Here is a 110,591-nt window from a genome sequence, read left to right as displayed (position 1 = left end):
CTCGGGCCGGGCTTCCTCAACAGCATCATCGCCGTCGCCGTGACCTGGTGGCCCTGGTATGCCCGCCTCGCCCGTGCGGAAGTGCTGGTGCTGCGCGGCCAGCCCTATGTCGAGGCCGCGCGCCTTGCCGGCGTTTCGCATCCGCGCATCATCATAAGGCACATCCTGCCCGCCACGGGCCGGCCGCTGACCGTCCAGGCGGCGCTCGACGTCGGCCCGGCGCTGCTGACGGCCGCCGCCCTCTCCTTCCTCGGCCTCGGCGTCCTGCCGCCGACCGCCGACTGGGGCCAGATGGTCGATGCCGGCCGCAAGTTCTTCCCCGCGCGCTGGTGGTATTCGGCCATGCCCGGCATGACGATCTTCATCGTGGCGCTTGCCTTCAGCGTGCTCGGCGATGCCCTGCGCGAGCGCAAGGGAGGTGCCGCCCGTGCCTCTGCTTGATGTCCGCGACCTCTCGGTCAGCATCCCGACGCCGGACGGCGACGTCCATGCCGTGCGCTCCGTCAGCCTTGAGATCGAGCGCGGCGAAATCCATGGCGTGATCGGCGAATCCGGCTGCGGCAAGACCATGACCGGCATGGCGGCGCTCGGCCTCGCGCCGAAGGGCGCGCGCATTACCGCCGAGCGCTTCCATTTCGATGGCGAGGACCTTCGCGAAAATGCGGCGCGCCTGCGTGGCCGGCGCATCGGCCTTATCTCGCAGGACCCCGCCGCAGCACTCAATCCGGTGCTCTCCATCGCCCGCCAGCTCGACGACGTCATCCGCGCCCATCGCGACATGCCCCGGCAGGCCCGCCGCGCGGAAGCCCTATCGCTTCTCGCCGCGACCGGCCTTCCCGATCCGGAAAGGGTGCTGAAGAGCTATCCGCACCAGCTCTCGGGCGGCATGCAGCAGCGCGTCGTCATCGCGCAGGCACTCGCCACCGGCGCGGACTTCCTGATCGCCGACGAGCCGACGACGGCGCTCGACGTCTCGGTCGGCGCGCAGGTGCTGGCGCTCCTGCGTAAGCTCGTCGCCGAGCGGGGCCTGACCGTGCTGATGATCACCCACGACATGGACGTGATCGCGGAAGCCTGCGACCGGGCGACCGTGCTCTATGCCGGCCGCTCCGTCGAGACCGGGCCGGTCGCCGCCGTGCTGCAAAGCCCCGGCCATCCCTATACCCGCGCGCTCCTCGCCGCCCTTCCCGATGCCGCCCCGCACGGCGCGCGCCTTGCCGCCATCGAGGGCTCGATCCCGCCGCCGCGCTCGGCCATCACCGGCTGCGCCTTCGCGCCGCGCTGTCCGCAGGCCATGACCGTCTGCAGCGCCGAGCCGCCGCCCGAGCGCCGCCGCGATGCCCATCGCTGGCTGTGCCACCTGCCGGAGGACGCGGCATGACCCCGGCCCCGATGCTCGACGTCGACACGCTCGTCATCCGCTACCGCACCGGCCTCTTCGCCGCGCGGCCGAAGCCCGCCGTCAACGGTGCGAGCTTCCGCCTCGAAAGGGGCGAGACGCTCGGCATCGTCGGGGAAAGCGGCTCGGGCAAGACGAGCCTGCTGCGCGCCATCCTCCGGCTGCTGCCGGTCGAAAGCGGCGCGATCCGCCTCGACGGGCAGGACTGGCTGGCGCTGAAGGGCGATGCCCTTCGAAAGGCGCGCCAGAAGATCGGCGTCGTCTCGCAGAACCCCTTCCTGTCGCTGAGCCCGCGGCTCACCATCGAGGAAATCCTCGCCGAGCCCATGCTGGCGGCCGGCCGGCGGCAGGGCGTCGCCATGCGCGAGAAGATCGCGAACCTCCTCTCCGACTGCGGCCTTCCGGCCGACTTCCTCGCCCGGCGCGCCCGCGAGCTTTCGGGCGGGCAGGCGCAGCGTGTCGCCATCGCCCGCGCGCTGGCGCTGGAACCCGGCCTCCTCATCCTCGACGAGCCGACCTCGGCGCTCGACGTCTCCGTGCAAGCGCAGATCCTCAACCTGCTCTCGGACCTCAAGGAAAGCCGCGGTCTTTCCATGCTCTTCGTCACGCACAACCTGAAGGTCGTCGCGCATATCTCCGATACGCTCCTCGTCATGCGGCGCGGCGACGTCGTCGAATTCGGCCGGACCGAGGACGTGATCCGCGCACCCGCCGAGGCCTATACGCGCGAGCTCCTGTCCTTCGGCCGCAATCCCGCCATCGGCTGATCATTCCCCCAAACGACGACGCCGACCCCGGGACTTCCCGGGATCGGCGCAACATGTCGGACTGAAAAACCCCTTCAGTGCTTGAGCACGCGGGCGAGGAAGGAGCGCGCGCGCTCGTTCTGCGGGTTGTCGAAGAACTCGTCCGGCTTGCCGATCTCCAGGATCGAGCCCTGGTCGATATAGACGATGCGGTCGGCGACTTCCCGGGCGAAGCCCATTTCGTGCGTCACGATCATCATCGTCATGCCGTCGGCGGCAAGCTCGCGCATGACGTCGAGCACTTCGCCGATCATTTCCGGGTCGAGCGCCGAAGTCGGCTCGTCGAACAGCATCAGGTGCGGCTCCATCGCCAGCGAGCGGGCGATGGCAACGCGCTGCTGCTGGCCACCGGAGAGCTGGCCGGGATATTTGTGCGCATGCGCCTTTAGGCCGACGCGGTCGAGCAGCTTGAGGGCGGTCGCCTCGGCCTCGGCCTTCGACTTTTTATGCACGCGCATCGGCGCGATGGTGATGTTCTCCACCACCGTCTTGTGCGGGAACAGGTTGAACTGCTGGAACACCATGCCGACGCCCTTGCGAATGGCGGCAAGCTCGCGCTCGCCGCCGAGAAGGCGGTCCTCCTCGACCGGCACATGGTAGCCGTCCACGACGAGGCTGCCGTTCTGGTACATTTCGAGGCCGTTGACGCAGCGGATCAGCGTGGACTTGCCCGAGCCGCTGGCGCCGATCACCACCACCACCTCGCCGCGCGTGACGGCAAGGTCGATGCCCTTGAGGACGTGGTGGCTACCGTAGAACTTGTTGAGGTTCTTCATTTCGACGATGGTGCTCATGGAGCGGCCTCCGGCATTGTTCGTTTCGCTCATCGGGTGCCTCGCGCAAGATGCTTTTCGAGCTTCCGGGCGACGAAGGTGATCAGGGATCCGACGAGGAAATAGGTCAGGAACAGGAACGAATAGACTTCATAGGTGCGGTCGCCATATTGCGGATTGGCGAGGATCATCTGGCCGGCGCGCAGGAAATCGGTAAGGCCGATGATGAAGACCAGCGGGGCGGTGTTGAAGATGTCGAGCACGTTGCCGACGAGCGGCGGCACCACCACGCGAAGGGCCTGCGGCAGGACGATCGAGCGGTTGATGTCGAACTCGCTCATGCCGAGCGAACGGGCGGCTTCCGTCTGGCCGCGCGGCACGGCCTGCAGGCCGCTGCGCACATATTCGGCGACATAGGCGGAATAGAACAGCGTGAAGCCGATCATGCCGCGCACCACGTCGGCAAGGTTGAGCTGCGGCGTCAGCACGGGCATCAGGATCCAGATCCAGTAGACGACCATGATGAGCGGCACGGAGCGCATGACCTCGATATAGGCGGTCGAGATCCAGCGGACGCTGGAAAAGCGGCTGCGACGGCCGAAGGCGAGCAGGATGCCGAGCGGCAGCGTGACGATCGAGGTGACGAGCGTCAGGAGGATACTGAGCAGCAGGCCGCCCCAGAGGCCGGCGCCGGGCGGCGCCATGACGGCGAAGATCGCGATGAGGCCGACGAAGCTTGCCGGCACCAGGACCTTGCGGGCGGCCGGAAAGCGAGAGCTCGCCGCCCAGCCGAGGGCAAAGAGCGAGACGGTCGCTGCGACCAGCGCAACGTTGGCGGGGTTCTCCGTCCCGGTGAGAACGAGCGAAGCCGCGACGACGGCGAGAAGGCCGCCGGCATGGCGCATGCGGAAGGCGAAGACGCAGCCGAGCGCCGCACCCAAAAGGATGGCGATGATCATCACCGCGACCCAGGTGCGCCAGACCTGATCGGCCGGGAAGATGCCGATCATCAGAACGCGCAGGCTCTGCGGAATGATATCCCACTGCGCCACCGTCAGCGCCCAGCTGGCGATCTGCCAGAGGAGCCAGAGGACGCCGGGAATGACCGTCAGGGACAGGAGGGCGTCGAACGGCTTGCCGAACAGGTTGTGCCGCGACCATTTGAGGGGTTTTGCGATCATCGCGAGGCTCCGCGTTTGCTCATGCGGCGGTCGGCCCAGTCGACGGCGGCGCTGATGGCCCAGCTGAGGATCAGGTAGGACACCATGACGATCACGATGCCTTCGAGGCTGTGGCCGGTCTGGTTGGCGATGGTGCCGTAGATGTTGAAGAGTTCGGGATAGCCGATGGCGATGCCGAGCGCCGTGTTCTTCGTCAGGCTGATATACTGGTTGCCGAAGGACGGCAGCACGACGCGGAAGACCTGCGGCAGGATGATGTCGTTGACCGTATCGCGGCGGGTGAGGCTGAGCGAGGCGGCGGCCTCCCACTGGCCCTTCGGCAGCGCGTCGATGGCGCCGCGCACGATCTCCGCGATGTAGGACGCGCTGTTGAAGACGATGGCGAGCAGCAGGGCGGCCATTTCCGGGCTCATGCTGGTGCCGCCGCGCGCCTGGAACTTCGAGGTGACGGGAACGTCGAGGCCCAGAACGCCGGTCGCGAACATGACGCCGGCAAGAACGACGGCCGCGCCGGCGCACATCCAGCGCGCCTTCTTCTGCCGAATAAAGATAAGGCCGAGCACGGCTGCCCAGAAGAGGATCGCGACGGCGACGGCGAGCGGCGAGGAGCCGCCCTGCCATGCGGGCGCGGGGAAATAGAGGCCCTGCTGGCTGATGACGACGCCGTAGAACCTGGCGGCCGCGGCAAGCGGCGGGAAATGCAGGACGACGGCGAAATACCAGAAGACGAGCTGGATCAGCAGCGGCGTGTTGCGCACGAACTCCACGCACCAGAAGGAGAGGTTGCGCACCACCCAGTTGGTCGACAGACGGCCGACGCCGAGCAGCGTGCCGAGCACGGTGCTGAGGATGATGGCGAGGATCGCCACCTTGATCGTGTTGACGATGCCCGTGACGAAGGCCTGAGCGATCAGGCGATCCGACGTGAAGTCCGTCAGGCCCGGCCAGAAGCTTCCGTCGAAGACGAAGGTCTTGCCTTCGCTGATGTCGAAGCCGGCGGCGTCCCACAGGAACGAGAAGCTGAACCTGATGCCGTGGCGGGCGAGCCCTTCCTTCACGGCATAGCCGAAGAGCGCCACCAGAACGACAGCAGCCGCGATGACGGCGAACTGGATGGCGTCATACCGGATCCGGTTGCGCCGGCGGCGGGCCAGAAGATCGTCGTCGGCCGGAACTCCGGCCGCGTTCGCTTGGTGCACAGTCATATCGAGATACCACAGCCGAAGGAGGGACCGGGGCGGAATGCCGCCCCGGTCCAGTCATGGAGAGGATCAGTTCCAGAGGGGCGAGTAGATCGAGCCGCCCTGCGACCACTGGGCGTTCGGCGTACCCTTGCGGTCGAGGAACATCCTGGTGTTCGGGCCGAGGTTGCGGTCGTAGATCTCGCCGTAGTTGCCGACGGCCTTGATCGCCTGCATGACGAAGTCGTCGGAAAGACCGAAGTCCTTGCCGTAGCCGCCGCCGACGCCGAGGAACTTCTGGACGAAGGGATCCTCGCTCTTCAGCTTCTCTTCGAGGTTGGCCTGGGTGATCTCGGACTCCTCGGCCTGGAACAGGCCGTAGGTGACCCAGCGCAGCGCGTTGCGCCACTTGGAATCGTTCGCCGCGACGAAACCGCCGAAGGGCGACTTGTCGAGCGTGTCGGGCAGGATCAGGTAATCGGCCGGCTTCGGCGAGTTGCCGGCCCAGGCGGCGAGTGCGGACTTGTCCGTGCTCATCGCGTTGCAGCGGCCGGAATTGAGGGCGGCGAACAGCTTTTCGAGGTTCTCGTAGGTGAGGACCTTGGAGCCTTCCCAGCCGCGCGCCTTGAAGGCGCTGGTGAGGACCGTCTCGGTCACGGAGCCCTGCGTCGTGCAGAAGGTCGCGCCGTCGAGGTCGGCGAATTCCTTCACGCCCGAATCCGTCTTCACCATGATGCCCGTGCCGTCGTAGAAGTTGATCGGCAGGAAGTCGATGGCGATCGAGGATTCGCGCGCCGGCTTGATGGTGGTGTGGGCGAAGACGACGTCGACCTGGTTGGTGAGCACCGCGTCGAAGCGGCTCTTGTCCGTGACGGTGATGAACTTGACCTTCGAGGCGTCGCCGAGGACGGCGGCCGCGACGGCGCGGCAGAAGTCCACGTCGAGGCCTTCCATCTGGCCGGTCGTGGTGTTCAGGTAGCCGAAACCGGGCGCCGTGTTGTCGGTGCCGCAGTTCAGCGTGCCGCGCTGCTTGACGGTATCGAGGACGGAGGCAGAGGCCTGACCCGCGGTAAAGGCAAGACCGGCAAACACGCCGGCCGTGAGGAGCTTCATCAATTTCATTGCATTCCCCTGTGAATATCGCGACGGCTCGCACCGCGGTGCGCAGCCCTGTTCTCTTGCCGAGAGCTGATTTGGGCGATAGGCAACAGCGGCTCTTGCCGTTCTGCAGCGATTGTTCCCGCCATTGGCCTAAGTCCGCCGTCTGGTATCCAGATTGCGAACCCATATCAATCGACAAGTGAACGATATGAACAGGGTTTGTTCAGGTCTACTTAATTCTGCTTTACTTACTCTTTAGCAAAATTGATCGAACTCAGCCGCCGGCGGGTGCCGCCGAACCCGCGCCGAGGCCGATCTTCGGCTCGCCCTTGCCGGTCGGCAGGCGGCGGCGGGAATCGATCCGGGCATTCACCTCGGCGATGAAGGCCTGCACGGCGGGGCTGCGCTTTTCCCCCTTGCGGAAGGCGAGCGAGATCTTGCGGCGGATCTCCGGCTCCACCTTGCACACCCAGACATCCTCCAGGTCATAGCTCGCGCGCAGGCCCGGCAGGATCGAGATGCCGTAGCCTTCCCGGATCAGCGCGATCGTCACCTCGAAGCCCTTGCAACGGGCGATGATGTTGGGCGTGAAGCCGGCATCCTGGCAGGCGTCGGTGATCATGCGGTTATAGGCGGAGGAGGCGGTATCGAGCGCCCAGCGCTCGTCGCGGAGCTGATGCAGCATCACCGTCGGCTGCTCGGCCAGCGGATGGGTCTGCGAGACCATGACGTTGAAGACGTCCTCCATCAGCGGGATCGTCTCGATATTGGGATCGATGGCACCCGGGGGCACGTTGAGGTCGTCGATGATGGCGATATCCGTCTGCCAGCTTCGAAGCGCCGCGAGGCTTTCGGCCGGCTCCATCTCGTCGAACTGGACCGTCAGGTGCGGGTGGAGGCGGTGCAGTTCATGGATGGCGCCCGCCACCACGGCCGCCGCGACGGAGGGAAAGGCCGCCACCCGCAATTCGCCGGCAATCACCTTCTTCAGTTCAGCGATGTCGGCGCGGGCCGATTCGAGCTCGATGAGGATGCGTTCCGCCCGCTCGACGAGCTGCTTGCCGGCCGGCGTCAGCTCGACGCCGCGGCCGCGCCGCTCGATGAGGTCGATCCCCACCTCCTGTTCCAGAAGCGCGATCTGCTGCGAGACGGCGGACGGCGAGACGTAGAGCGCCTCGGCCACGGCCGCCATGGTCTTGCGGATCGACAGTTCGCGCAGCGCGCGCAAGCGGGCAAGGTCCATTCTCACCTCCTCCAATCGTCGCGGGAATGATTAGCAGATCAGAACGCATGTGCAAATATTATTAACTTTTTCTGGATCGAAGCCATCGCTAGCCTTTCTCCAAGCCCTCATACCCTTCCGCGGAGACAGGTCATGACCGAACAGACGAAAGCCTATTTCAACACGCCCGTCCACGAGCGCGACCCGCTCGTCGCACAGGCGCTCGACAACGAACGCAAGCGCCAGCAGGACCAGATCGAGCTCATCGCGTCCGAGAACATCGTCAGCCGCGCCGTGCTCGACGCCCTCGGCCACGAGATGACCAACAAGACGCTGGAAGGCTATCCGGGCAACCGCTTCCACGGCGGCGGCCAGTTCGTCGACGTCGTCGAGCAGGCGGCCATCGACCGCGCCAAGGAACTCTTCGGCTGCGCCTATGCCAATGTGCAGCCCCATTCGGGCACGCAGGCGAACCTCGCCGTCTTCTTCCTGCTGCTGAAGCCGGGCGATAAGGTTCTCTCGCTCGACCTCGCCGCCGGCGGCCACCTTTCGCACGGCATGAAGGGCAACCTTTCGGGCCGCTGGTTCGAATCGCACAATTACAATGTGAACCCGGAAACCGAAGTCATCGACTATGACGAGCTGGAGCGCATCGCCGAGGAGGTCCGCCCGACGCTGCTGATCACCGGCGGCTCGGCCTATCCGCGCGAGCTCGATTTCGAGCGCATGGGCAAGATCGCCAAGAAGGTCGGCGCCTGGTTCCTCGTTGACATGGCGCATATCGCCGGGCTCGTGGCGGGCGGCCAGCATCCCTCGCCCTTCCCGCATGCCGACATCGTCACCTGCACGACGACCAAGACGCTGCGCGGCCCGCGCGGCGGCCTGATCCTCACCAACAACGAAGCCTGGTTCAAGAAGCTGCAGGCCGCCGTCTTCCCGGGCGTCCAGGGCTCGCTGCACAGCAACGTGCTCGCCGCCAAGGCCGTCTGCCTCGGCGAGGCGCTGCGCGACGACTTCAAGGTCTATGCCGCGCAGGTCAAGGCAAACGCCCGCGCGCTCGCCGAAACCCTGATCGCCCGCGGCGTGCGCATCGTCTCCGGCGGCACGGACACCCACATCGTGCTGGTCGACCTGTCGAGCAAGGGCCTGATCGGCAAGCAGGCGGAAGACCTCCTCGCCCGCGCCAACATCACCGCCAACAAGAACCCGATCCCGAACGACAGCCCGCGTCCGCCGGAATGGGTCGGCATGCGCCTCGGCGTTTCGGCCGCCACCACCCGCGGCATGAAGGAAGACGAGTTCCGTACGCTCGGCAACATCATCGCCGACCTGATCGAGGCGGAAGCCGCCGGCAAGGCCGACGACGTCGTCCCGGGTGCGAAGGCCAAGGTTGCGGAACTGACCGCCGCCTTCCCTGTCTACGCCCACTAGGCGCGGCTTCTTGCGACCGCAAAGGAGTGCTGCGCCGCAAGCGCGGCGCTCTTGCCGGCCCATGACCGGGCCTTGAAGATGCGAAAGGGAACGTCATGGGAATGGATAGAGTTGCCGCCGGTGCGATCATCGACGGCAAGGCCTTCGCGGCCGGCCTCTTGGAAGACGTGGCGGCGAAGGTCGCCAAGCTGAAGGAAACGACCGGCGCCGTTCCCGGCCTTGCCGTGGTCCTCGTCGGCAGCGATCCCGCCAGCGCCGTCTATGTCGGCTCGAAGCACCGCCAGACGGTCGCCGCCGGCATGAATTCCTTCAAGCACGAGCTTGCGGCCGATACGACGCAGGACGAGCTGATGGCGCTGATCGGCCGGCTGAACGTCGATCCCGCCGTGCACGGCATCCTCGTGCAGCTTCCGCTGCCCGCCCATCTCGACGCCAACGCCGTCATCCAGGGCATCAATCCCGACAAGGATGTCGACGGCTTCCACGTTTCCAATGCCGGCCGCCTTTCCACCGGCCAGCCGGCGCTCACGCCCTGCACGCCGCTCGGCTGCCTGATGCTGCTGAAGGACCGCCTCGGCGGCAACCTCTCCGGCCTCCATGCCGTGGTGATCGGCAAGTCCAACATCGTCGGCAAGCCGATGGCGCAGCTTCTACTTTCGGAAAACTGCACGGTGACCATCGCCCATTCGCGCACCAGGAACACGCCGGAGCTCTGCCGCGCCGCCGATATCCTCGTCGTCGCCGTCGGCCGGCCGGGCCTCGTGCGCGGCGACTGGATCAAGCCGGGGGCCGTGGTCATCGACGTCGGCATCAACCGCGTGGAGATCGACGGCAAGTCGCGCATCGTCGGCGACGTCGCCTTCGAGGAAGCCCGCCATGCCGGCGCGATCACGCCGGTTCCGGGCGGCGTCGGCCCGATGACCATCGCGTGCCTACTCTCCAACACGCTCACGGCCTTCCGCCGCCAGCATTCCGTCACCATCGACTGACCGACCCGAAAGGATCGCCAATGTCCGCTCTTTCCAACCGCTATGCCCTGCGCGTCGCCTGCCCCTCCATCCGGGGCGTGACCGCCGCCATCGCGACCTATCTTTCCGCCAGCGGCTGCAACATCTCCGACAGCGCCCAGTTCGACGACAAGAGCACCGGCCGCTATTTCATGCGCGTCAGCTTCCAGTCCGAGGAAGGCCGCACGCTGGAGGAGCTGCGCGAAGGCTTTGCCGAGATCGCCGCGACCTATGAGGCGGATGCCGAATTCTTCGACGAGACGACCAAGCGCAAGGTCATCCTCATGGTGTCGCGCTTCGGCCATTGCCTCAACGACCTGCTCTACCGCTGGCGCATCGGCGCACTGCCCATCGACATCGTCGGCGTCATCTCCAACCATTTCGACTACCAGAAGGTCGTGGTGAACCACGACATCCCCTTCCACCACATCAAGGTGACGAAGGAGAACAAGCCGGAAGCCGAGGCCGAGCAGATGCGCATCGTCGAGGAGACGGGCGCCGAACTGATCGTTCTCGCCCGCTACATGCAGGTGCTCTCCGACGAGATGTGCAGGAAGATGTCGGGCCGGATCATCAACATCCACCACTCCTTCCTGCCCTCCTTCAAGGGCGCGAACCCCTACAAGCAGGCCTTCGAGCGCGGCGTGAAACTAATCGGCGCGACCTCGCACTATGTCACCGCCGATCTCGACGAAGGCCCGATCATCGAGCAGGATACCGTTCGCGTGACGCATGCCCAGAGCGCCGACGACTATGTCAGCCTCGGCCGCGACGTGGAAAGCCAGGTGCTCGCCCGCGCCATCCACGCCCATATCCACGGCCGCGTCTTCATGAACGGCAACAGGACCATCGTCTTCCCGCCCTCGCCCGGCTCCTACGCCTCCGAGCGCATGGGCTGAGGCCCCGCTCCCGACATTTGGAGAACATGCCATGATCCAGGAAATCCATACCACCGACGCCCCGGGCGCCGTCGGCCCCTTCTCGCAGGCGATCAAGGTCGGCGACCTGCTCTTCGTCTCCAGCCAGCTGCCGATCGACCCGGCGACGGGCGAGTTCAATTCCGACGATGCGGTCGCTCAGGCCGAGCAATGCCTGAAGAACCTCGCCGCCATCGCGGCCGCCGCCGGCACCAGCCTTGCCAGCACCGTCAAGACCACCGTGCTCCTGACCGACCTCGGCAAGTTCGCCGACATCAACGCCGTCTATGCCGGTTTCTTCTCGAAACCCTATCCGGCGCGCGCCTGCTATGAAGTGAGCGCCCTTCCGAAGGGCGCGAAGGTCGAGATCGAGGCCGTCATCGCCCTTGCGTGACGGCGCAAGGTGCGGGAAACCGGACACGCCCTCTTTGTTGCCGAAGCGGCCGCTTCAGACAGGAAGCCGACATGACGATTGAACTGCCGAACGATCCCGCCCGCGCGGACGTGCTTGCCGCCCGCCCGACGCTCTGGACCAATCCGCGCTACCGCGACAATGCGATTGCCGACGCGTCGCTGCCGCTCGACCCCGGTGACGTGGATGTGGCGGAGGCGAACTGGAAGCGACTCGCGCCGCTGCTTGAGACCTGCTTTCCCGAACTTGCAGCGGCCTCCGGCGCCATCCGCTCCGAGCTGGTCGAGCTGAAGGCGCTGCGGGACGGCCTCGGCTATAGCGACCCGGAGTTCGGCCGGGTCTTCGTCAAGGCGGACAATGCCCTGCCGGTCGCGGGATCCATCAAGGCCCGCGGCGGAGTCTACGAGGTCTTCGTCTATGCCGAGGAGCTGGCGAGGCGCGAAGGGCTGCTGAAGGACGGTGAGGACATCCGCACGCTTGCCGGGCCGGACGCGAAAGCCTTCTTCTCCCGCTACACCATCGCTGTCGGCAGCACCGGCAATCTCGGCCTCAGCGTCGGCATCGCCGCGCGCGCGCTCGGCTTCAAGGCGACGGTCCACATGTCTTCCGACGCGAAGGCCTGGAAGGTCGAGCGCCTGAGGAAACTCGGCGTCGAGGTCGTCCAGCACGAGGCGGACTATACCACGGCGGTTGAAAAGGCCCGTGACGTCGCCGAGAGCGATCCGACCATCTATTTCGTCGACGACGAGCAGTCCCGCCGCCTCTTCCTCGGCTACAGCGCCGCCGCCTCGGAACTGGCCGCGCAGCTTGCCGATGCGGGCGTGACGATAGACGCGGAGCATCCGCTCTTCCTCTACCTGCCCTGCGGCATCGGCGGCGCGCCGGGGGGCGTCGCCTATGGCGCCAAGCGCATCTTCGGCGACAACGTCCATTGCTTCTTCGTCGAGCCGGTGCAGTCGCCCTGCGCGCTCGTCCACATGGTGAGCGGCGCGAAGGACCTCGTCTCCGTCTACGACGTCGGCCTCACCAATGTCACGGAAGCCGACGGCATGGCGGTCGCCCGCATGTCCGCCTTCGTGGCGACGGTGATGCGCGACATGCTCGCCGGCGTCTTCACAGTCGACGACGCCTCGCTCTTCCGCTGGCTCCTGCTGGCCCACGAAACGCAGGATATCCGCCTCGAGCCCTCCGCGACGGCGGGATTCGCCGGGCCGGACTTCATCGTGAAGCATCCACAAGGCCGGGCATTCTGCAAGGCGCAGCGGATCGAGGGCCACCTTGACCGGGCGACCCATATCGTCTGGACCACCGGCGGCTCCTTCGTGCCGCAGGAGCAGTTCGAGGCCTTCCTGAAGACGGCGGCCGAGAACTGGTAACGCCACGCAAGCTCCGGCGCGTACGGCGCGGGGTGCGGACCTGCCATCGGCGGGTTCCGCCCCGCGCCGTCGTCCGTCTATGGACGCGACGTGCGCGCCCCCGCCATCCGGTGCGCGACCTTCTGCGCCACGAGGAGGGCGTGCTCCGTCACTTGCGGCAATCCCATCAGCTCGCCGAAGGTCCCGCGCGCCAGCGGGCCGGCGATGAAAAGCGTTTCGGCGGCCTCTCCGCTCGTGCCGATGGCGCGGCTGTCGTCGTCGACCGCGAGGCCGAGGCCGACCGTATCGAGCTGCAGCGCACCCGCTGCCGCCAGCGCTTCGAGAAACGGCTGGCTCGACAGGATCGCGCGATGGCCCGGCCCCGTCGTCACCACCACGGTATCATAATGCTCCACGAACGGCCGTCCGCCCCGGCGCGGCCGGAACGTCACCGCGATCGTGCCATCCGCCCGAAGCGCGGCATCGGCGAGGGAAGCCGCATGGATATGCAACGAGCCGGCCGCGAGACGCCGGTCGATGACGGCCTCCACCTGCGGCGCGATGCGGAAGCGATGCACATCCCAATAGGGCCGGAGGAAGCGGACGAGGCGGCGGCGCTCGGCAACGGGCAGCGCGCGCCAGATCGCGCCCCCCTCGCCGCGCAGCCTGTCGAAGACCGCATGCCAGGTGATGCCCGCCCCCGCCGCCTGTTCGAGCGTGCGGCGGACGCGGCGGAGAAGCTCGCGCGCCGAACGAGCGGGAGAGGTCGTGAAGTCGCCGAACGGCTCCTGCGGCAGGAGGGTGTGCCCGCGCGAGCGCAGGCCCCTGCGCGAGACCGCGGTGATCGGTCCTTCATGCCCCGCCGCATCGAGCACGGCGATCACATCGGCCGCGGTCAGCCCCGTGCCGACGACGAGCACGCGATCCTTGCGGGAAATGCCGGCAAGCGCGCCCGGCACCGTGGCATCGGGAATATAGGCCGGGTGGCCGGCAAGCGCCCGGTCGAGGACGGCGGGCGCCTGCGGGCTCGGATGGGTTGCCGCCACCACAACGCAGTCCGCCTTCAGGACGGAACCGTCCGCCGCCGCGACCCGCCATCCGCCGGCCGTGGCCGTCACGGCGCGAACGCGGCTGCGACGGTGCTCGATCCGCCCCGCGGCGACGAGCGGCCGGAGCGTGGCATCGACATAATGCCCGAAGGCAGAGCGGCGCGCGAAGATGCGGCCGTCCCTCGTCACCGCCTCGCCATCATCGGCGAGGGCGCCCGTTTCGAGCAGCCAGCGCTCGAAATGCGTATCGTCGCCGGGAAGGAGCGTCATGCGCGCGGCCGGCACGTTGATGCGGTGGACCGGCTCGTCCGTGTCATAGGCAAGGCCGCCGCCGAGCATGGCGCGCGGCTCGTAGACGACGATCCGCACCGTGCCTTCGGGCAGCAGCCGGGCCAGATGATAGGCGACGGCCGCGCCGGTGAAGCCGCCGCCGACGATCGCGACGGCCGGGACGGATATCGCGCCGACGATCATCTCAGGCGCCGACCGATTTGAGGGCGGGAACCGCTTCGGCCTCGCGGCGCTTCACCGCCTCGATGTCGCGGTAGCCGTCGGCGGGGTGGGTCTTCGGCAGGTACGGCCCCTCGCCGAAGAGCTTTTCGCGCAGTGTCCCCGGCCTGTAGGCCGTCGGATAGGCGCCGCGCTTCTGCAATTCCGGCACGATATGGGCGACGATGTCCTCGAAGCTGTCGGGCGTCACCGCATAGGCGAGGTTGAAGCCGTCGACATCCGTATCGTCCACCCATTCCTGCAGGATGTCGGCGATGCGCTCCGGCGAGCCGACGAAGACCGGCCCCATGCCGCCGATGCCGCCGAACTGCGCCAGCTCCTCGATAGTCCACGACTTGTCGCCGCCGGCAATGTGCTCGACGAAGGAATGGATGGCGTTGGTCTCGATCTTCTCCACCACGTCCGCCGGCGCATATTGCCCGAAGTCGATGCCGCTCCAGCCGGACATGAAAGTGAGCGAGCCGTCATAGGAGACGTAGCTCCTGTATTCCTCGAATTTCTTGTGCGCCTTTTCCTCCGTCTCGTCGGTGATGACGGTGACGAGCGTGTAGATATAGACATTCTTCGGATCGCGGCCGGCGGCGGCGATGCGCTGGCGGATGTCGGAGACATAGGCCTTCAGCACCGATTTCGTCGGCGCGGCGACGAAGATGCACTCCGCATGGGCGGCGGCGAAGGCCTTGCCGGGGCCGGACGCGCCGGCCTGGTAGAGAACCGGCGTGCGCTGCGGCGAGGGCTCCGTCAGGCCATAGCCCGGCACTTCGAAATACTTGCCCTTGTGGCCGATCTCGTGAACCTTTTCCGGATGGGTGAAGATGCGCTTCTTGCCGTCGCGGACCACCGCTCCCTCCTCCCAGGAACCTTCCAGAAGCTTATACAGCACTTCGACATATTCCGCAGCGACCTCGTAGCGATCGTCGTGCCGGCGCAGGCCGCCCTGCCCGACATTCCTCGCCCCGCTCTCCAGATAGGAGGTGACGATGTTCCAGCCGACGCGGCCCTTGGAATGATGGTCGGCCGTCGCGAGGCGGCGGGCGAAGGTATAGGGGTGCTCGAAGGAGGTGGACGCCGTGATGCCGATGCCGAGATGCTCGGTGGCGAGCGCGATGGGGGCGGCGAGCTGCAGCGGATCGTTCACCGGGAGCTGCGCGGCCTGGTGGATGGCGTGATAGTTGGAGCCCTTGTAGACATCGTAATAGCCGATGACATCGGCGATGAAGATGCCGTCGAAGACGCCGCGCTCCAGCGTGCGCGCGAGATCCTGCCAATAGTCGAGGTCCTTGTATTTCCAGGACTTGTCGCGCGGATGCGCCCAGAGGCCGGGCGACTGGTGGCCGACGCAGTTCATGTCGAAGGCGTTGAAGCGGATATGACGGGCCATGGGTCTCTCCAGGATAGCGAGGATGCCGGACGGCATCGTTCGCAGGCGAGGATAGCGCGGGCTTTCCTTAAATACAGAAATTCTATCTTTTATATAGAATAATTTCGGGAATGCCTTTTCTCGCGGCCGTCCTGCCCCTCTGGGAAGATGTCCGGGCGCGGCGGAACACCCCTTCCGCCAGCCTTCACCCCTCCTTGCCGTGGCGCCTGCCCGGAAGGAACCCGACAGCAGGAGACCCGCCATGACCGCCCTACACCTCGTCAAGGAGCCCGATCCGCAAGCCGACCGGGCCCGCCTCTTCGCGAAAGCCGAGGAGATTTCCGCCGATCTCGCCCGCCGCGGCGCGCAGCTCGATGCCGAGGGCAAGCCGCCGCTGGAGGAGATCGACCGGCTGAAGCGGGAAGGCCTGCTGACGGCGCTGCACCCGGCCGGGATCGGCGGCGGTGGGCTCGACTGGGTGGACGGGCTGCGGCTGGTGCGCATCCTGGCGCGCGGCGAAAGCTCGATCGGCCAGTTGCTCGGCTATCACTTCGTCAACAGCCAGTATGTCTACTGGGCCGCCAACGATCCGGACAGGGCCTGGACCCTCGGCGCCGAGACCGTCGAAAAACGGCTCTACTGGGGCGCCGCCGTCAATCCGCGCGATCCGGGCCTGACGCTGGCCCGCAGCGGCGATCACTACCTCCTCAACGGCCGCAAGACCTTCTCCACCGGCGCGCATGTCTCCGACCGCATCAATGCCAGCGCCGCCTTCGGCGAGGCGGTCGCCAGCCTCGTCCTGCCGACCGACCGGCCCGGCTACATCGCCAATGACGACTGGGACAATATCGGCCAGCGGCTCTCCGACAGCGGCAGCGTCGATTTCCGCGACTTCCCGGTCTACGAGAGCGACTTCCTCCTGCCGCTCGCCGCAAAGGATGCCGCGCCGCCGGTGCTCGCGACGTTCAACACGCCGCTGATCCAGCTCGTCTTCGTCAACTTCTATCTCGGCACGGCGGAGGGCGCGCTGGCGGCCGCGGCAGACTATGTGCGGACGACGACGCGCCCCTGGATCACCTCCGGCGTCGAGAAGGCGAGCGAGGATCCGTATATCCTCGAGCGGATCGGCGAATTCCGCGCCGTGCTGAAGGCTTCAGCGGCGCTTGCCGATGCCGCCGCAACCGCCGTTCAGTCGGCGCTTGCGCACGGCCGGGCCGTCACCGCGCGCGAACGCGGCGAGGCGGCGATCGAGGCCTATGAGGCTAAGCTCAACGCCACCCATGTCGCGCTCGACATCACCGCCCGCGTCTTCGAACTGACCGGCGCCCGCTCGACGGCCTCGCATTACCGCTTCGACCGCTATTGGCGGAACGTGCGCACCCACACGCTGCACGACCCGGTATTCTACAAGGCCCGCGAGGTCGGCGACTTCGTGCTCAACGGCCGCGTGCCGGAGCCGAGCCTTTATAGCTGAGGCTCTGCGCTCCCGAGCCCACCATCCACCTGCATGCCGGGTGGATGGATCCTCGGCTCAAGGCAGAGGATGACGGCGGCGGGCGAGGCAACCTCGCCGGCAAAAGGCCTCCCATGCCCCTCGTTCGTTCACGCAAAAAAGGCCGCAATCCCGAAGGATTGCGGCCAGGCGACCACCCCCACCACGAGGGTTGATTTCAGAGCGCGCCGTTTCTCGGCGGCGTGACGCCGTTGAGGTGATAGTTGCCGACGACGTGGTATTTCCAGCGCACCGGATCGTGCAGCGTGTGGGTGCGGGCGTTGCGCCAATGGCGCTCGAGGTTGAGGCCGCGTTTGGTGGCGGAGGTGCCGGCCAGCTCGAAGAGCACGTTGGCCGCATCGATGGCGAGCTCCGTCGTCAGCACCTTGGCGGCGGCGACGGCGAGGGTTGCCGCGACGGCATTTTCCGCGGTGAGGTTCACCTGCGCCAGGTCGACCTTCCGCCCGGCCCGCTCCAGCGTCGCCTCGGCCGCCTCGACGCGGATGGCGAGCTCGCCGATGCGGGCGATGGTCAGGGGATCGTCCGCCGCGCGCTCGACGCCGCTGTCGGTCCACGGCCGCGCCTTGTCGCGGACATAGCCGATGGTCTCCTTCAGCGCCGCGCGCGCGATGCCGAGATCGATGGCGGCATGGATGATCTGGCCGACCGAGCCGATGGTGCCGGGCCGCTCGAAGCCCTTCTGGTGCGGCACGACGGCATCGGCCGGCACGTAGACGTCGCGCAGGATCGTCGTGCCGCTGCCCGTCGTGCGCTGGCCGAAGCCGTCCCAGTCGTCGACGATCTCGATGCCCTCCGTCTCGCGCGGCACGAAGGACATGGTGAGGCGGTCTTCCCCATCCAGCGCGAAGATCGCCACCCAATGGGCGAAGAGCACGCCGGTCGAATAGAATTTCCGACCGTTGATGCGGAAGCCGGCACCGTCGGGGTTAATGCGCGTGTTGTAGTCGCCGACGGTCTTCGTGCCGACCTCGGAAAGCGCGTTGCCGAAGCGGTCGCCGGCAAGCGCGCGGCCGAAATAGAAGCGCTTCTGCGCCTCGCTGCCGTCATGACGCAGGGCTTCCAGGATGTAGAAGTGGTTCTGCGGGATCTGGCCGATGGAGCTGTCGGCCTCAGACAGGATCGCCGTCACCTCGGCCAGGACGGCATTCGACACGTCGATGCCGCCATAGTCCGCCGGCACGGTGATGGCGAGGAGGCCGGAGGCCGAAAGCCGGTCCAGCTCGGCGAAGGGAAGCGCGCGCTCGTAGTCGCGCCGGCTCGCGCCGCCCTCGAATTCGGCGGCAAGCGAGCGGGCGACGGCAAGCGCCTCCTCCTCGCTGGCGATGCGGTGGGCGGTCTCCTGCCGTTCGGCGAGCCGGGTGACGCTGCTCATGGTCGTTCCTTTCGCGCGGGCGGGATCAGGCCCTGGCCGGTTTCTCGAGAAGGTGAAGCAGGTCGGGATGGTGCTTCGCCGCGACGTCGGGATGCGAGCGCAGGCGGCTCTTCAGATGGTTGATGCCGACCTCCCGGAAGATCGGGTTGAGCGGGTCGACGGTGACGCCGCGCTCGCCGCGCTTCAGCTCCTCCGGCAGCGGAATGACCGGGATGGTCGCGTCGTAGCGGGCGCCGAGGAAGAAGGCGACCGAGAAGCGCTCCGTGCCGGCCGGCGGGGTGACGACGTCGTGCACGTCGGCGCGCACGAAGCCGTTCGTCGCCAGCTCAAGGAGCTCGCCGCTGTTGATGACGAAGGTGCCTGGTACCGGCGGCGCATCGATCCAGACGCCATCCTCCGTGCGGATGCGCAGGCCCGGCGTGGTATCCTGAAGCAGCACGGTGACGAAGCCGCCGTCCTTGTGCGCGCCGACGCCCTGGTCGCTGCCCGCCGCCTCGCGGCCCGGATAGCGGATGATCTTCAGGAGCTGGGACGGCGACGGCTCGTAGATGTCGGCAAAGGCGTTTTCCGGCTGGCCGAGGGAGAGCGCGATGGCCTTCAGCACATCGATGCCGATGCGGGTGACTTCCGTCTGGTACCGCAGAAGCAGCGGCTTCAGCTCCGGCAGGGCCTCCGGCCACTGGTTCGGGCCGTAGAGGCGGTTCCAGGGCGCCTCGGCGCTGTCCGCCACCGGCTCGCCCTCGGTGTTGACGTCGAGCTGCTCGCGCCAGTCCTGCTCGCCGCGGGTGCGCTCGTAGCCGGCGCGGTTATAGCCGCGGAAATGCGGCGACCTGACCATCTCGATCGACAGCTTGTCGGCTTCCGGCAGCGCGAAGAAGCGCTTGGAGGCGGCGAGCACGTCGTCGATCAGGCTCTGCGGCACGCCGTGACCGGTGAGATAGAAGAAGCCGTGGTCGTGCAGGACGCGCGTCAGCTCCTTGATGAAAGCCGCGCGCTCGTCCGCGCTGCCGTAGAAGCGGGAAAAATCGATCGTCGGCAGGTGGGCGGGCTTGGTGTGGATGGTCATGTCGGCTCTCTCCCCGAGAAAATGGTTGGACCCTGCTTCATTACCGCGCCGTTGCGGCCGGTTGAATCGGCCCGTTCGCGCGGCCGCGCCTGGAACTGGGGGAGAGAGTAGCGGCCATCCGGGCCGAATACAGAAAATCTATCATTTTTATGCACTTCAAGGAGGAATGATGTTTCTTTCTGAAGAACCGGCCGGAGGAAAACCCCGGCGCGAGGAGGGAGCGCCGGGGTCGCACGCCGATCAGGCGGCCGGCCTCAGGCCAGCGCTATGGCTCTTTCAAGATCGGCGATCAGGTCGTCGGGATGTTCGAGGCCGATGGAAAGCCGCACATAGCCGGGCGTGACGCCCGTCGCGAGCTGGTCTTCCAGCGAGAGTTGCGAATGGGTCGTGGTCGATGGATGGATCGCCAGCGACCGCGCATCGCCGATATTGGCGAGGTGGTAGAAAAGCTGCAGGCTGTCGATGAAGCGGCGCCCCGCCTCCCGTCCGCCCTTCAGCTCGAAGCCGACCAGCGCGCCGAAATGCCCGGCCTTGAAGTATTTCTCCGCCCGCGCCCTGGCGGCGCCCTCCTGGAACTTCGGGAAGATCACCCGCTCCACCTTCAGGTGGGCCTTCAGGTATTCGGCCACTTTCACGGCGTTCTCGTTGTGCTGGCGAAGGCGCAGCGGCAGCGTTTCGAGGCCCTGGATGAACTGGAAGGCGTTCTGTGGGCTGATCGCCGCGCCGAGATCGCGCAGCAGCACGGCCCGGGCGCGCAGGATATAGGGGTGGAAGGCGATGGCCGCCGCCTTCTCGATCCACGTCCTGCCCTGATAGCTCGCATCCGGCTCGTTGAGGTTCGGCTGGCGCGCGGCATGGTCAGCCCAGGGGAAATTGCCGCCGTCGACGATGGCGCCGCCGATGGAGGTGCCGTGGCCGCCGATATATTTGGTGGTCGAGTAGACGACGACCGCCGCGCCATGCTCCAGCGGCCGGATGATGAGGGGCGCGGCCGTGTTGTCGATAATCAGCGGAATGCCGTGGCGACGGCCGATGGCCGCGACTTCGGCGATCGGGAAGACCTCCAGCTTCGGGTTCGGCAGGGATTCGGCATAGTAGGCGCGGGTGCGCGCGTCGGTCGCCTTCTCGAAGGCTTCCGGATCCGCCGCATCGACGAAGCGCGTCTCGATGCCGAAGCTCTTCAGCGTCGCGGCGAAGAGCGCCCAGGTGCCGCCATAGAGGCCGGCGGCGCTGACGATATTGTCGCCGGCCCGCGCCAGATTGAGGATCGCGAAGGCCGAGGCGGCCTGGCCGGAAGAGACCGCCAGCGCCGCCGCCCCGCCCTCAAGCTCGGCAAGGCGCTGCTCGAAGGCATCCTGCGTCGGGTTGGAGACGCGGGTATAGAGATGGCCGGGCGCTTCCAGCGCGAAGAGCTTGTCGGCGCCGTCCGTGCCGGGAAGCTGGAAGGAACTCGTCTGGTAGATCGGCACGGCCACCGCGCCACTTGCCGGATCGAAGCGGAAGCTGCCGCCGTGCAGCGCGATGGTTTCGGGATGCCGGCTCTTGAAGGTCGCGGTTCCGGCCGGGACCTCGACGATATCCTGTTCGGCGACCTCGGGGGATTGATGGATCGTCATGACACTTCTCCTTTGGTGAGGCGCCCTCGGGCGCGCGAGGGACGAGCGGACAGAAGGGCGCCCGCGACGAGAATGGCCGCTGCGGCCCAGAAGGCTTCCGGCGCGTACCACCGGATGCCGTAGAGGTGATCATCGGTGCAGAGCGCCTGGGCGAGCGTGCAGAGTTCGCTTGTGCCCGCAAGGCAGGTGACGGCCTGCCGGACGGTGAGATAGTCGTTCCCGACCACCTTGCCGAAGATCAGCCACCACCAGCCGACGGAAAGGAGCGCGAGGACGCCGCCGGCGAGCGCGACGGCATGGTAGGAAAGGCGCGCGCTAGACGTCATGGGAGATCCCCAGCTTTTCCAGCAATGACCGGCGAAGGGCGACGAGGTCCGGATCGTCCCGTCGGCGCGGATGCGGCTGGCCGACGCGCACCTCCGCAACGATGGCGGCGGGCCGGTCGGAGAGAACGATCACCCGGTCGGCCAGAAGCAGCGCCTCCTCGACGTCGTGCGTGACGAGGAGCGCGGTGAAGCCGGCGCTCTTCCAGAGGTCGAGAAGCTCGTTCTGCATCCTCAGCCGCGTCAGCGAATCGAGCTTGCCGAAGGGCTCGTCGAGCAGCAGCAGCTTCGGATCGTTGACCAGCGCCCGGGCAAGCGCGGCGCGCTGCGCCATGCCGCCGGAAAGCTGGTGCGGGTAGAAATCGGCAAAGCCTTCCAGCTTCACGAGCTTCAGCACCTCGTCGATGCGGTATTCCCGCTCGCGGATGAGGCCGCGCGCCTCCAGGCCCGTCGCGCTGTTGGCGCGCACGGTGCGCCAGGGAAACAGCGTGGCGTCCTGGAAGACGAGGATGCGGTCCGGGTCCGGCGCGGCGATCGGCCGGCCGTCTTCCAGCACCCTGCCCGTCGTCGGCATCTCCAGCCCGGCGGCAAGGCGCAGCAGCGTGGACTTGCCGCAGCCGGAGGGGCCGAGAAGGGCGACGAATTCGCCCGGCGCGAGGGAAAGGCTGACATCGTCGAGGACCTCAAGGTCCTTGCCGTCGAGGTCGTAGCGATGGGTCACGCCCTCGATATCGAGCGCGATGCTGCTTGCGGGCGTGGCTTCGGCAAGAGCGAGCGACATCAGAGGATCCCCTTCTGCCAGCCGAGGAGTTGGTCGCGCAGGACGAAGAGCAGGCGCACGAGGCCGGCGCAGATCAGCGCCATGACGATGAGCGCGGCATAGACATTGGCATAGGCCGAATAGGCCGTATTGAACTGGAGGTACCAGCCGAGACCGAACTTCGCCCCGAGCATCTCGGCGACGACCAGCACGGCGAAGGAGTAGTAGAGCCCCATGAAGACGCCGACGAAAACGTTCGGCAGCGCGGCGGGGATCGCGACCTTGAAGATGAGGAAGCGGTTGTCCGCGCCGAGGGTGCGGGCGACGTCGTAATAGGCGCGGTTGACCTGCGCGACGCCGGCCGCCGTGAGGATCGCGACGGGAATGCCCGAGGCAAGCGCCACGAGGAAGATCGAGGCGTGGAACGTCGTCGGGAAAAGGAAGAAGGTGCAGGGGATCCAGGCGCTCGCCGGCACCGGGCCGATGAGCTTCAGGAGCGGCATGCCCCAATAGGCGAAGCGCTTCGACCAGCCGAGCGCCACGCCCCCGGCAAAGCCGGCGAGGAAGCCCGAGAAGAAGCCGAGCCCCCAGAGCCGCCCGGTATAGGCGACGCAGACGAGCAGGCGCTCCCAGTCCGTCACATAGACATGCAGCAGGCCCTGCGGCGGCGAGAAGAACGGCTTCGGCAGCCAGCCGAGCTTGGCCGTCAGCACCTCCCAGCCCGCAAGCCAGAGGCCGAGGACGATGAACCACGGCCCGTAGTGCACCAGCGTGCGGCCGAAGCGGCCGAGCCTGTGCACGGTGAGCGACAGCGCGAGGAAGAGCCCCGCGCCGGCAAGGGTGACCGCGGCGAAAAGCGCCGTCGCACCCCAGGTGATGACATCCGGCAGGCCATAGGTGACGGCCGCGGCGAGAAGCCACGTGCCGGCCGCGTAAAGGCCGTTTCGCCAAATCCCGCCGGCCGGCAGGGCGAAGGCCCGCCCTGCCCTGCCGAATGTTTCCTCTATCGCCGCGCTCATCGGGATCACGCGAAGATGTCGATGGTGACGCGGCCGGCGATTTCCGCGGGGTCGGTCGAGGCGTCGATGACGCCCGTCAGTTTCAGGTCCTCGTAGCCGATCTGCACTTCCTTCAGGAGGTCCTTGCCGAACCAGTGGTCGTGATAGGTGAAGGCGGCGAGGACTTCCGTCAGGTCCTCCAGAGAAAGGCCCGGCTTCAGCATGTCGAAGTACCATTTGGCCACCTCGTCGGGGTGCCTGGCCGTGTACTGGTGGATTTCGAGATTGGCCGCCGCGACGCGCTTGATGGCGTCCTTGTTGGCCTCGTAGTAGTCGCCGTTGACGCCGAGCACGCAGCAGACGCGATCCTTGAAGGTGCCGGTCTGCGTGTCCGCGACGCGGCGGAAGCCGTGCTGCTTCTCGTAGGAGTAGGCCCAGGGGTCCATATGCGCGACGGCATCCGCCTCGCCCTTCAGCACGCCCTCGGCGACGAGGTCGAAGGGGAAGACCTTCCAGGTGACGTCGGTTTCCGGGTTTAGCCCGGCCTTGGCGAGCGCGACCGAGAAGGCGACGCGCGAGGGCGACATGACGTCGAAGGTGCCGATGGTCTTGCCCTTGAGGTCGGTGAGCGTTTTGATATCGGAGTCCGGCTTGACGAGGATGCTCTGGCAGCCGCCATGCGAGCCCGCGAAAAGCCGCACGTCGAAGCCCTGCTCGATCGGCTTCAGCCAGTCGTAGAGAAGGCCGGGGCCGGCCTCGGCCTTGCGGGTGGCGAGCGCCTGGATGAGCGTCTGGCCGCTCGAACCCTGGTAGAACAATTCCACATCGAGGCCGTGCTTGGCATAGATGCCCTTGGCAAGGCCGAAACCGACGGGAGAATGGCAGGCGGCGACCTCGGTCCATTCCAGCTTGATCGGAATGAGGTTGCCGGCAATGGCATAGCGCGTCGAGCGCGCGCCGATCACGCCGGCGGTGGCGGCAACGGCCGTGACGCCGGCAGCCTTGATCAGGCCGCGGCGCGACAGGCCCCTGGAAAGGATGGTTTCGGACTGCTGGCTCATCGGATGTCCCCTCGAATGACGATGGGACCAGCCTAGCGATAACTAATTTTGTTTATAGATTTTATAGATTATTATGGCGTCGAAAAGGGAAATATTCTTTCATCGAGGGCCGGCGCGATGGATTTGGCATGCGGCGTCGATAGCTAGCGGAGCAAACGAAAATCTGCGACAGCCCTTCAGGGAAAGCGGAAGGCGCCCGCCCCTCAGAACGCGAAGCGGATGGAAGCGCCGAGATTCACGCGCAGCACACGATCGATCTCATAGGGATTGATGGGTGTCGTGCCCAAATTACCGAAACGGGTATTGCCGGTCTCGAACCCGCCCGCATAGGAAACCAGGGCATCGAGGCCCAGGACGGCATTGGGTGCGATCCTGTGCCGGACGCCGGCGCCGACCTGCGCGACGGGGCCGATCTTCGTATGGCCCGCGACATCGGACACGAAACTCCCCGTCCCCCTGTCCGTCTCCGTCACGCCGGAGAGGGTGTTGAAGGTCAAGCCCAGCCCGGCCGTGCCCCTGAGCGTGGTGGCCTCGGAGAGGGGCATGTCATATTCGATGCTGCCCAGGATGACGTCGCTGCTCGCGATGCCTTTGAAATCCGAGGTACCGGCCGAGAAGGGCGGGTTCACCAGGAAATCCGCGCTCCATCTGATATTGCTGCGAATATGCTGATAGCCGAGGGAGACCGAGAGATCCGGATCGAGCCGATAGCCGATATGGGCGCCGCCGCCTATCGCACCGCCGAACCGCACCTCGTCCACGGTGCCGAAGCCGGCCCCGCCGTTGGTGGTGCTGGAGGAGCCGAAGGCAAAGCCGCCGAGCACATCCAGACCGGCGAAGAAATCATCCTCTCCGGCCAGCGCCGTCATAGGGAAAGCCGCGGAAACGGCGGTAGCCAGAAGCAGGTATCGCGGGCGCATGGGCACCATCAGGGGGTTCAAGCCAGGCCAGCCTGGCAAATCATGGTTAGCAAACCGATAATTACGCCCCCGCGCCGTTAACGGAATTCGCGAGAGTCTCTCCGTGACCAGCGCCCATTCTTCAGTCTCGGCGTCAAAAACCGGCCGCCCGGCCCGCTTTCCGGAGAAGCAATTTCCACCCCGGCATTCCAATTTGGGATGGGCATTCCTTAAATACAGTAATTTTATAGATAATATAAAAATACCTTCCGCATCCGGCGAAGCTTCGCGTGGCGGAAGCTCGGTTCTTTTGAAAATGGGGACATTTCGACATGACAGTGCAGAAGACCTTCCGGCGGGCGATCCACGCGGCAGCGGCCGCGGCTTTCCTCGCCACCACCATGCTCTCGGGGCTTGCCCATGCCGGCCCGACGCTGGACAAGATCAACCAGCGCGGCTCGATCAAGGTCGGCGTCGGCACGACGCCCGGCTTCTTCGCCCCCGACGGCAACGGCAAGTGGCAGGGCTTCTTCGTCGATTTCGGCCGCGCCCTTTCCATTGCCGTCTTCGGCGACCCGGACAAGGTGGAGTTCACCAATTCCTCGCCGCAGCAGCGCCTTCCCGCCCTCCAGAGCGGCGAATTCGACATCCTGCTTTCCGGCGTGACGGTGACGACCACCCGCGCCTTCAAGCTCGGCTTCCACTTCGGCCCGACGGTCTTTTATGACGGCCAGGGCATTCTCGTTCGCAAGGACCTCGGCGTGACGAAGGCCGCCGATCTCGACGGCGCGACCATCGGCGCGCAGAGCGGCACGACGGGCGAACTGAACGTCGCCGACTTCTTCCGCAAGACGGGCAAGTCCTTCACGCCGGTCACCATCGAGGATACCGGGCAGTTCATCGACGCGCTGGAATCCGGCCGCGTCGACGCGATCACGCAGGACTCCTCCGACCTCGTCGGCAAACGCACCCAGCTCAAGAAGCCGGACGATTACGTGCTGCTGCCCGAGCGCCTCTCCAAGGAGCCGCTGGCACCGGCGATCGCCGGTGGCGACGACCGCTGGCTGGAACTCGTCAACTGGACGGTGAACGCCACGATCCAGGCCGAGGAATGGGGCATCACCTCGGCCAATGTCGATGAATTCCTGAAATCGGAAGACCCGGCCATCCAGCGCTTCCTCGGCGTCGATCCGTCCTTCGCCAACGAGATCGGGCTCGATCCGAAATGGGCCTACAACATCGTCAAGACGGTCGGGAACTACGGCGAGATCTTCGAGCGCAACCTCAAGCCGCTCGGCTGGGAGCGCGGCTATAACAGCCTGTGGACCAATGGCGGCCTGCTCTATTCGCCGCCGTTCCGCTGAGCAACCCGGCAAAGAGAACAGCGGTGTTGCGCCTGGAATTGCGTAGGAACGGGGAGAGGGAGCATTTTCGTGCTTCGAAGAAGAGCGGGAATGCGCCGACCCCTGACCCACGCGTGTTCCGCACCGTCCTGCCGGGCCCGCAGCGGCCCGGCATCCTTGGGAAGATCCGCGCCTGGTGGGGCGGCTGGCCGCTCGGCCAGCTCGCCTTCCTCCTCGCGGTCGCCGCGCTCGGCGCGCTCTTCGTCGGCAATGTGCTGGAGACGATGGCGCGCATCGGCATCCTGCCGGGCTTCGGCTTCCTTTCCAGCTCCGCCAATTTCGAGATCGGCGAAAGCCCCATCGCCTTCCGCGCGGGTGATACCTATCTGCGCGCGATCCTCGCGGGCCTCGTCAACACGCTGAAGGTCTCCCTGCTCGGCTGCGTCCTTGCAACCATCCTCGGTGTCGCCGTCGGCGTCGCGGGGCTTTCGCGCAACCTGCTGCTTTCCGGCCTCGTGCGCTGGTTCATCGAGATCACCCGCAACACGCCGCTCCTGCTGCAGCTCTTCTTCTGGATGGCGCTTGCCAAGGCGCTGCCGGCGCCGCGCCAGGCAGCCGCCCTCTTCGGCTCCGTCTTCCTCACCAATCGCGGCGTCTACATTCCCGCGATCTCGCTGGAGGGCGGGCCGTTCGGACTGGCCGTAGCGCTCGGCATCACGGCCCTTGCCGCCGTCGCGCTCCTTCTCTTCCTGCGCGCCACCCGCCGCCTCACGCGCCGGACCGGATCGGTCGCACTCGCGCTCGCCGTCGCGGCGCCCCTCGCCTTCCTCCTTCTTTCCGGCGCCCGGCCGGAAGCCGAGATGCCGGCGCTTTCCGGCTTCAACATCCGGGGCGGGCTCAATCTCTCGCCGGAATTCGCCGCGCTGCTCACGGGCCTCGTCGTGAAATTCGCCACGCTGATCGCGGAGATCGTGCGGGCGGGCATCCAGTCGGTCGGCACCGGCCAGTGGGAGGCGGCGCGGGCGCTCGGGCTGCATGACGGCCAGATCATCCGCCTCGTCGTGCTGCCACAGGCGCTGCGCGTCATCACGCCCCTGACGACATCGAGCTATCTCGACCTCACCAAGGATTCCAGCCTTGCCGTCGCCATCGGCTTTCCCGATCTCGTCAGCATCGTCAACACGACGGCAAACACGACGGGCCAGTCCCTCGAGGCGCTGATCATCCTGATAGGCGCCTTCCTTACCATCAACCTTGCCCTCTCGGCCCTGATGAACCTCTATAACAGCCGCGTCGCGCTGAGGGGAACGAGACGATGACCGCCACCGCCTCCCGCCTGCTGCCGGCGCTGCGCACCGGCCTTTTCGGAACGCGCACCAACACGCTCATCACCCTTGCGACGCTCCTCGTCCTCTCGCAGGTCGTGCCGCCGTTCCTGCGCTGGGCGGTGCTCGACGCCACCTTTTCCGGCAATGCGGAGGCCTGCAGCCGCGAGGGCGCCTGCTGGGCCTTCGTCACGGCTAAGCTGCGCTTCATCCTCTTCGCCTTCTATCCGCCGGAGCTGCAATGGCGGCCGTCGCTGGTCATCGTGCTCCTCGGCGCGATCCTTGCGGCAAGCGCGCTGCCGCGCTTCTGGGGGCGGCCGCTGCTCGTCGCCTGGCCGCTGACCGTCCTTGCCTGCTGGCTGCTGATGCAGGGCGCCTTCACCGCAACGCCCATTCCGTCCAACCAGTGGGGCGGCCTGCCGGTGACGCTCTTCGTCTGGGCGGTATGCTTCGCCGCGGCGACGCCCATCGCCGTGCTTCTGGCGCTCGCCCGCCGCTCGACGCTCGGTGGCCTGCGCACCTTTTCCGTCCTTTATATCGAGCTGATGCGCGGCACGCCCATGGTCGCCATCCTCTATGTCGCCATGCTGATCCTGCCGATGGCGCTGCCGGACGGCCTTTCCTTCGACAAGATGCTGCGCGCCATCCTCATGGTCACGCTGTTCTGGGCCGCCTATATCGCCGAGGTCATCCGCGCCGGGCTCCAGGCCATCCCCAACGGCCAGACCGAAGCGGCGACGGCACTCGGCCTCGGCTACTGGCGCACCCAGCGCCTGGTGATCCTGCCGCAGGCGCTGCGCATCGTCATCCCCGGCATGGTGAACCTTGCCATCGGCTTCCTGCTTGCGACCTCGCTGCTCGCCGTCATCGGCATCTTCGACCTTCTCAACGCCGCCCGCGCCTCGGCCGCCGACCCGCAATGGCTCGGCTTCTACAACGAGGCCTATATCGTCGTGGCCGTCATCTATTTCGTGATCTGCTTCGGCGCCTCTCGCTACAGCCGCTGGCTGGAGCGGCGCCTCGCGGGCGGGAAGGAAGGCTCCGCCTCCGCGCCCGCAGGCATCCCATCGCCCGCCTTGCGCAAGGAATAATCCCGCCGGGGCGCTACAAGAGAATATAATTCCTTACTCAAACTATAGAATTTATTATCGTACCGACATTCTCATTCCCCAACCCGGAAGACAGCGCATGAGCAAGTCCGACCAGCCCCTCGATTTCCTCTGGTTCATCCCCAGTTCCGGCGATGGCGCCTATCTCGGTTCCGACGAGCTCGCCCGTCCGCCGGATCCGGGCTATCTTCGCGAGATCGCCGTCGCCGCCGACCGGCTCGGCTATTCCGGCGTGCTCATTCCCGTCGGGGCGGCCTGCGAGGAATCCTTCGTGCTGGCCGCCGATCTTGCCGCCCGCACGGAAAGACTGAAGTTCCTCGTGGCGATCCGCCCCGGCACCGCGACGCCTGCCTATTATGCCCGCCTTGCCGCGACGCTCGACCGCGTGTCGAACGGCCGTCTCCTCCTCAACATCGTGGTGGGCGGCAGCGCGCAGGAACTGGCCGGCGACGGCATCTTCCTGCCGCATGACGAGCGCTACGACCATGCCGCCGAGTTCTTCCAGGTCTTCAACGAGCTGATCGAGACGGGCCGTTCCACGCTCGACGGCAAATACATCAAGGCGATCGACGCGAAGCTCGGCCTGCCGCCGGTGCAGCAGCCCCGTCCGCCGATCTATTTCGGCGGCTCGTCCGATGCGGCGATCGATTTCGCCGGCGGCCTCGTCGACAAGTACCTCACCTGGGGCGAGCCGCCGGCGCAGGTCGCCGGGAAGATCGCCCATGCCCGCAAGGCCGCCGCCGCGAAAGGCCGGGAAGCCTCCTTCGGCATCCGCCTGCACTTCATCGTCCGCGAGACGGACGAGGAGGCGTGGGAGGCCGCCGACCGGCTGATCTCGAAGCTTTCCGACGACGCCATCGCCGCCGCGCAGGAGACGCTGACGAAGAACTCCGATTCCGTCGGCCAGGCGCGCATGGTGGCGCTGCACAACGGCCGGCGCGACAGGCTGGAGGTCTCGCCCAACCTTTGGGCCGGCATCGGCCTCGTGCGCTCGGGCGCCGGCACCGCCCTCGTCGGCTCGCCGAAGACGGTGGCCGCGCGGCTGCGCGAGTACCAGGCGCTCGGCATCGACACGGTCATCGCCTCGGGCTATCCGCATGTCGAGGAGGCCTATCGCGTCTCCGAGCTGCTCTTCCCCGAGCTCGGCCTGCCCGGCCCCCGCGGCCAGCTCCGCTCCTCCTTCGGCGACCGGCAGGTCTTCGGCGGCGGCGGACATGGCGGGAATGTCAAATTGACGTCAGCGTCGTAGCGCTCCCTTCGCATGAGGCAAGGCGCGTGTCTTGGCGCGCGCCCGGCCGGGCGATATAAGGCGGTCCGTACCCTTCGTTCGACCGCCTTCCCGCCCGGTTCCAGGACAATGACGACCATTCCGGTAGTAGAAACAGACCGCCTGCTGCTGCGCGGCTTCCGTCCCGACGATCTCGACGCCATGGCCGCCATGTGGGCGATGCCCGAGGTCGTGCGCTATATCGGCGGCGTTCCGCAAACACGCGAGCAATGCTGGATCCGCCTCCTCCGGCAGATCGGCATGTGGAGCGTCATGGGCTTCGGCTTCTGGGCGATCACGGACCGGGCAACGGGCGAGCTGATCGGCGAAGGCGGCTTCCATGAGATGCACCGCGCCATGGACCCCAGCATCGAGGGCACGATGGAGGCCGGCTGGGGCCTGATGCCCGCCTGGCACGGGCGCGGCTATGCCAGCGAGGCGCTGGGCGCCATGCTGGCCTGGGCCGAGGCGACCCATCGCGGCAAACCCGTCACCTGCATCATCGCCCCCGAGAACGCGCCCTCCATGCGGCTTGCCCGCAGGCACGGCTTTGCGGAATTCGCGCGCACCCTGTACCAGGATAGCGAGATCGCGGTCCTCCGGCGTCTCGACGGGCCGGAAGCGCCTTAAGCCTCGGCGCTTTCCCTCCCCCGAACGATAAAGGCCCGCCGGGAGGGCGGGCCTTCGTCATGCGTTCGGACCTTGGCCGCGATCAGCCGCCGGCCTTCAGGGCCGCGCTGCAAAGGCTCCAGTAGCCGCCGCCCTTCTGGATCCATTTCAGGTCGTTGAGCGTGCCGGCGTCCTTGTTGGCGTGATAGGAGTCCACGCAGGTCTTCAGGCGGCCCTTCGCAGGGGTCTCGCCGGCATATTTCTTGTCGACGGCCTTCGGGAAGCTGACGCCCCTCGGTGCCTTCGTCTTGGCCTTGGTGGGCTCCTTCTCGGTCGTCGCGGCGACGGCCTTGTTATCGTCCTCGTCTTCCTTGGCGGCATCCGCGCCGCAGAACTTCGCGCGGAAATCGTTCCACTTAACGCCCGTGGCGGAGCCGTCGGCCTTGGCGGCCTGATACTTGGTGCTGCATTCCTTCATCGTGAGGGCGGAAGCAGGGCTGACGAAAGCCATGGAAGCCAGGAGTGCTCCCGCAGCCATAAGCGTGACACGTTCGAACATGGATTTAGCCTCGATTGGATCGTGATGTCTGCGAAGGCCGCCCGGCTCAGGAGGGCAGCGTTCCATTCGGCGTGGCGGCATCGACCGCCTTGGGGAGATATTGCGCGAGAAGCGTCGGCACCTCGCTCAGATCGACCCCGAATGTCTTGGCCAGATTCTGAAGTTGCGTTGAAGAGAGGGCTTGCTGGATCTGCTCGGCAGAGACCGGAATATTCTCACCGGTCCCGACCCAGGATGCGACCTGTTCGCTGAGGCCCGCCGAATGCAGCTGCGCGAGAACCCCGTCGAGACCGCCCGTGTTCTCGAACACCTGCGTGGCGACCGCCATGAGGTTCACGTCCTTGCCCTGCAATACATCGGTCAGCACCGATCCCAGCCCATCGAACAATCCCATTGCGGGTGTCTCCTTCCATTGCTGCGGACAGCTATTCCTAGCACCGGCAAAACCCGTCCGCAAACGCGTAAATACGGCAGGCCAAGCCTGACCATCACGCGCGGGCGCCGGAATTTTCCCGTCCGCCCGCATCGTCCCTCCAGACAACCATGCGGCGAAGATTCGGACAAATTTATGGAGAGTTCGTGACGGCGCCCCGGCCGCGCCGATCTCCTCTACGGTAAAGCCCCGCAGCAAGGGGCCGACTCGGGCGCGCCGGCGGGCGGCGCGCCGCGAAACAGCGGGGCATTTGCCCGTTTCATCTTGAACCGCAGATTGAAAGTCTTATGCGCTTTCCGTGAAAACCCCACGCGCGGAAGTGGGAAATACGCCGTCAAGCACTTGGCTTTTCTGCATAATTTCCCTTGCGGGGATTGTTTCCGCAGGGCGCTCAAATAAGGCCGCAGTACCGAACGGTTCGGCTCGGCATTGACACAACCATGACTGTAGGATCACTTTCCATAGGCACAGGGTTCATTACGTCAAGAGGGGACAACAATGACGATACCACCCGGTGCATCTCCGCAATTGTACAACGAGGACCTCGCGCCCGCCGAAAAGCGCAACTGGGGCGCCTTCTCGATCTTCAACGTCTGGACATCGGACGTGCACAGCCTCTGGGGCTACTATCTCGCCGCCAGCCTCTTTCTCTTCTGCGGCAGCTTCGTCAACTTCCTGCTCGCGATCGGCATCGGCTCGCTGATCATCTTCGTGCTCATGCACATGGTCGGCCTTGCCGGCGTGCGCACGGGCGTGCCCTTCCCGGTTCTCGCCCGCGCCTCCTTCGGCATCTGGGGCGCGAACTTCCCGGCGCTGGTGCGCGCCATCGTCGCCTGCTTCTGGTACGGCGCGCAGACGGCGGCGGCCTCGGGCGCCATCGTCGCGCTGCTCATCCGCAACGAGAGCCTCCTGCAGTTCCACCAGTCGAGCCACATGCTCGGCCATTCGACGCTGGAGCTGATCTGCTACGTCATCGTCTGGGGCCTGCAGCTCCTCATCATCCAGAACGGCATGGAAACGGTGCGCAAGTTCCAGGACTGGGCCGGCCCGGCCGTCTGGATCATGATGCTGCTGCTCGCCGTCTATCTCGTCGTCAAGTCCGGCGGCTTCTCCTTCAACCACACGATCCCGATGGACGTGCTGCTCGAGAAGACCAAGGACGCGGGCGTGCCGGGCACGCCGGGATCGTTCGCCGCGCTCACGGCGGTCGCCGCGATCTGGGTAACCTATTTCTCGGCGCTCTATCTCAACTTCTGCGATTTCTCGCGCTATTGCCCGAGCGAACGCTCGCTGACGGTCGGCAATCTCTGGGGCCTGCCGGTCAACCTGATCCTCTTCTCGCTGGTCGCCGGCGTCACCACCATCGCCGCCTATAACGTCTATGGCGAGGTGTTGCTCTATCCCGACCAGATCTCGGCCAAGTTCGACAGCATCTTCCTGGCGCTGCTCGCCGCGCTCACCTTCGCGGTGGCGACGCTCGGCATCAACGTCGTCGCCAACTTCGTCTCGCCGGCCTTCGACTTCGCCAACGTCTTCCCCAAGCACATCGACTTCAAGAAGGGCGGCTATATCGCGGCGGTAATCGCGCTGGTGCTCTATCCCTTCGCGCCCTGGGAAGGCGGGGCCGCCCATTTCGTCAACATGGTCGGCAACACGATGGGCCCGATCTTCGGCGTGATGATGGTCGACTACTACCTCATCCGCAAAGGTCGGGTGAATGTCGAGGCACTCTACCGCGAGGACGGCGAGTTCCGCTTCGAGAACGGCTGGCACGTCAATGCGCTGATCGCCGCCGGCATCGGCATCGTCTTCTCGTCGATCCTGCCGGGCCTGACCTCCATCATGCCGTCCTGGTGGGGCGTCTACGGCTGGTTCTTCGGCGTCGCCATCGCGGGCGTGATCTATTACGCCCTGCGCTCGGCACGCGCTGGCAAGCCGCTGCCGGCCTGACGGGACTTCCCCGCGGGACGGGCGGCCTGCCGCACCGTCCCCGACTCCGGATCGGGGGTATCACGCTCCCGATCCCTTTCGCGTCCTTGCCTGCGGCCGGGGATAGAGCACCCGTATCTTTCCCGCCCATAGTGACTTTGCGCCGCGAAACTGGCTATGCTTCCGCCGACCAGAAGGATGGATTGCATGACCGAGAAATCTCCGAACGACAATTTCCCCGCCGGCTATGAGCCCGCCGAAGTGTGGACCTGGGACAAGGAAAACGGCGGTGCCTTCGCCAGCATCAACCGCCCCGTCGCCGGCCCGACGCATGACAAGGCGCTGCCCGTCGGCAAGCATCCGCTGCAGCTCTATTCGCTCGCCACGCCCAATGGCGTGAAGGTGACGATCATGCTGGAGGAGCTGCTGGCCGCCGGCCATGCGGGCGCCGAATACGACGCCTGGCCCATCCGCATCGGCGATGGCGACCAGTTCGGCTCCGGCTTCGTCGACGTCAATCCGAACTCGAAGATCCCGGCGCTTATGGACCATGCGCCAAAGGACGGCGGCAAGCCGCTGCGCGTCTTCGAATCCGCCTCGATCCTGCTCTATCTCGCCGAGAAGTTCGGCGCCTTCCTGCCGGCCGAGCTGCGTGCCCGCACCGAGGCGGTCAACTGGCTGTTCTGGCAGATGGGCTCCGCCCCCTTCCTCGGCGGCGGCTTCGGCCATTTCTATGCATATGCGCCGATCCGCATCAAATATGCGATCGACCGCTATGCCATGGAGGTCAAGCGCCAGCTCGACGTGCTCGACCGCCATCTCGCCGACAACCGTTTCATGGCCGGCGCCGACTACACCATCGCCGACATGGCGATCTGGCCCTGGTACGGCAGCCTTGCGCAGAACAAGCAGTACGGCAATGCCGGCACGTTCCTCGAAGTCGAGAGCTACAGGAACGTCCAGCGCTGGACGGCGGAGATCGCCGCCCGCCCGGCGGTGCAGCGCGGCCGCATGGTCAACCGCCTCACCGGCGACCCGTCCGAACAATTGCACGAGCGGCACGACGCCTCCGACTTCGACACGCAGACCGAGGACAAGCGCGGCAGAGCGTAGGAAGAATCGACATGGCAAACCTGCCCGACATGACCAAGCACCGCGGCTTTCCTTCCGGCATGCCGGGGACCGGCGTGCAGTTCACCATCCGCCGCGCCAATCCGCGCGGGGTGACGCCCATCAAGGCGCTGCCCCGGCGCGCCCGGCCGGGCACGGCGGAGCACCGCATCGACGCCGCGTTCCTGCATGCCCTCTGGCACCATTTCGGCGACGAGCCCTTCGAGCGGGGCAATCTCGACGCCGCGCGCCTCAGCCTGCTCTTCGGCCGCGAGGTCGTGCCGGCGGAGAAGGATTTCGATCCGCTCTCCTACGAGGCCATGCTGATGATCGACGAGCGGGTCGCCCGCCAGAGCTTCCCGGAATCCTTCGAGGACGTGTTCGACGTCTGACCCGCGGCGGCTCAGTTGAGCCGCTGCTCCGTCTCCGCGTCGAAGACGTGGAGCGCGGCGGGATCGACGGTGAGGAACACATCCTCGCCGGCCTCGATGCGAGCCGAAGCGGGGAGCGCCGCGACGAGGCGCTGGCCGCCGACCGTGACGGTGACGATGCGCTCCGGCCCGGTCAGTTCGGCGACCTCGCAGCGCGCGGCAAGGCGAAGCCCCTCGCCGCCGGTCCTGACGGCCTCGGGGCGCAGGCCGAGCACCAGCTTGCGCCCCGGCGCGAGCTTTTCCAGCCCCGGAACCGCAAGCACGATATCCGTCCCCTCGACCTTCACCCCGTCCGGCCCGGCGGTGGCGGAGAGGAGGTTCATCGGCGGCGCGCCGACGAAGGTCGCGACATAGAGCGTCGCCGGCCGGTCGTAGATCGCTTCCGGCGTGTCGAGCTGTTCGATGCGGCCGTTCCGCATCACGGCGATGCGCGTCGCCAGCGTCATCGCCTCGATCTGGTCGTGGGTGACATAGACGACGGTCGTCCTCGTCATCTGGTGCAGGCGCTTCAGCTCCGTGCGCATCTCCATGCGCAGCTTGGCATCGAGGTTGGAGAGCGGTTCGTCGAAGAGGAAGATCTTCGGATTGCGCACCAGCGCGCGGCCGATGGCGACGCGCTGGCGCTGGCCGCCGGAAAGCTGGCCGGGCTTGCGCTCGAGAAGATTCTCGATCTGGAGGAGCCTTGCCGTTTCCACCACCGCCCGGTCGCGCTCGGCCCTGGCCACCTTGCGCATTTCCAGGCCGAAGCCGATGTTCCGGTGCACCGTGAGGTTGGGATAGAGCGCATAGGACTGGAACACCATGGCGATGTCCCGGTCCTTCGGATGCATGCCGACGATGGAGCGGCCGTCGATGCGGATATCGCCGCTCGTCGGCTCGGCGAGGCCGGCGATGATGTTAAGCAGCGTGGACTTGCCGCAGCCCGATGCGCCGAGCAGCACGAGGAACTCGCCGCTTTCCAGCGCGATGTCGATGCCCTTCAGCGTCTCGACGGCGCCGTAGTTCTTGCGGATGGCCTCGATGGTCAGCGTGCTCATGCCGGTCCTTTCTCGGCGGTCGGGACATACCGCCTCGGATGGGTGGAAATCGCCGTGGAGGCGACGGTCGTGCCGGCCGCAAGGCTCGCTTCCAGCCCCCTGCCCCCGGCATAGGCGGCAAGGAACGCCGCATTGAAGACGTCGCCTGCACCGATCGTGTCGACCACCGCGACCTGCGGCGCCTCGGCCCGCAAGAGCCCGCCATCCGCATCGACGGCGATGGCGCCCTTCGGCCCGCATTTCACGACGACGACGGCGTCCTTCGGCATGCCCCGCTGCAGGATGCGGCCGGCCTCCACCGGATCGGCGACGCCGGCGAGGCTCGTCGTCTCCACCTCGTTGAAAAGAGCGATGCGGCAGCGCGACAGCCAGCCTTTCGCCGCCGCCCGGTTGCTTTCCGTCCAGCCATGCAGCGGCCAGCCGGTATCGAGCGCGACGGCGATGTCGTGGCGGTCCGCCCAGTCGAAGAAGCGGTCGTAGTCCTCGACCAGCCGGTCGGTGAGGAAGGAGCCGCACAGAAGCGCGATGCCGCCGGCAAGGCGCGGGCCGTCGAGCACCGTGAAGACATCCTCCAGGCTGAAGAGCGGCAGGTGCCCCCGCGTCGTGAAGAAGGTACGCTCGCCATCCGGATGGGTGATGCCGACGGAAAGCGTCGTGCTGTCGCCATGCACCGGCCAGTCCTGCGCCCGCTCGCCGAAGCTTTCCGCAAGCCAGGCGCCGAAGCGGTCGCTGCCGATGCTGGCTGCGATCTCGAAGGGCGTGCCGAGCGCCATCCAGGCAAGCGCCGCATTGCCGGCGGAGCCGCCGACACGCAGTTCGTCATGATCGACGATGATCTCCGTGCCCGGCTGCGGCCAGGGCGCAGCCGGCCCCATGATCAGGTCGACATTGACATTTCCGACGACGGCAAGCGGTCTCACTCATTCACTCCGGGTAATCTTGCTGGAGCGCACCGGCGTTCCGGCATCGGCGACACGCGCGGCGGCAAAGGCGATCATCAGGCGCTGCGCCGTCGGCAGCATGGAGAAGACGGCGGCAAGTCCCGCCGAGGGCGGGAAGGCAATCGTCGCGGCCCCCGCCACCGGTGGACGGCCGGAAGCGTCGAAGACGACGAGCTTCGCGCCGGCCTCGGCCACGGAGACCGCCATGGCCGTCACCAGGTCGGCGGTGGCATCGTTGCCGCGGAAGAGCACGACGCCCATTTCCGGCGACAGCATCTCCATCGGCCCATGCCGCAACTGGCCGCCTTCCAGCGAGAAGCACGGCACCCGCGACAGCTCCGTGAAGCCGAGCGCGATGGCTTCGGCAAGGCCCTGCAGATGCCGACCCGACGTCACGACGGAGCGAACGCCCGAAAGGGCGGCAAGCGCCTCCTCGATGGCGGGTTCCGCCGGGTTCTCCAGCGCGGCGATGGCCGGCCCCGTCTCCTCGCCAAGCGCGCCGAGGATGGCGAGATGCAGCGCGAAGCTCACCGTCAGGCTGCGTGTGGCGGCAAAGGCCCGCTCCGTGCCCCCCGCGCCGACAAGGCAGGGCGCGGTGCGGGCGAGGAAGGAACCATCCTCCAGCGTGAAGCCGAAGGTTTCCGCCTTGCCGCCCGTCTCGCCGAACCAGCGCAGGACCTCGGCGCTCTCGCCTGACTGCGAGGTGATGAAGACGGTCCGCCCGTCGAGGACGAGCGGCGCGCAGAGCTGTTCGGAGAGCGGCAGCGCAATGGCGTCGATGCCGAGGCGGCGATAAAGCGGCTCGACCGCGCGGCCGACGGCATGCGAGCCGCCCATGCCGAGAAGAAGTAGCCTGCCGGTCCGCTTGAGGCTTTCGGCGGCCCGTGCCGCCATGGCGCCATTGGCGTGGAAGGAGGCCAGCGCATCGGCGTGCTGGCGCGCCATTTCCCGGTCGATTGCCCGGAGCCCTTCCGGCCGTGTCGCATTCGTCGTCATCGTCATCCTTTCACGCCGCCGCTGGTGAGGCCGGAAATCAGGGCCCGTTGCATGAGAAGGCCGACCAGCACCGGCGGCAGCGCGGCGAGCACCCCTGCGGTCGCGATCAGCCCGTAATCGGAAACGCGCCCGCCCGCGAGGTCGGCAATGGCGACCGTCAGCGTGCGCGCGCGCTGGTCGGAGGTGAAGAGCAGCGCATAGAAGAATTCGTCCCAGCCGAGCAGGAAGGCGAAGAGTGCCGACGTCGCGACGATGGGCATGGCGAGCGGCAGGGTGACGATGCGCAGGGTGGCGAAGAGGCTCGCCCCGTCCATCATCGCCGCCTGCTCGATCTCGCGCGGGATCCCGTCGAAGCCGGATTTCATCAGCCAGGTGGTGAAGGGCGCGAGGATGCTGAGATAGACGAGCGCAAGGCCGAAGACGGAATTGAGCAGGCCGAGCGCGGCGAGCGCCATGTAGAGCGGCACGGCGAGCGCGACCGGCGGCAGCATGTAGGTGGCGATGACGAGCGACAGCGACCAGCCGACGGACGGCGTGCGCGACACGGCCCAGCCGGCCGGAATGGCGAGCGCGATGGCGGCGATCGTCGCCATGCCGGCAACGAGGATGCTGTTGACGAGCGAGGCGACGAAGGAGGCGCCGGCGCTGTTCGGCACGGTCGACAGGAGGTTGGCGTAGCGCGAGAAATCCACCGTGCCCGGCCACCAGCGCAGCGGCCGCGCCATCAGGTCAGCCGCCGGCGAAATGCTCATGACGAAGAGCCACAGGATCGGCGCGAGGATGACCGCCGCCAGAAGAAGCGCGGCACCGTGGATGAGGATCGAGGCGAGGAGGCTGCGGCGTTCCATCAGGCGGCACTCCCGGCGGCGCGGCGCACCAGCATGCCGTAGCCGATCGCCAGCACCGTCACGATCAGCGTGACGACGAGGGCGAGCGAGGCCCCGGAGCCGGCGCGCTGGAAGGAGAAGGCCTCCTGATAGACGAGGATCGACAGGGTGCGCGTGGAATTGGCCGGCCCGCCGCGCGTCATGACCCAGATGATGTCGAACACCTTGAAGGCTTCGATGGTGCGCAGCACCAGCGCCACCATCAGCGGTCCGGCAAGATAGGGCAGGATGACGAAGCGGAAACGGGCGAAGGGTCCGGCACCGTCGACCAGCGAGGCGGAGGTGATGTCGCGCGGCACCGCCTGCAGCGCGGCGAGCGCGATGAGGGCGACCAGCGGGAAGTTCTTCCAGCAGTCGGCAAGGATCAGCGCCGTCATCGCGGTGGCGGGCTCGCCGAGCCAGGAGCGGTAGGCATCGAGGATGCCGACCTGCGTCAGCGCGGCGTTCAGCGCACCGTATTCCGGGTTGTAGATCAACCGCCAGAGCGTCGCGTTGACGACCGTCGGCAGCGCCCAGGGCAGGATGAGCAGGGCGCGCAGTACCGTGCGGCCGTGGAATTGCTGGTTGAGAAGCAGGGCGGCGAGCACGCCGAGCACCATTTCCGCCGTCACCGAGACGACGGCGAACCATGTGGTCGCAGAAAGCGCGCGCAGGAAATTGCTGCTCGTCAGCATCTTCGCATAATTGTCGAAGCCGACGAAACTGCCGCCGAGGCCCACCAGCCTGGCATCGGTGAAGGAGAGCCGCACCGTGTCGACCATCGGCCAGCCGATGACGGCCAGCATGATCGCCAGAAGCGGCAGCATGAGAAGCCATGCCCGGGTCGTCATCCAGGTGCTGGACATAGCGTCCTCTCGTCCATTTCGGTCAGAGCGTGCGCGGGCGGCCGGGGCCGCCCGCAAGGCAATCCATCAAAGGCCGCTGTTTTCCGCGGCGGACTTCAGCGCATCCTCGGGCGTCGCCTGGCCGAGCAATGCTTCCTGGATGGCCTGCTGCAGCGCCGTCGACAGTTCCTGGTACTTCGGCGTGGTCGGGCGCGGATACATGGCGGCAAGGCTGAGCTTGGCGGCCGCGATCATCTCCTCCTGGCCGGCGGTGACGGCCGGATCATCATAGGAGGAGGCCCAGATCGGCAGGCTCAGCTTCGCATAGGCGTTCTGCGTTTCCTGCGAGGTCATGTGGACGATGTACTTCCAGGCTTCGTCCTGATGCTTGCTCGTGGAGGTGATGCCGAGGCCCATCGAGCCGTTGACGGCCGAAACCTCGCTCTTGCCTTCCACGCCCGGCGCCGGCACGACGCCGACCTTGCCGGCAACCTTGCTGTCCGCGCCGGCATTGGCCATGTTGTACATGTAGGTCCAGTTGAGCGCGAAGGCCGCCTCGCCGTTCTGGAAGACGTTGCGCACGTCTTCTTCGAGGAATTCCTTCGAGTTCGGGTTGGTGACGCCCGACGTGTAGCTGTCGACCATGTATTTCAGCGCGTCGAGCCCGCCGCCTTCGGTGAAGGCCGGCTTGCCGTCCTTCAGGAATGCGCCGCCATAGGCGCTGACGAGGGTGGTGTAGTCGCAGATCGCCGCTTCCGCCTGCGACCAGCTCCAGGCGATCGGCGTGGCGAGGATGCCCTTGTCCTTGATGGCCTTGGCCTGCTCATCGAGCTCGGCCCAGGTCTTCGGCGGCGCCTTGATGCCGGCCTTCTCAAGGATCTCCTTGTTGTAGAACAGGTATTTGGTGTCGAGAATCCAGGGCATGCCGTAGGACTTGCCGTCATAGTCGACGGTGGTCCATGCGCCGGGCAGCACGCCCTTCTTCATGTCGTCGGTGATGCGCGAGGTGACGTCGACCAGCACGCTGTTCGTGGCATATTCGGCCGGCCAGATCACGTCGAAGAGCACGACGTCGTAGCCGCCGCCGGAGCCCTGCGCCAGCACGGTCTTGTCGTGCAGGCCCTCGTAGGGCACGAATTCCAGGTTCACCTTGATATCCGGATTCGCCTTGGTGAAGGCGTCCGTCATGGCGCGCACATCCGCCTCGCTATAGGCGGCCTGCGCCATGAAAAGCGCGTTGAGCGTGGTCTCGGCAAAGGCGTGCGGGGCCGCCGCGCCCATGATGAACGCCGCGCCGAGCAGGGTCTTCGTAATCGATTTCAACATGCCGTCCTCCAGTTTGCTTGGTTATGAGCAAGGCGCCCATGGCGCCCTGCCCTGTTCCCGGAACACTTCGGTTCCTTATTAAGTCAAAACTATTGACTTAAGTGTTCTGTATTCTTCAAATGGTGTCAAGAGGGGATGCCTATGAACGCAATCAGGAAGATCCGCGCCAAGAGCGGCACCAACCAGGAAGGCACGAGCGCCCACAACCGGCGCGTCCTCATCGAAGCCATCCGCCTCAACGGCCCGCTGTCGCGCGCCGACCTCGCCCGCGCCACGCGCCTGACGAAGCAGACCGTGTCCAACCTCATCGAAAGCCTGGAGGCCGACGGGCTTGTCGCCTCGCAGGCGGTGGTGCGCGGGGCGCGTGGGCAGCCCTCGACGCCCTACGGCCTCGTTCCCGAAGGGGCGTTTGCCCTCGGCGTGCAGATCGACCGGGAGCTTGCCCGTGTCGTCGCGGTCGATCTTCTCGGGCGGGAAAATGCCCGCGCGGTGGCGAACCTGCCGCCCGGCGATCCCGCCGGCGGCAGCCGCGTGATCCTCGACCTCGTCGAAGCGGTGCGCGGCGAACTTGCCGCGCGCATTCCCGCCTCCGTCCACCGCCTCACCGGCCTCGGTGTCGCCATGCCCGGCCCCTTCGGCCTGGAGCCGCCGGACGACGACCGCTGGATGATGGGCAAGTGGCAGACCTTCCCGCTCCTTGAAACGCTCGCCGCCGGCACGGGGCTCGAAACCAGCCTGCAGAACGACGCCTCCGCCTGCGCCACCGCCGAGCGGATGAGCGGGGCGGCGGACGGGCTCGACCATGTGGTCTGCCTCTATCTCGGCTACGGCATCGGCGCGGGCCTCATCCTCGGCGGCGAACTCTACAGCGGCAGCAACCGCAATGCCGGCGAGCTGGGCATGGTGCTGTTCTCCCGCGGCGGCAGCGTGCAGCCGCTCGAGCATCGCGCCTCGCTCGCCTCGCTCTTCCAGAACCTCGGCCTCGATTCCGCGACGACCGACGCCTATGACGCGGTCGAGCGGCTGGCGGCGGAAGACGATCCGCGCATCCGTGCCTGGCTCGCCGGGGCGGCGGCGGATTTCCGCCAGGCGGTGCACATGGTCGAGACCCTTTTCGATCCGCAGACCGTCATCCTCACCGGCAGCGCGCCGCAGCCGCTGGCACGCCGGCTGTTCGAGGCGATCTTCCCCCTGCTGCCTTCCAATGCCGAGCGGCCGGGCCGGGTCCTGCCCCGCCTCCAGCTCGGCACGATGGATCCCTGGGCCGTCGCGCTCGGCGCTGCCGCCGAGCCGATCCGCCGGACCTTCGACCCGCTTTTCGCAGCGATCCTGAAGGAAGCCTCCTGAGGGGCCTTACGCGATGTTCATCGCCCGCTTGTGCCCGGCGACCTCCGCCAGCAGCCAGTCCTGGAAGACGCTGGTCCCCGCCTTGTTGCCGATGCTGCGGCGCTGCTGGAGATAATAGCCCGCCGGATAGGCATGGCGGGCGGAAAAGGGCGCGACGAGCTTGCCCTGCCGCAGGAGATCCTCCGCCATGATCGTGTCGGCAAGCGCGATGCCCGCGCCGTTCATGGCTTCGCGCATGATCAGGGTACAGTCGTGCAGGGTGGAGCCGGCCGGGACGGCGACGTCGGAAATGCCCTCCTGCTCCAGCCATTGCTTCCAGCGCGTCGTCTCGCATTCGTGGATGAGGTGATGGTGGAGGAGATCGGCGGGCGAGCGCAGCGGCACCGGCCCCTCCAGCAGCGACGGCGCGCAGACTGGGGTCAGCAGCAGCGGGATCATCATCGTCAGGGCGGGCCCGGCCTTGTAGACGAACTCGTCGACGATCGCGAGGTCGACATTGGTGCGCTTGCCCGAGGTGGAGATTTCGAGGTCGACATTCGGATGCAGGCGGCGGAAGTCCGGCAGGCGGTCGGCGAGCCACAGGTTGAGGAAGGTCGGCTCGCACATCAGCTTGACGCGCTGCGCCTTCTGGCTGCGCGGCCCCTCGCGCAGGCTGACATCCTCCGTCGCGCGCCAGATCGTCTCGAAGGCTTCCGAAAGCGTGCGGGCATAATAGGAGCCGCGCATCGTCGGCGTCACCTGCCGGAAGCCGCGCTCGAACAGTTCCTGGCCGAGCGTCTTTTCGAGCGTGCGGATATGCCGGCTGACCGCCGACGGCGTCAGGTGCAGCTCTTCCGCCGCATCCTTGATGCTGCCGAGGCGTGCGGCGGCTTCGAAAGCGCGCATGCCGTTGAGTGAAGGTAAAGCCATGGCGGAGAGCATGGATTATCACTTGAGTTTTTGTCAATCGATGTGGACGAAATTGACGCTTGAATGGCCGTCCCCTTCGGCGCTACCGATTTGAAATGAGCCCCTAAGTCGCCACGGGAAAACGGTTATTCCGTCCCTGGCCCCATCTTGCCACCGCTGATGGTTGGTTTTCGGCACGGCCATCTCTTGCGGACAGGCATCCAGTGCCGTCCCTTGGGAATAGGATGGTCCCTGGCAGCCAGCCTCCGCGTTGCCGTAACAGGAAGCAGGCCTATGCCCCAATCGCCCGTCCCGGTCTTCGAAGCGGCTGACGCCATCGCTGCCGATGCCTCCGTCATCGTGATCCTGAAGGCCGAAGGACAGGCCCTCGGCCCGCGCGCCGCGGCGCTCGACGAGGCTGCCGGCGGCATCCTCTCGCGCGCCTGTTCCACCGCGGCCGAAGCCGGCGCCTGCATCGATCTCGTTCCGCCGCAGGGCGTTGCGGCCCGTCGCCTGATCGTCCTGTCGCTCGGCAAGGCCGAGACCGTCAGCGCGCTTTCGCTGGCCAAGGCCGGCGGCAGCCTTGCCGCTCATCTGGAGGAGAAGGGCGAGGACGAGGCGACCCTCGTTCTCGATCCCGTTGCCGGCGTCTCCCTTTCCGACGCCGAGATTCTGGCGCGCGTCGCGCTCGGCCTCCGGCTGCGGCGCTATCGTTTCGACCTGCGCAACAAGCGGCCGGTCGCCGCCGCCGACAAGGCCTGGCGGCTGCAACTGGTCGGTGCGGAGAAGAAGGCGCTGGAGGCCGCGCTCACCCGCACCAATGCCGTGGCGGAGGGCGTCGAATATGCCCGCACGCTCGTCAACCTGCCGCCGAACCATCTTCACCCCGAAAGCTTCCCGAGCCATCTGGAGCCGCTGCGCGCGGCCGGCATCGAGGTCGAGGTGCTGGACGCCGACCGGCTGAAGGCGCTCGGCATGAACGCGATCCTCGCGGTCGGCGCCGGCTCGGTGCGCGCGCCGAAGATCGCGGTACTGCGCTATCGCGGCGAAGGATCGGGCGAGCAGCCGCTCGCCTTCGTCGGCAAGGGCGTCTGCTTCGATTCCGGGGGCCTGTGCATCAAGGGCGGCGCGCAGATGTTCGACATGAAGGCCGACATGGCCGGGGCGGCGGCCGTCGTCGGCCTTCTCCTGTCGCTTGCCCGGCAGAAGAGCCCGGTCCATGCCGTCGGCGTTCTCGGCATTGCCGAGAACCTGCCCTCCGGCACGGCGCTGAAGCCGCGCGAGATCATCACCACCGGCTCGGGCCAGACGGTGGAGGTCTTCGACACCGATGCGGAAGGCCGCCTCATCCTCGCCGACTGTCTCTACTATGCGGCGACGCGCTTCGAACCCTCCGCCATCGTCGACCTTGCGACGCTCACCTATTCCGTGATGCGCGGCCTCGGCTCGATCTTCGCCGGCCTCTTCAGCACGGACGACGCGATCGCCGCGCAGATGATTACGGCCGGCGAGACGGTCGGCGAGCGCTTCTGGCGCCTGCCGCTTGACCGCGCCTATGACGAGGGGCTCAAATCGCCGCTGGCGGACCTGCGCCACCATGCCAAGGACATGGAGGACGGTGACGCGCCCTATGCCGCCGCCTTCCTCCGCCATTTCACGGAAGACCGTCCCTGGGTGCATCTCGACATCGCGGGCAAGGAACTGGCCGGGGAGGATCGCCCGCTCGGCCGGGAAGGCGCCACGGCCTTCGGCGTGCAGATGCTGGAGGAATGGGTGCAGGCGAACAGGAAGAGCGCCTGAGCGGCTTGGCCTTGGAAGGGGGAAACATGTCGGATCGGATCAACAGCACGGAAGGACGGGCACCGTTCCGGGGCTACGAGACCTGGTACCGTATCAGTGGCGATCTTCGCAGCGGCAAGCTGCCGGTGGTCATCCTGCATGGCGGGCCGGGCGTCGCGCATAACTATGTCGACGCCTACAAGCTGCTCGCCCGCGACGGCCGGGCGGTCGTTCATTACGACCAGCTCGGCTGCGGCAACTCCACCCTGCTGCCGGAAAAGGGCGCTGACTTCTGGACGCCGCAGCTCTTCATCGACGAGCTGGAAAGCCTCGTCGACCATCTCGGCATCCGTGGCGGCTTCCATGTGCTCGGGCAGAGCTGGGGCGGCATGCTGGGCGCAGAATATGCCGTGCTGCAGCCCGAGGGCCTCGCCTCGCTGACCATCGCCAACTCGCCCGCCTCCATGAAGCTCTGGGTCGAGGAGGCCAACCGGCTGCGCGCCGACCTGCCGCAGGACGTGCAGGACACGCTGACGCGGCACGAGACGGCCGGCACGACGGACCACGCGGATTACCAGCAGGCGACGAACGTCTTCTACGAGCGGCACGTCTGCCGCGTCGTGCCCTTCCCGCCGGAGGTGACGGCGAGCTTCGAGCAGGCGGCGCGCAATCCCACCGTCTATACGCTGATGAACGGGCCGAACGAATTCCACGTCATCGGCACGCTGAAGACCTGGAGCGTCATCGACCGCCTTCCGGCCGTCGAAGTGCCGACGCTCATCATTTCCGGACGGTACGACGAAGCCACGCCCGCCACGGTGCAGCCCTTCAAGGACGGCATCAGGGGCGCGCGCTGGGAGATATTCGAGCATTCCAGCCACATGCCGCATGTCGAGGAACAGGACGCGTGCATGCGGGTGGTGGGAGACTTCCTCAACCAGCACGACAGATAGAAAACAGAAACAGACCGAAAAGGGGATCGAACATGAAAAAATTGCTTCTGGCGGCATCGACCGTCGCTCTCATGACCGGCACGTGGCTGGCTCCGGCACAAGCCGAATACCAGCAGGAACACCGCGGCGGCACCATACGCCTTCTCGCCCGCTCGGCGGCCGGCACGCTCGACCCGCATATCAACTACACCGACCAGGGCTGGCAGATGTACCAGCCGATCTATGACGGCCTCGTCGCCTTCCGCAAGGCCGAGGGCATGGACGGCTTCACCATCGTCCCGGACCTCGCCGAGGCGCTGCCGGAGGTCACCAACGACGGCAAGACCTTCACCTTCAAGCTGCGCAAGGGCATCAAGTTCTCCACCGGCCAGGAGGTCGGCGTGAAGGACGTGGTCGCCTCGTTCCAGCGCATCTTCAAGGTTTCCGGCCCGACCTCGGGCACCTTCTATGCCGGCATCATCGGCGCGGATAAATGCCTTGCCGAGACCAAGACCTGCACGCTGGAAGGCGGCGTGGTGGGTGACGAGGCCGCCGGCACGGTGACGATCAACATCCTCAAGCCGGATGCCGAATTCCTCTACAAGCTCGCCCTTCCCCATGCCGTGACGCTGCCGGCCGACACGCCCGCCGAGGATGCCGGCTCCGTGCCGATCCCGAGCACCGGCCCCTACATGATCTCGGCCTTCGACCCCAACAAGGGCATGACCGTCTCGCGCAACCCGCACTTCAAGCAGTGGAGCGAGGAAGCGCAGCCGGACGGCTATCCGGACGTCGTCCAGTACGACTTCGGCCTTTCGGAAGAAGCCGCCGTGACGGCGATCCAGAACGGCGAGGCGGACTGGATGTTCGACGCGCTGCCGAGCGACCGCCTTGCCGAACTCGGCACCAAGTACAAGGACCAGCTCCATATCGCGCCGCTTTCGGCCTGGTGGTACGCCCCGCTCAACACGCGCCTCGCGCCCTTCGACAACGTCAAGGCCCGCCAGGCGGTCTCCTTCGCCGTCGACCGCAACACGCTGGTCAAGCTCTTCGGCGGCAAGGTCCTCGCAGCGCCGGTCTGCCAGATCCTGCCGCCGGACTTCCCCGCTCACGTGGACTATTGCCCCTACACGAAGGATCCGGGCGCCAAGTGGTCGGCTCCCGATCTGGAAAAGGCCAAACAGCTCGTGGAAGAATCGGGCACCAAGGGCCAGAAGGTGACGATCATCGTCGAGGACACCGCGGTCTCGCGCTCCATCGGCGTCTACCTGCAGAGCGTGCTGACCAGCATCGGCTACGTCGCCGACGTCAAGCCGATCTCCGCCAACATCCAGTTCACCTACATCCAGAACACCAACAACAAGGTGCAGATGTCGGTGAGCCAGTGGTACAAGGACTATCCGGCCGCCTCGAACTTCCTGAACATCCTCTTCGGCTGCGCCTCGTTCCGCGAAGGCTCGGACGCCTCGGTCAACATCGCCGGCTTCTGCGATCCGGCGATCGACGCCAAGATGCAGAAGGCCTTCGACCTCGGCGTGACCGACCAGACCGCGGCGGACGCGCTCTGGGCGGAGATCGACCATGAAGTCACCGACCAGGCCCCGGCCGTCGGCCTCTTCACGCCCAAGCGCCTCGACTTCGTCAGCAAGCGCGTCGGCAACTTCCAGTTCAGCCGCCAGTTCAACTGGATCATCACCCAGTCCTGGGTACAGTAAGACCCGGCGGAGGGGTTTGCGTGTCGAATGAAGCCGTTGCCGTGCAGCGCCGGACGCGGGGGCCATGGGCCCTCGCTTTCGCGCGGCTGAGGCGCAACAGGGCCGCCATGGCGTCCCTCTGCGTCTTCCTCATCATCGTCCTCGCCTGTCTCAGCGCGCCGCTCTACGCGCGCTGGGCGGGCGTCGATCCGTTCACGTCGACGCTCGACGCGGTCATCCACGTCGACGGCGTGGAAGTTCCGGTGATGGAGCCTTCGACGGAAGGCCTCGGGCTCGGCTACACGCCGATCGGCCCGACCTGGGAACCCGGCAACTACTTCCTCGGCTCGGACAACCAGGGCCGGGACGTCATGGCCCGCCTGCTCTACGGCGGGCTCAACTCCCTGATGATCGCGGGCGCCGCGACCATCTTCACGCTGATCATCGGCACGGCGGCCGGCCTGACCGCCGGCTATTTCGGCGGTCTCACCGACACGGTGCTGTCGCGCCTGCTCGACGTCCTCTGGGCGTTTCCGATCTACCTGCTCGCGATCTCGCTCTCCATCGTGACGATCGCGCAGGGCATTTCCATCGGGCCGATCCTCATCGAATCCGGCAGTCTCTGGCTGCCGGTCATCATCATCGGCATCGTCTACGTGCCCTATGTGGCCCGGCCGATCCGCGGCCAGGTGCTCTCGCTGCGCAACAGCGAATTCGTGCTCGCGGCCATCAATCTCGGCGTTCCCGGCTGGCGCATTCTCCTGCGCGACATCCAGCCGAACATCACAACGACCCTCATCGTCTTCGTGCCGCTGATGATGGCGCTGAACATGCTGACGGAATCGGCGCTATCGTTCCTGTCCATCGGCGTGCAGCCGCCGGCGGCAAGCTGGGGCACGATCATCCAGGACGGACAGGCGCTGCTCTATACGCGCCCGCTCGTGGCGCTCGCGCCGGGCATCGCCATCGCGCTGTCCGTCATGGTCCTCAACGTCTTCGGCGACGGTCTGCGCGATGCGCTCGACCCGCGTTCGAAGGTCCAGCTGGGGCGCACGTGATGATCTACGCCATCCTGCGCCGCTTCGGTCAGATGCTGTTCGTGATGTTCGGCATTTCCGTGATCGTCTTCCTGATCTTCTTCGCAACGCCCGGCTCCGATCCCGCCGCGCGCATCGCCGGCCGCAACGCCTCGCCCGAGGTGCTGGAGGCCGTGCGCCACTCCTTCGGCTTCGACCGCCCGCTCTATGTCCAGTACGGGCTGATGATGCAGAAGATCTTCGTCACCGGCGACCTCACCTCCTTCGTCAACCGCGGCTGGAAAGTCGTGCCGGCCGTGCTCGACGCCATCCCCGTCACGCTGTCGCTGGTCTTCGGCGCGGCGATCCTGTGGGTGGTGATCTCCGTCATCATCGGCATCGTGGCGGCCGCCACGCGCGACAGCTGGCTGGACAAGCTCCTGATGGCGCTCGGCCTCATCGGCATCTCCATGCCCGTCTACTGGCTCGGCGAGGTGATGAACCTCATCACCCAGAGCCGCTATCACGATACCTGGCTGTTCTCCTGGGTGCCACCGCTCGGCTACAAGCCGCTGATGAGCGACCCGAAGGGCTGGTTCCTGACGCTGGTCATTCCATGGATCACCCTCGCCGTGCTCTATATCGGCATCTATGGCCGCGTGCTGCGCGCCGCGATCATCGAATCCATGCAGGAGGACTTCATCCGCACCGCGCGGGCCAAGGGCCTGTCGGAGACGCGCATCCTGCTGCGCCATGCCCTGCGCACCTCGCTGATCGCCTTCGTCACCCTGTTCGGTCTCGATTTCGGCGCGCTCGTCGGCGGCTCGGCGCTGCTGACCGAGGTGGTCTTCGGCCTCAACGGCATCGGCAAGCTCACCTATGACGCGATGCAGAACCTCGACCTGCCGATGATCATGGCGACGGTAATGTATGCCTCCATGTTCGTGGTGCTCGCCAATGCGGTGGTCGACTTCGTCTATATCCTTCTCGATCCCCGTGTGAGGACGTCATGATGCTCTCCGTGCGCGACCTCAGGGTATCGTTCCGCACCGAAGACGGCCTGGTGCAGGCCATCGACGGCGTCTCCTTCGATCTCGACGAGGGCGAGATCCTCGGCGTCGTCGGCGAATCCGGCTCCGGCAAGACCGTCTCGCTGCTCGCGGTGATGGGCCTCATCACCGACCCCAACGCCACGATCGAAGGCTCGATCCGCTACAAGGGCCGCGAGCTGATCGGGCTTCCCGCCCGCGAGCTCAGGCGCCTGCGCGGCAACGAGATCGCCATGATCTTCCAGGATCCGATGACGGCGCTGACGCCCGTCTACACGATCGGCTGGCAGATCGCCGAGCAGATCCGCGCCCACCGGAACATCAGCAAGGCGAAGGCGCTGGCCCAGGTGGAGGAACTGCTGGCGGAAGTGAACTTCCCCAATCCGCGCGAGGCCATGTCGCGCTATCCGCACCAGCTTTCCGGCGGCATGCGCCAGCGGGCGGTCATCGCCATGGCGCTCTCCTGCAATCCGGCGCTGCTGGTGGCGGACGAGCCGACGACGGCGCTCGACGTCACCGTGCAGGCCGGCATCCTCGACCTCGTGCGCAAGCTGCGGTCCACGCACAATTCGGCGGTCGTCTTCATCACGCACGACATGGGCGTGGTCTCCGAGCTCGCCGACCGGGTGATGGTCATGTATGCGGGCCGGGTGGTGGAACGCGGCAGCCGCGCGGCGCTGTTCTCCGATCCGCGCCATCCCTATACCCGCGCGCTGCTCGGCTCGATCCCGCCGCTGACCGGCGACAAGCCCCATCGCCTGCCGGCCATTCCGGGCTCGCCGCCCTCGCTGCTGTGCCTGCCGCAGGGCTGTGCCTTCGGGCCGCGCTGTCCGGTGCGCTTTGCGGCCTGCACGGCGGAAAAGCCGGCCCTTGGAAGCGGCCCCCACGCCGCCGCCTGCCTCCGCGAGGTGCAAGCATGAGCGACACGATGACCAAGACGGAAGGCCCCATCCTCGAAACCCGCGCGCTGATGAAGCGCTTTTCGATCGGCACCCGCTTTTCGGCGGAAGGCCGGCGCACCGTCCATGCCGTCGACAATGTCTCGCTGACGGTGCGGCGCGGCGAGACGCTGGGGCTCGTCGGCGAATCGGGATGCGGCAAGTCCACGCTCGCGCGCTGTCTGGTGCGGCTCTACGACATCACCGACGGCAAGCTGTTCTTCGAGGGCGAGGACATCACGGGCAGGTCGCTGAACGAGCTGCGGCCGATGCGCCGCCGCCTGCAGATGGTGTTCCAGGACCCGTCCGCCTCGCTCAATCCGCGCCGCCGTGTCGGCGACCTCGTCGCCGAGCCGCTGCGCATCCACACGAAGCTCTCCGCCGCCGAGATCGAGAGGCGTGTTGCCGAACTCTTCGACATCGTCGGCCTCCTGCCGGACCATGTCACGCGCTATCCGCACGAATTTTCCGGCGGCCAGCGCCAGCGCGTCGGCATCGCGCGGGCCATCGCGCTCAATCCGGACCTCGTGGTGCTGGACGAGCCCGTCTCGGCGCTCGACGTGTCGGTGCAGGCGCAGATCGTCAACCTGCTGGCCGACCTGCAGGAGAAGCTGAACCTCACCTATATCTTCATCGCCCACGACCTGTCCGTGGTGCGGCAGGTCTCGACGCGCATCGCGGTGATGTATCTGGGGTCCGTGGTCGAGGAAGGGCCGGCGGAAGCGGTGTTCTCCGCACCCGCCCATCCCTACAGCCAGGCGCTGATCTCGGCCGTGCCGGTGGTGGAGACGACGCCCGGCGGATCGCGCCGGCGCATTCTCCTGACCGGCGACGTGCCGAGCCCGCTCGACCCGCCCTCCGGCTGCCGCTTCCACCCGCGCTGCCCGATCGCGAAGGACCGCTGCCGCACGGAGCGGCCCGAGCCGACGGCCTATGAGGGCGACCGCAAGGTCGCCTGCCACTTCCCGACGATCTGAGGCCGCCGGCTTTCGCCGGCGGCCATGTCGGCGTCAGACGCCGACGCGCTGCTTCCTGCGGCCGGCCTGCTGGTCGGCGGCGGCGGCGTTGACTTCGGACCGTGTGCTCACCTGCGGCACGCCGACATCCCACCAGGCATCGCCCGGCGTCCAGGCGAAGGCGTCGGAGACGATGGTGATGACCGTGGTGCGGTCGGTGGTCTGCGCCCATTCGACCGCATCGCCGAGATCGGCAAGGCTCTCGACATGGCGCGTCAGCGCGCCCATCGCCTCGGCATGCTTGGCGAAGTCGACGGCGAAGGGTTCCTTGACGCGGCAATCCTTGATCAGGTTGTTGAAGCCCGGCGTGCCCTTGGCGTTCTGCAGGCGGTTGATGACGGCATAGCCGCCGTTGTCGCAGACGATGAGGATCATCTTGTGGCCGGACAGCACGGTCGAGTAGATATCCGAATTCATCATCATGTAGGTGCCGTCGCCGATCATCACGATGGGCGTGCGGGTCGGGTCGGCCATGGCCGCGCCCCAGCCGGCGGCGATCTCGTAGCCCATGCAGGAGAAGCCGAACTCGCAGTCGAAGGTGTTCGGCGCCTTGACGCGCCAGTTCTTCATCACCTCGCCCGGCAGGCCGCCGGCGGCGGTGATGAGGAGGTCGCGCTCCCTCGCTTTGGAATTGACGATGCCGACGACCTGGGCATAGGTCGGCACCGGCGCGTTGGTCGGCTTCTGGTAGCCGTCGAGCGCCGCGTTCCACTTGGCGAATTCCTGCCGGCCCTTTTCCGTCCAGCCGGCATCCGCCCTGTAGTCGCCGATGGCGGCTTCGAGCTCGCTCACCGTCTCCAGCGCGTCGCCGACGACGGCGACGGCGCGGTGCTTGTTCGCATCCCAGCGCGCCGCATTGATCGAGACGAAGCGGGCATCCGGCGAAAACGCCGTCCACGAGCCGGTGGTGAAGTCCATGAGGCGCGTGCCGACGGCCAGCACCACGTCGGCCTCGCCGGCCAGCGCATTGGCCGAGGTCGAGCCGACGATGCCGATGGGGCCGACATGAGCCGGATGGTCATGGGTGACGGTGCCCTTGCCGGCAATGGTCTCGCAGAGCGGGATGCCGTGCTTTTCCGCGAAGGCCGCGAGCGCCGCCTCGGCGCCGGAATAGCGCACGCCGCCGCCGGAGATGATCAGCGGACGCTTGGCCGCCTTCAGCACGCGAACGGCCTCGGCGAGGCTGTCGCGGTCCGGCCGCGGGCGCGGGGCCTTGTGGACGGTCGGGGCGAAGAAGCTTTCCGGATAGTCCCAGGCGATCTCCTGCACGTCCTGCGGCAAGCCGATGAAGGCCGGGCCGCAATCGGCCGGGTCCAGCATGACGGCGAGCGCCTGCGGCAGCGAGGCGATGATCTGCTCGGGATGGGTGATGCGGTCCCAGTAGCGCGTCACGGCCTTGAAGGCGTCATTGACGGTGATCGTCGGATTGCCGAAATGCTCGACCTGCTGCATGACCGGGTCGGGCCGGCGGTTGACGAAGCTGTCGCCAGCCAGAAGCAGCACCGGCAGGCGGTTGGTATGCGCCACGCCCGCCGCCGTCACCATGTTCAGCGCGCCGGGGCCGATGGAGCTGGTCGCCACCATGATCTGGCGGCGGCGCGTCGCCTTGGCGAAGCCGATGGCGGCGAGCGCCATCGACTGCTCGTTCTGGCCGCGCCAGGTCGGCAGCGTATCCTTCACGGCTTCCAGCGCCTCGGAAAGGCAGGTAACGTTGCCGTGGCCAAAAATGGCGAAGACGCCGGGAAACAGCGGCTCGCGCTTGCCGTCGATCTCGGTGAACTGGTTGCAGAGATAACGCACCAGGGCTTGCGCCATGGTCAGGCGGATGGTGGACATGGTAAACCTCCCTGAGCCGGCCTTCCGGCGCCGGCTCCTATCGAGAAACTTTTATTTCATACGAATTTATTTTGCAATACTAGTTGCAATTCACGCCGGAAGCCGGCAATCCGCCCAGTCGCCGGATTGGCTGGACGCCAGCGCGGCCTCGATGAATTTAACGCCGAGCGCGCCGTCCGTCACCGTCGGATAGTCCAGCAGCCCCTCTGGCAGCGTCCGGCCGAGCCGGCGCGCCTCGACGGCGATGGCGAATTCCTCGTAGAGGTTGCCCCAGGCGTCGCTCAGCGCCTCGGGATGGCCGCGCGGCATGTGCACGAAGCGGGCGGCATGGATGCCGATGCCCGCGCCCTCGCCGCGCGTCAGCAGGCGGGCCGGCTCGCCGAAGCGGCGGAAATGCAGCACTTCCGGCTCCTCCTGGTTCCATTCGAGACTCGCCTTGTCGCCGAAGGCGCGGATGCGCAGGCCGCAATGGGCGCCGGGCGCGACCTGCGAGATCATGATCGTGCCGGGAATGTCGCCCTCGTAGCGCACATGCATGAAGGCGGTGTCCTCCAGCGGCTTTTCCGGGCCGAGCGTGTGGAATTCCGCCCGCACCGACGTCACCGGCCGGCCGCAGACGAAGGCGCCGAGATGGTGGCAATGGGTGCCGATATCGCCCGTCGTGAAGGTGGGGCCGACGATGGCGGGATCGACGCGCCATTGCGCGCCCGCCCCGCCATCCTTCGGCGGCGTCAGCGCCCATTCCTGGAAATATTCGACATGGACCTGCTTGAGCGTCCCGAGCGCGCCCTCGCGGATCATCTGCCGCGCCTGCCGCACCATGGCGGAGGAGGCATAGGCATAGGTGACGGCGAAGACGAGGCCCGTCTCCTTCTGCCGGTGCACGAGGTCGAGCGCGTCGTTAAGCGTCGTCGTCAGCGGCTTGTCGCTGATGACGTCGAAGCCCTTTTCCATGAAGGCGACAGCGATGGCGTGGTGCGAATTGTTCGGCGTGGCGATGGCGACGGCATCGATGCCGTCCGGTCGCGCCGCCTCGCGCTCAGCCATCACGCGGTAGTCGGTATAGGCGCGGTCCTCGTCGAACAGCCATTCGCGGCCCGATTCCTTCGCCACCTGCGGGCGCGACGACAGCGCCCCCGCCACCACGTCCCAGCGGTTGGAAAGCCGCGCGCCGCGTGCATGCACCTTGCCGATGAAACTGCCCTGCCCGCCGCCGACGACACCCAGCCGCAAGCGCCGCTCCGCCTGCGGAAACGCCGCCTTGTCCGAATTTCCTGCCATGATCGCCTCCCTCGTCTCCTCTGCCCGAAAACGGGCTTGCAGAATTAATATTGAGAGAATATCAAAAACGCAACGAATTTTGCAAACGGAGGAGAACCGATGACGAGGATTGCACTGCTCGGCTGCGGACGCATCGGCAAGATGCATGCGGCAACCATCGTGCGCGCCGAGGGCGCGGAACTGGCCGCGGTCTACGACCCCGTGACCGCGGCCGCCGAGGAGACGGGCCGCCGCCACGGCTGCACCGTCGCCGCAAGCGCGGAGGAAGCCATCACGCTTGCCGACGCCGTGCTGATCGCCACCTCGACGCCGACCCATGCCGACCTCATCGAGGCCTCCGCCAGGGCCGGCAAGGCGGTGTTCTGCGAAAAGCCCATCGACCTCTCGCTTGCCCGCGTCGTCGCCTGCCGCAAGGCGCTCGCCGGCTTTACGCGCCCCGTGCAGATCGGCTTCAACCGCCGCTTCGATCCCGGCCACCGCGCCGCCCGCGATGCCGCCCGGGCGGGCGAGATCGGCGACCTCCAGCAGGTCATCATCACCTCGCGCGATCCCGGCCTTGCCCCGCGCGACTATCTCAAGGTCTCCGGCGGCATCTTCCGCGACATGACGATCCACGACTTCGACCTTGCCCGCTTCATGCTGGGCGAGGAGCCGGTCGAGGTCTTCGCCACCGGCAGCGCGCTGGTCGATCCGACGCTCGCGGAACTGAACGACGTCGATTCCACGATGATCGTCATGCGCACCGCGAGCGGCAGGCTCTGCCACATCAACAACTCCCGCGCCGCCGCCTATGGCTACGACCAGCGCGTCGAGCTGTTCGGCTCGAAGGGCATGCTGATCTCCGGCAACCGCCGCGCCCATCAGGTCGAGCGCTTCAATGCGTCCTCGACCGGCGCGGGCGAACCCTATCTCGACTTCTTCATCGAGCGCTATGTCGAGGCCTTCGAGCTCGGCCTGCAATCCTTCCTGCGCTGCGTCGCGGAGAACCGCACGCCGGACGTCACCTTCGACGACGGCGAGAAGGCGCTGGTTCTGGCCGAGGCCGCCATCCGCTCGCGCGCCGAGGGGCGCTTCGTCAACGTCGCGGAGATCACAGGCTGAGGCGTCCCCTCAGCCCTTGCGCCGCTGCTTGCCCGTGACCGTCGGGATTTCGGGCGAGCCCTTCTTGTCCTCCTGCAACAGCGCGGCGAGCGCGACGGCGATGGCCTGCGTCAGGCACATGGGCGCGGCGAGCGAGCGCGAGAAGGAATATTCGTCCTCGGGGATGGTGAAGAGCACCGTGGCATTCTTGGCGAGCGGCGAGAGCTGGCTGTCGGTGATCGCCACAATGGGCGTGCCGTTCTCCGCCGCGACATCGGCGATGGTCACCACCTCCTTCGCATAGTGCCGGAAGGCGATGGCGACGAGCACGTCCTTCTTGCCCATGACCTTCGCCATCTCCGAGGCGAGCCCGCCGGCCGGATCGAGCAGGATGACGCGGCATTGCAGCATGGAGAGCACGTAGCGCAGGAACTTGGCGATGGGCTCGGAGCGGAGCTGGCCGGCGATGAAGATCGTGTCGGCGTTCTTCAGCGTGCGGGCCGTCCGCGTCAGGTTCTCTTCCGTCGTGGTGTTGAGAAGCTCCTGCAGGGTCGCGATGTCGCGTACCACGAGATCGTGCAGGAAGCCGAGATTGCCCTTGCGCTTGGTCTTCTCGAGGTCGACATCGAGCGCGCTGATGCGCTCGCGATAGCCGGGCGCCGCCGTCGAAAGCCGGCTCTGGAACACCGACTGGAGCTGCTTGAAGCCGGAAAAGCCGAAATGCTGCGCGAAGCGCACGAGGATGGAAGGATGGGCGCCGCACTGTTCGGCAATCGCATTGATCGACTGCATGGCGACGATGTTCGGATTCTGCGTGACGAAGCGGGCGACCTGCTGGAAGCGGTCGGAAAGGTTCGGATAGGCTTGCGTGACGAGGTTGACGAAGGTCTCGTAATTCGCCGTCTTCGGCGGCGGCTGGTCGGACTGCTTTACCCTCGGCATACGCCTACTCCCGAATATCCTCTTGCCGGCCGGAGGGCTCCGGCACCGGTTTCATGTGCAGTATTGCATAAAAGCAAAGTCTGCAACGTTCGGCCTGCGGGCGGTGCGGGCGTGGCTTCGGCCTACCGGCTCGAAGAAGGCGGCCGTTCATGCGCGGTTGCCCCTCACCCTAACCCTCTCCCCGCAAGCGGGGAGAGGGACTGGCCCCACCAACGGTCGTTGATGCGGAAAACGGTCCGGCATATCTCCTTCTCCCCGGCTTGCGGGGAGAAGGTGGCCGGCAGGCCGGATGAAGGGCGACGCCCCACCCCGGTCAGTAAGGCGCGTCGGGGAAGTAGTATTCCGCGGCGTTGTCCTTGGTGATCAGGGGGCTGCCGAGCACGTAGCGGCCGTTGATCGGGGCCTGGGTCGCGTATTTCATCGTGACGAGCTCGATAGCCGGGATGATCAGGGTCGGCGGGTAGAAGATGTCGGCATCGACCATGTCGTGGCCGTCTTGCACCAGCTTGATGACCTTGTTCATGCCCGAGCCGCCGAGCACGGCGACATTCTTGCGGTCGGCCTGCTTGATCGCCTCGATGGCGCCGAGCGCCGCGTCGTCGTCGCCGGCCCAGACGCCGTCGATCTGCGGGAAGCGCTGGAGATAATCCTGCATGACTTCAAAACCCTTGTCCGGGTTCCAGTTGGCGTACTGCATGTCGAGCACCTCGATCTTGGTGCCCTTCAGCGCCTCGTTGAAGGCCTCGATGCGGATATTGTCGATGGCCGTCGGGATGCCGCGCATCACGACGATCTTGCCGCCGTCGGGGAACTTCTTCTTGAAGTATTCGGCTGCCGCCTTGCCGTATTGCGGGTTGTCGCCGCCGACATAGAGGTCCTCGATGCCCTCTTCCGCAAGGCCGCGGTCGACGGTGGCGATGAAGACGCCCTTGGCCTTGGCGGCCTTGACCGGCTCGGTCAGCGGGTCGGACTCGAAGGGCAGCACGACGAGCGCGTTGATGTTGCGCGCCATCAGGTCCTCGATGTCGTTGACCTGCTGGGTGGCGCTCGACGATGTCGCCAGCACGAAATCGATGTTCGGGAAGGCTTCCTTCATCCGGTCGATGGTGCGCTTGGTGTGGTAGTTGAGGCCGCCCGTCCAGCCGTGCGTGGCGGCCGGAATGGAAATGCCGATCACGGCATCGGCGGCAAGCGCCGGCGAGGCAAGGCCCGCGACGGCGACCGCACCCGCGGCGATGAAGGTTTTCAGTCTGTTGAACATTCACTCGTCTCCCTGTTGAAGTGAAAAAGATCGTGGCGTCAGCCCTGCGCGCGGTCGCGCTGCAGGAGGACGGCGATGATGATGATCGCGCCCTGGAATGCGCCGTTGAGATAGGGGCTGATGAAGCCCGTGAGGTTGAGGATGTTGCTGATGAAACCGAGGATCAGCACGCCGACGATGGTGCCCCAGATGCGCCCGAAGCCGCCGGAAAGCGCCGTGCCGCCGATGATGACCGCGGCGATCGCCTCCAGCTCCCACATGAGGCCCGTCGAGGGCGTGGCCGCGCCGAGGCGCGGCACGTAGATGACCGTGGCGACGGCGACGCAGAGGCCCTGGATGACATAGGTGAGGATGCGCACGCGGCTGACGGGGATCGCCGAATAGAAGGCGACGTGCCGGTTCGAGCCGATGGCCGCGACATGCCGGCCGAAGCGCATGCGCCGCAGCGTCAGCTCGCCGATGACGGCGATGACCGCAAGCACGATGATCGGCACGGCGATGCCGAGGACCTGGCCGTAGTAGATCGGCCGGGCCGCATCGCGCAGCGAGAAGTCGAGCGAGATCGAGCCGCCGTCCGCGAGCCACGTGATGACCGAGCGGAAGATGCCCATGGCGCCGAGCGTGACGATGAAGGCCTCCACCCGGCCCTTGACGATCATGAAGCCGTTGATGAAGCCCGCGAAGGCGCCGATGGCGAGCGAGAAGGCGATGCCGGCGGCAACGAGCAGCCAGCCATCGCCGAGCGTGGCGGCGGCCGCGTTCATGAACATGATCGTCATGCCCGCGACGAGCGCCGAGAGCGAGCCGACGGAAAGGTCGAGCCCGCCCGCCGTGATGACGAAGGTGGCCCCGACCGCGATGATGCCGATGATGGCGCTGCGGGTGAAGACGTTGGAAAGGTTCTCCGCGCCGAGGAAGCTGTCGCTCATCAGCGAGCCGACGATCATCAAGAGGATGAGGGCGAGGAGCGGGCCGGCGGCCTCCAGAAGGCGCACGAGGGAGCGCCCGGGCGACGCAGCGGCGACGCCCGCGGTCGTTGCGGTCATGTCAGTCAATGGCTTGCCTCCTCCTGTGGACTTGCCTCTTCAAGGCCCATGGCAAATCGGATGATGTCGTTCTCGCTGATGGCCTCGCCCGAAAGCTCGCCGGCGATGCGCCCGCGGCGCATGACGAGCACCCGGTCGGAAAGGCCGACGATCTCCTGCATTTCCGAGGAGATGACGACGATCGCCTTGCCCTCGGCGGCGAGCCCCGCGATGATCTCGTAGATCTGCTGCTTGGCGCCGATGTCGACGCCGCGCGTCGGCTCGTCGAAGACGACGAGGTCCGGCTCGACGCCGAGCGTCTTGGCGATCAGCACCTTCTGCTGGTTGCCGCCGCTGAGCGCGCCCGCCGTCACGTCGAGCCGGCCGGCGCGGATGTCGTAGCGTTCGACCGCCGCCTCCAGATCGCGCCGCTCGGCCCGCCGGTCGATCCATGCGGCCCCGGCGATGGCGCCTCTCGTCAGCGCGACGTTCTGGTCGAGCGGCTTGCCGAGCAGCAGGCCCTTGCCCTTGCGGTCTTCCGTCAGGTAGGCGAGCTTCAGCGCCCAGGCCTCGCGCGCCGCCGGCAGCCGGCGTTCCCTGCCGCGCAGCACGAAGGAGCGGCATTTCGCCGGGCGAAGGCCGAGCAACGCCTCGAAGAGTTCCGTGCGTCCCGAACCGACGAGGCCGGAGATGCCGAGAACCTCGCCTTCGCGGATATCAAGCGAGGCATCCTCGACGACGCCCGGCGCGGACAGGCCGGCAACGCTGAGGAACGTCTTGCGCGGCGCAGCGCCGCGGCGGGGCGGATAGATCTCCGCCAGCGGCCGGCCGACCATGGCCTCGGCCATCTCGTTCTCGGAAATGGCACTCGTCTTCTCCACCCGCACGATCTGTCCGTCGCGCAGCACCGCGACGCGGTCGGCGATGGCCTTGACCTCGTCGAGGCGGTGCGAGGTGAAGATCACCGAGCCGCCGCTCTTACGGAAGGCGCGGATGCGGGTAAAGAGATTGCCGGCCTCGGTTGCGGAGAGGACGGCGGTCGGCTCGTCCATCAGGATGAGCTTCGGCTGGCGGGCGAAGGCTTTCGCAAGCTCGATCATCTGCCAGTCGGAGACCGGCAGATCGCGAAGCCGCGCCCTGACGGGGGCAGCCGAGCCGAGTTCGGCGAGAAGCGCACGCGCCTTCACCTCCATCGCCTTGCGGTCGGTGAAGAGGCCGCGCGTCAGCTCGCGGCCGAGGAAGACGTTCTCCGCCACCGTCAGGTGCGGGGCGAGGCAGAATTCCTGGTGCACCATGACGATGCCGGCGCGCTCGGCCTCGTGCAGCGTCGTAGGCGCGGGCGCGCCGTCGAGCAGCATGGTGCCGGCCGAAGGGGCGGCAAGGCCGGCGGCGATGCGCATGAGCGTCGACTTGCCGGCGCCGTTCTCCCCGACGAGGGCGAGAACCTCGCCCGGCTCGATGCCAAGCTCGATGCCCTTGAGGACCGGCACGACGCCGTAGGATTTCTCGATCTGGCGGAAGGTCAGGAGCGCCATGGTCAGGCCCCGACGGCCGAAAGGCGCTGTGCGGCGATCTTGGAGCGGTTGACGACCAGCGCCGGATCGAGCGTGCCCTTGAAATAGTCGACGATGTTCGTCGCCGCCGAAATCGCCATGCGGCGCGCGCAGGCTTCCGTCAGGCCCGCATTGTGCGGCGAGAGCACGACGCGCTCGCAGGCGAGCATCGGGTCGCCCGCGGCCGGCGGCTCGGCGTCGAACACGTCGAGGCCGGCGGCGGCAAGGCGGCCCTCGTTCAGCGCGGCAAGCAGCGCCGCCTCGTCGATCAATCCGCCGCGCGCCGTGTTGACGAGGACGGCCGAGCGCTTCATGGCGGCAAGCTCCGCCGCGCCGATCAGCGGTTCGGCGCCGGACTTCGGCACATGCAGCGAGACGACATCGGCGCGCTTCAGCCCGTCCATGAGGTCGCCGACCGGGGTGACGCCCGCCGCCGCGATCTCGGCGGCGTCCTGGAACCTGTCATAGGCGATGACCGACATGCCGAGCGCCGCCGCGATCTGCGCCAGCCGCCGGCCGATGCGCCCGAAACCGACGATGAGGAGCGTGCCCCCGTCGAGCTCGTCCGCATCGAGGCTGTTGCGGTAGTTCCAGTCGCCGGCGCGCATCTTGCGGTCGAAGAGCACGGTGCGCCGCGCCGCCGCCAGCATCAGCATGACGGCATGCTCGGCGACGGCGCGCGAATTGACGTCGCCGACGACGGCGAGCGGAATGCCCCGGGCATTCAGCGCCGCGACATCGACGGAATCGTAGCCGACGCCATGGCGGGAGACGATGCCGAGCCGGGGCGCCTTCTCCACGAAGGCGGCCGGCAACGGCTGGGTGCGGATGAGCAGCGCATCGGCGGCCGGCAGGAACGGCTCGTAGCTCGCCGCCGAGACCTCCTCGACATAATCCACCGTCACCCCGGGCGCGGCATGAAGGACGGCGAGGCCGTCGGCGTGGATCTTGCCCGCGACGAGAACCCTCGGCATTCAGTATCCTCCCGTGTCGATCTTGTTTGCCGGAACGACTTCCTGCGTCAGATCTCTGAACTTTCGAACGCTGGATTCGGCTGCGCCGGCAAGCAGGCGCACGTCGTTGGAAACGGTCACGAAATCGAAGCCCCAGCTCACCGCCTCGGCGGCATAGTCCGGCGTGCCGTTATGCAGCGCGGCGCGCTTGCCCGCCTTGTGGGCGGCGTGGAGGATAGTCTTGATCGCCTCGATCATCTCGGGCTCGCGGCGGTCGAAGCCGGGCGCATATTTCTTGCCCTGCAACCCGAGCGTCAGGTCGGCGGGGCCGATATAGACGCCGTCGAGGCCGGGGGTTGCGAGGATATCCTCAAGGTTCTCATAGGCCTGCGCCGTCTCGATCATGGCGAGGCAGATGATCTCGTCGTCGGCTTCCGCCGCATAGCCCGGGCCAGCGGAAAAGAGCGCCCGGCTCGGGCCGAAGCTGCGCACGCCGGCGGGCGGATAGCGCACATAGGAGACCAGCCGCTCGGCCTCGGCGCGGGTGTTGATCATCGGGCAGATGACGCCGTAGGCCCCGGCATCCAGCGCCTTCATGATGTCGGCGGGATCGAGCCAGGGCACGCGCACCAGCGGCGTCACGCCGCTCGCCCGCATCGCTTGCAGCATCGGCACCGCGCCGTCATAGCCGACGATGCCGTGCTGCATGTCGATGGTGACGCTGTCGTAGCCCTGCGCGGCCATGATCTCCGCGCTGAAGGAATTGGCGATGGAGAGCCAGCCGTTGAGCACCGGCCTGCCTTCCGCCCAGCGCTGCTTGACACCGTTCCTGATCATGGATGCCTCCCTCAGACCGTCATCTGCGCGAGCTTGACGTTGGAATAGTCGAGGATGCCCTCGGTGCCGCCCTCGCGGCCCATGCCGCTCGCCTTGATGCCGCCGAAGGGCGCCTCGGCCGCCGCCAGCGCAAAGCTGTTCACGCCGACCATGCCGGCCTCCAGCCGCGCCGCCGCCTCGCGGGCGCGGCCCGCATCGCGGGTGAAGACATAGGCCGAAAGGCCCATTTCCGAGGCATTGGCGCGCTCGAAGACCTCGTCCACCTTCGAGAAGGGCGTTATCGCGGCGATGGGGCCGAAATTCTCCTCGGCGATGGCCTTGGCGTCGTCGGGAAGGCCGGTGATGACGGTCGGTTCGAAGTAGAAGCCGGCATTCATCTCCGCCGGGCGGCGACCGCCGGCAAGGATCTTTCCGCCCCGGTCGCGCGCATCGGCGACGATCTCCTCGATGGCGGCGATGCGGCGCTCGTTGATGAGCGGCCCCATCTGCGTCGCCTCGTCGAGGCCATGGCCGAGCTTCAGCGCCCGGGCGCGGGCGGCAAAGCCCTCGGCGAAACGGTCGTGCAGCGCCTCGTGCACGTAGAAGCGGTCCGGCGTGACGCAGACCTGGCCGGCATTGGCGTACTTCGTCGGCACGGCGAGATCGAGCGCCCTGTCGAGATCGGCATCGTCGAAGACGATCATCGGCGCATTGCCGCCGAGTTCCATGCTGACGCGCTTCACCGTCTCGGCGCTGTCGCGGATCATCTGCTGGCCGACGCGGGTGGAGCCGGTCAGCGAGACCTTGCGCACCACGGGCGAGGCCATGATCGGCTTGTAGGTATTGGCGGTCGGGCCGGTGAGGAGATTGGCGACGCCGGCCGGAAGGCCCGCCTCGCGCAGGCAGTCGAACAGGATCATCGCCACGCCCGGCACCTCGACGGAAGGCCGCACGATAACCGAGCAGCCTGCGGCAAGGGCGGGTGCGACCTTGCGGGCGATCAGCGCCGCCGGGAAATTCCAGGCCGTGAAGGCCGCGACGACGCCGACCGGCTCGTGCGACACCTCCAGCCGGCCGCCCGGCGCGCGGCTCTCGACGATCCGCCCATAGATGCGACGGGCTTCCTCGGCGTACCAGCGAAACTGGTCGACGGCGAGGCCCCATTCGCGGCCCGACTGGGCGAGCGGCTTGCCGGTCTCCAGCGTGATCTGGCGGGCCGCTTCCGCCGCCCGGGCGGCCATGACATCGGCGGCCTTGTGCAGGAGGTCGGCGCGCGTCCAGGCGGGCGTCGCCTTCCAGCTCCGGAAGGCGCGGTTCGCGACCGATATGGCGCGCTCCGTATCCTCGACGCTCGCGGCGGGCACCGTGCCCAGCACCGCGCCGTTGCCGGGATCGGTGATCTCGGTGGAAGCCCCCTTTGCCGGCCCTGACCAGGCGCCGTCAATGAACAAACCGTATGAGCCGTACATGTCATCTCCTCCATGCGGGTCGCGGCCCGGAGGCCGCATCCGCACCCATATTTCCATGATCAGAAGAATAGCAATTATTATTGCAAGTCAAGAGCAATCCGCAACGCACCGTGCGCCGGGCGGCCCGTTCAGCGCGGCTTTTCGGGCAGCGTGAGCGGGGTGCGCCGGCGCGTTTCCATCGCGGCGACGATCTGGTCGGCGAGGCAGGTGGCGACGAGGCCGTCCCAGGCAGTCGAGCCATCCGCGGGCGGCGTGCCGGCGCGGATGCCGTCGACCCAGGCCTGGTCCTGGATGCGGTAGGCATCGCGGAAGCGCGGGATCCAGTTTTCCGGGAACGCTCCTTCCTCCGCGCCGTCGCGGCGGGTGCGGATCGGTGCGGGATGCGCCATGCCGACCGTGCCCTTCGCGCAGACGGCTTCCGCATGGACATGGTAGCCATAGGCAGCGTTCATGAAGACCTCGACGGAAACGATGCTACCGGCCTCCGTCTCGAAGACGAAGAGCGCGGGATCGCCCTCGGGAGACGGGATGACGGTGACGGCGCTGTATTCCGTCGACAGCAGCCAGCGGCAGACATCGATCTCGTGCACCAGCGAATTGGTGACGGCCATCGCGCCGGTGAACCAGGCGGGCGCGGCGAGATTGCGGTGCTGGCAATGGAGGATCCGCACGCCCCCGAGCGCGCCGCCGTCGATGGCCGCCTTCATCTCGCGATAGGCGGGATCGAACCGGCGCATGAAGCCGGTCTGCACCAGCGGGCGGCCGGCGCGCGCCTCGGCCGCGACGATCTCCAGGCACTCCTGCGTGCTGGCGGCGAGCGGCTTTTCGCAGAGCACCGGCTTGCCGGCGGTAATCGCCGCCAGCACCAGCCGCTGGTGCGTGGCATCCGGCGAGGCGATCAGCACGGCCTCGACCGAAGGATCGGCGATGAGGGCCTCGGGGTCCGCCATCGCCCGGCCGCCATGCGCCGCCGCCTCGGCCCGCGCCGGGTCCGCGTCGGCGACGGCGGCAAGATGTGCGCCGGAGACCTCGCGGGCGATAAGGCGCGCATGCTCCGCGCCCATCACCCCGGCCCCGATGACACCAATTCCGATACTCTTCATCGATTTCCCCTCCCCTTCGTCGCTTCAGCCATCGACTTCAAGCCAGCTTCCGGCGCGGGCGGACTTGTGGATCGTCTCGACCAATGTCTGGATGCGCAGGCCCGCGCGGAAATTGAACGGCTCGGGCCGAAGGCCGGCGATCGCCTCCAGATAGAAGGCGACCTCGATGGCCTTCAGGTCGTTGAAGCCGAGCTGGTGGCCGGGCGCCACGCAGAAGCGGCCATAGGGCACATGGTCCGGCCCCGCTTCGATGCGGCGGAACCCCTGCCGGCCCCTGGCATCCGCCGTCGAATAGAAATGCAGCTCGTTGAAATGCTCCTGCGAGAAGGCGAGCGCGCCCTTCGTGCCGTAGACCTCGAAATCGTGCTGCATCTTGCGACCGGTGGCGATCCAGTTGCCCTCGACGGAGCCGCTCGCACCGTTCGCGAAGCGCAGGAAGGCGCGGCCGACATCGTCGGTCTCGACCGGGCGCGTGCCGCCCCTGCCGTCCGGCCGCTGCGGGATCATCGTCACGCAATCGCCCATGACGCGGGTGATCGGGCCGAGCAGATATTCGGCGGTGGCCAGCGCATGGCTGCCGATATCGGCGAGCGCCCCGCCGCCCGCCGGATCGTGCCGGAAGGTGAAGGGCGCGCCGGCATCGGCCATGTAGTCCTCGGCATGGAGGCCGCGATAGCCGCGGATCTCGCCGAGCTCGCCGCCGGCGATCATCTCCTTCGCAAGGGCGAGCATGGGATTGCACAGATAGTTGAAGCCGACCTGCGTCTTGATGCCTGCCTTCTCGGCCGCCTCCGCCATCTCGCGCGCATCGGCGGAAAGTGGAGCGAGCGGCTTTTCGCAATAGACGTGCTTGCCCGCGGCGATGGCGGCAAGAGCCATCTCCTTGTGCAGCGCGTTCGGCGCGGTGATGTCGATGAGGTCGATCTCGGGATCGGCGACGAGGCTGCGCCAGTCGTCGGTGGCGCGCTGGAAGCCGAGCGCGGCGCGGGCGGCCTCGGCCTGCGCCATAGTCACGTCGGCGATGGCGGTCAGTTCCACCTCGTAAGGCAGGTCGAACACCCGCGCGGCGGCGGCAAAGCCGAACACATGCGTCTTGCCCATGAAACCCGACCCGATGAGGCCAAGGCGGAGCGTCTTCTTCATTCTGCTGATCCTCGGATATGCGGCCTCCTCGGGCCGGATGAATGCAATTATCTTTGCGGAATGATTGAAATGTCAATATTTGTTTTGTATGACCGTCCTGCCGGGCCGGGAGGCGGCCGGCATTCCCGTTTTCCGCGAGCCCGGAGCCCGAACATGAAAGCCAGACTTGGCATTGCCCCCATTGCATGGTGGAACGACGACCTGCCGGAAATCAGCAGCGACATCTCGCTGGAAGGCTGCCTTGCCGAAGCCGCAGAGGCCGGCTTCACCGGCATGGAGACCGGCCGGCGCTTTCCGATGGACGCGGCCGTGCTGCGCCCCATCCTCGAAAAACATGGCATCCAGGTCTGCGGCGGCTGGTTCTCCGGCCTCCTGCTCGACGGCGACATCGAGGCGGAGAAGGACCGGATCGCCGCGCAGATGGCGCTGTTCAAGGCGGTCGGCGCGCCCTGCATCGTCTATGGCGAGACGGCCGGCACCATCCAGGGCGACCGCAACGCGCCGCTTTCCACCAAGCGCCGGCTCTCCGAGGACGAGATCCGCGCCTATGGCCGCAAGATGACCGCCTTCGGCGAATGGTGCGCCGATCAGGGCATGCCGATCTCCTACCACCACCACATGGCCGCGCCCATCGAGACCGAGGAAGAGCTCGATCTCCTGATGAAGCATTCGGGCGAGGGCCTGCCGCTGCTCTTCGACGCCGGCCACATGGCCTTTGCGGGCGGCGACGTGCTGCGCGTCATCGACAAACACCACAAGCGCATCAGCCATGTCCACACCAAGGACGTCCGCCTGCCCGTCATCGCGGCGCTCGACCGCACGAAGGAAAGCTTCCTCGACGCGGTGATCAAGGGCGCCTTCACGGTTCCCGGCGACGGCAGCCTCGACTTCGAGGCCATCGTCAAGCGCCTCGCCTCCCACGGCTACGAGGGCTGGTTCGTCGTCGAGGCCGAGCAGGACCCCGCCCACAACCCGCCGCTCGACATGGCGAAGATCGGCCATAAGGAACTCCTGCGCGTCATGGCAGCCGCCGGTTACCAGGTGGTCCGCTAAGCTCCCTCCACCGTCACGGCCGGCCCTCGGTCTAAGCCCGAGAGCCGGCCATCCACGCCGGGAGGTAACGCGTGGACCCCCGGGTCAGACCCGGGGATGACGTGGGAGAACGGGGTGGGGCCGCGGCCCCGAACATTCGACAGGGCGTGCCGGGCAAATCGTCCGCCACGCCTTTCCTCGTTTCAGATCGTGCCGCCGAGCGAGCTTTCCAGCAAAGCGAGCTCCTGCCCGCCCGCCATCATGTCCTGCAGGGCGGCGGCGTCCACCGTGCCGCGCTCGGCCGTGCCCAGCGTCTGGCCGCGGTTGAGCACGGTGAAGCGGTCGCCGACGGCGAGCGCGTGGCGGACGTTGTGCGTGATGAAGACGACGCCGATGCCCTGCTTGCGCACCCGGTCGATGGTGCTGAGGACATTGGCCGTCTGGCGCACGCCGAGCGCCGAGGTGGGCTCGTCGAGGATCAGCACCTTGGCGCCGAAATAGACAGCCCGCGCAATGGCGACGGTCTGCCGCTCGCCGCCCGAGAGCGTGCCGACGGCCTGGTCCGGCCCGCGCAGGTTGATGCCCATCTTGCGCATCTCCGTCACGGTGATCTCGTCGGCCTTGGACGTATCGAAGGTCTTGAACGGCCAGATGCCCCGCTCCGGCTCCCGCCCCATCCAGAAATTGCGGCTGACGCTCATCAGCGGGATCATCGCGAGGTCCTGGTAGACCGTGGCGATGCCCGCGGCCATGGCGTCGCGCGGGCTGTGGAAGAGCGTCGGCGTGCCCTCCACCAGCACCTCGCCGTCGCTCGGCTTGTAGACGCCGGACATGATCTTGATGAAGGTCGACTTGCCGGCCCCGTTGTCGCCGAGCAGGCAATGGCACTCGCCCGGCCGGATGTCGAAGGAGACGCCGGCCAGCGCGATGACATGGCCGAAGTGCTTCTGGATGTTCCTCATCTCCACGATGGCGGTCATCAGCGTTCTCCCGTGATGATGCGGCGGATATAGGTGTTCATGATCACCGCCGTGAGCAGGATGACGCCGAGGAAGACGCGGAACAGCGAGCTTTCGGCATTGGCGAAGAACAGGCCCTGCTGCACCACGCCGAAGATGATGGCCCCGAGCGCCGCCCCGATGACGGAGCCGTAGCCGCCCGTCAGCAGCGCCCCGCCGATGACCACGCAGATGATCGCCTCGAACTCCTTGAGGAGGCCGCGGTCGGCCGCCGCCGAGCCGAACTCCATCACCTGGCAGGTGGCGAAGACGCAGGCGCAGAAGGCCGAGAACATGAACATCAGGATCTTCACCCGGTTGACCGGCACGCCGACATAGCGCGCGGCGAGCGGGTCGCCGCCCGAGGCGAAGATCCAGTTGCCGAACTTGGTGCGGGTGAGCAGCCAGTGGCCGAAGACGACGAGCACGATGGCCCAGACGACGAGCATCGGAATGCCGTCGATGACGGGCTGGCCGGCGCGGTTGCCGCGGGTGAAGGTGGCGATCCAGCCCGCCTCGCCCATCCAGGCGAAGAAGCCGGTCAGGATCTTGCCGCCGAAGAGCGGCGCCAGCCAGTCGCCGGCCGCCTTCTCGCCGACGCCGCCGATGATCGTCTGGCGGGTGAAGTAGACCGAGCCCCAGATCGTCAGGCCGCGCAGGATATAGAGGAAGGCGAGCGTCACGATGAAGGACGGCAGGCCCGTGCGGATGACCAGCCAGCCGTTCACCGCGCCGATGAAGACGCAGAAGACGAAGGTGGCAATGATGGCAAGCCACAGCGGCACGCCGAGATGGACGGAGAGGATCGCCATCATCACACCGGAAAAGCCGATCATCGAGCCGGTGGAAAGGTCGAACTCGCCCGCGATCATCAGAAGGCAGGCGCCGACCGCGATGACCATGAACTGCGCCGAGACCACGGTCCAGTTCATCACGCCCTCGGCGGCGAACATGCCGCTGTCGCCGGCGACGATGGCGAACAGCAGGAAGACAAGGATGGTGCCGCAGATGCCGCCGAGCTCGGGCCGGATCAGCGCGCGCTTGAGCGGCGAGACGGGCTTGATGCGCTCGTCCTTCGACGCGCCGTTAATGACGTCCGTCATGAATGCATTCTCCTCCCTCGAAAATCGTTCGGGGCGCGCCGTCGACCGGCGCGCCCCGACGGACCGTCAGGTCAGCGGTACTGGCCCGCCAGCGACTCGACGAGCGCGATGTTGTCCTTGGTCACGAAGCCCGGACCCGTGAAGATCGAGTTGGCCGGGGCGACGCCGTAGCGGACATAGTTCGTCAGCACCTGGATCGGGATCGAGCCCTGGAGGAAGGGCTGCTGGTCGATGGCGAAGTTGATCGTGCCGTCCTTGATCGCCGCCGAGATCTCGGAGGAGAGGTCGAAGGTGCCGAAATAGATGTCGCCGTCGAGGCCCATCTCCTTGACCGCGCGGATCGAGGGCTCGGCCGAGTTCGGGCCGAGCGTCAGGATCGCGCCGGTGTCCTTGTTGGCCGTCAGGTAGGCTTTCACCTTGTTCTGCACTTCCGACGGGTCGATGCCGGAATCGATCATCTGGTTGCCGAGTTCGACGCCGATGCCGTCGGCAAAGCCGCGGCAGCGCTCCACGGAGGCCGGGTTGGTGATGTAGTGGTTCACGCACACGAAGCTCTTGACGCCCGCTTCCTTGGCACGCTTGCCGGCACCGAGCCCCGCCTCGTATTCCGGCTGGCCGACATGCAGCAGCGCGCCGAGCTTCTGGCTTTCCTCGACCGTGCCGGAATTGACGGTGACGACCGGGATGCCCTTGGCGACGGCGTCCTTGATCGGCCCTTCGAGCACGTTGTAGTCGGCGATGGTGACGATGATGCCGTCGACGCCGGCCGCCGAACTCTGCTGGACGATGCGCGCCATGTCGGCAAGGTCGCCCGTCGGCGGGTTGCGGTACTCGGTCTCGACATGCATCTGCTCGTTCGTGACCTTGATGGCGTTCTTGATGACGTTGAACCAGCTGTCGCTGTCCGGTCCATGGCTGATCCAGACGAACTTCTCGCCGTCGGCATGGGCCGCGCCGGCAAGCGCGGTCGTGGCCAGAAGCGCGCCGAGCGCCAGGGATTGCAGAATCTTCTTCATATGTGACTTCCTCCCGAAGTTGGCTTCCTGTTCGCTCCCCGCCCGAAGCCTTTGCGGGTAACCCTCTGTTTCTTGTGAAGTCCGCTCAGGCCGCGCGCTTGGCGCCCTGTGCATCGAGAGCGGCATCGAGCCGCGCCTGGTCCCAGCCCTCCGCGACGGCGCGGGCGAGCAGGTCCTGCTGGCTCTCCGGCGCAAGGCCGCCCAGCGGCGGGTCGGTGTCGAGATTGGTCGGGAACGGATAACCGTCCGCCGTCGCCGCGATCACCGCCCGCCGCCCCGCCGGAGAAAGAGCCGCCAGGTGCGGATAGACTGCGCGCGCCATCGCCGTGCGGTCAAGGCTTTCCATGTGGCGCGCGAAAGCGGAAGCCGTCTGGATGAGGTTGACCATGCGCACGACGTCGCTCGTGCGGTTCTCGCCGGCGGCGTGGAAGAGCGCCGGGCTGAAGAAGATGGCGTCGCCCTTCTCCAGTGGAAGCTGGACGCAATGCTCCTCGAAATAGTCGCGGAATTCCGGGCGCGTGGCGGCGATATAGCCCGGCAGGTAGCGCTGCGAATGCGGCAGCAGCTTCGTCGTGCCGCTCTCCACCGGCATGTCGCAATGGGCGACGCCCCCCTGCAGGATCAGCGTCGGGCCGGTCGCGTGGATATGGGCCGGATATTCCGCCATCTGCTCGGGCTTCATGAAGCCGAGATGGTAGTCGCGGTGCGGGGCCTGCGCCTTGCCGCCGGGGCGCACCTGGTTGACCTGGGTGGCGATCTGGTAGCCCGGGCCCAGCCAGGCGCGGCAGGCGATGTCGATCACCGGATTGGCCATGTAGCGGGCATAGACGGCGGGATCGCGCAGGCACAGCTTCTGCAGGCTGTTCCAGATGCGGTCGTTGGCGCCGGCCTTGGCGAAATGGTCGCCCGCCGCCGTGCCGGCCGCCCGCTCATCGGCGATGATTGCGCGGAACACCTCGCTCGCCGCGTCGATGGCACCGGGATCGGTGAAGGCGCGCTTGACGACGAAGACGCCCGGCCCCTCGCCGATGACCGAGGCCCATTCCGCGGCGATGCCGTCGTCGACGGCAGCGCCGTCATAGATGGGGATGTTCTTCTCGATGGCGATCGCCGTCGGGCACATCGCCATCGTCGTCTCGGTTTCCACCTGGCGCCGGAATTGCGCAAGGTCGACAACCGTTGCAATATCATTCATCGAAATCCTCCTGTCCGATGTCCGAAGATCGTCCGACGGCAGCATCCATCGGTCCCGCACCGCCCCTCCAAGGCCGCGCGGGCCGCATGCGCAGATCAAAAATTGCAGCCATCAACTGTCTGCAATATTAATTGTGAAATTTTGCCGGTGTCAACACATAAGGCATGACCGGCGCAGGTTTCCGCACCAGCGACGGCGACGTCAGAAAATCTCGTCCTTCCACCCCGCTTCCGCCGGTGCGAGGCCGGCGAACCCCTTGCCGAAGCGCTCGCGCACCTTGCGGGAAAAAGCCGAGACGGTAGCGTGGTCGGCCGAGCGCGCGGTGACCAGCACGAATTCCACATCCTCCAGCGCCGGCAGAAGCGGCGGCGCAATCTCTCGAAGGCCTGCCGGCGCGAGGCTGCGCGGCTGGACCAGCACGCCCATGCCGGCGCGTGCCGCCGCCGTCAGCCCGCTGAGGCTCTGGCAGGAGCAGACGATCCGCCAGGGCATTCCGCTGCGCTCCAGCGCCTCCATCAGCAGGAGGCGCGTGAGGCTCGGCGGCGGGAAGACGATCAGCGGAAGCGCCGGCTTGGCGAGCATCGCCTCGGGATCGCCGGCAAGCCATACCAGCGGCTCGCGCAGGATCACATCGCCCCGCCGTTCGCCGATCCGCCGCTTGGCCATGACGAGGTCGAGCTCGCCGCGATCCTGCATCTCGGCGAGCGTCTTGGAGAGCGCGACGGAAAGCTGGAGGTCCACCGACGGATAATCCGCGATGAAATCCTCCAGAAGCCCCGGCAACTGCCCGCTCACGAGATCTTCAGAGATGCCGAGGCGGAAGGGACCGCGCGGCGCGAACGTGTCGAACTGCGCGGATGCCTGACGCTCCAGCGCCAGAAGCTGGCGGGCATGGGGCAGCAGGGCCTCGCCGTCGGCGGTGAGGCGGACGGCATGGGTGTCGCGGTCGATCAGTCGCCGGCCGAGCCCGCGCTCCAGCCGCTGCAGGTGCTGGCTGACCGTCGACTGGCCGAGGCCCAGCCGCTCGGCGGAGAGCGTGAAGCTGCGCGTCTGGGCCACCATGACGAAGCTGCGGAGCTGCACGAGATCAAGCATATCACGAACCTCGATAAGCGTTATCGATTGCATCGCAAATCAGGATAGCTAAACTGGAAGGCCTGTCGAGACCAACATTGCCGAAAGACATGAAGCGCCTTCTTCCCGATACGTTCACCTGGCTCCTGATCGGGGCCGTCGTCCTCGCTTCGCTGCTGCCGATCTCCGGCGTGCCGGCGGAATGGTTCTCCGTCGCCACGAATGTGGCGATCGCGCTCCTGTTCTTCCTGCACGGCGCGCGCCTTTCGACGGATGTGGTGATCGCCGGCTTCCTGCACTGGCGCCTCCAGCTCTTCATCCTCGTCATGACCTTCGCGGTCTTCCCGCTGCTCGGCCTCGGGCTCGGGCTGTTCTCGCCCTGGCTGATCGACGAGCCGATCTATCTCGGCATCCTCTTCCTGTGCGTGCTGCCCTCGACGGTGCAGTCCTCCATCGCCTTCACCTCGATTGCCGGCGGCAACGTGCCGGCGGCGATCTGCGCCGCCTCGACCTCCAACATCCTCGGCATCTTCCTGACGCCGGCCCTCGTCGCCCTGCTCTTCTCGGCCGGCGGGCATGTCGGCGTCTCCTTCGACATGGTCTGGAAGATCATGCTGCAGCTCTTCATGCCCTTCGTCGCCGGCCAGCTTTTGCAGCCCTTCATCGGCAACTGGGTGCGCTCCAAGAAGTCGCTGCTCACCCCCTTCGACCGCGGCTCGATCCTGATGGTTGTCTATCTCGCCTTCTCCGAGGCGGTGACGGAGGGCATCTGGCACCGGCTGGCGGCGCAGGACCTCGCGCTCCTCATCCTCGTCGACTGCCTGCTGCTCGCCGCCGTGCTCGTCGTCACCAGCATCGGCGGGAAGCTGCTCGGCTTCCGCCGCGAGGACCGCATCACCGCCGTCTTCTGCGGCTCCAAGAAGAGCCTTGCCAGCGGCGTGCCGATGGCAAGCGTCATCTTCGCCGGCCAGTCCATCGGCGCCATCGTCCTGCCGCTGATGCTGTTCCACCAGATCCAGCTCATGGTCTGCGCGTGGCTCGCCCGCCTCTATGCCGACCGGCGCAAGGCCGCCGAGGCCGGCGCGGCCACCGCCTGACCGAAGCGATGCATGACGACCGGCTTCAGATAGACGCCGCAGTCGCCGGGGCGATGATCCGGGCGCAGTTCCTGCGCTACCGCGACGCGCCGGTGGTCGCGCTCGCCGCCACCGGCACGGTGAACGCCATCTTCCGGGTCGGGGCACATGCGGCTGCGCGGTTCCCGCTGCGCGCCGCCGAGTCGGCGGCCTGCGAGGCGATGCTGCGCCGCGAGGCGGAAGCCATGGCCGCCTTCGCCGCGCATTCGCCCTTCCCCGCGCCGCGCCCGCTCGGCATCGGCGCGCCGGGGCCGCACTACCCGTTGCCCTGGTCGCTGCAGAGCTGGCTGGAGGGCGAGATCGCGACGCCCGACGGGCTTGCCGCCTCCGCCGCCTTCGCCGGAGACATCGCCACCCTGATCGCACGCCTTCGCCGCGTGGGCACGCAAGGCCGGCGCTTTGCCGGTCCGGGACGCGGCGGCCATCTGCCCGACCATGACGGCTGGATGGAAACGTGCTTCGAGAAAAGCGAGGGCCTCCTCGACGTGCCGCGCCTTCGCGCCCTGTGGCACCGGCTGCGCCTCCTGCCCGCCGCAGGCCCTGACTGCATGACGCATGGCGACCTCATTCCCGCCAACCTTCTGGTGCGCGGCGAGGCTCTTGCCGGCGTGCTCGACACCGGCGGCTTCGGGCCGGCCGATCCCGCGCTCGACCTCGTCGCGGCCTGGCATCTCTTCGACCGGGAGCGTCGCGGGCTGATCCGCACCCGGCTCGGCGCCGGCGACGTCGAATGGAAGCGTGGCGCGGCGTGGGCCTTCCAGCAGGCCATGGGACTCACCTGGTATTACCGCCTCAGCCATCCGGCGATGGCCGCGCTCGGCCGGAGCACGCTTGCCCGCCTGCTCGACGACGCCGACCTCTGAGGCTTTCCAGGTCAGGACGATCCGGCTTGCGCGCTGCGGCCAGCACGGCGCTGGCCGATCCACGGATAGGCGCTGACGATCATGATGCCGACGAGCACGCCCGCCGTGCCGATGGAAAATTCCGGCGTCAGCGGTTCGCCGAGCAGCAGGATGCCGAGGACGACGCCGAAGACCGGCGTCATGAAGGAGAAGACGCCGAGCTGCGAGGCGCGGTATTTCGTCAGAAGCCAGAACCAGGTGAGGAAGCTGAGGAAGGACACCGCAAGCGCCTGGAAGGCGATGTTGAGCAGCAGCGGCCGCGCGGGAACGAAGGCCGCCTCGCCGCCGGCCACGGCCGCACCCGTCAGGATGACGAAGGCCGTCGCGAGCTGGTAGAACAGCACATGGGTCGCCGGGATCGCGCTCAGCCGCGTCGTGCGGATGAGGACGGTCGTCAGGCCCCAGGCCGCGCCGCCGAGAAGCGCCAGCCCGTCCCCCCACAGCATGGCGCCGAGGCCGCCGGCCGCTTCCCCGCCACCCTGCGGCGCGAGGAAGGCGAAGACGATGCCCGCCGCCGCGACCGCGATGCCGCCCCATTGCACCGCCGCAAGCCGCTCGGAAGGCAGCTTCCAGTGCAGGCCGAGGGCCGCGAAGATCGGGGCCGTATAGAGGAAGACGACGACATGGGAGGCGGAGGTATGCTTCAGCGCCTCGCCGACCAGGAAGAACTCCATGGCGAACAGCAGGCCCGCGAGCGCCCCGAGCCCCGCCGTCCCGCCGAGGAACTCCATCCTCTGCCCCTTGAGCTTCACGATGGCGAAGACGCAAAGGGCCGCGATGCCGGAGCGCAGGCCGATCTGGAGCACGGGCGCGGCGAAGCCGGCGGTCGATTTCAGGCCGATGGGCTGGAGGGCCCAGATGAGGCAGATGCCGACCATCAGGCCGACGGCCGTGATGTCGATGGATTTGCGGCTGTCCAAGATCGTCGCTCCGATTGTCCGCGGCCGCAATAGCATCTGGCAGGAATGAATGATATAATGATCTCATGACAGTCGGTATCGGAATCCTGACAGGCGGCAAGCCGGACGGCATCGCGCATTTCCGCGACGTGCCCTTCCGCGATGCGCTTCCCCATCCGCTCTACTTCCGCTCGGCGCAGATGCCGGACAACGCGACCTATCCACGGCACAGCCATCCGTGGGGCGAGTTCGTCTATTCCTATAGCGGCATGATGGAGGTGAGCCTCAACGACGCGCATTACCTCGCCCCGCCGCAATATGCCGTGTGGCTGCCGCCGGATGTCGAGCATCGCGGCCTCAACCGGCACGCCGCCGTGCATTGCTCGCTCTATGTCGCGCCAGCCCTTTGCGCCGCCCTGCCGCGGGAAACCACGGCGCTGGAGGTCAGTCCCCTGCTGCGGGCGATGCTGGAGCACCTGCGCGAAGAGGGCGATGCGGACCATGGTTCCCCCGCGCATCTGCGCTTCCTGGAAGTGGTCGTCGACCTGGTGGCTGCCGCGCCGAAGGTCGGCACCTATCTGCCCTGGTCCACCGACCCGGTCCTCGAGCGGGTGCTCGCCCATCTCCAGAAGGACCCGGCCGACAACCGCTCGCTCGCCGAACATGCGCGGCTGGCCGGCACCGCCGAGCGGACGCTGATCCGCCGCTGCCTGCGCGACCTCGGCATGCCCTTCGCCGAATGGAAGCAGCGGCTGCGCGTCGTCAAGGCCATGCCGATGCTGGAGGCGGGCGAGACGGTGGAACGCATTTCGGCGGCGCTGGGCTACAGCAACGCCTCTTCCTTCATCGCCATGTTCAAGCGCATGACGGGCATGACGCCGGACGATTACCGGGCCTCGGCGCGCTGAAAGCGCCGCCTGCCTCAAAGCCCGTCACGAGCCGCCTGTTTTTTGTGCAATCCGCTTCTTCCATACGCGTCCTTTCGCCATCGCGGCTTCACACGGGCGGAAACAAGCGCTTTTTCCGGGCCTTCCGCCGCCGGATTCCAAACTGGCACGCTTCCTGCTTTCTTGTTCTCATTGGCTGCCGGGCCGATCCCAAGGCCCGGCGTCCCGGCAAACCAGCGTGACGTGAGAGAACGAAATGACCAAGTACAAGCTCGAATATATCTGGCTCGATGGCTACAAGCCCACGCCGAACCTGCGCGGCAAGACCCTCGTCAAGGCGTTCGACGCCTTCCCGACGCTGGAAGAGCTTCCGCTCTGGGGCTTCGACGGTTCCTCGACGATGCAGGCCGAAGGCAACAGCTCCGATTGCGTGCTCAAGCCCGTCGCCTCCTATCCCGATCCGGAGCGCAAGAACGGCGTGCTCGTCCTGTGCGAAGTCATGATGCCCGACGCAAGGACGCCGCATCCCTCCAACACCCGCGCCTCGATCCTCGACGACGAGGATGCCTGGTTCGGCTTCGAGCAGGAATATTTCTTCTACAAGAACGGCCGCCCGCTCGGCTTCCCGGATGCCGGCTTCCCCGCGCCGCAGGGCCCCTACTATACCGGCGTCGGCTACAGCAATGTCGGCGACATCGCCCGCAAGATCGTCGAGGAGCATCTCGACATCTGCCTTGCCGCCGGCATCAACCATGAAGGCATCAATGCCGAAGTCGCCAAGGGCCAGTGGGAATTCCAGGTCTTCGGCAAGGGCTCCCGCAAGGCCGCCGACGAGATCTGGCTCGCCCGCTACCTGCTCCAGCGCCTGACCGAGAAATACGGCATCGACGTCGAATACCACTGCAAGCCGCTCGGCGACACCGACTGGAACGGCTCGGGCATGCACGCCAACTTCTCCACGAAATATATGCGCGAGATCGGCGGCAAGGCCTATTTCGAGGACCTGATGGCCGCCTTCGCCGAGGCGCGCGCCGACCACATCGCCGTCTACGGCCCGGACAACCACATGCGCCTGACCGGCAAGCACGAGACGGCCTCGATCCACCAGTTCAGCTACGGCGTTGCCGACCGCGGCGCCTCGATCCGCGTGCCGCACAGCTTCGTCAACAACGGCTATCGCGGCTACCTCGAAGACCGCCGCCCGAACTCGCAGGGCGACCCCTACCAGATCGCCTCGCAGATCCTGAAGACGATCTCCACCGTCCCGGCGGACGTGGAAAGCCGCGAAGCGGCCTGATCCTCCCGGCTTGCGCTTCCCGTGGCCGCCCCGTCTTCGGACGTGGCGGCCTTTTTTATCAGGCCTGATCCAGGGCCAGGGTCAGGTCGGCGATCAGATCGTCGGGATGCTCGATGCCGATGGACAGGCGAATGGTCGATTCGAGCACGCCGATGCGCTCGCGCACGTCGGCGGGAATGCCCGAATGGGTCATCGTCGCGGGATGGGAGGCCAGCGATTCCGTTCCGCCGAGGCTGACGGCGAGCTTGAAGATCTTCAGCGCGTTGAGGAAGCGGAACGAGGCCGGCTGGCCGCCCTTGATGTCAAAGGAGAAGGTCGAGCCCGCGCCGCTGCACTGGGCGGCGAAGACGCGGGCCGTCGCCGAGCCCGGATCGCTGAAGGGCAGGTAATGGATGCCCTCAACCTTCGGATGGCCGCGCAGGAACTCCGCGACGGCCGCCGCATTGCCGTTCGCCCGCTCCATGCGGATCTGCAGCGTTTCCAGCGAGCGGCCGAGCATCCAGCAGGAATGCGGGTCGAGTTGCGTGCCGATGGCCCCGCGCAGTGCCTTGACCGGCTTCATGACCGCCTTCCCCCCGAGCGCCGCGCCGGCGATGAGGTCGGAATGACCGCCGACATATTTCGTCAGCGAATAGAGCGAGATATCCGCGCCATGCTCGATGGGCCGCTGGTAGACGGGCCCGAGCAGCGTGTTGTCGCAGGCGACGACGGGCCGGTGACCCTGCCGCTCGCCGATCGTCTCGGCAATGCGCCGGATCATCGGGATGTCGACGAGGCTGTTGGTGGGGTTGGCCGGCGTCTCGACGAGGATAACGGAGACACGGCCCTTCTGCATGGCCGCCTCGGCGGCGGCCGTCACCGACGCCTCGCTGACGCCATCAGCAAAACCCACCGCCGTAACGCCGAGATCGCGGAAGGTCCGGCCGAGCAGCGTCTCGCTGCCGCCGTAGAGCGGCTGCGAATGCAGCACCGCATCGCCCGGCCGCACGAAGGCGAGCAGCGTCGTGGCGATGGCCGACATACCCGAGGAGAACAGCGCGCAGCTTTCCGTGCGCTCGTAGACGGCAAGGCGGTCCTCGACGATCTCGCTGTTGGGATGGTTGAAGCGGGAATAGACGAGGCCGGCGCCCCTGCCCTCCGGCGGCTCCTTGCGGCCGGAAACGTAGTCGAAGAAGTCGCGGCCGTCCTCGGCCGTGCGGAAGACGAAGGTGGAGGTCAGGAAGACCGGCGGCTTGACCGCGCCCTCGGAGAGCTCGGGATCATAGCCGTAGTTCAGCATCTGCGTCTCGGGATGCAGGGCGTGGTTGCCGATATGGGTTCGGGGCGGATGCGGCGCGGTCATGGAGCTCTCCCTTGGCGGTGAAGGTCTTGACGGCAAATTATATCAAATCCCGTGGCGCATTCTTGCTATTTCCGGCGCCTTGCTGTTTCTGAAAGCAACATCCTGCGGAGATTTTGGGAATATGTCGCAGAAAATTGCCGACGGCATCGACCGCCGCATCCTCAGGGAACTGGCGGCCGACGCCCGCATCGCCAACAACGAGCTGGCCGAGCGGGTCGGCCTTTCCGCCTCGGCCTGCCTGCGCCGGCTGCGGCGGCTGGAGGAGACCGGCATCATCCGCGGCTATGCCGCCATCGTCGATCCGGCGGTCGAGGGCTGGACGATGACCGCCATCGCCTCGATCCGCCTCAGCCGCCAGCACGAGGACGAGATCCGCATGTTCGAGGAGGCGGTGAAGGGCTGGGACGAAGTGATCGAGTGCCAGCTCGTCACCGGCGCGCGCGACTACGTGCTGACCGTCATGAGCGCCGGCCTCGACCATTACGAGCGCTTCATCAAGGACAAGATCGCCAAGTTGAAATGCGTCGACACCATCGAGACCAGTTTCGTGATGAACACGATCAAGGCACGGCGGTTCCAGGGCGGCTGACAGCAGGCAACAGATTTAAAAAGGGGCGCCTCGGAGCGCCCCTTGTCTTTTACGTCGCCTTTTCGAGCTCCGGGAGGATTTCGAAGAGATCGCCGACGAGGCCGTAGTCTGCGACCTGGAAGATCGGCGCCTCCTCGTCCTTGTTGATGGCGACGATGACCTTCGAGTCCTTCATCCCGGCAAGGTGCTGGATGGCGCCCGAGATGCCGCAGGCGATGTAGAGCTGCGGCGCGACCACCTTGCCCGTCTGCCCCACCTGCCAGTCGTTCGGCGCATAGCCCGCATCGACGGCTGCGCGGGACGCACCCACGGCCGCACCGAGCTTGTCGGCGACCGGAAGGATGACCTCCTGGAACTTCTCCGACGAGCCGAGTGCACGGCCGCCCGAGATGATGATCTTCGCGGACGTCAGCTCCGGACGGTCGGACGAGGACAGCGCGTCCTTGACATGCGTCGAGAGGCCCGGGTTCGCTGCGGCCGGGATGGTCTCGATGGCGGCATTGCCGCCCTCGCCAGCTGCGGCGAAGGACGCCGTGCGCACGGTGATCACCTTCTTCGCATCGGTCGACTGCACCGTCTGGATGGCATTGCCCGCATAGATCGGACGTTTGAACGTGTCGGCCGAGACGACCTCTACGATCTCCGACACCTGCGCGACGTCGAGAAGGGCCGCAACACGCGGCAGCACGTTCTTGCCGACCGAGGTCGCGGCCGAGACGATGGCGTCGTAGTTGCCGGCAAGCGACACGATGAGCGCTGCCAGCGGCTCCGCGAGGTTGTTGGCAAGGCTTGCGTCGTCGGCGACGAGCACCTTCGTCACGCCCGAGAGCTTTGCCGCCTGTTCGGCCGCGGCCTTGGCACCCGAGCCGGCGACGAGCACATGCACGTCCGAGCCGATCTTGCTTGCCGCCGTCAGCGCCTTGGCGGTCTGGTCGGAAAGGTGAGCGTTGTCGTGGTCTGCCAGAAGAAGAATGGCCATTATCGTAATCTCCTCAAATCTCGCCGATCAAAGCACGCCGGCTTCGGTCTTGAGCTTCTCGACCAGCTCGGCGACGCTCTTGACCTTGACGCCCGCCTTGCGGCCCGACGGCTCCTCGGTCTTCAGCACCTTCAGGCGCGGGCTCGTGTCGACGCCGAAATCGGCAGGCGTCTTCTTGTCGAGCGGCTTCTTCTTCGCCTTCATGATGTTCGGCAGCGAAGCGTAGCGCGGCTCGTTGAGGCGAAGGTCCGTCGTGACCACCGCCGGAAGCTTCACCTCGATCGTCTGGAGACCGCCGTCGACCTCGCGGGTGACCTGGGCAGAACCATTGCCGATCTCCACCTTGGAGGCGAACGTCGCCTGCGCCCAGCCGAGCAGCGCCGACAGCATCTGGCCGGTCTGGTTCGAATCGTCGTCGATCGCCTGCTTGCCGACGATGATCAGACCCGGCTGTTCGGCTTCCGTGACGCCCTTGAGGATCTTGGCGACGGCCAGCGGCTCGACGGCGTCGTCCGTCTCGACCAGCACGGCCCGGTCAGCGCCCATGGCGAGCGCCGTGCGCAGCGTCTCCTCGGCCTTCGCGGGACCGATCGATACCACCACAACTTCCTCCGCCTTGCCGGCTTCCTTCAGCCGCAGCGCCTCTTCCACCGAAATCTCGTCGAACGGGTTCATCGACATCTTCACATTCGCAAGCTCGACGCCCGAGCCGTCCGACTTCACACGGATCTTTACGTTATAGTCGACGACACGCTTGACTGGGACCAGGATCTTCATGGTGCAATTCCTCCTCGGTTCGTTACATGCGGCCGCGCAGGGCTTCCGGATCGTAGGGCGATTCCGCGATCACGCGGGCCTTGCGCCGCTCGCCGAGGATCGGCACTTCCAGCTCCGTGCCCGGCGTGCCGAGCTCGACCGGCAGCAGCGCGAAGGCGATGTCGTGGCCGACCGTATAGGCGTAGCTGCCTGACGTGATGCGCCCGACGATCCTGCCCTCGTGATAGACACCCTCGTGGATCAGCGAGCTTGCATCCTCCGTGTCGATGGCGATGGTCACCGAGCGCTGCTTCACGCCTTCCTGCTGCTGGCGCAGCAGCGCCGCCTTGCCGATGAAATCGCCCTTGTCGAGCCGGATGAAGCGGTCGAGGCTGCTTTCCCAGGCCGTCAGCTCCGGGTTCATGTCGCGATACATGGCGCGATAGGACTTTTCGAGGCGCAGCGATTCCAGCGCGTGATAGCCGACGAGGCGCAGGCCGTGCGGCTCGCCCGCCGCAAGGATCGCCTGCAACAGCTGCCGCTGGTAGGGCAGCGGATGGTAGAGTTCCCAGCCGAGTTCGCCCTCGTAATTGACGCGCAGCATGCGCACGTCGGTGGCAAGGCCGACCGTGCCGGACTTCACGCCGAACCACGGGAAGGCCTCATTGGAAAGGTCCATCTCGGTGAGGCCCTGCAGCACCTCGCGGGCCTTGGGGCCGACGACGGTGAAGCAGCCGCGCTCGTTGGTGACGTTGCGAAGCTGCACGCTGCCATCCTTCGGCAAGAGCTTCGACAGGTCGTCGAAATTCCAGCGCTCGGCACGCGGCGTCGAGATCAGGTAGAAGCTGCCGTCTTCCAGACGCGCCACCACATATTCGGCCTGCACGCCACCGGTCTTCGTCAGGTGATGGCTGAGATTGACGCGGCCGGCCTTCGGCAGGCGGTTGGCGAGAATGCCGTCGAGCCAAGCCTCCGCACCGGGGCCGGAGACCTCGAACTTGGTCATCGGCGTCATCTCGACGAGGCCGACGGCATTGCGCACCGCCTTCACCTCCTCGGCGACGTAATGACCCTTCTGCGTCCAGCGCCAGCTATACTGGTCCTTCGCCTCAACGCCTTCCGGCGCGAACCAGTTCGGCACTTCCCAGCCGTTGAGGACGCCCCAGACGGCGCCGCGTCGCGACAGGATATCGTAGGACGGGGCGGTCTTCTGTGGGCGGGCGGCTGGCATGTCCTGACCGGGGAAATGCAGCTCGGCATGGGTGCCCCAGCTTTCGCGCACCTTCTGGCGCGTCCATTCCTTGTTGGCGTAGTCCCCGAAGCGGCGCGGGTCGAGCTCGGACGTATCGAGGCTGTTGGCGCCCTCGACGATGCGCTCGGAGAGATAGTAGCCGATGGCGCCGCCCCACAGAATGCCGCCGGGCACGCCCTCGGCGATCCAGACATTCTCCAGTCCCCAGGCGGGGCCGACCAACGGCAATTCGTCAGCGGTCATCTGGAAGGGACCGCGGACATTCGCCTTGATGCCGACACGCCCGAGCGCCGGAACCATTTCCATCGCCGCTTCCCAGTTCCACGCCACCGCGTCGAAATCCTCTTCCACGAGGTCGGCGCCGAACCATTCCGGCACGCCGTTCTCGGCGAAGAGCTTCAGGTGCTCAGTCTTCTCGTAGGGGCCGAACATCAGCCCATCGCCCTCCTCGCGCAGATAGCCTTCGAAGCCCTCGTCGCGCAGGATCGGCATTTCCGGCAGGCCCTGGCGCTTGCGCTCGATGATCTCGGGAACGGCGTCGGTGATCCAGTACTGGTGCAGGATCGGGATGGCCGGGATTTCGAGGCCGAGCATCGCGCCGGTCTGGCGGGCATAGTTGCCGGTCGCCGAGATGATGTGCTCGCAGATGATCTCGCCATTGTTGGTGATGATCTTCCATTCGCCGCCGGCAAGACGCTCGAAGCCCTTCACCTCGGTGTTGAGATAGACCTTCGCGCCGCGGTCGCGGGCGCCCTTGGCCATGGCCTGCGTGACGTCGGCGGGTGCGATATGGCCGTCGTCGGGATGGTAGAGGGCGGCCAGCATGTCCTTGTTGTTCTCGAGCAGCGGCCAGAGTTCGCGCGCCTCCTTCGGCGTCACCAGTTCAGCGCGGATGCCCTGCACGGCGGCGACGCTCATGTAGCTCTTGTATTCGTCGAGGCGGTCGCGCGTGTTGGCGATACGGAGCTGCCCGCATTTGTGCCAGCCGACATGCTGGCCGGTCTCGGCCTCGAGGCCCTCGTAGATCTCGATGGTCTTGGCGATCATGCGGCCGATATTGATGCTGCGGGCATAGGAGGGGATGAGGCCGGCGGCGTGCCAGGTGGAGCCGGCGGTGAGCTGCGTGCGCTCCAGAAGCGCGACATCGCTCCAGCCGCGCTTGGTGAGACCGTAGAGAATGGCGGCGCCGACGCAACCGCCGCCGATGACGACGGCGCGAGCATGAGTTTGCATGGAATGGTTCCCTCGAATTGGTTTTCACCAACCTACAAACGGCCTTTGAGGCTGTAATCTTGCTAAAAATTGTCGAGGGGCATAACCTCAGATTATGCATAGACTCCGCTCCCTCGTTCCCTCCGCCAATTACCTCTTCTGCTTCGAGGCCGCCGCCCGCAGGCGCAGCTTCACCGCGGCCGCGCAGGAGCTGAATGTCAGCCAGCCGGCCGTCAGCAAGACGATCCGCCTGCTGGAGGAAGCGACGGGGCTAAAACTCTTCCGCCGCGAGCACACGCGGCTGGAGCTGACGGCGGAGGGCCAGCGGCTCTACAAGGAGACGCAGGAGGCCTTCGACCATCTCCATATGGTCATCTCCTCGCTGCAGAAGAAGCATTCCAACGATGTGGTACGCGTCTCCTTCTCCGCCTCCTTCGTGCAGCTCTGGCTGCTGCCGCGGCTGAAGGACTTCAAGGCCAAGCACCCGGACATATCGCTGCGCATCGAGGAAAGCAGCCGCGACGACCAGGACATGGTGGAGGAGGACATCGACCTTTCCGCCCGCCTCGGAAACGGCAAGTGGCCGGGTATCCATTCCTGGCATTTCGTGACGGAGGAGGTGCTGCCGGTGTGCAGCCCGGATTACCTTCGCGAGCACGGGCCGATCCGCGCGCCCGCCGATCTCCTGCGGCACACGCTGCTGAATTTCGAGGAGCGGCACCGCACCCGCCTCGGCTGGCGCGAATGGCTGGAGCGGCACGCGGTTCCCGTCGCGCGGCTGAAGCAGGATTTCGTCTTCACCGACGCGCTCGGCTCCATCGAGGCGGCCGTGCTCGGCCAGGGCATCGCGCTCGGCTGGAAGCATCTGGTGCACGACCATATCGAGGCGGGGCGGCTGGTCTACCCGCTGAGGGAATCCTACCGCTCGGGGCACGCCATCCATATCGTCATGCCCGCCCAGCGCCCGCCGAAGCGGGGTGCGGAGCTCTTCCGCGACTGGCTGGTCGAGCAGGACGCCGACGCGGACGTGCCGGTCTGAATATCAGGCCTTGCGGTCCTTCGGCTGGCCGAACACGTAATCCGTCACCTTCGGCAGGAAGGTCCCGGAACGATAGGTTTGTGGCTTCTCGCCGACCGCGCTGCCGGTGTTGAGGATGCCGGCCTGGTAGTCGTCGGCGAAGAGGCTGTAGGGATAGGGCGCGTCCACGGCGCTCGCCGCGTCGAGCGCGGCGCGCTGGCCGGCGGTCAGGTCGAAATCGAGCGCGGCGAGATTGTCGTCGAGCTGTTCGAGTCGGCTGGCGCCAACGATGGCCGCGGCGACGCCCGGGCGGTTCACCACCCAGTTGAGCGCCACCTGCGCCATGCTGCGACCCGCTTCCGCGGCTACCGCCTCAAGGGCCTCGACGATACGGCGATTGCGCTCGGTGAAGAGGCCAAGGCCGCTGCCCGAGGCATCCAGCGCAAGGCGCCCCTCCGTCGAGCCGGAGCGATACTTGCCGGAGAGCAGGCCCATGGCGAGCGGGCTCCAGGCGGTGATGCCGAGGCCGAGCGTTTCGGCGAGCGGCACGAATTCGTGCTCAATGCTGCGCTCGACCAGCGAATAGGGAAGCTGCAGGCTGATCGGCTGGGAGAGCGCATGCGCCTCCGCCCAGGTCTGCGCCCGCGCCGCATACCAGCCGGGCACGTCGGAGAGGCCCGCGTGGCGGATCTTGCCGGCGCGCACGAGATCGTCGAGCGTGCGCATCACCTCCTCCACCGGGGTCATGCGGTCCCAGGTGTGCAGCAGGTAGAGATCGATATAGTCCGTCTTCAGCCGCTTCAGCGAGGCATCCACGGCACGCATGATGTTCTTGCGCCCGTTGCCGCCTGCATTCGGATTGCCGGGCGCGGCATTGTTCGAGAACTTGGTGGCGATGACGACATGGTCGCGCAGGCCCGCCTCGGCGACGAAGCGGCCGACGAGGCTCTCGCTCATGCCGCCCGCATAGGAATCGGCCGTGTCGATGAAATTGCCGCCGGCCTCGACATAGCGGTCGAAGATGGCGCGGGCGCCCGCCTCGTCGCTGCCCCAGGCGCCGCCGATGCCGCGGATGCCCGCATTGCCGAAGGTCATGGTGCCGAGGGCAAGACGGCTCACCCGCAGGCCGGAGCGGCCGAGAAGGAAATAATGATCGAGCGCCATGCCGGTCCCCTCCTGTGCCTGTGGCTACATGCTGCCCGCATAGGGGCGGCGCGCCACGCTCTGCTGCACATAATCGATCATGGTGATGAAGTCGAAGACCGGCCGGCCGGTCGCCGCCTGCACCGCATGGGCATAGGGCGGCAGGTCGCTGCATTCGAGCAGGATCGACCGCACGTCGGGATTCTCCTCGACGAGGCGGCGGGCGACCGCCGTCACCTCGCGTTCGATGGCCGCCGAATCCAGCGTGCCGCGCTCCTCGAGGATCGCCTCGCGGAATTCCGTCTCACCCTCCATGCCGGCGATGGCGAGCGGCACGTGGTCGCCGACATTGCAGGCGGAGAAATGCCGGCGCGTGAGGCGCGAGGCATTGGCGGTGATGACGCCGACGCGCCCGCCGCTGAGCGCATGCATGAAGGGGATCTGCATCAGGCTGGAGAGGAAGACGGGAATGTCGACCGCCGCCGCCACCTCCTCCTGGAAATAGGCCATGAAGCCGCAGGCGCCGGTGATCGCCTTGACGCCGCGGTTCTGCAGCTCGACCGCCGCCTCGATGAAGACTTCCCCGAGGGCCGGGTCACGCTGGTTCAGCAGCCGGTCGATCGACGCGCCGCGCACCTCCTGGAACCGCACCGGATAGCGATAGGTGGTCGCATTGCCGACATTGCCGGGCACGCAGGGATAGGCCGCGTCGAGAATGAGGATGCCGATCTGCTCGCCGTACCACGACTGCGTCCGGCGCGTGACCGTGTAGACAGTCATCGTTGGTGTCTCCGATAGGGATTTCAGGTAAGGCGGGGGAGCATGGCTCCCCCGCTTGATCGCCTATTCGACGAGGCGCGGCGCGCCTGTATCGGCGGCGGTGCCGTCGAGGCCGTAGGACTTGAGGATGGTAACGATCGTGCCGTCCGCATGCATGTCGGTGATCGCGGCATCCAGCGCGACGCCGAATTCCTTGGCGTTCAGCGCATAGGGGAAGGCCGCCTGCGCGGCTTCCTTGGTCGCCTTCACGCGGTCGTCGGGCGCGGCGACATTGACCTTGACGTCACCCAGCGCGCCCTTCTGCGCCGCGACGACGCCGGTCGAATAGCCGTCGACCGCCACCTCAATGCGGCCGGAGGACAGGTCCTGCTGCATGTTGACCGAGTTCGGGTAGAGCTTCAGCGAGCCGCCCAGCATGGCCTTGAGGTCGGCGACCCAGAGATAGCCCTGTACCGTGCCGACCTGCTTGCCTTCGAGGTCGGAGACGTCCTTGAAGCCTTCCTTGGAATAGATGCCCATCTGGTCGGTATAGAGCGGGGCGGAAAGGCTCATGACCTTCGCGCGCTCGGCCGTGCGGTACCAGTCGCCGGTGGTGATGTCGGCCTGGCCGGAGAGCACGTACTGGATGGCGGCGGCCGGATCGACCGCGATGGCCTTGACCTTCAGGCATTCGCGCTTGGCGAATTCGGCGGCGATATCGCCGTCGATGCCCTTCATGGTGCCGCTGTCATCGACGAAGGAGTGGGGAACGAATGTGGTGACGGCAACCGTCAGCGTGCCCGCCTCGATGGTGGAGAACTGGTGCTTCGGCGTGCAATCCTCAGCAGAAGCGATCCCGGCCGAAAGGGCCAGGCCGGCGATGCCGGCAAGAAGGAACTGCGTGGTGTTCGTGATTTTCGGCATGCAGGTGTCCTTTCGGGTTGGTTTCAACGTTGCGCGTAGAGGCCGGCGCGTTTCTCGACGTGATTGACGAGGAGCGCGGCGGGAATGGAAATGGCGGCGTAGAGCACCCCGGCGGCAAGCAGCGCGGGGAAATAGCGGAAGGTGGTCGAGCCGATCTCGTAGGCCCGGCTCACCAGCTCCGGCAAAGCGATGGTGAAGCAGAGCGAGGTGCCCTGGAAGATGAGGATCGAGAAGCCGAGCAGCGCCGGCAGCGCGACCCGCAGGCCCTGCGGCAGCAGCACGTAGCGCAGCTCGTCGAACCGGTTGAGGCCGAGCGCCTCGGCCGCCTCCCGCTGGCCATGGGCGACCGATTGCAGGCTGGCGCGGATGATCTCGCTGGTATAGGCGCCGGTGTTCCAGGCAAGCGCGATCACCGCGGCCGAGAAGGAGCCGAGCGTCAGCCCGGTCGTCGGCAGGCCGAAATAGATGAACTGCAGCAGCACCAGCGCCGGCGCGCCTCGTCCGACCTCGACGAGGAAGAGGCTGAGTCCTTTCAGGAAACGGCTCTTCGCCAGCACCCCGAGCGCCAGAACGAGGCCGAAGGGAATGCCGATCGCAAGGCTCAGCGCCGTCACCTGGAGGCTGATGGAAAGGCCGCCCAGAAGGTCCGGCAGCCAGGCGGCGATTTCGTCTTGGGTCGGAAACATCAGCGTGCCACCTTTGCCCGGAGATAGCCGTCGGCGACGCGCGAGAGCCAGGCGATGGGCAGGCTCAGCAGCACGTAGAACAGGCCGACCAGCGCGAAGACCTCCAGCCCCCGGAAGGTGAGCTGCGAGAGCTGGTTGCCCTGATAGGCAAGCTCGGCCACGCCGATGGTCGAGGCGACCGCGGTCTCCTTCATGAGGCCGATGAGGTAGCTTGCCGCGGAGGGCAGCGCGACGCGGAAGGCCTGCGGCGCGACGATGTCGCGGAAGGTCGACCAGCGGCCGAGATCGAGCGCGGCGGAGGCCTCCCACTGGCCGTGATGGATGGAGGCGACCGCACCGCGGTAGATTTCCGCCATGTTCGCGGCCGCGATCAGCCCGAGGCCCATCAGCGCGGCGTTGAAGGGATTGATCGGCATGACGCTCATGCCGAGGCCGAAGAAGATGATGAAGAGCCAGAGGATCGGCGGGATGGCGCGCACGATCTGGATGACGGTCATGGCGAGGAGGCGGACCGGCCAGAGCCGGCTCTGCCGCGCGGCGAGCAGGGGCACGCCGAGCACGGCGCCGATGAGGAACGCCCCGCCGGTGAGCGCGACGGTCCAGACGAGACCCCGCAGGAGCGGCAGGAAATCCGCCGCGTTCATCGGTCGTGCACCGCGCGCAGGAAGCGCTTCGTGCGCTCCTCCCGCGGATTGCGCATGACGTCCTTGGACGGCCCCTTCTCGATGATGTTGCCGTCGGCCATGATCATGACCGTGTCGGAGACGTTCTCGGCAAAGCCCATCTCGTGGGTGACGACGATCATCGTCATGCCGCTCTCGGCAAGCTCCCGCATGACGGCGAGCACTTCGAGGCCGAGCTCCGGGTCGAGCGCCGATGTCGGCTCGTCGAAGAGCATGATCTCCGGGTCGAGCGCGAGCGCGCGGGCAATCGCGATGCGCTGCTGCTGGCCGCCGGAACACCGCACGGGAAACTGCCCCGCCTTGTCCGCAAGGCCGACGCGCTTCAGAAGCTGCATGGAGCGCTCGTCGGCCTCCGCCCGGCTGCGGCCGAGCGTTCGCTCCTGCGCGAGGCTGACATTGCGCAGCACCGACATGTGCGGGAAGAGGTTGAAGGACTGGAACACCATGCCGACGCGGCGGCGCAGGCCCGACAGTTCCAGCCGCCCCACCGGCCGCGCGGCGTCGATCGTCATGGAGCCGATGGAGATGGTGCCGCCGTCCGGCGGCTCGAGATAGTTGATGCAGCGCAGCAGCGTGCTCTTGCCCGAACCGCTCGGCCCGATGATGGCGAGCACCTCGCCGGACCGCACCTCCAGATCGATGCCGTCGAGAACCGTATGGCTACCGTAATGCTTGCTGAGGGATTTGAGGCGGATGAGCACGTTGTCGGAGGCTGGCATCATGTCGGATTGCGCCCCGCCCGGCCCGCGACATGGCCGATCTTCGCCCCGACGATAAAGGATGGCTTCAAGCAGACCATCATGTCCCCCATGATACGGCCGTCCACGCGCCACCCTTGCAGGCTGGTCGCTCCCGAACCGCTCTCTCGTGCAAGTGGCCGCCGGATTATCCGTTTCGGCCGTGTTCCCTTGTTATTTCAACGGATGTTAACACTCTGACACGCGCTGAGCAGGGCGAAAAAATTGCACACCCGCCAAACCTGAAGTTATGCCTATAAACGCAGGGAATGGTGCCGGCAGGGAACGCCGGCGTCGGCACCGCGCATGGCAGGCCTCAGTTGATCGAGACGAAATTGCCGCCCTTGTCGAACCAGCAATTGAAGACGGCCGTGCCCTTGCCGTCGGGATAATTGCCCTGCACGACATAGCCCCGGCCGCTCATGAAGGGCCGGTTGGTCGTGATGCGCGCTGGCCGGATGCGGAACTGCGCGGAGGCCTCGCCGCGGCAATAGGCCGGCATCATGCCGAGCGCGACGCCATCGGAGCGGCGGCGCGGACGGCCTTCCCCGGAGCCGCCGCCGTCCTCGTCCTGCATCTGCGCGGCGCGGTCGCCCCTGACGCGGCACACGCCGTTCGCCCCGCCCGGCCCCGTATAGGAGACATCGGGGCTGCCGTCGCGGTTGACGGAAACGGAGACGGTCAACCGGCCGAAGCGGGCTTCGTAGTAATTGTTGTTGAAGCGCTTCAGCCGGGCCTTCCGGCCGTTGACGAAGATGGGGCCGCCCTCGTCGGCATGCACGCTCACCCGCCCGGGGCAGGAGGCATTGAAGGCAGGAACCTTCGCCTCGGCGGCAGAGGAGAGCAACGCCCCCACAAGCACGAGAGCGGCAGTGAAAATCGGCTTGCGCATGGAGAACTCCCTCCGGGTTTCGCCCGATACTTTGCCCCCTTGCAGGCCGATTGCAAGAGGCGGCGGGAACAGCACGGGGCGCACGGCTCTTTCGCCGCGAAGAAGGGCTGCGCGCCGCGCGAAATCCACTATTTTGATCCGGTCTGATTCGGCCATGGCGGGAGAAAAGCAATGCGCGCAACACTGAACGACCTTGCGAGGGATCTTGCGGCGGGCAAGGTCACGGCCGCGCAGCTCATCGAGGAGTCGCTGGCGCGCATCGCGGAGCCGGCGGGCGAAGGCGCCCGCGCCTTCGTGAAGGTCCATGCGGAAAAGGCCCGCATCGCGGCGAAGGCCACCGACGAACTGCGCAAGGCCGGCCTCGCCCCCTCGCGCTTCGCCGGCATTCCGATCGCCGTGAAGGATCTGTTCGACCTTGCCGGCGAGCCGACCCCGGCAGGTTCCACGGTGCTCGCCGATGCCGCGCCCGCGACGAGCGACGCGCCTGCCATCGCCCGCCTCAAGGCGGCCGGCTTCATCGTCGTCGGCCGCAACAACATGACCGAATTCGCCTTTTCCGGCGTCGGCATCAACCCGCATTACGGCACGCCGGCCAACCCTTACGACCGGGCGACCGGCCGCATTCCGGGCGGTTCCTCCTCCGGCGCCGCCGTCAGCGTGGCGGACGGCATGGCGGCGGCCGCCATCGGCTCGGATACCGGCGGTTCCTGCCGCATCCCCGCCGCGCTCTGCGGCATCGTCGGCTACAAGCCGACGGCCGGCGCCGTGCCGCTTGCCGGCGCGCTTCCGCTCTCCTTCACGCTCGATTCCATCGGCCCGCTGGCAAACAGCGTCGACTGCTGCGCCAGCCTCCACGAGATCCTGAGTGGCACCTCGCTTGATCAGGAAGGCCAGCGCGGCGTCGCGGGCCTGCGCATCGCCGTGCCGCAATCCGTCGTCTTCGACGGCATCGAGCCGCACGTAGCCAGGACTTTCGAGGCGGCCCTCAAGCGCCTTGCCGATGCCGGTGCGGTGGTAAGCGAGATCGCACTGAAGGAATTCGAGATGGTCGGCCGGATCAACGCCAGGGGCGGCTTTCCGGCCCCGGAAGCGCTCGCCTGGCACCGCGACCTCCTTGAGGAACACGGCGAGGCCTACGACCAGCGCGTGCGCGCCCGCATCCTGCGCGCCCGCGAACAGACGGCGGCGGACTATATCGACATGCTGCACCTGCGCCGCGCCTATATCGAGGCGACGAACCGCGCGATCTCGGCCTATGACGTCCTCGCCATGCCGACCGTGCCGATGGTCGCCCCGGCCATCGGCGCGCTGGAAGCCGACAACGATCTCTTCGTGAGGACCAACCTCACGCTGCTGCGCAACCCGGCGCTGATCAACATGCTGGACGGCTGCGCCATCTCGCTGCCGGCCCATGCCGAGGGGGAAGCCCCCGTCGGCCTCATGCTCGCCGCCGCCGGCGGCAGGGACGCGGCGCTCCTTGCCAATGCGCGGGCGGTGGAGGCGGCATTGCGGCGCTAGAGAGTTTTCGCGATTCGGAGAAAAGCGGAAACGCTCTAGAGTCGCGGCCCATCCCCCTGATACGCGATCTGCTTGAGGCCGCGCAGCGCATCCTCCACGTCCCGCCGCCCCGCCGCCGCTTCCGGATAGACGGCATAGGCGGGATAGGTGAATTCGGGCGCGCCCTCGACGCGTTCGAGCTCGCCGGACGCAAGATGGCGCGCCACCGTTCCCTTGCGGAAATAGCCCATGCCGCCGGCACGCAGGATGTAATGAAGGGCGAGCGGCCCGAAGCCCACCTGCAGCGCCGGCTCGGCAAAGCCGGCAAGCCCGTAGCCGCCCTGCCCGGAGAACTGCGATCCCCAGTCGACATGCACATAGTCCGGCTCGCCGTCCTCGCCGGCCTTGCGCACGAGGATGAGTTGCTCCTCCTCGATCAGCTCCACCTTGAAGCCCGGCATCAGCTTGGGCGCATAGAGCACGGCGATGTCGAGCACGCCTGTACGCAACTGTTCCAGAAGCTGGTCGGGAATGCCGACCGCCGCGTGAATGGCGATCTCGGGGCAATTCCCCTTCATCCAGACCAGCCAGTCGAGCAAGAGTGGATTCCACAGGCTGACCTCGCCGCCGACCGCGACGACGGACGTGCGGCCCGGCGGCACCGTGAGCTGCTGGCGCGCCCGCTCCCACACCTGCACGAAGGATTGCGCGAAGCGCTCGAATTCCCGCCCCGCCGCCGTCAGCGCCGCGCCGTTGCGGGTGCGGACGAAGAGCTTGCGGCCGAGCGCCTCCTCCAGCGTGCGGATGCGCGCGCTCACCGTGGTCTGGGTGATGTGCAGCCGCTCCGAGGCCTTGAGGAAACTGCCCGTATGGACGATCTCAAGAAAGGTGCGCGCCCGGTCGATATCCATGGAAAGCCCCGCTCGATGCAATTTTCTTGCATCTATAGCGCATTCGACGCGGCGGGGCTTGCCCCTAATCCTTCGGCCGCTGCATTTCCCGCCGCAGCTCGGCAAGCGCCCGGCGCATGCCGTGAAGCTGGTCCATCAGGTGCAGGATGACGTCGATGCCGGCCTCGTTCGCCCCGATGCCCGATTGCAGCTCGCCGATCAGCCGTGCCCGGGCGACGTCGATCTCCGAGAAGCTCAGGCCCGACGGCGTCCTTTCCGGCAGAAGCCATTCCTGCTCGATCCACAGTTCCAGCACCCTCACCTTCAGGCCGGAGGTCTTGAGGAACTCGTCCTTGCTCATCGCCATGATCAGGCCTCCTCACGCGGATTGAACGCCTGCCCCTTCGCCCAGCCGGCCACGAAGGCCTCGAGCTCGGCATCGGACGGGCTCGGCAGCACCACCTTCAGCCTGACGAACTGGTCGCCGAAGCCGCCGCCGCGCTTCGGCGCGCCCTTGCCCTTCAGCCGCAGCGTCGTGCCGGTATTGGAGCCCTTCGGCACGGCCATGGTGACGGCGCCGGTCGCCGTCGGAACGCGCACGCGCCCGCCGAGCACCGCCTCGCTCAGGGAAACGGGCAGCTCGATGGTAATGTCGTCGCCCTCGCGGAAAAAGCGCGGATCGGCCAGCACCTCCACCTCGATCAGCGCATCGCCCGGCCCGCCCGTGCCGAAACCCGGCGCGCCCTTGCCCTTCAGCCGGATCGTCTGGCCGCTGACGAGGCCCGGCGGGATCTTCACGTCCAGCGTGCCGCCGTCCGGCAGGGTGATGCGTCTCGTCGCCCCGGCGATGGAATCGGCAAAACCGATCTCCAGATGGTAGTGCCGATCCTCGCCGCGACGGTTCGCCCGCGCCTTCTGGCCGCGGCGCAGGAGATCGGCGAAGATGTCGTCGCCATCCATGAAGTCGGCAAAGCCCGAGGCATCCGCATAGGGATGGTCCGCCTGCCCGCCGGCATAGTTGCGGTAATAGTCCTGGCGCGGCGGGCGCTCGGCGCCGGACGCGTCGATCTCGCCGGCATCGAAGCGCTTGCGCTTGTCGGCATCGCCGAGAAGGTCGTAGGCGGCGGCGACCTCCTTGAACTTCTCCTCCGCCGCATTGTCGCCCGGATTGAGGTCCGGGTGCAGCTTCTTGGCGAGCTTGCGATAGGCACTCTGTATCTCGGCCGCCGTCGCCGTCGACGGCACGCCGAGAACCTCGTAGGGATTTCTCACATCGGGCTCCGGAATGGATTGAACTTGCTCCCTATATTGGGTTGCAATACGCGCTCGGCAACGCATCGGGGCCGCCCCTTTCGCCTTTTTCTGAACACCACGCCGCAACCGCCGCCCGAAGGCTTGCCACCCGCCGGGCGAGGTGAAAGAAAAGGCTGGCGAACCGGGTCGGTCCGCATCGCACCGCCGCAGCAGAGAAGCCCATGATCCTGCGTTCGAAGCCGAGCTTCAAAGACATTCTCTTCACCATCAACGGCTCGATCCTGCCGCGGATCGCCTGGCATCTCGTTGCCGTCGCGGTGCTGAGCATCGTCGCCGTCTTCGCCGCCCAGCACCATCCCGGCATCTTCGTCAAGATCAGCGCCATACCTTTCACGCTGACGGGCATCGCGCTCTCCGTCTTCATGAGCTTCCGCAACAATGCCTGCTATGCCCGCTGGTGGGAGGGCCGCATGCTCTGGGGCGACCTGATCATCGCCGCCCGTTCCTTCGCCCGGCAGACCGCGCTTCTGGGCGAGGACGACCGGCGTTTCCTGCTCACCCATGTCTGCGCCTTCGCCGCCGGCCTTGCCGCGCGGCTGCGCAGCGAGGACGAAGCCGCCGCGATCGCCCGCTGGTCCGACACGGCCCCGCGCGAAAACAGCCCCAACCCGACGAACGAGGTGCTCGACCGCATCGGCCGGCACTGCATCATGCTGATGCAGACGCACCGCATCGACGCGATCCACTATTCGGTGCTGGAGACCCAGCTTGCGGCGCTCGCCCGGGTGCAGGGCGGCTGCGAGCGCATCGCGATGACGCCGGTGCCCTTCGCCTATTCGCTGCTGCTGCACCGCACGGCGCTGATCTTCTGCATCACCCTGCCCTTCGCGCTGGCCGGCTCGCTGGACTGGTGGACGCTGCTGCCCGTGCTGCTCGTCGCCTATACCTTCTTCGGCCTCGAAGCGCTCGGCCACCAGCTCGAGGACCCGTTCGGCCTCGAGCCGAACGCCCTGCCGCTCGGCGCCATGCTGCGCACGGTGGAGCGCGACATGCTTTCACTGCTCGGCGAAACGGACCTGCCCGAGCCGGTCGAGCCGCGGGATCATGTGCTGAACTGAGCCGGAAAAGCGAATATTGCCAATAGCTTAATCCGGGGAGGCGGCGCCTGCTGCAACGGCGCTGCCCGATCGCGCATCTGTATTATACATCCGTATAACAATTCTCTTGCCTGTCCCGGCATTCCCGATATGGTGGCTTCATCCGCGTGGCGCGCGGAGCAAATCTCTTCAGGATGGCATGACATGTCGCGAGACCCCCGCTTCGATATTCTCTTCGAACCCGTCAGGATCGGCCCGGTCACGGCGCGCAACCGCTTCTACCAGGTGCCGCACTGTTCCGGCATGGGCTACCGCTATCCCAATGCGGAAGCCGAGTTGCGCGGCATGAAGGCGGAAGGTGGCTGGGCGGTCGTCTCCACGCAGGAGGCGGAGATCCACCCGACCTCCGACCTGACGCCGGCCAACGAGGCGCGGCTGTGGGACGAGAGCGACCTGCCGGCGCTTGCCGCCGTCACCGACAGCATCCATGCCCATGGCAGCCTCGCCGCCATCCAGCTCGTGCACAATGGCCTGCATGTCGCCAACCGCTTCAGCCGGATGATCCCGCTCGCCCCTTCCCATGTCATCAGCGACTGTCTCGATCCCGTTCAGGCGCGCGCCATGGACAGGACAGACATCGCCGACATGCGCCGCTGGTACCGCAACGCGGCGCTGCGCGCGAAAAAGGCCGGCTTCGACATCGTCTATCTCTATGCCGGCCACGACATGAGCGTGCTGCAGCACTTCCTGTCGCGCCGCCACAACGACCGCACGGACGAATATGGCGGCTCCTTCGAGAACCGGCTCCGGCTCTTCCGCGAGATCATCGACGACACGCGCGAGGCCGTCGGCGACAGCTGCGCGCTCGCCATCCGCCTTGCCGTCGACGAGCTGCTCGGGCCCTCCGGCATCACCTGCGAGGGCGAGGGCAAGGATATCGTCACGGCGCTCGCCGAGCTTCCCGACCTCTGGGACGTCAACCTCTCCGGCTGGTCGAACGACAGCCAGACGGCGCGCTTCTCCGAGGAAGGTTTCCAGGAGCCCTATATCCGCTTCGTCAAGTCAGTCACGACGAAGCCGGTGGTCGGCGTCGGCCGCTACACCTCGCCGGACAGCATGGTGCGGGCGATCCGCCAGGGCATCCTCGATTTCATCGGCGCCGCCCGTCCCTCCATCGCCGATCCCTACCTGCCCAGGAAGATCGAGGAGGGCCGCATCGACGATATCCGCGAATGCATCGGTTGCAACATCTGCACCTCCGGCGACAATACCAACGTGCCGATGCGCTGCACGCAGAACCCGACCATCGGCGAGGAATGGCGCAAGGGCTGGCACCCGGAGATCATCCCCGCGGCGGCAACGCCGGAGCCCGCCCTCGTCATCGGCGGCGGGCCGGCGGGGCTGGAGGCGGCGCGGGCGCTCGCCCAGCGCGGCGTCGATGTGCTGCTGGCCGAAGGCGGCGGCGAATGGGGCGGCCGGGTGGCGCGCGAATGCCGCCTGCCGGGCCTTGCCACCTGGGGCCGCGTGCGCGACTGGCGCGTCGGCCAGCTCAGCGTCCGCCCCAATGCCGAACTCTACCTGCACAGCCCGCTTTCCGCCGAGGACGTGCTGCAATACGGCATCCCCCATGTCGCCATCGCCACCGGCGCGCGCTGGCGCACCGACGGCGCGGGCCGCACCCATCGCCGGCCGCTCGCCTTCCTTGCGGAAGGCGCCGTCGTCTCGCCCGACGCCATCCTCTCGGCGGGCGCTGAGGCCGTGTCCGCCGATGGCCCCGTGGTGGTCTTCGACGACGACTGTTTCTACATGGCCAGCGTGCTGGCGGAACTGCTCGCCAGGGCCGGCCGCGCGGTGACGTTCGTCACGCCCGAATCCCAGGTCTCCCCCTGGAGCCAGCACACGCTGGAACAGGGCCGGGTGCAGAAGCGCCTCATCGAGATGGGCGTCAATATCGTCACGGCAAAGGCGCTCGCCGGCCGCACGAAGGACCAGCTGGACCTTGCCTGCATCTACAGCGACCGGGTCGAGACCGTCGACTGCGCGACGCTCGTGCCCGTCACCGCCCGCCTGCCGGACGAGACGCTCTGGCTGGAGCTGAAGGCCCGCGAGGCCGAATGGGCCGATGCCGGCATCCGCAGCGTCACCCGTCTCGGCGACTGCCTCGCCCCCGGCCTCATCGCCGCCGCCGTCTATTCCGGCCACCAATATGCCCGCACCTACCAGACGGAGCCCGACCGCGATGCGGTCCCGTTCCGGCGCGAAGACATTGCACGGCTCTACGAACGCCACGCGTCGTAGGGCGTTCGGCGAAATCCGCGGGTGTGCTGCTTCGACGTCGCCGCTCTTCCATTCTCCCCTCGGGGAGAAGGGGTTGAGGCAACGGCTTCCCTTCAGATGCCATAGCCCTGCTCCGGAAGGGGCCGCCGTACGCGAACACGAAGACGCGGCGCACCGCCCCCCACGCCGGCACCGTGTTGCCATTGCGGTCGCAAAGCGTGAACGCACCGTTCTCTCCGTCGCTCTTTTCAACCGCGGCACGATCACCCATCTTGCGGGACAACGTTCCCTCCCAACGGACGCTTCGCGTCGAGGCAGATATCCATGAAGAAAATCGGTTTCCTTTCCTTCGGCCACTGGACGCCCTCATCCCAGTCCGAAACCCGCTCGGCCGGCGATACGCTGCTGCAGTCGATCGACCTTGCCGTGGCGGCCGAGGAGCTCGGGGCGGACGGCGCCTATTTCCGGGTGCATCATTTCGCACGCCAGCTCGCCTCGCCCTTCCCGCTGCTCGCCGCCGTCGGCGCACGCACGAAGAAGATCGAGATCGGTACGGCCGTCATCGACATGCGCTATGAGAACCCACTCTACATGGCCGAGGACGCCGGCGCGGCCGATCTCATCTCGCAGGGCCGCCTGCAACTCGGCATCAGCCGCGGCTCGCCCGAACAGGTCATCGACGGCTGGCGCTACTTCGGCTACGAGCCGCAGGAGGGCATGAGCGACGCCGACATGGGCCGCCGGCATGCGGAAGTCTTCCTCGACGTCCTCAAGGGCGAAGGCTTTGCCCAGCCGAACCCGCGGCCGATGTTTCCCAACCCGCCCGGGCTGCTGCGCCTCGAGCCGCATTCCGAAGGGCTGCGCGAGCGCATCTGGTGGGGCGCCGGCTCCAACGCCACCGCCGCCTGGGCCGCCAAGCTCGGCATGAACCTGCAAAGCTCCACGCTGAAGGACGACGAGACGGGCGAACCCTTCCACGTCCAGCAGGCCGCGCAGATCCGCGCCTATCGCGAGGCCTGGAAGGAAGCCGGCCATGCGCGCAGCCCGCGCGTTTCGGTCAGCCGCAGCATCTTTGCCCTCGTCGATGACCGGGACCGTGCCTATTTCGGCCGCGGCGGCAAGGAGCAGGATTCCATCGGCTTCATCGACGACAAGACACGGGCGATCTTCGGCCGCTCCTATGCCGACGAGCCGGACCGGCTGATCGAGCAGCTTGCCGCCGACGAGGCGATCAGCGAGGCCGACACGCTGCTCCTCACCGTGCCGAACCAGCTCGGCGTCGAATACAACGCGCATGTCATCGAGGCCATCCTGAAGCACGTCGCCCCGGCCCTCGGCTGGCGCTAGGCCGCACAAACAAAAAGGCATCGCCCCCTCGAAAAGGGGCGATGCCTCGGCAACTCAGCGCTCGAAGCGCTTGATTTTCGACCACGGCCTCAGAACATTGGCTTCCTGCCAGGCAAGCCGCAGGTTGTGCTGCGCGCCCGCCCTGGAGCGCGCAGCATGGCCGCTCAGAACAGGCCGGCGGCGGTCATCAGTTCGACGACCTTCTTGTTGTCGAGCGTCGAGGCCTCGACCTTCGGGGCATCGAGGTCCTTCAGCGGCACCAGCTTGGGATTGGCCTCGCCTGCGATCGCATATTCATAGGAATCGCCGTCGCGCAGGATGGTCTGGCCGCCCTTGCCGGTGATCCACTTGAGGAAGGCCTGCGCCTCCTTCTGGTGCTTGCCGGACTTCAGCACGCCGCCGCCCGAAATGCTGACGAAGGCACCCGGATCCTGGTTCCTGAAGTAATGCAGGGCGACGTTGCTGCTGTTCTCGCCGGTCTTCGCCTGATCGCCGAACCAGTAATAGTGATAGATGACTGCGCCCTCGATCTCGCCGGCATTGACGGCCTTCATGGCGACGCTGTTGCCCTTGTAGGGCGTAGCATTCTCCTTCATGGCCTTGAGCCAGCCGGCCGTCGCCTCCTCGCCCTTCAACTGAAGCAGTGCGCCGACGATCGCCTGGAAGTCCGCGCCGGCGGGGGAAGCGCCCCAGCGGCCCTTCCACGCGGGATCGGCAAGGTCCATCATGGATTTCGGCAGCTTGTCCTCGGTCAGCTTGGTCTTGTCATAGGCGAAGACCGTCGAGCGGGCGGCGATGCCCGTCCACATGCCGTCCGCCGGGCGGTATTCCGCCGGCACCTGGTCGAGCGTTTCCTTGTCGACCGGCGCGAAGCGGCCGGCTTCGTCGAGCAGCGCCATCGCCGGAGAATTCTCCGTCAGGAAGATGTCGGCCGGCGAGAGGTCGCCCTCCTCCAGGATCAGGTTGGCGAGCTGCATGTCGCTGCCCTTGCGCACGGCGACCTTGATGCCGGTCTCCTTGGTGAACGCCTCGACCCAGGCATTGCCGAGCGCTTCGTGCTGGGCATTGTAAACGACGAGTTCATCGGCTTCCTGCGCGCGGGCGCCCGACGCCAGCACCATTGTCGCAAGCGATAGCGCTGCGAATGTTACCCGGATCGATTGGTTCATGACAGTCTCCTTCGTGGATCGTGGCTGCGCGGCCGGCAGGAGCGGATCTGCAATTCCGATGCCGGCAATTGCGCTCCTCCCATAGCCGAATGCGGCCTGCGGCACCAGAAACCATTGCGTTTTACTCAAGAAATCCTTAGGGCAAGGTCAGGCCGCCATTGCCGCGCAATGGGGACCGGCTCCTCGTCATCGCATGAAGGCACGGCCTTGTTGCAGCAGAATACGGCAGAAACCCTCGATAGCGCTTGGCCGGCGCCCTCCAAGCGGCGGACGGCCCGCATTCCCTATGCCCCCGTCCTGGTGCTTGCCATGCTGGTCGCGCTCGTCAGCCTCGTGCCGCTCGGCTTCATCGCCCTCGTCACCTACGATGTCGGCTGGGAGACGGTGAAGGCGCTGGTCTTCCGCCCTCGCGTCGGCGAACTATTGCTCAGCACGATCTATCTGGAGCTTCTCACCGTTCCGCTGTCGATCGCGGTTGCCGTCAGCATGGCCTGGCTGACGGAGCGTACCGACATCCCCGTCCCGCGCCTGTGGGCCTGGCTCGCCGTGACGCCGCTTGCTGTGCCGGCCTTCGTGCACAGCTATGCCTGGGTCAGCCTCGTGCCAGGCATGCGGGGGCTGGCGAGCGGCGTCTTCGTCGCCGTCCTTGCCTATTTTCCCTTTCTCTACCTGCCCGTCGCCGCCGCGCTGCGGCGGCTCGATCCGGCCGTGGAGGATGCCGCGGCCTCCCTCGGGCTCGCCCCGACCGCCGTCTTCTTCCGCGTCGTGCTGCCGCAGCTTCGCATTCCCATCTGCGGCGGCTCGCTGCTGATCGGGCTGCACCTGCTGTCGGAATACGGCCTCTTCGCCATGATCCGCTTCGATACGCTGGCCACGGCCATCGTCGACCAGTTCCAGTCCTCCTATAACAGCCCCGCCGCCAACATGATCGGCGGCGTGCTGGTGACGTGCTGCCTGCTGCTGCTCGGCCTCGAAGTGCTGCTGCGCGGCAACGAGCGCTATGCGCGCGTCGGCTCCGGCGCGGCGCGGCCGACCGACCGGCGCCGCCTCGGCCGCCTGCGGCTGCCCGTCATGCTCCTGCCGCTCGGCCTTGCCGCGCTCACGCTCGGCGTGCCGCTCGCGACGCTCTGCCGCTGGCTCTGGGTCGGCGGGCTCGGCATCTGGACCGGCGGCGTCGCTCAGGCCGTGCTCCAGACCATCGTGCTGGCGCTTGCCGGCGGGGTCCTTGCCACCATCGCCGCCTTTCCCATGGCCTGGCTTTCGGTGCGCGCGCCCGGCCGGCTGCAACGGGTGCTGGAGGCCTGTCACTATTATGTCGGCTCGCTGCCCGGCGTCGTCGTGGCGCTGGCGCTCGCCTCCCTCACCGTGCGCTACCTGCTGCCGCTCTACCAGACCTTCGCCATGCTGCTCGCCGGCTATATCCTGCTCTTCCTGCCGCGCGCCATGGTGGGGCTGCGGGCCAGCATCGCGCAGGCCCCGGTGGAGCTGGAGCGCGCGGCCATGGCGCTCGGGCGCACGCCGGGACAGGCGGTGCGGCAGATCACGCTGCGGCTCGCCGCGCCGGGAGCCGCCGCCGGCATCGCGCTCGTCGCGCTCGGCATCGTCAACGAGCTGACGGCGACGCTCATGCTCTCGCCCATCGGCGTCGAGACGCTCGCCACCCGCTTCTGGTCGCTGACGAGCGAGATCGACTATGTCGCGGCCGCGCCCTATGCCGTGATGATGGTCGTGCTTTCCCTGCCGCTCACCCTTCTCCTCCATGCCCAGTCGAAAAGGACGGCCGGCCAATGACGCTGCTCGATCTGGAAAACATCAGCCGGCGCTACGGGCCGGTGCGGGCGCTGGACGGGGTGAACCTCTCGGTACCCGCCGGCAGCCGCACGGCCGTCGTCGGCCCCTCCGGCTCGGGCAAGACGACGCTGCTGCGCATCATCGCCGGCTTCGAATTTCCTGATACGGGCCGGGTGCGCTTCGACGGCGCGCTGCTGGCCGACGGGCCGGCGGGCGTGCCGGCGCACAAGCGCGGCATCGGCATCGTCTCGCAGGACGGCGCGCTGTTTCCCCATCTCAGCGTCGCCGACAACATCGCCTTCGGCTTCGAGCGCGGCGCGCCCGACCGGGAGAAACGGATCGAAAGCCTGCTGGAGATGGTGGAGCTGGAGGCCGCGATGGCAACCCGCCGGCCGCACCAGCTTTCCGGCGGGCAGCAGCAGCGCGTGGCGCTCGCCCGCGCGCTCGGCCGCCGGCCGAAGCTGATGCTGCTGGACGAGCCCTTCTCCGCCCTCGACACGAGCCTGCGCGAGAACATGCGCAAGGCCGTGGCGCGCGTGCTGCAGGCCGCCGGCATCACCGCCATCCTCGTCACCCACGACCAGACCGAGGCGCTTTCCTTCGCCGACCAGGTGGCGGTGCTGCGCGAGGGGCAACTGGTGCAGGCGGGGGCGCCGCAGGCGATCTACCACCAGCCGCTCGACCGCGAGACGGCTCTGTTCCTCGGCGATGCGGTGCTGCTGCCAGCCATCATCAAGAACGGCTTTGCCGATTGCGCGCTGGGGCGCGTGGCGGTCGACGGCGACCATGCCGGCAAGGCGGAAATCATGCTGCGGCCGGAACAGATCCGCGTCGCGGTCGACGGCGCGACGCCGCAGAACGGCGGACGCGTGGTGGACGTGCAGTTCGGCGGCGCGGTCTGCACCATCTCGGTGGCACTCGCCGATACCGCCCTGCCGCCCATCGTGCTGAAAACCTCCAGCGTCGCGCTGCCCTCGCCCGGAAACCTCGTGCGCCTCGACGTCGCCGGCAAGGCGCACGTCTTCGCCTGACAGGCATTCTTAGCGCAGACGATCGGGCCCGTTCGACCGCTATCGCCGACGTATCGCCGCCGGCTTTGCGGGCAGCGGCAGGCCGTGGCCTTCGCGGAAGGCGCTGGGGGAAATCCCCACGGTGCGGGAGAAGTCGCGGCTGAAATGGTAGGGATCGGGATAGCCGCAGGCGAGCGCGACCGCGGCGATCTTCTCAGCCGTGCGGGTCAGCAGCCCCTTGGCGTGGTTCATCCGCTCATGCCGCAGCCAGTCCATCGGCGTGGTGCCGGTCAGTCGGCGGAAGCGGCGGTGGAGCTGCGACGGGCTGAGATCGGTGATGGAAGCGAGGGCCTCGACGCTCCAGCCGCCGGCAAGGTCCGCCCGCATGGCCTGGATGGCAAGGCCGATACGGTCGCCGTCGTCCTCCCCCTCCTCTCCGCGTTGCGCCGCCAGCAGCGCGACGATCTGCGCCACGAATGCGTTCGACATCGCCTCGGGTGCCGCGGGCCGGGTGCGCAGCGCCTCGACCGCCGCCTCGAAGAGCGGGCGGGCATCGGCCGCCGCGCCAAGCTCGAAAAGCGGTGCCCGCCCGACCTGAAGCAGATGGAAAACGCGCTCCAGAGCCGCGCCCTCGCAGCCGAGCCAGACATAGTGCCAGTGCTGCGCCTGCGGGTGGCAGCCGTGGCGGTAGGCAAGAGCCGTATCCAGCCAGGCGACGCTGCCGGGCGCCGCCGTGCTTACCGCGTCACCGACCCGGATCTCCCCGAGGCCGGAAAGGGTGCAGATCAGGGTCTGGTGGTGAAAGCGGCGGGCGACGGGCGGGGCGGCCGGCGTGAAAAAGGTGTGGCCGCCGACGAGGATCCGATAGGGATAGGCGGCCGCATGCCGCCCCGGCGTCTGGAAGAAGATGGCATTGTCCTTGTCGGGCATCTCTATCGCCTTCGCATGTCGCTCGGAAAGCGGCCTATCATGCTGCAACCGTCGATGCGAGTTTTATCCATCATCCTGCGCCTGCGGTACATTCCCTCGTCGGCTAAATCCTCTAGTTTGGCGCGCTTGCGCCGGCAGGCGATGTTTTGGGAGACTTGATGGACATGACCGCGCCGCTTCAGGCTGACATGGATTTTCAGCCGCTTTCCACCGCCTTCGCCCAGAATCCCTACCCGGCCTATGCGGCGCTGCGCGCCCGCGGCGAGCCGGTCTACTTCGCCGATTTCGACATGTGGCTGGTCTCGCGCTTCGAGGATGTGGCGGCGATCGCCCGCGACAATGCCATGGTGCGCTCGGCGGAATTCTTCATGTCGCCGGAGGAGATCGAGGCACAGCAGCGGGCGCAGAACTGGCATGACATGCCGCACCATTCCCGCTTCGTGCAGTTCTCTATGCTCGACAGCGACGGCGCGGTGCACGACCGCCTGCGCAAGCAGGTCTTCCGCGAGTTCACGCCCGCCTTCATCGCCCGCCAGCGCGGCATGATCCAGGATTTCGTCGACCGGCTCGTCGACGGCCTGATCGACCGCGGCGAGATCGACTTCGTCGAGGACCTCGCCGCGCATGTGCCGGGCCATATCATCGGCCGCGTGCTCGGCGTGCCGGACGAGGACTGTCCGCAGTTGCGCGTCTGGTCGGAAAACGTCGTGCGCTTCTTCGACATCGACCGTTCCGACGCGCGCAAGGCCGCCGCCGAAAAGGCGACCACCGAATTCTACCACTATCTCCTGAAGCTGATGGCCGCCCGCAGGGCCGCCCCTGAGGACGACATGATCACCCGCCTGATGGCGGCGCAGGATGCCGGGCACCTTAACGAGGACGAGCTGGTCTCCACCTGCATGCTGATCCTCATGGCCGGCCACGGCTCGACCATCGACGTGCTGGGCTCCGGCATGCACGCATTGCTGCGCTATCCCGACCAGATGCAGCGCCTTCGGCAGGAACCGGGCGTCATCCAGACTGCGATCCAGGAAATGTTCCGCTTCGAATCGCCGCTGCCCTTCTTCCACCGCTATGCGACGGCGGACTGTCGGATCGGCGGCCGGCCGTTTGCCCGCGGCACGAAATTCGGCCTGCTCTACGGCGCGGCGAACCGCGACCCGGACGCCTTCGGCCCGGATGCCGACACGTTCAATATCGCCCGCAATCCCAACCGGCACCTCGCCTTCGGCGGCGGCGCGCATTTCTGTCTCGGCAACCATCTGGCGCGGCTCGACATGGAGGTGATCTTCACCACCCTCCTCAAGCGCATGGAGACGATCTCGCTCGCCGAAGCCGAGCCGCAATACAAGACCGGCCTTTCGGTCCGCGGCCCCAGGGCGCTGAAGATCGCCTTCAAGCCTGCCTGACCCTTCCCCGCAAAACCACGGAAATCCCATGCTCAAGATCAGTTTCATCGGCAATGACGGCAGCACCATCGAGGCGAGCGTCGAGGACGGCCAGAGCGTCATGTCGGCCGCCGTCAACAACGGCGTCGATGCCATCGCGGCCGAATGCGGCGGGGCCTGCGCCTGCGGAACCTGTCATTGCTACATCGACGAGGATTGGCTGGAGCGGCTTTCGCCGCCCGACGACTTCGAGGAGGCGATGCTGGAATGCGTCTCCAACCCGACACCGCAAAGCCGCCTGAGCTGTCAGGTCAAGATGTCCGCGGCGCTGGACGGCCTCGTCGTGCGCCTGCCACCCTCGCAGTACTGACCAGGCCGGGCAGGCCCGCCCTGCCCGCATCCCATCCCTTCCTGCCGCCGAATACGCGATATTCGGCGGGTTGCGACCAGATTTGCCTTTGACAGACGGGCGGGCGGGATTAAATCCCCTTACCGATCATCCCGGACCAGGGAACAAGGACCTGTCGCACGCTCGGCCGGAAGGACGATGAAACAGCATACGATTCGCCATTTCGGCCTGCGCAAGCGGCTGCGTCAGTTGCGCCCCTCGGTGCTCTACCGGTTCCTCAGCCTGGAACTGATGCGCACGCTGCCGCGACGAAGCGAATTCGGCCTTACCATCGCCGGTGTGCTGGTCGGCATCGCCGCCGGCCTCTCCGTCGCCGCCATGACCCTCATCGCGCGCACGATGCATTCGACGATCTTCGGCCTTGCTCCCGACCAGCGCCTCAGCGGCGCGGCCGTCGGAAATCCCGTCCTGCTGCTCGTCGCCCCCATCGCCGGCGGCATCCTGCTCGGCATTCTCCTGCTGCTGCTCGCCCGCTGGCGCAAGCGGCCGCTGGTCGACCCGATCGAGGCCAATGCCCTGCATGGCGGCCGGCTGTCGCTGACCGACAGTCTCGTCGTCGCGGTGCAGAACCTCATCTCCAACGGCTTCGGGGCCTCGGTGGGCCTCGAAGCCGGCTATACGCAGGTCGCCGCCGGCTTCGCCTCGAAATTCGGCAGCAAGCTGAAGCTGCGCCGCTCGGACATGCGCATCCTCGTCGGATGCGGCGCGGCGGGCGCCATCGCCGCTGCCTTCAACGCGCCGCTGACCGGTGCCTTCTATGCCTTCGAGCTGATCATCGGCGCCTATACCATCCTCTCGCTGACGCCGGTGGTCGTTTCCGCGCTCGTCGCCAATCTCGTCGCCCGCCTGCTCTCGCCGAGCGATGCGGGCATCGATGTCGGCAGCGTCGGCTCGGTGCTGCCGGCGGATTATGTGCCGGCCCTCTTGCTCGGTGCCATCTGCGGCGGCGTCGGCATCCTGCTCATGCAGGGTGTCGCGCTGGTCGAGGAGACCGCCCGCAAGAGCGCCATTCCCGGCTATGTCCGCCCGGCGATCGGCGGAATCATCGTCGGACTGCTGGCCATGATCAGCCCGCAGGTGCTTTCGGGCGGCCACGGCGCGCTCCACCTCAACCTCGAGACGAACGTGACGATCCTCGGCCTGCTCGGCCTGTTCCTCCTCAAGGCGGTGGCGTCGGCCGTCTCGATCGGCTCGGGCTTTCGCGGCGGCCTGTTCTTCGCCTCGCTCTTCATGGGCGCGCTGATCGGCAAGCTCTTCGCCTTCGCCGCGCCCTATCTCGGCCATGCCACGCTGGCGCCGGCAAGCTATGCCGTGGTCGGCATGAGCGCGCTCGCCGTCGCCGTCATCGGCGGCCCGCTGACCATGACCTTCCTGGCGCTGGAGGTGACGGGCGACTTTCCGATGACCGCGCTGGTGCTGGCCGCCGTCATCACCTCGTCCTTCATCGTGCGCACGCTGTTCGGCTACTCCTTCGCCACCTGGCGCTTCCACCTGCGCGGCGAGACCATCCGCAGCGCGCACGATGTCGGCTGGATCCGCAACCTCACGGTCGACAAGCTGATGCGCGCCGACGTGCGCACCGCGGACGCCGCCATGCCGCTCGCCGAATTCCGCGCGCGCTTTCCCATCGGCTCGACGCAGCGCGTCGTCCTCGTCGACGAAGCCGGGAAATATGCGGGGCTGGTGCTGGTGCCGGAGGTTCACGCCGATCTGGTGGAGACCAAAGATGGCAGCGTGCTGGTGCGGGACGTCGCGCGCCACCGCAGCGACGTGCTCCTTCCCACCATGAACGCCCGGCAGGCCGTCGCACTTTTCGACCAGACAGAAAGCGAAGCGCTCGCGGTGGTCAGCGACATGATCGGCCAGCGCGTGATCGGCCTTCTCACGGAAAGCCATACGCTGCGCCGCTACAGCGAGGAACTCGACCGCAACCGCCGCGAAATCTCCGGCGAGCTTTGAGGGAAGAGAAAGCGCCGCAGCCTAGAACATTTCCGCTTTTCTCCGAATCGCGAAAACGTTCTAACGCTTTATTTTAACGCAATTCCGGACGCAAAACCGCTTCGCACTTTTGCTGGAATTGCTCTAGCGATCGGCAAGAGCGTGTTCGGGCGGCGCCGCGTCCCTTGCTTCCAGCGCCGCCTCGATCTGCCGGATCACCTTGACGGCCTCCAGCAGGATCGCCTGCATCTCGTCGTCGTAAAGATGCAGCGGCACCCTTCCCGCCTGGATGAGATCGACGGCCTCGGCCGATTCCTGGAGGTGGTCGGACTGGCCGAGCGCCTCCCAGCCCTCATGGATCGTGATATAGGCGCGTCCCAGGAGGCGGAGCTTTTCTCCCTCCGAGAGCGTGGGAACCTCGGCCGCCGCGCGGCTCAGTTCGGCAATGACGTCCGGAATGCTTTTCATGGGGCACCTCGGATGCGCGAAAATACGCGGCGCAACCGGTTCATCGTTTATAAAAGTTAGCGCTTATATGAACAAAAACAAGCCGCTTTTACCCGCTTGCCGCGAATTTTTAATGAAGCCCGGAGAAAGGCGCCCGGATGCCGCAACGTTCGCGCAAGGACGCTGGCGCATCTTCCGCGGCCAATGAAATGGCAGGAGAAATGCGTGTACGACAAATCGGGCATCTTCACATCCAGCACCGAGCGCGCGGCCTGGAGCATCGCGGCGCGCCATCTTGCCCGCGGGCAGAAGGACCCGGTGCAGATGATCGTCGAAGGCATCGAGGAGGAGCGCCGGCGCTGCATCGAACTGCTCTATGCCGCGGCGGGCGAGGATGCGAAAATCCCCTCCTTCCTCGCCGACCCCGACAGCGAGTGGTAGCCGCCTGCCTCTCCCGATTTTTTGAAGGGACCGGCGGTGCCCGCACCTTGAACACCGGCGGCCCGATGCCCAGATCAGCGGACACGACGACGGGTGGACGTTATGGGCGATATCTTTTCCAAGGGCACGTTTGAACCGGAAGAACTGGGCGCGTTGCAGCAGATCTTCACCGAAGTGACCTCGCAGCCGTGGTTCGACCAGGCGGACGAGGCCAAGGTGGAGTTCGCGAAATATCTCTTCGAGACCTTCCCGGCCGTCTCCTTCGACGCGCGCAAGCACCGCTCCATCATCGAGGCGTCCGCGCGGATGTTCTATTCCCGCGAGGCCTCCTGAGGCGGCAGGGCGGGCCGTTCCCCCTATTGCAGATGCATGAGGATATGCGCTTCTTCCGCCGCTTCCACGAAGGCGCGGCGAACGTCGTCGTCCTGCGCCTCCTCCTCGAGGGCGTCCGCGCAGACTTCCAGCGCATGAATGAAGGCGCGGCCGTGATTGACGGGCCAGCAGTCCATCAGGAGAATGGCGGCCTCCCGCGTCGAGCCCACCATGAAGGGCCCACCCAGTGCTTCCAGGTTGATCGCGACGCCCGCCGGCCAGTTGATGAGCAAGGACGTATCCATGGTCTTGCCTCCTGCCCAATCAATGCGGAAATGCTACTTTAGGTTCCAGAAATTCCGTAATGGCAAGCCGGAAATCGACGCCCGCTCAGGCCATCAGCATCATGCCGAGATAGAGGACCACGCCGACGAGGACGGTCGCAAAAAGGCTGCGCGTCAGGAAGGCCACCACCGCGCAGCCCACGGCAGCCGCCACGGTCGCGGCCGTTCCGCCGTCCTCGCCGGCATATTTCACCAGCTCCAGCGTCACGATCGCGATCATGATGCTGGAGGGGATGAAGCCGAGCCAGGCCATGGCGAAGGCCGGCAGCCTTGCGCCGGCAAGGAAGACGATGGGCAGGGCGCGGATGCAGATGGTTATCGCCGCGCAGATCGCGACCGTCAGCAGGAACGAGCCGGTCATGACAGCCTCCCCCGGCGTTCCCGGATTTGCAGCGCGGTCGCGCAGATCGTCGCGGCAAGGGCCGTCGCGACCAGCACGGAGACATTGACGTCGAGGAAACGCATCGTCGCCAGCACGGCGGCGGCCGACGTGACCATCGCCACGATCTCCAGCCGCTTCCGGGCGCTGCCGAAATAGTTGAGCGCCAGCAACCCGATGAACATGGCCGTCAGGCTGAAGCCGAGGCCGTGCGAGATGCCGGCGGGGATGACCGCCGCGAAAAGGGCGCCCATGAAATTGGCGACGATCCAGTTCGCATAGGCCGCCACGTTGAGCCCGAGCATCCAGCGATAGGGCAGCACCCCGCGCCCCGTCGCGAACTGCGTGGCGACGCCGAAGGTCTCGTCGGTCAACAGCACGCCGCTGACGAATTTCTGCATGGTCGAGGCGCCCGAGAAGAAGCGCGCGAGATAGGAGCTCATCAGCAGGTAGCGGATATTGACGAGCAGTACCGCCAGCACGACCGCGGACGGCCCCGCCCCCGCCGTCCAGAGGGAATAGAAGAGGAACTGCGCGGAGCCCGCATAGAGCAGGGCGGAAAGCAGCAGGATCTCGCTGATGCTGAAGCCCGAGATCGCGC

105 protein-coding genes (2 of these 105 cut by a window edge) are annotated in these 110,591 nt (G+C 66.9%); 44 read left to right on the top strand and 61 right to left on the bottom strand.

Annotation, left to right across the window (positions count from 1 at the left end; genetic code table 11):
• The 3 genes in view from ACZ1A1_RS02930 to ACZ1A1_RS02920 are tightly spaced (each overlapping or abutting the next) and all read left to right on the top strand, a layout consistent with a single transcriptional unit that may run on beyond the window.
• Nucleotides 1-441 carry the 3' portion of an ABC transporter permease gene (locus ACZ1A1_RS02930; protein WP_203315531.1) on the top strand. 399 nt of this gene lie to the left of the window's left edge, so the window shows 441 of its 840 coding nt (coding positions 400-840); its start codon lies beyond the left edge, outside the window; it ends in the stop codon at nt 439-441.
• A complete protein-coding gene (locus ACZ1A1_RS02925) occupies nt 428-1,381 on the top strand; it encodes an ABC transporter ATP-binding protein (RefSeq protein ID WP_463618688.1) in 954 nt (317 codons plus the stop codon). The genes ACZ1A1_RS02930 and ACZ1A1_RS02925 overlap by 14 nt, the downstream gene beginning before the upstream one ends.
• Nucleotides 1,378-2,166 carry an ABC transporter ATP-binding protein gene (locus ACZ1A1_RS02920; protein ID WP_463618687.1) on the top strand — a complete coding sequence of 263 codons (789 nt, stop codon included), beginning with the start codon at nt 1,378-1,380 and terminating at the stop codon, nt 2,164-2,166. Before ACZ1A1_RS02925 ends, ACZ1A1_RS02920 begins: the two co-directional genes overlap by 4 nt.
• 74 nt (nt 2,167-2,240) lie before the next feature.
• Here the strand turns inward: ACZ1A1_RS02920 and ACZ1A1_RS02915 are convergent, their stop codons facing one another.
• From ACZ1A1_RS02915 to ACZ1A1_RS02895, 5 genes are all read right to left on the bottom strand, one after another.
• Entirely contained in the window at nt 2,241-2,999 is a 759-nt protein-coding gene (locus ACZ1A1_RS02915; RefSeq protein ID WP_119255464.1) for an amino acid ABC transporter ATP-binding protein, read from the bottom strand.
• Nucleotides 3,000-3,028: 29 nt separating this feature from the next.
• Entirely contained in the window at nt 3,029-4,159 is a 1,131-nt protein-coding gene (locus ACZ1A1_RS02910; RefSeq protein WP_463618686.1) for an amino acid ABC transporter permease, read from the bottom strand.
• Nucleotides 4,156-5,364: an ABC transporter permease subunit gene (locus ACZ1A1_RS02905; RefSeq protein WP_463618685.1), complete on the bottom strand. Its 1,209-nt coding sequence runs from the start codon at nt 5,362-5,364 to the stop codon at nt 4,156-4,158. The genes ACZ1A1_RS02910 and ACZ1A1_RS02905 overlap by 4 nt, the downstream gene beginning before the upstream one ends.
• A gap of 66 nt (nt 5,365-5,430) precedes the next feature.
• On the bottom strand, nt 5,431-6,462 hold the full coding sequence (locus ACZ1A1_RS02900; RefSeq protein ID WP_463618684.1) for a transporter substrate-binding domain-containing protein: 1,032 nt from the start codon (nt 6,460-6,462) through the stop codon (nt 5,431-5,433).
• Nucleotides 6,463-6,715: 253 nt separating this feature from the next.
• On the bottom strand, nt 6,716-7,684 hold the full coding sequence (locus tag ACZ1A1_RS02895) for a LysR family transcriptional regulator (RefSeq protein ID WP_313193896.1): 969 nt from the start codon (nt 7,682-7,684) through the stop codon (nt 6,716-6,718).
• Between the two features lie 132 nt (nt 7,685-7,816).
• Here ACZ1A1_RS02895 and ACZ1A1_RS02890 point away from each other — a divergent pair, with 132 nt between their 5' ends.
• From ACZ1A1_RS02890 to ACZ1A1_RS02870, 5 genes are all read left to right on the top strand, one after another.
• A complete protein-coding gene (locus tag ACZ1A1_RS02890; protein WP_119255203.1) occupies nt 7,817-9,094 on the top strand; it encodes a serine hydroxymethyltransferase in 1,278 nt (425 codons plus the stop codon).
• Nucleotides 9,095-9,189: 95 nt separating this feature from the next.
• Nucleotides 9,190-10,083: a bifunctional methylenetetrahydrofolate dehydrogenase/methenyltetrahydrofolate cyclohydrolase FolD gene (gene folD / locus ACZ1A1_RS02885; protein ID WP_463618683.1), complete on the top strand. Its 894-nt coding sequence runs from the start codon at nt 9,190-9,192 to the stop codon at nt 10,081-10,083.
• 20 nt (nt 10,084-10,103) lie between these two features.
• Nucleotides 10,104-11,000: a formyltetrahydrofolate deformylase gene (purU, locus tag ACZ1A1_RS02880; protein WP_203316290.1), complete on the top strand. Its 897-nt coding sequence runs from the start codon at nt 10,104-10,106 to the stop codon at nt 10,998-11,000.
• A gap of 31 nt (nt 11,001-11,031) precedes the next feature.
• Nucleotides 11,032-11,412, top strand: coding sequence for a RidA family protein (locus ACZ1A1_RS02875; RefSeq protein ID WP_463618682.1), 381 nt, complete (start codon nt 11,032-11,034; stop codon nt 11,410-11,412).
• A 71-nt stretch (nt 11,413-11,483) separates the two neighbouring features.
• Nucleotides 11,484-12,806: a D-serine ammonia-lyase gene (locus ACZ1A1_RS02870; protein ID WP_463618681.1), complete on the top strand. Its 1,323-nt coding sequence runs from the start codon at nt 11,484-11,486 to the stop codon at nt 12,804-12,806.
• Nucleotides 12,807-12,883: 77 nt separating this feature from the next.
• Here ACZ1A1_RS02870 and ACZ1A1_RS02865 read toward each other — a convergent pair whose 3' ends face one another.
• Both ACZ1A1_RS02865 and ACZ1A1_RS02860 read right to left on the bottom strand, forming a co-directional pair.
• Nucleotides 12,884-14,308: an FAD/NAD(P)-binding protein gene (locus ACZ1A1_RS02865; protein WP_463618680.1), complete on the bottom strand. Its 1,425-nt coding sequence runs from the start codon at nt 14,306-14,308 to the stop codon at nt 12,884-12,886.
• 1 nt (nt 14,309) lies between these two features.
• On the bottom strand, nt 14,310-15,725 hold the full coding sequence (locus tag ACZ1A1_RS02860; protein WP_463618679.1) for an LLM class flavin-dependent oxidoreductase: 1,416 nt from the start codon (nt 15,723-15,725) through the stop codon (nt 14,310-14,312).
• A gap of 241 nt (nt 15,726-15,966) precedes the next feature.
• On the opposite strand from ACZ1A1_RS02860, the gene ACZ1A1_RS02855 reads away from it, so the two are divergent.
• A complete protein-coding gene (locus ACZ1A1_RS02855) occupies nt 15,967-17,178 on the top strand; it encodes an acyl-CoA dehydrogenase family protein (protein WP_463618678.1) in 1,212 nt (403 codons plus the stop codon).
• Between the two features lie 196 nt (nt 17,179-17,374).
• Here ACZ1A1_RS02855 and ACZ1A1_RS02850 read toward each other — a convergent pair whose 3' ends face one another.
• The 8 genes from ACZ1A1_RS02850 to ACZ1A1_RS02815 form a co-directional block, all read right to left on the bottom strand.
• A complete protein-coding gene (locus tag ACZ1A1_RS02850) occupies nt 17,375-18,589 on the bottom strand; it encodes an SfnB family sulfur acquisition oxidoreductase (RefSeq protein WP_463618677.1) in 1,215 nt (404 codons plus the stop codon).
• Nucleotides 18,590-18,614: 25 nt separating this feature from the next.
• Nucleotides 18,615-19,655, bottom strand: a complete 1,041-nt coding sequence (locus ACZ1A1_RS02845) for an isopenicillin N synthase family dioxygenase (protein ID WP_463618676.1) — start codon at nt 19,653-19,655, stop codon at nt 18,615-18,617.
• 254 nt (nt 19,656-19,909) lie between these two features.
• Entirely contained in the window at nt 19,910-21,271 is a 1,362-nt protein-coding gene (locus ACZ1A1_RS02840; RefSeq protein WP_463618675.1) for an O-acetylhomoserine aminocarboxypropyltransferase/cysteine synthase family protein, read from the bottom strand.
• Entirely contained in the window at nt 21,268-21,597 is a 330-nt protein-coding gene (locus tag ACZ1A1_RS02835; protein WP_463618674.1) for a hypothetical protein, read from the bottom strand. The genes ACZ1A1_RS02840 and ACZ1A1_RS02835 overlap by 4 nt, the downstream gene beginning before the upstream one ends.
• Nucleotides 21,587-22,375, bottom strand: a complete 789-nt coding sequence (locus ACZ1A1_RS02830) for an ABC transporter ATP-binding protein (protein ID WP_463618673.1) — start codon at nt 22,373-22,375, stop codon at nt 21,587-21,589. The genes ACZ1A1_RS02835 and ACZ1A1_RS02830 overlap by 11 nt, the downstream gene beginning before the upstream one ends.
• Nucleotides 22,375-23,373, bottom strand: coding sequence for an ABC transporter permease (locus ACZ1A1_RS02825; RefSeq protein ID WP_463618672.1), 999 nt, complete (start codon nt 23,371-23,373; stop codon nt 22,375-22,377). The genes ACZ1A1_RS02830 and ACZ1A1_RS02825 overlap by 1 nt, the downstream gene beginning before the upstream one ends.
• Nucleotides 23,374-23,378: 5 nt before the next feature.
• Nucleotides 23,379-24,413: an ABC transporter substrate-binding protein gene (locus ACZ1A1_RS02820; protein ID WP_463618671.1), complete on the bottom strand. Its 1,035-nt coding sequence runs from the start codon at nt 24,411-24,413 to the stop codon at nt 23,379-23,381.
• A gap of 203 nt (nt 24,414-24,616) precedes the next feature.
• A complete protein-coding gene (locus ACZ1A1_RS02815) occupies nt 24,617-25,282 on the bottom strand; it encodes a hypothetical protein (RefSeq protein ID WP_463618670.1) in 666 nt (221 codons plus the stop codon).
• Between the two features lie 431 nt (nt 25,283-25,713).
• Here ACZ1A1_RS02815 and ACZ1A1_RS02810 point away from each other — a divergent pair, with 431 nt between their 5' ends.
• The 5 genes from ACZ1A1_RS02810 to ACZ1A1_RS02790 all read left to right on the top strand — a co-directional run bounded on the left by ACZ1A1_RS02810 (nt 25,714) and on the right by ACZ1A1_RS02790 (nt 30,986).
• On the top strand, nt 25,714-26,676 hold the full coding sequence (locus tag ACZ1A1_RS02810) for an amino acid ABC transporter substrate-binding protein (RefSeq protein WP_415212336.1): 963 nt from the start codon (nt 25,714-25,716) through the stop codon (nt 26,674-26,676).
• Nucleotides 26,677-26,789: 113 nt separating this feature from the next.
• Entirely contained in the window at nt 26,790-27,974 is a 1,185-nt protein-coding gene (locus ACZ1A1_RS02805; protein WP_463618669.1) for an amino acid ABC transporter permease, read from the top strand.
• Nucleotides 27,971-29,071 (top strand): amino acid ABC transporter permease, encoded by a 1,101-nt coding sequence (locus tag ACZ1A1_RS02800; RefSeq protein ID WP_463618668.1) that lies wholly within the window; start codon nt 27,971-27,973, stop codon nt 29,069-29,071. The genes ACZ1A1_RS02805 and ACZ1A1_RS02800 overlap by 4 nt, the downstream gene beginning before the upstream one ends.
• 97 nt (nt 29,072-29,168) lie before the next feature.
• A complete protein-coding gene (gene ssuD / locus ACZ1A1_RS02795) occupies nt 29,169-30,338 on the top strand; it encodes an FMNH2-dependent alkanesulfonate monooxygenase (protein ID WP_463618667.1) in 1,170 nt (389 codons plus the stop codon).
• A 108-nt stretch (nt 30,339-30,446) separates the two neighbouring features.
• Nucleotides 30,447-30,986 (top strand): GNAT family N-acetyltransferase, encoded by a 540-nt coding sequence (locus ACZ1A1_RS02790; protein WP_463618666.1) that lies wholly within the window; start codon nt 30,447-30,449, stop codon nt 30,984-30,986.
• An 82-nt stretch (nt 30,987-31,068) separates the two neighbouring features.
• Here the strand turns inward: ACZ1A1_RS02790 and ACZ1A1_RS02785 are convergent, their stop codons facing one another.
• Both ACZ1A1_RS02785 and ACZ1A1_RS02780 read right to left on the bottom strand, forming a co-directional pair.
• Nucleotides 31,069-31,524, bottom strand: coding sequence for a hypothetical protein (locus ACZ1A1_RS02785; RefSeq protein ID WP_313193915.1), 456 nt, complete (start codon nt 31,522-31,524; stop codon nt 31,069-31,071).
• A gap of 46 nt (nt 31,525-31,570) precedes the next feature.
• Nucleotides 31,571-31,918, bottom strand: coding sequence for a YidB family protein (locus ACZ1A1_RS02780; protein ID WP_463618665.1), 348 nt, complete (start codon nt 31,916-31,918; stop codon nt 31,571-31,573).
• Nucleotides 31,919-32,455: 537 nt separating this feature from the next.
• Between ACZ1A1_RS02780 and ACZ1A1_RS02775 the strand changes: the two genes are divergently transcribed.
• From ACZ1A1_RS02775 to ACZ1A1_RS02765, 3 genes are all read left to right on the top strand, one after another.
• Complete coding sequence (locus ACZ1A1_RS02775; protein ID WP_463618664.1) at nt 32,456-33,907, top strand: NCS1 family nucleobase:cation symporter-1; 1,452 nt, start codon at nt 32,456-32,458, stop codon at nt 33,905-33,907.
• Between the two features lie 186 nt (nt 33,908-34,093).
• Nucleotides 34,094-34,999 carry a glutathione-dependent disulfide-bond oxidoreductase gene (gene yghU / locus ACZ1A1_RS02770; protein ID WP_415212324.1) on the top strand — a complete coding sequence of 302 codons (906 nt, stop codon included), beginning with the start codon at nt 34,094-34,096 and terminating at the stop codon, nt 34,997-34,999.
• A gap of 11 nt (nt 35,000-35,010) precedes the next feature.
• A complete protein-coding gene (locus ACZ1A1_RS02765) occupies nt 35,011-35,388 on the top strand; it encodes a hypothetical protein (RefSeq protein WP_313193919.1) in 378 nt (125 codons plus the stop codon).
• A gap of 11 nt (nt 35,389-35,399) precedes the next feature.
• On the opposite strand, the gene ACZ1A1_RS02760 is transcribed toward ACZ1A1_RS02765, so the two are convergent.
• The 6 genes from ACZ1A1_RS02760 to ACZ1A1_RS02735 all read right to left on the bottom strand — a co-directional run bounded on the left by ACZ1A1_RS02760 (nt 35,400) and on the right by ACZ1A1_RS02735 (nt 41,438).
• Nucleotides 35,400-36,464: an ABC transporter ATP-binding protein gene (locus ACZ1A1_RS02760; RefSeq protein ID WP_313193920.1), complete on the bottom strand. Its 1,065-nt coding sequence runs from the start codon at nt 36,462-36,464 to the stop codon at nt 35,400-35,402.
• Nucleotides 36,461-37,384 carry a PfkB family carbohydrate kinase gene (locus tag ACZ1A1_RS02755; RefSeq protein ID WP_463618663.1) on the bottom strand — a complete coding sequence of 308 codons (924 nt, stop codon included), beginning with the start codon at nt 37,382-37,384 and terminating at the stop codon, nt 36,461-36,463. The genes ACZ1A1_RS02760 and ACZ1A1_RS02755 overlap by 4 nt, the downstream gene beginning before the upstream one ends.
• Complete coding sequence (locus ACZ1A1_RS02750) at nt 37,385-38,407, bottom strand: SIS domain-containing protein (protein ID WP_463618662.1); 1,023 nt, start codon at nt 38,405-38,407, stop codon at nt 37,385-37,387.
• Nucleotides 38,404-39,249, bottom strand: coding sequence for a carbohydrate ABC transporter permease (locus ACZ1A1_RS02745; protein ID WP_119255229.1), 846 nt, complete (start codon nt 39,247-39,249; stop codon nt 38,404-38,406). The genes ACZ1A1_RS02750 and ACZ1A1_RS02745 overlap by 4 nt, the downstream gene beginning before the upstream one ends.
• Nucleotides 39,249-40,133 carry a carbohydrate ABC transporter permease gene (locus ACZ1A1_RS02740; RefSeq protein ID WP_463618661.1) on the bottom strand — a complete coding sequence of 295 codons (885 nt, stop codon included), beginning with the start codon at nt 40,131-40,133 and terminating at the stop codon, nt 39,249-39,251. Before ACZ1A1_RS02740 ends, ACZ1A1_RS02745 begins: the two co-directional genes overlap by 1 nt.
• 66 nt (nt 40,134-40,199) lie before the next feature.
• Entirely contained in the window at nt 40,200-41,438 is a 1,239-nt protein-coding gene (locus tag ACZ1A1_RS02735; protein WP_463618660.1) for an extracellular solute-binding protein, read from the bottom strand.
• A 141-nt stretch (nt 41,439-41,579) separates the two neighbouring features.
• Here ACZ1A1_RS02735 and ACZ1A1_RS02730 point away from each other — a divergent pair, with 141 nt between their 5' ends.
• Nucleotides 41,580-42,785, top strand: a complete 1,206-nt coding sequence (locus ACZ1A1_RS02730; protein WP_463618659.1) for an ROK family transcriptional regulator — start codon at nt 41,580-41,582, stop codon at nt 42,783-42,785.
• Nucleotides 42,786-42,791: 6 nt separating this feature from the next.
• Here ACZ1A1_RS02730 and ACZ1A1_RS02725 read toward each other — a convergent pair whose 3' ends face one another.
• Nucleotides 42,792-43,694 carry a LysR family transcriptional regulator gene (locus ACZ1A1_RS02725; RefSeq protein WP_463618658.1) on the bottom strand — a complete coding sequence of 301 codons (903 nt, stop codon included), beginning with the start codon at nt 43,692-43,694 and terminating at the stop codon, nt 42,792-42,794.
• 273 nt (nt 43,695-43,967) lie between these two features.
• Here ACZ1A1_RS02725 and ACZ1A1_RS02720 point away from each other — a divergent pair, with 273 nt between their 5' ends.
• From ACZ1A1_RS02720 to ACZ1A1_RS02690, 7 genes are read left to right on the top strand one after another with little or no spacing between them, the layout of a single operon-like run.
• On the top strand, nt 43,968-45,473 hold the full coding sequence (locus ACZ1A1_RS02720) for a leucyl aminopeptidase (RefSeq protein ID WP_463618657.1): 1,506 nt from the start codon (nt 43,968-43,970) through the stop codon (nt 45,471-45,473).
• Between the two features lie 26 nt (nt 45,474-45,499).
• On the top strand, nt 45,500-46,405 hold the full coding sequence (locus ACZ1A1_RS02715; RefSeq protein WP_463618656.1) for a proline iminopeptidase-family hydrolase: 906 nt from the start codon (nt 45,500-45,502) through the stop codon (nt 46,403-46,405).
• 32 nt (nt 46,406-46,437) lie between these two features.
• Nucleotides 46,438-48,099 (top strand): ABC transporter substrate-binding protein, encoded by a 1,662-nt coding sequence (locus ACZ1A1_RS02710; RefSeq protein ID WP_463618655.1) that lies wholly within the window; start codon nt 46,438-46,440, stop codon nt 48,097-48,099.
• Nucleotides 48,100-48,119: 20 nt separating this feature from the next.
• Entirely contained in the window at nt 48,120-49,136 is a 1,017-nt protein-coding gene (locus ACZ1A1_RS02705; protein WP_463618654.1) for an ABC transporter permease, read from the top strand.
• Nucleotides 49,136-50,107, top strand: a complete 972-nt coding sequence (locus ACZ1A1_RS02700) for an ABC transporter permease (RefSeq protein WP_313193930.1) — start codon at nt 49,136-49,138, stop codon at nt 50,105-50,107. The genes ACZ1A1_RS02705 and ACZ1A1_RS02700 overlap by 1 nt, the downstream gene beginning before the upstream one ends.
• Nucleotides 50,104-51,063, top strand: coding sequence for an ABC transporter ATP-binding protein (locus tag ACZ1A1_RS02695; protein ID WP_463618653.1), 960 nt, complete (start codon nt 50,104-50,106; stop codon nt 51,061-51,063). The genes ACZ1A1_RS02700 and ACZ1A1_RS02695 overlap by 4 nt, the downstream gene beginning before the upstream one ends.
• The gene (locus tag ACZ1A1_RS02690; protein ID WP_463618652.1) at nt 51,060-52,058 is read left to right on the top strand and encodes an ABC transporter ATP-binding protein; all 999 of its coding nucleotides are present in this window, start codon (nt 51,060-51,062) and stop codon (nt 52,056-52,058) included. Before ACZ1A1_RS02695 ends, ACZ1A1_RS02690 begins: the two co-directional genes overlap by 4 nt.
• A gap of 33 nt (nt 52,059-52,091) precedes the next feature.
• Here ACZ1A1_RS02690 and iolD read toward each other — a convergent pair whose 3' ends face one another.
• Entirely contained in the window at nt 52,092-53,933 is a 1,842-nt protein-coding gene (gene iolD / locus ACZ1A1_RS02685; RefSeq protein ID WP_463618651.1) for a 3D-(3,5/4)-trihydroxycyclohexane-1,2-dione acylhydrolase (decyclizing), read from the bottom strand.
• 90 nt (nt 53,934-54,023) lie between these two features.
• Complete coding sequence (locus ACZ1A1_RS02680) at nt 54,024-55,214, bottom strand: Gfo/Idh/MocA family protein (protein WP_463618650.1); 1,191 nt, start codon at nt 55,212-55,214, stop codon at nt 54,024-54,026.
• A 99-nt stretch (nt 55,215-55,313) separates the two neighbouring features.
• Here ACZ1A1_RS02680 and iolG point away from each other — a divergent pair, with 99 nt between their 5' ends.
• Nucleotides 55,314-56,315, top strand: a complete 1,002-nt coding sequence (iolG, locus tag ACZ1A1_RS02675) for an inositol 2-dehydrogenase (protein WP_463618649.1) — start codon at nt 55,314-55,316, stop codon at nt 56,313-56,315.
• Between the two features lie 9 nt (nt 56,316-56,324).
• Here iolG and ACZ1A1_RS02670 read toward each other — a convergent pair whose 3' ends face one another.
• The 9 genes from ACZ1A1_RS02670 to ACZ1A1_RS02630 form a co-directional block, all read right to left on the bottom strand.
• Nucleotides 56,325-57,236, bottom strand: a complete 912-nt coding sequence (locus ACZ1A1_RS02670; protein ID WP_119255241.1) for a MurR/RpiR family transcriptional regulator — start codon at nt 57,234-57,236, stop codon at nt 56,325-56,327.
• Between the two features lie 313 nt (nt 57,237-57,549).
• The gene (locus ACZ1A1_RS02665; RefSeq protein ID WP_318913009.1) at nt 57,550-58,497 is read right to left on the bottom strand and encodes a substrate-binding domain-containing protein; all 948 of its coding nucleotides are present in this window, start codon (nt 58,495-58,497) and stop codon (nt 57,550-57,552) included.
• A 38-nt stretch (nt 58,498-58,535) separates the two neighbouring features.
• Complete coding sequence (locus ACZ1A1_RS02660; protein WP_424549158.1) at nt 58,536-59,543, bottom strand: ABC transporter permease; 1,008 nt, start codon at nt 59,541-59,543, stop codon at nt 58,536-58,538.
• A 5-nt stretch (nt 59,544-59,548) separates the two neighbouring features.
• Nucleotides 59,549-61,057, bottom strand: coding sequence for a sugar ABC transporter ATP-binding protein (locus tag ACZ1A1_RS02655; RefSeq protein ID WP_463618648.1), 1,509 nt, complete (start codon nt 61,055-61,057; stop codon nt 59,549-59,551).
• Between the two features lie 2 nt (nt 61,058-61,059).
• The gene (locus ACZ1A1_RS02650; protein WP_463618647.1) at nt 61,060-62,049 is read right to left on the bottom strand and encodes a hydroxyacid dehydrogenase; all 990 of its coding nucleotides are present in this window, start codon (nt 62,047-62,049) and stop codon (nt 61,060-61,062) included.
• Nucleotides 62,050-62,865: an HpcH/HpaI aldolase family protein gene (locus tag ACZ1A1_RS02645; protein WP_463618646.1), complete on the bottom strand. Its 816-nt coding sequence runs from the start codon at nt 62,863-62,865 to the stop codon at nt 62,050-62,052. It abuts the gene before it with no gap.
• Nucleotides 62,866-62,876: 11 nt separating this feature from the next.
• A complete protein-coding gene (locus ACZ1A1_RS02640; protein ID WP_463618645.1) occupies nt 62,877-64,313 on the bottom strand; it encodes an NAD-dependent succinate-semialdehyde dehydrogenase in 1,437 nt (478 codons plus the stop codon).
• 128 nt (nt 64,314-64,441) lie between these two features.
• Entirely contained in the window at nt 64,442-65,416 is a 975-nt protein-coding gene (locus ACZ1A1_RS02635) for a Gfo/Idh/MocA family protein (protein WP_463618644.1), read from the bottom strand.
• A 24-nt stretch (nt 65,417-65,440) separates the two neighbouring features.
• Nucleotides 65,441-66,559, bottom strand: a complete 1,119-nt coding sequence (locus ACZ1A1_RS02630) for a Gfo/Idh/MocA family protein (protein WP_463618643.1) — start codon at nt 66,557-66,559, stop codon at nt 65,441-65,443.
• 153 nt (nt 66,560-66,712) lie between these two features.
• On the opposite strand from ACZ1A1_RS02630, the gene iolE reads away from it, so the two are divergent.
• Nucleotides 66,713-67,612: a myo-inosose-2 dehydratase gene (gene iolE / locus ACZ1A1_RS02625; protein ID WP_463618642.1), complete on the top strand. Its 900-nt coding sequence runs from the start codon at nt 66,713-66,715 to the stop codon at nt 67,610-67,612.
• Between the two features lie 182 nt (nt 67,613-67,794).
• On the opposite strand, the gene ACZ1A1_RS02620 is transcribed toward iolE, so the two are convergent.
• The 5 genes from ACZ1A1_RS02620 to ACZ1A1_RS02600 all read right to left on the bottom strand — a co-directional run bounded on the left by ACZ1A1_RS02620 (nt 67,795) and on the right by ACZ1A1_RS02600 (nt 72,998).
• Nucleotides 67,795-68,571 (bottom strand): ATP-binding cassette domain-containing protein, encoded by a 777-nt coding sequence (locus ACZ1A1_RS02620; RefSeq protein WP_460928157.1) that lies wholly within the window; start codon nt 68,569-68,571, stop codon nt 67,795-67,797.
• A complete protein-coding gene (locus tag ACZ1A1_RS02615) occupies nt 68,571-69,692 on the bottom strand; it encodes an ABC transporter permease (RefSeq protein ID WP_463618641.1) in 1,122 nt (373 codons plus the stop codon). The genes ACZ1A1_RS02620 and ACZ1A1_RS02615 overlap by 1 nt, the downstream gene beginning before the upstream one ends.
• Nucleotides 69,693-69,763: 71 nt before the next feature.
• On the bottom strand, nt 69,764-70,708 hold the full coding sequence (locus ACZ1A1_RS02610; RefSeq protein ID WP_119255253.1) for a sugar ABC transporter substrate-binding protein: 945 nt from the start codon (nt 70,706-70,708) through the stop codon (nt 69,764-69,766).
• Nucleotides 70,709-70,793: 85 nt separating this feature from the next.
• Complete coding sequence (locus ACZ1A1_RS02605; protein ID WP_463618640.1) at nt 70,794-71,903, bottom strand: phytanoyl-CoA dioxygenase family protein; 1,110 nt, start codon at nt 71,901-71,903, stop codon at nt 70,794-70,796.
• Between the two features lie 201 nt (nt 71,904-72,104).
• Nucleotides 72,105-72,998 carry a LysR family transcriptional regulator gene (locus ACZ1A1_RS02600; protein WP_463618639.1) on the bottom strand — a complete coding sequence of 298 codons (894 nt, stop codon included), beginning with the start codon at nt 72,996-72,998 and terminating at the stop codon, nt 72,105-72,107.
• Between the two features lie 89 nt (nt 72,999-73,087).
• On the opposite strand from ACZ1A1_RS02600, the gene ACZ1A1_RS02595 reads away from it, so the two are divergent.
• Together ACZ1A1_RS02595 and ACZ1A1_RS02590 are read left to right on the top strand one after the other, a co-directional pair.
• On the top strand, nt 73,088-74,074 hold the full coding sequence (locus ACZ1A1_RS02595) for a bile acid:sodium symporter family protein (protein WP_463618638.1): 987 nt from the start codon (nt 73,088-73,090) through the stop codon (nt 74,072-74,074).
• An 8-nt stretch (nt 74,075-74,082) separates the two neighbouring features.
• Complete coding sequence (locus tag ACZ1A1_RS02590; RefSeq protein ID WP_463618637.1) at nt 74,083-74,976, top strand: phosphotransferase; 894 nt, start codon at nt 74,083-74,085, stop codon at nt 74,974-74,976.
• A gap of 11 nt (nt 74,977-74,987) precedes the next feature.
• Here ACZ1A1_RS02590 and ACZ1A1_RS02585 read toward each other — a convergent pair whose 3' ends face one another.
• A complete protein-coding gene (locus ACZ1A1_RS02585; protein ID WP_463618636.1) occupies nt 74,988-75,935 on the bottom strand; it encodes a DMT family transporter in 948 nt (315 codons plus the stop codon).
• 65 nt (nt 75,936-76,000) lie between these two features.
• Here ACZ1A1_RS02585 and ACZ1A1_RS02580 point away from each other — a divergent pair, with 65 nt between their 5' ends.
• Both ACZ1A1_RS02580 and ACZ1A1_RS02575 read left to right on the top strand, forming a co-directional pair.
• A complete protein-coding gene (locus tag ACZ1A1_RS02580) occupies nt 76,001-76,822 on the top strand; it encodes an AraC family ligand binding domain-containing protein (protein WP_463618635.1) in 822 nt (273 codons plus the stop codon).
• Nucleotides 76,823-77,057: 235 nt separating this feature from the next.
• Entirely contained in the window at nt 77,058-78,098 is a 1,041-nt protein-coding gene (locus tag ACZ1A1_RS02575; protein ID WP_313196760.1) for a glutamine synthetase beta-grasp domain-containing protein, read from the top strand.
• 58 nt (nt 78,099-78,156) lie between these two features.
• Here the strand turns inward: ACZ1A1_RS02575 and ACZ1A1_RS02570 are convergent, their stop codons facing one another.
• Nucleotides 78,157-79,440, bottom strand: a complete 1,284-nt coding sequence (locus tag ACZ1A1_RS02570; RefSeq protein WP_313196759.1) for a cystathionine gamma-synthase family protein — start codon at nt 79,438-79,440, stop codon at nt 78,157-78,159.
• A 121-nt stretch (nt 79,441-79,561) separates the two neighbouring features.
• On the opposite strand from ACZ1A1_RS02570, the gene ACZ1A1_RS02565 reads away from it, so the two are divergent.
• Nucleotides 79,562-80,029, top strand: a complete 468-nt coding sequence (locus ACZ1A1_RS02565) for an Lrp/AsnC family transcriptional regulator (protein ID WP_415213600.1) — start codon at nt 79,562-79,564, stop codon at nt 80,027-80,029.
• 49 nt (nt 80,030-80,078) lie between these two features.
• On the opposite strand, the gene ACZ1A1_RS02560 is transcribed toward ACZ1A1_RS02565, so the two are convergent.
• From ACZ1A1_RS02560 to ACZ1A1_RS02550, 3 genes are read right to left on the bottom strand one after another with little or no spacing between them, the layout of a single operon-like run.
• Entirely contained in the window at nt 80,079-81,008 is a 930-nt protein-coding gene (locus ACZ1A1_RS02560) for an electron transfer flavoprotein subunit alpha/FixB family protein (RefSeq protein WP_463618634.1), read from the bottom strand.
• A gap of 27 nt (nt 81,009-81,035) precedes the next feature.
• A complete protein-coding gene (locus ACZ1A1_RS02555; protein WP_463618633.1) occupies nt 81,036-81,785 on the bottom strand; it encodes an electron transfer flavoprotein subunit beta/FixA family protein in 750 nt (249 codons plus the stop codon).
• A gap of 22 nt (nt 81,786-81,807) precedes the next feature.
• Nucleotides 81,808-84,249 (bottom strand): GcvT family protein, encoded by a 2,442-nt coding sequence (locus ACZ1A1_RS02550; RefSeq protein ID WP_463618632.1) that lies wholly within the window; start codon nt 84,247-84,249, stop codon nt 81,808-81,810.
• Nucleotides 84,250-84,343: 94 nt separating this feature from the next.
• Here ACZ1A1_RS02550 and ACZ1A1_RS02545 point away from each other — a divergent pair, with 94 nt between their 5' ends.
• Nucleotides 84,344-85,267, top strand: coding sequence for a LysR substrate-binding domain-containing protein (locus ACZ1A1_RS02545; RefSeq protein ID WP_463618631.1), 924 nt, complete (start codon nt 84,344-84,346; stop codon nt 85,265-85,267).
• Nucleotides 85,268-85,270: 3 nt separating this feature from the next.
• On the opposite strand, the gene ACZ1A1_RS02540 is transcribed toward ACZ1A1_RS02545, so the two are convergent.
• The 7 genes from ACZ1A1_RS02540 to ACZ1A1_RS02510 form a co-directional block, all read right to left on the bottom strand.
• Nucleotides 85,271-86,410 carry an aldo/keto reductase gene (locus ACZ1A1_RS02540; RefSeq protein ID WP_463618630.1) on the bottom strand — a complete coding sequence of 380 codons (1,140 nt, stop codon included), beginning with the start codon at nt 86,408-86,410 and terminating at the stop codon, nt 85,271-85,273.
• 24 nt (nt 86,411-86,434) lie between these two features.
• Nucleotides 86,435-87,169, bottom strand: coding sequence for an aspartate/glutamate racemase family protein (locus tag ACZ1A1_RS02535; protein ID WP_463618629.1), 735 nt, complete (start codon nt 87,167-87,169; stop codon nt 86,435-86,437).
• Between the two features lie 63 nt (nt 87,170-87,232).
• On the bottom strand, nt 87,233-88,072 hold the full coding sequence (locus ACZ1A1_RS02530; protein WP_463618627.1) for a substrate-binding periplasmic protein: 840 nt from the start codon (nt 88,070-88,072) through the stop codon (nt 87,233-87,235).
• Nucleotides 88,073-88,095: 23 nt separating this feature from the next.
• Nucleotides 88,096-88,758 carry an amino acid ABC transporter permease gene (locus tag ACZ1A1_RS02525; RefSeq protein ID WP_313196750.1) on the bottom strand — a complete coding sequence of 221 codons (663 nt, stop codon included), beginning with the start codon at nt 88,756-88,758 and terminating at the stop codon, nt 88,096-88,098.
• On the bottom strand, nt 88,758-89,402 hold the full coding sequence (locus tag ACZ1A1_RS02520; RefSeq protein WP_463618626.1) for an amino acid ABC transporter permease: 645 nt from the start codon (nt 89,400-89,402) through the stop codon (nt 88,758-88,760). The genes ACZ1A1_RS02525 and ACZ1A1_RS02520 overlap by 1 nt, the downstream gene beginning before the upstream one ends.
• Complete coding sequence (locus tag ACZ1A1_RS02515) at nt 89,399-90,160, bottom strand: amino acid ABC transporter ATP-binding protein (RefSeq protein WP_463618950.1); 762 nt, start codon at nt 90,158-90,160, stop codon at nt 89,399-89,401. Before ACZ1A1_RS02515 ends, ACZ1A1_RS02520 begins: the two co-directional genes overlap by 4 nt.
• Nucleotides 90,161-90,494: 334 nt before the next feature.
• A complete protein-coding gene (locus ACZ1A1_RS02510) occupies nt 90,495-91,070 on the bottom strand; it encodes a hypothetical protein (RefSeq protein WP_463618625.1) in 576 nt (191 codons plus the stop codon).
• A gap of 171 nt (nt 91,071-91,241) precedes the next feature.
• Between ACZ1A1_RS02510 and ACZ1A1_RS02505 the strand changes: the two genes are divergently transcribed.
• Nucleotides 91,242-92,588 (top strand): amidase, encoded by a 1,347-nt coding sequence (locus ACZ1A1_RS02505; protein WP_463618624.1) that lies wholly within the window; start codon nt 91,242-91,244, stop codon nt 92,586-92,588.
• Between the two features lie 35 nt (nt 92,589-92,623).
• On the opposite strand, the gene ACZ1A1_RS02500 is transcribed toward ACZ1A1_RS02505, so the two are convergent.
• The 3 genes from ACZ1A1_RS02500 to ACZ1A1_RS02490 all read right to left on the bottom strand — a co-directional run bounded on the left by ACZ1A1_RS02500 (nt 92,624) and on the right by ACZ1A1_RS02490 (nt 94,729).
• On the bottom strand, nt 92,624-93,478 hold the full coding sequence (locus ACZ1A1_RS02500) for a LysR family transcriptional regulator (protein WP_463618623.1): 855 nt from the start codon (nt 93,476-93,478) through the stop codon (nt 92,624-92,626).
• A 64-nt stretch (nt 93,479-93,542) separates the two neighbouring features.
• Nucleotides 93,543-93,824, bottom strand: a complete 282-nt coding sequence (locus tag ACZ1A1_RS02495; RefSeq protein WP_463618622.1) for a chaperone modulator CbpM — start codon at nt 93,822-93,824, stop codon at nt 93,543-93,545.
• 2 nt (nt 93,825-93,826) lie between these two features.
• The gene (locus ACZ1A1_RS02490) at nt 93,827-94,729 is read right to left on the bottom strand and encodes a DnaJ C-terminal domain-containing protein (protein ID WP_463618621.1); all 903 of its coding nucleotides are present in this window, start codon (nt 94,727-94,729) and stop codon (nt 93,827-93,829) included.
• A gap of 203 nt (nt 94,730-94,932) precedes the next feature.
• Between ACZ1A1_RS02490 and ACZ1A1_RS02485 the strand changes: the two genes are divergently transcribed.
• The 3 genes from ACZ1A1_RS02485 to ACZ1A1_RS02475 all read left to right on the top strand — a co-directional run bounded on the left by ACZ1A1_RS02485 (nt 94,933) and on the right by ACZ1A1_RS02475 (nt 99,432).
• The gene (locus ACZ1A1_RS02485; protein WP_463618620.1) at nt 94,933-95,829 is read left to right on the top strand and encodes a bestrophin family protein; all 897 of its coding nucleotides are present in this window, start codon (nt 94,933-94,935) and stop codon (nt 95,827-95,829) included.
• 183 nt (nt 95,830-96,012) lie between these two features.
• A complete protein-coding gene (locus tag ACZ1A1_RS02480; RefSeq protein WP_463618619.1) occupies nt 96,013-98,106 on the top strand; it encodes an oxidoreductase in 2,094 nt (697 codons plus the stop codon).
• Nucleotides 98,107-98,409: 303 nt separating this feature from the next.
• Entirely contained in the window at nt 98,410-99,432 is a 1,023-nt protein-coding gene (locus ACZ1A1_RS02475; protein ID WP_463618618.1) for an LLM class flavin-dependent oxidoreductase, read from the top strand.
• Between the two features lie 164 nt (nt 99,433-99,596).
• On the opposite strand, the gene ACZ1A1_RS02470 is transcribed toward ACZ1A1_RS02475, so the two are convergent.
• Nucleotides 99,597-100,601, bottom strand: a complete 1,005-nt coding sequence (locus ACZ1A1_RS02470; protein ID WP_463618617.1) for an iron ABC transporter substrate-binding protein — start codon at nt 100,599-100,601, stop codon at nt 99,597-99,599.
• Nucleotides 100,602-100,769: 168 nt separating this feature from the next.
• Between ACZ1A1_RS02470 and ACZ1A1_RS02465 the strand changes: the two genes are divergently transcribed.
• The gene (locus ACZ1A1_RS02465) at nt 100,770-102,392 is read left to right on the top strand and encodes an ABC transporter permease (RefSeq protein WP_463618616.1); all 1,623 of its coding nucleotides are present in this window, start codon (nt 100,770-100,772) and stop codon (nt 102,390-102,392) included.
• Nucleotides 102,389-103,423, top strand: coding sequence for an ABC transporter ATP-binding protein (locus ACZ1A1_RS02460; RefSeq protein WP_463618615.1), 1,035 nt, complete (start codon nt 102,389-102,391; stop codon nt 103,421-103,423). The genes ACZ1A1_RS02465 and ACZ1A1_RS02460 overlap by 4 nt, the downstream gene beginning before the upstream one ends.
• Nucleotides 103,424-103,462: 39 nt before the next feature.
• Here ACZ1A1_RS02460 and ACZ1A1_RS02455 read toward each other — a convergent pair whose 3' ends face one another.
• Nucleotides 103,463-104,332, bottom strand: coding sequence for a helix-turn-helix transcriptional regulator (locus tag ACZ1A1_RS02455; protein ID WP_463618614.1), 870 nt, complete (start codon nt 104,330-104,332; stop codon nt 103,463-103,465).
• Between the two features lie 164 nt (nt 104,333-104,496).
• On the opposite strand from ACZ1A1_RS02455, the gene ACZ1A1_RS02450 reads away from it, so the two are divergent.
• The 3 genes from ACZ1A1_RS02450 to ACZ1A1_RS02440 all read left to right on the top strand — a co-directional run bounded on the left by ACZ1A1_RS02450 (nt 104,497) and on the right by ACZ1A1_RS02440 (nt 108,088).
• Nucleotides 104,497-105,741 (top strand): cytochrome P450, encoded by a 1,245-nt coding sequence (locus tag ACZ1A1_RS02450; RefSeq protein ID WP_463618613.1) that lies wholly within the window; start codon nt 104,497-104,499, stop codon nt 105,739-105,741.
• A gap of 28 nt (nt 105,742-105,769) precedes the next feature.
• Nucleotides 105,770-106,090, top strand: coding sequence for a 2Fe-2S iron-sulfur cluster-binding protein (locus tag ACZ1A1_RS02445; protein ID WP_313191904.1), 321 nt, complete (start codon nt 105,770-105,772; stop codon nt 106,088-106,090).
• 270 nt (nt 106,091-106,360) lie between these two features.
• The gene (locus tag ACZ1A1_RS02440; RefSeq protein ID WP_463618949.1) at nt 106,361-108,088 is read left to right on the top strand and encodes a chloride channel protein; all 1,728 of its coding nucleotides are present in this window, start codon (nt 106,361-106,363) and stop codon (nt 108,086-108,088) included.
• Between the two features lie 123 nt (nt 108,089-108,211).
• Here the strand turns inward: ACZ1A1_RS02440 and ACZ1A1_RS02435 are convergent, their stop codons facing one another.
• Entirely contained in the window at nt 108,212-108,535 is a 324-nt protein-coding gene (locus tag ACZ1A1_RS02435) for a hypothetical protein (protein ID WP_313191905.1), read from the bottom strand.
• 204 nt (nt 108,536-108,739) lie between these two features.
• On the opposite strand from ACZ1A1_RS02435, the gene ACZ1A1_RS02430 reads away from it, so the two are divergent.
• Together ACZ1A1_RS02430 and ACZ1A1_RS02425 are read left to right on the top strand one after the other, a co-directional pair.
• The gene (locus ACZ1A1_RS02430; protein WP_119255281.1) at nt 108,740-108,955 is read left to right on the top strand and encodes a hypothetical protein; all 216 of its coding nucleotides are present in this window, start codon (nt 108,740-108,742) and stop codon (nt 108,953-108,955) included.
• 102 nt (nt 108,956-109,057) lie between these two features.
• Nucleotides 109,058-109,288: a hypothetical protein gene (locus ACZ1A1_RS02425; protein WP_119255282.1), complete on the top strand. Its 231-nt coding sequence runs from the start codon at nt 109,058-109,060 to the stop codon at nt 109,286-109,288.
• Nucleotides 109,289-109,311: 23 nt separating this feature from the next.
• On the opposite strand, the gene ACZ1A1_RS02420 is transcribed toward ACZ1A1_RS02425, so the two are convergent.
• The 3 genes from ACZ1A1_RS02420 to ACZ1A1_RS02410 form a co-directional block, all read right to left on the bottom strand.
• Nucleotides 109,312-109,572: a DUF982 domain-containing protein gene (locus ACZ1A1_RS02420; RefSeq protein ID WP_313191906.1), complete on the bottom strand. Its 261-nt coding sequence runs from the start codon at nt 109,570-109,572 to the stop codon at nt 109,312-109,314.
• A gap of 85 nt (nt 109,573-109,657) precedes the next feature.
• On the bottom strand, nt 109,658-109,972 hold the full coding sequence (locus tag ACZ1A1_RS02415; protein ID WP_313191907.1) for an AzlD domain-containing protein: 315 nt from the start codon (nt 109,970-109,972) through the stop codon (nt 109,658-109,660).
• On the bottom strand, nt 109,969-110,591 hold the 3' portion of the coding sequence (locus ACZ1A1_RS02410) for an AzlC family ABC transporter permease (protein WP_463618612.1). 139 nt of this gene lie beyond the right edge of the window; only the last 623 of its 762 coding nucleotides appear in the window; its start codon lies off the right edge, out of view; it ends in the stop codon at nt 109,969-109,971. The genes ACZ1A1_RS02415 and ACZ1A1_RS02410 overlap by 4 nt, the downstream gene beginning before the upstream one ends.

It is taken from the genome of Shinella sp. R2-11, assembly GCF_055330205.1.
The sequence above is the reverse complement of the archived record's forward strand: the minus strand, read 5'-3'. Positions and strand labels throughout refer to the sequence as shown.

Excerpts from the sequence above, each read along its gene's own strand:
- ACZ1A1_RS02505 (WP_463618624.1), top strand. The coding sequence starts at position 91,242 with ATGCGCGCAACACTGAACGACCTTGCGAGGGATCTTGCGGCGGGCAAG.
- ACZ1A1_RS02525 (WP_313196750.1), bottom strand. The coding sequence starts at position 88,758 with ATGTTTCCGACCCAAGACGAAATCGCCGCCTGGCTGCCGGACCTTCTG.
- ACZ1A1_RS02495 (WP_463618622.1), bottom strand. The coding sequence starts at position 93,824 with ATGGCGATGAGCAAGGACGAGTTCCTCAAGACCTCCGGCCTGAAGGTG.
- ACZ1A1_RS02870 (WP_463618681.1), top strand. The coding sequence starts at position 11,484 with ATGACGATTGAACTGCCGAACGATCCCGCCCGCGCGGACGTGCTTGCC.
- ACZ1A1_RS02765 (WP_313193919.1), top strand. The coding sequence starts at position 35,011 with ATGGCAAACCTGCCCGACATGACCAAGCACCGCGGCTTTCCTTCCGGC.
- ACZ1A1_RS02800 (WP_463618668.1), top strand. The coding sequence starts at position 27,971 with ATGACCGCCACCGCCTCCCGCCTGCTGCCGGCGCTGCGCACCGGCCTT.
- ACZ1A1_RS02665 (WP_318913009.1), bottom strand. The coding sequence starts at position 58,497 with ATGTTCAACAGACTGAAAACCTTCATCGCCGCGGGTGCGGTCGCCGTC.
- ACZ1A1_RS02610 (WP_119255253.1), bottom strand. The coding sequence starts at position 70,708 with ATGAAGAAGATTCTGCAATCCCTGGCGCTCGGCGCGCTTCTGGCCACG.
- ACZ1A1_RS02750 (WP_463618662.1), bottom strand. The coding sequence starts at position 38,407 with ATGACGATGACGACGAATGCGACACGGCCGGAAGGGCTCCGGGCAATC.
- ACZ1A1_RS02660 (WP_424549158.1), bottom strand. The coding sequence starts at position 59,543 with ATGACCGCAACGACCGCGGGCGTCGCCGCTGCGTCGCCCGGGCGCTCC.
- ACZ1A1_RS02590 (WP_463618637.1), top strand. The coding sequence starts at position 74,083 with ATGCATGACGACCGGCTTCAGATAGACGCCGCAGTCGCCGGGGCGATG.
- ACZ1A1_RS02535 (WP_463618629.1), bottom strand. The coding sequence starts at position 87,169 with ATGACTGTCTACACGGTCACGCGCCGGACGCAGTCGTGGTACGGCGAG.
- ACZ1A1_RS02450 (WP_463618613.1), top strand. The coding sequence starts at position 104,497 with ATGACCGCGCCGCTTCAGGCTGACATGGATTTTCAGCCGCTTTCCACC.
- purU (WP_203316290.1), top strand. The coding sequence starts at position 10,104 with ATGTCCGCTCTTTCCAACCGCTATGCCCTGCGCGTCGCCTGCCCCTCC.
- ACZ1A1_RS02415 (WP_313191907.1), bottom strand. The coding sequence starts at position 109,972 with ATGACCGGCTCGTTCCTGCTGACGGTCGCGATCTGCGCGGCGATAACC.
- ACZ1A1_RS02895 (WP_313193896.1), bottom strand. The coding sequence starts at position 7,684 with ATGGACCTTGCCCGCTTGCGCGCGCTGCGCGAACTGTCGATCCGCAAG.
- ACZ1A1_RS02520 (WP_463618626.1), bottom strand. The coding sequence starts at position 89,402 with ATGAACGCGGCGGATTTCCTGCCGCTCCTGCGGGGTCTCGTCTGGACC.
- ACZ1A1_RS02645 (WP_463618646.1), bottom strand. The coding sequence starts at position 62,865 with ATGATCAGGAACGGTGTCAAGCAGCGCTGGGCGGAAGGCAGGCCGGTG.
- ACZ1A1_RS02630 (WP_463618643.1), bottom strand. The coding sequence starts at position 66,559 with ATGAAGAAGACGCTCCGCCTTGGCCTCATCGGGTCGGGTTTCATGGGC.
- ACZ1A1_RS02730 (WP_463618659.1), top strand. The coding sequence starts at position 41,580 with ATGAACGCAATCAGGAAGATCCGCGCCAAGAGCGGCACCAACCAGGAA.
- ACZ1A1_RS02435 (WP_313191905.1), bottom strand. The coding sequence starts at position 108,535 with ATGAAAAGCATTCCGGACGTCATTGCCGAACTGAGCCGCGCGGCGGCC.
- ACZ1A1_RS02465 (WP_463618616.1), top strand. The coding sequence starts at position 100,770 with ATGGGGACCGGCTCCTCGTCATCGCATGAAGGCACGGCCTTGTTGCAG.
- ACZ1A1_RS02900 (WP_463618684.1), bottom strand. The coding sequence starts at position 6,462 with ATGAAATTGATGAAGCTCCTCACGGCCGGCGTGTTTGCCGGTCTTGCC.
- ACZ1A1_RS02760 (WP_313193920.1), bottom strand. The coding sequence starts at position 36,464 with ATGAGCACGCTGACCATCGAGGCCATCCGCAAGAACTACGGCGCCGTC.
- ACZ1A1_RS02790 (WP_463618666.1), top strand. The coding sequence starts at position 30,447 with ATGACGACCATTCCGGTAGTAGAAACAGACCGCCTGCTGCTGCGCGGC.
- ACZ1A1_RS02650 (WP_463618647.1), bottom strand. The coding sequence starts at position 62,049 with ATGCCGAGGGTTCTCGTCGCGGGCAAGATCCACGCCGACGGCCTCGCC.
- ACZ1A1_RS02605 (WP_463618640.1), bottom strand. The coding sequence starts at position 71,903 with ATGAATGATATTGCAACGGTTGTCGACCTTGCGCAATTCCGGCGCCAG.
- ACZ1A1_RS02580 (WP_463618635.1), top strand. The coding sequence starts at position 76,001 with ATGACAGTCGGTATCGGAATCCTGACAGGCGGCAAGCCGGACGGCATC.
- yghU (WP_415212324.1), top strand. The coding sequence starts at position 34,094 with ATGACCGAGAAATCTCCGAACGACAATTTCCCCGCCGGCTATGAGCCC.
- ssuD (WP_463618667.1), top strand. The coding sequence starts at position 29,169 with ATGAGCAAGTCCGACCAGCCCCTCGATTTCCTCTGGTTCATCCCCAGT.
- ACZ1A1_RS02850 (WP_463618677.1), bottom strand. The coding sequence starts at position 18,589 with ATGAGCAGCGTCACCCGGCTCGCCGAACGGCAGGAGACCGCCCACCGC.
- ACZ1A1_RS02615 (WP_463618641.1), bottom strand. The coding sequence starts at position 69,692 with ATGACGGACGTCATTAACGGCGCGTCGAAGGACGAGCGCATCAAGCCC.
- ACZ1A1_RS02670 (WP_119255241.1), bottom strand. The coding sequence starts at position 57,236 with ATGCCGAGGGTAAAGCAGTCCGACCAGCCGCCGCCGAAGACGGCGAAT.
- ACZ1A1_RS02785 (WP_313193915.1), bottom strand. The coding sequence starts at position 31,524 with ATGTTCGAACGTGTCACGCTTATGGCTGCGGGAGCACTCCTGGCTTCC.
- ACZ1A1_RS02825 (WP_463618672.1), bottom strand. The coding sequence starts at position 23,373 with ATGAGCGCGGCGATAGAGGAAACATTCGGCAGGGCAGGGCGGGCCTTC.
- iolD (WP_463618651.1), bottom strand. The coding sequence starts at position 53,933 with ATGTCCACCATCCGCCTGACCATGGCGCAAGCCCTGGTGCGTTATCTC.
- ACZ1A1_RS02575 (WP_313196760.1), top strand. The coding sequence starts at position 77,058 with ATGACCAAGTACAAGCTCGAATATATCTGGCTCGATGGCTACAAGCCC.
- ACZ1A1_RS02735 (WP_463618660.1), bottom strand. The coding sequence starts at position 41,438 with ATGTTGAAATCGATTACGAAGACCCTGCTCGGCGCGGCGTTCATCATG.
- ACZ1A1_RS02485 (WP_463618620.1), top strand. The coding sequence starts at position 94,933 with ATGATCCTGCGTTCGAAGCCGAGCTTCAAAGACATTCTCTTCACCATC.
- ACZ1A1_RS02540 (WP_463618630.1), bottom strand. The coding sequence starts at position 86,410 with ATGGCGCTCGATCATTATTTCCTTCTCGGCCGCTCCGGCCTGCGGGTG.
- ACZ1A1_RS02565 (WP_415213600.1), top strand. The coding sequence starts at position 79,562 with ATGTCGCAGAAAATTGCCGACGGCATCGACCGCCGCATCCTCAGGGAA.
- ACZ1A1_RS02860 (WP_463618679.1), bottom strand. The coding sequence starts at position 15,725 with ATGGCCCGTCATATCCGCTTCAACGCCTTCGACATGAACTGCGTCGGC.
- ACZ1A1_RS02890 (WP_119255203.1), top strand. The coding sequence starts at position 7,817 with ATGACCGAACAGACGAAAGCCTATTTCAACACGCCCGTCCACGAGCGC.
- ACZ1A1_RS02830 (WP_463618673.1), bottom strand. The coding sequence starts at position 22,375 with ATGTCGCTCGCTCTTGCCGAAGCCACGCCCGCAAGCAGCATCGCGCTC.
- ACZ1A1_RS02915 (WP_119255464.1), bottom strand. The coding sequence starts at position 2,999 with ATGAGCACCATCGTCGAAATGAAGAACCTCAACAAGTTCTACGGTAGC.
- ACZ1A1_RS02840 (WP_463618675.1), bottom strand. The coding sequence starts at position 21,271 with ATGACGATCCATCAATCCCCCGAGGTCGCCGAACAGGATATCGTCGAG.
- ACZ1A1_RS02855 (WP_463618678.1), top strand. The coding sequence starts at position 15,967 with ATGACCGCCCTACACCTCGTCAAGGAGCCCGATCCGCAAGCCGACCGG.
- ACZ1A1_RS02595 (WP_463618638.1), top strand. The coding sequence starts at position 73,088 with ATGAAGCGCCTTCTTCCCGATACGTTCACCTGGCTCCTGATCGGGGCC.
- ACZ1A1_RS02810 (WP_415212336.1), top strand. The coding sequence starts at position 25,714 with ATGCTCTCGGGGCTTGCCCATGCCGGCCCGACGCTGGACAAGATCAAC.
- ACZ1A1_RS02620 (WP_460928157.1), bottom strand. The coding sequence starts at position 68,571 with ATGACCGCCATCGTGGAGATGAGGAACATCCAGAAGCACTTCGGCCAT.
- ACZ1A1_RS02455 (WP_463618614.1), bottom strand. The coding sequence starts at position 104,332 with ATGCCCGACAAGGACAATGCCATCTTCTTCCAGACGCCGGGGCGGCAT.
- ACZ1A1_RS02420 (WP_313191906.1), bottom strand. The coding sequence starts at position 109,572 with ATGGATACGTCCTTGCTCATCAACTGGCCGGCGGGCGTCGCGATCAAC.
- ACZ1A1_RS02780 (WP_463618665.1), bottom strand. The coding sequence starts at position 31,918 with ATGGGATTGTTCGATGGGCTGGGATCGGTGCTGACCGATGTATTGCAG.
- ACZ1A1_RS02695 (WP_463618653.1), top strand. The coding sequence starts at position 50,104 with ATGATGCTCTCCGTGCGCGACCTCAGGGTATCGTTCCGCACCGAAGAC.
- ACZ1A1_RS02845 (WP_463618676.1), bottom strand. The coding sequence starts at position 19,655 with ATGACCATCCACACCAAGCCCGCCCACCTGCCGACGATCGATTTTTCC.
- ACZ1A1_RS02555 (WP_463618633.1), bottom strand. The coding sequence starts at position 81,785 with ATGAAGATCCTGGTCCCAGTCAAGCGTGTCGTCGACTATAACGTAAAG.
- ACZ1A1_RS02460 (WP_463618615.1), top strand. The coding sequence starts at position 102,389 with ATGACGCTGCTCGATCTGGAAAACATCAGCCGGCGCTACGGGCCGGTG.
- ACZ1A1_RS02710 (WP_463618655.1), top strand. The coding sequence starts at position 46,438 with ATGAAAAAATTGCTTCTGGCGGCATCGACCGTCGCTCTCATGACCGGC.
- ACZ1A1_RS02500 (WP_463618623.1), bottom strand. The coding sequence starts at position 93,478 with ATGGATATCGACCGGGCGCGCACCTTTCTTGAGATCGTCCATACGGGC.
- ACZ1A1_RS02835 (WP_463618674.1), bottom strand. The coding sequence starts at position 21,597 with ATGACGTCTAGCGCGCGCCTTTCCTACCATGCCGTCGCGCTCGCCGGC.
- iolE (WP_463618642.1), top strand. The coding sequence starts at position 66,713 with ATGAAAGCCAGACTTGGCATTGCCCCCATTGCATGGTGGAACGACGAC.
- ACZ1A1_RS02515 (WP_463618950.1), bottom strand. The coding sequence starts at position 90,160 with ATGCCAGCCTCCGACAACGTGCTCATCCGCCTCAAATCCCTCAGCAAG.
- ACZ1A1_RS02875 (WP_463618682.1), top strand. The coding sequence starts at position 11,032 with ATGATCCAGGAAATCCATACCACCGACGCCCCGGGCGCCGTCGGCCCC.
- ACZ1A1_RS02440 (WP_463618949.1), top strand. The coding sequence starts at position 106,361 with ATGCGCACGCTGCCGCGACGAAGCGAATTCGGCCTTACCATCGCCGGT.
- ACZ1A1_RS02910 (WP_463618686.1), bottom strand. The coding sequence starts at position 4,159 with ATGATCGCAAAACCCCTCAAATGGTCGCGGCACAACCTGTTCGGCAAG.
- ACZ1A1_RS02905 (WP_463618685.1), bottom strand. The coding sequence starts at position 5,364 with ATGACTGTGCACCAAGCGAACGCGGCCGGAGTTCCGGCCGACGACGAT.
- folD (WP_463618683.1), top strand. The coding sequence starts at position 9,190 with ATGGGAATGGATAGAGTTGCCGCCGGTGCGATCATCGACGGCAAGGCC.
- ACZ1A1_RS02475 (WP_463618618.1), top strand. The coding sequence starts at position 98,410 with ATGAAGAAAATCGGTTTCCTTTCCTTCGGCCACTGGACGCCCTCATCC.
- ACZ1A1_RS02635 (WP_463618644.1), bottom strand. The coding sequence starts at position 65,416 with ATGAAGAGTATCGGAATTGGTGTCATCGGGGCCGGGGTGATGGGCGCG.
- ACZ1A1_RS02700 (WP_313193930.1), top strand. The coding sequence starts at position 49,136 with ATGATCTACGCCATCCTGCGCCGCTTCGGTCAGATGCTGTTCGTGATG.
- ACZ1A1_RS02550 (WP_463618632.1), bottom strand. The coding sequence starts at position 84,249 with ATGCAAACTCATGCTCGCGCCGTCGTCATCGGCGGCGGTTGCGTCGGC.
- ACZ1A1_RS02775 (WP_463618664.1), top strand. The coding sequence starts at position 32,456 with ATGACGATACCACCCGGTGCATCTCCGCAATTGTACAACGAGGACCTC.
- ACZ1A1_RS02530 (WP_463618627.1), bottom strand. The coding sequence starts at position 88,072 with ATGCCGAAAATCACGAACACCACGCAGTTCCTTCTTGCCGGCATCGCC.
- ACZ1A1_RS02820 (WP_463618671.1), bottom strand. The coding sequence starts at position 24,413 with ATGAGCCAGCAGTCCGAAACCATCCTTTCCAGGGGCCTGTCGCGCCGC.
- ACZ1A1_RS02570 (WP_313196759.1), bottom strand. The coding sequence starts at position 79,440 with ATGACCGCGCCGCATCCGCCCCGAACCCATATCGGCAACCACGCCCTG.
- ACZ1A1_RS02510 (WP_463618625.1), bottom strand. The coding sequence starts at position 91,070 with ATGCGCAAGCCGATTTTCACTGCCGCTCTCGTGCTTGTGGGGGCGTTG.
- ACZ1A1_RS02745 (WP_119255229.1), bottom strand. The coding sequence starts at position 39,249 with ATGGAACGCCGCAGCCTCCTCGCCTCGATCCTCATCCACGGTGCCGCG.
- ACZ1A1_RS02600 (WP_463618639.1), bottom strand. The coding sequence starts at position 72,998 with ATGCTTGATCTCGTGCAGCTCCGCAGCTTCGTCATGGTGGCCCAGACG.
- ACZ1A1_RS02425 (WP_119255282.1), top strand. The coding sequence starts at position 109,058 with ATGGGCGATATCTTTTCCAAGGGCACGTTTGAACCGGAAGAACTGGGC.
- ACZ1A1_RS02655 (WP_463618648.1), bottom strand. The coding sequence starts at position 61,057 with ATGGCGCTCCTGACCTTCCGCCAGATCGAGAAATCCTACGGCGTCGTG.
- ACZ1A1_RS02815 (WP_463618670.1), bottom strand. The coding sequence starts at position 25,282 with ATGACGGCGCTGGCCGGAGAGGATGATTTCTTCGCCGGTCTGGATGTG.
- ACZ1A1_RS02720 (WP_463618657.1), top strand. The coding sequence starts at position 43,968 with ATGCCCCAATCGCCCGTCCCGGTCTTCGAAGCGGCTGACGCCATCGCT.
- ACZ1A1_RS02690 (WP_463618652.1), top strand. The coding sequence starts at position 51,060 with ATGAGCGACACGATGACCAAGACGGAAGGCCCCATCCTCGAAACCCGC.
- ACZ1A1_RS02680 (WP_463618650.1), bottom strand. The coding sequence starts at position 55,214 with ATGGCAGGAAATTCGGACAAGGCGGCGTTTCCGCAGGCGGAGCGGCGC.
- ACZ1A1_RS02865 (WP_463618680.1), bottom strand. The coding sequence starts at position 14,308 with ATGATCGTCGGCGCGATATCCGTCCCGGCCGTCGCGATCGTCGGCGGC.
- ACZ1A1_RS02560 (WP_463618634.1), bottom strand. The coding sequence starts at position 81,008 with ATGGCCATTCTTCTTCTGGCAGACCACGACAACGCTCACCTTTCCGAC.
- ACZ1A1_RS02545 (WP_463618631.1), top strand. The coding sequence starts at position 84,344 with ATGCATAGACTCCGCTCCCTCGTTCCCTCCGCCAATTACCTCTTCTGC.
- ACZ1A1_RS02920 (WP_463618687.1), top strand. The coding sequence starts at position 1,378 with ATGACCCCGGCCCCGATGCTCGACGTCGACACGCTCGTCATCCGCTAC.
- ACZ1A1_RS02740 (WP_463618661.1), bottom strand. The coding sequence starts at position 40,133 with ATGTCCAGCACCTGGATGACGACCCGGGCATGGCTTCTCATGCTGCCG.
- ACZ1A1_RS02470 (WP_463618617.1), bottom strand. The coding sequence starts at position 100,601 with ATGAACCAATCGATCCGGGTAACATTCGCAGCGCTATCGCTTGCGACA.
- ACZ1A1_RS02640 (WP_463618645.1), bottom strand. The coding sequence starts at position 64,313 with ATGTACGGCTCATACGGTTTGTTCATTGACGGCGCCTGGTCAGGGCCG.
- iolG (WP_463618649.1), top strand. The coding sequence starts at position 55,314 with ATGACGAGGATTGCACTGCTCGGCTGCGGACGCATCGGCAAGATGCAT.
- ACZ1A1_RS02445 (WP_313191904.1), top strand. The coding sequence starts at position 105,770 with ATGCTCAAGATCAGTTTCATCGGCAATGACGGCAGCACCATCGAGGCG.
- ACZ1A1_RS02715 (WP_463618656.1), top strand. The coding sequence starts at position 45,500 with ATGTCGGATCGGATCAACAGCACGGAAGGACGGGCACCGTTCCGGGGC.
- ACZ1A1_RS02725 (WP_463618658.1), bottom strand. The coding sequence starts at position 43,694 with ATGGCTTTACCTTCACTCAACGGCATGCGCGCTTTCGAAGCCGCCGCA.
- ACZ1A1_RS02480 (WP_463618619.1), top strand. The coding sequence starts at position 96,013 with ATGTCGCGAGACCCCCGCTTCGATATTCTCTTCGAACCCGTCAGGATC.